Here is a 112,864-nt window from a genome sequence, read left to right on the forward strand (position 1 = left end):
CCCAGGCGGCCTCCACGTCCTCGGGGTGGATGTGCCGCATGACCAGTGCCGTGGTCGGCACGACCGCCCCCGGCTCGAACCCGTGGATGCGGAACATGGTGTCGGACCACCACCACTCGTCCGTGGCGGGACGGTAGGTGTACCGCCCCACCAGGGCGCACAGCGAGGCGTTGAACGCCCCTCCGCCCGCTCCCTGCCCCATGCACGAATCCTGCCCACTCCGGCGCCCCCCAACAAGCCTCGAAGGAGTGCGGATCTACCAGTCCACCTCCCCGGCGTCGGCGACCAGGACGGGCCCGTCCGGGAGCCGCAGCCCGGCCGGCACCGCGTCGCGCAGGCTGGCGAACCTGAGTGCGGTGCGCTCCTCGAGGAGCTCGAGCGGGACGAGGTAGGTGTCGAAGTCGTCGAGGAAGGACCGGTCGACGACGCCGTCGAGGTCCTGGGACAGCACGAAGCACTTGGACCGCAGCTGCCCCTCCATCCGGTAGCAGACGACCTTCCAGTGCTCGCGCGGCACCTGGACGATGTCGCGGTAGTCCGGGTCGTCGGCGCGCAGCACGGGTCCCGCGAACAGCGTGAGCCGGCGGTCCTCCAGCCCCTCCTGCGCGAGCACGGCGTTCTCGAGCAGGCCCCAGCTGCCCCCGCGCCCCGACTGGTTGAAGTCGTCGAGCTGGGGCGTGATGTTGGTGAAGTGGAAGGAGTCGGAGTTGGCCGCGCGTGCCTCGTCGAGGGTGCCCCACAGCAGGTCGGACCGGCGGGCGACGTGGCCACGGTCGAGGCGGTTGTCGGCATAGGCCGCGTCGAGCGTCTGCGCCTCCGCCGGGATCCGCGGGTCGGCGCGGAAGCGCTCGCCCGACCGGCTGATGCTGTCGCCCGGGAAGAGCCGGAGCCCGTCGATGTTCCAGGCGACCCACCACGCCAGCCGCCGGGTGGGGTGCATGCGGAGGCTGAAGTGCACGTAGTCGAGCGGGCGGTCCAGCTCCGGGAACGGGCCGGGCTCGTCGGGCGCCTGCGGGGGCCCGAGGGTGGTGTCGAGGAAGTCGGGGTCGTAGCCGGGCTCTGCCATGGGTCGATGGTCCCGCACGGGTGCGACAGGCGTGCGCCACACGCTGGTGCGGACCTCGTACGCTGACCCGGTGAGGACCCGCGCTGCCGCTCTCGGACTGGCCGGCGCCCTCGTCGTCGTGGGCACGCTCGCCGGCTGCACCGGCGAGGAGGGCCAGGTCGCCGCCGGGCACTCCCACGGCGCGGGTGGCGCGATGGTGTCGATGCCCGTGGGCGACGGCACCCGCACCAGCGAGGTGGGCTACTCCCTGGAGGGGCTGCAGGTGCGCCAGGCCGACGACGGCATCGGCGAGCTGCGCTTCCGGATCGAGGACCCCGACGGCCGGCCGGTCACGGACTACGTCGAGGAGCTCACCAAGGAGCTGCACCTCTACCTCGTCAACGACGAGCTCACCGTCTTCCGCCACCTGCACCCCACCCGCGCCGACGACGGCACGTGGACGGCGCCCTTCGACGTCCCGGACGCCGGTGGCTACCGCGTCGTCACGGAGTTCGTCGCGGTCGACGAGGGCGGCAACGGCGACCACGTGGTGCTCGGGCGCCCGCTCGCGCTCCCGCCGGGCGACCCGGGCGACACCGCTGCTGAGGACCGGGCCGTGCAGGTCTCAGTGGCCGAGGCGCCGGTCACCGGCGACAACGGCCTGCTGCGGCTGGTGGTGCGCGACGCCGAAGGGCAGCCGGTCGACATCGGCACGTTCCTCGGCGCCTACGGGCACGTGACCGGCTTCCACACCGGGACCGGCGCGATGGTGCACCTGCACCCGCTCGCGGCCCCCGAGCTCACCGAGGACGGGTCCGAGCTGACCTTCCACGCCGAGGTCGAGGAGCCCGGCGACTACCGGCTGTTCGTGCAGGTGCGGGTCGACGGCTTCCTGCACACGGTGCCGGTCGAGCTCACGGTCGCACGGTCAGCCTGACGGTCGTCACCGGGTTCTCGAAGCGGCTCAGCGTGAGGCTGACCTGCACCTCCCACTCGCCCGCCCGCGGGACGACGACCTCCCCGCGGTAGGTGCCCGCGGCGATCGGCGTCACCGCGACCTCGCCGACGTCGAGCCCCTCGGTGCGGAGCTCGACCACGGGGTTGACCGGCGGGTCGTACGGCTCGCCCGAGGCGTCCTGCACCTGGACCAGCAGCGTGTTGCTGCCCGTGCGGCGCGGGTCCATCACGGCGAGCACCCGCAGGTCGTCCGCCGTGGCGGCGCCGACCCCGGTCGACCCGGTCGCGACGGTCACCGGGGCCGGCCGCGGGGACTGGTTGACGAGGAAGCCCGTCACGCCGAGGAGCGCGACCAGCAGCACCGCCTCGACGCGCACCGTGCGGGTCACCGCCGCCGCGGCGCGCTCGCGGTCGCCGAACCCGGCGGCCGCCTCGACCGCGGGCAGGGTGCGCCAGCGGTTCCAGCCGCCCGCGCCGGCCACCACGAGGGCGATCGCGACTTTGGTGAGCAGCAGCCAGCCGTACGCCGTCTCGACCAGGCCCGTCCAGGACCCGACGATGCGCCAGGCCATGAAGGTCCCCGTGGCGGCGACGGCGAGGAGCACGCCGCCGGCCAGGGCGGAGAAGCGGGCGAGGGTCCGGGCGGCGAGCACCTCGCGGCCGGACAGCGCCCGCAAGGTGAGCGCGAGCCCCACGAGCCCGCCGAGCCAGATCGCCCCGGCGCCCACGTGCAGGACGTCGGAGGCGACGAGCAGCGCCGTCGGCGTGAACGCGCGGGAGTGGCCGACGACGGACGGACCGGCCACGGCGACGAGCGCGCCGCCGGCCAGCAGCAGCCGGTCCCACCGGCCCGGCGGCGCGGTCGTGCAGGCCGGCACCGCCGCGCCGAGCCCGGCCGCCACGAGCGCGGCGGCCAGCATCTCGTTGCGGACGAGTGCCTGGTCGAAGGCGTCGAGCAGGTCGCCCAGCTCGAGGCCCTGACCGTAGACGGACGCCACCGGCACCTGGAGGACGGCGCCGGCCACGGCGACCGCGGCGGCGTACCGCAGCAGCCGACTGAGCCGGCCACGGACGTCGGTGCCCGCCCAGGAGCGGGGGAGGACGAGGGCCACGAAGACGGCGAGCCCCGCCGCGAGGAGCAGACCCACCAGCGAGACGACGGTGACCACGTCGCGGACCACCCTGACCGCGGCCGAGGAGGACGTCGGCTCGGGCGGGGCGGTCACCGACGCGCTGGGTGCGCCGACGGAGAAGGTCAGCGCGCCGGAGATGGGGTGGCCGTCGCTCGACAGGACGTTCCACGACACGACGTAGGTGCCGTCGGCGAGCCCGGCCGCCCCGGGCAGGTCGACCGTGACGTCCGTGCCGCCGGCGCTGGCCGTCGCGTCGACCGGCTGACCGGCGGCGTCGTAGACCGCAACCTCCTGCGAGGTCAGCCGCACCGGCTCGTTGAACGTCAGCGTGACGGTCTCGGGAGCGGTCTCGACGACGGCCCCCTCGGCGGGGTCGGTCTCGACGAGCTCGGCGTGCGCCGAGGCGGACGAGCTGCCGAGGAGCAGGGTCGCGAGCGCGACCAGCGCGGTGGCCAGGACCCGGGCGAGGACCCCGGCCACGACGCCGGTGCGGCGCCTCCGCGCCGGTCGCGCCGGCGAGGTCACGAGGTGGTGCGCGTCCGAGCCAGGGCGAGACCACCGGCGGCGAGGCCGAGCAGCCCGGCGACGAGCCCGGCCCAGCCGAGGGCGGACGAGCCGTCGTCCGTCGGCGCCGAGGCCTCCGCCTCGGTCGCCCCGGTCGCTCCGGTCGGCTCGGCCGGCACGGCCTCCGCCTCGGCCTCGCTCTCGGCCGGCTCGGCAGCCGTCTCGTCGCCGTGGCCGTCGCCGCCGCTCGCGGGCAGGATCTCGAAGGACGGGGCCGGGCTCTCGAGCTCGTCGGCGTCCTGGCCCTCGGCCGGCACCTGGGTCCAGGCGGTCTCGCCCTTCGCGCAGGTCTGGATCGTCGGCCATGCGAGGGTCTCGCCGGCGGCGTCGGGCACCTGGAAGGACAGCTCGAAGGTGTCGCGCTGGCCGTCGGGCAGCGGGGTGTCGGCGGTGTAGACGACCGAGGCGGTGCGCTCGGTGACCTCGTTGCCGTGGCCGTCGGTGACCGGCTCGTCGAGCTGCTCGATGGTGGTCTCGACCTCGTAGAACGGGTTGCGGGTGGCGGTCACCGCCAGCACCGACTCGGGCACTTGGATCTCGATGCGGGTGGTGGGCGAGCCGTCGCAGCCGTGCGGCACGCTGAAGGTGGCGATGGTGTAGGCGCCCGCCGAGGCGTCCGAGACCGTCGCGCCGACGTGGGCGGAGGCGGGGGAGACGAGCGAGAGGGCGAGGGCGGTGGTGGCGGCCGGCAGCACGCAGAGGCGCGTGAGGGCACGGGTGGACAGCTCGAAGGACATGGTTCTCCTGGGTGAGGTGCGGGTCTGGGGTCGCGTGTGCCCCCGAGCCCGGACCGGGCTCAGGTGGGCAGGACCGCCAGGGGTGGTCCGCGCCTCGGGGAGACGAGCAGGTGCACGAGCGTGGTGCCCGCGGGGGCGTCGGCCGGGCGCCGGTGAAGCCGCGGGGTGACCGGCAGCGACGCGTGCGCCAGCAGCGTGACGACGTACGACGCGGCGCGCCGGCCGGCCCACCAGAGGACGGCGGTCGCGAGCGTGACGGACGCGTGGGCCGCCACCATCTGCCAGGTCCAGCCCGGGTCGGGCACGGCAGCGGCGTGGTGGTCGTGGCCGGCGACGAGGCCGAAGGACTCGTGCAGCCCGAGCTGGGCGGCGGCGACGACGGGCAGCAGGGCCCAGGCGGGCACGTCCCGGCCGAGGACCAGCCAGCCGCCGGCGAGCACCACGGCGGCGACGAGCACCAGCCCCGGCCCCGTGGGCACCTCGCCGCCGGCCCACGTGTGGGCGGCGGCGGCGCCGGTGACCGCCACGACCGTGGCCGCGGCGGCGCGGGCGAGGCCGTGCGGCGCGCGCGCCTGCACCACCCTCGCCTCGAACGTCACGCGCACATGCTCTCAGAGCCGCGCGTGCGCTCGTGGTCGGCCCTACCAGCCGGCCGTGCCCCGCGGTCGCCGGTAGTCCGTCGCCCCGGCGTGACCGGGGTGGCCAGCGTGACCGGCGTGACCGGACTGCCACTGTCCGCACGACTGGCCCCGGCCGCGCAGGAACATGAGCGGGAAGACAAGCAGCCAGAACGGGGCGCCGGTGAGCACGCTCAGCACGATCAGCACCGCCAGGACCGGGAGCAGGGGGACGCGGGACCGACCGGGTCGCGGCTGCGGCGCACGTCGGGCGGGGGGCTGCGCCGCCCGCGGCCGCGGCAGGTCGCTGAACAGGACCGCCAGGTCCGCCCGCGTACGAGCCGTCCAGATCGCGTCGAGCCGCTCGTCGTACTCCTCGTGGTCGAGGCGGCCCTCTGCGTAGTGCTCCGCGAGGTCCGCCATGGCGCGCTCGCGGTCGCTGTCCGCGATCCGCATGCGAGGGTCGGGCGTGCTCATCGCTCGCCGTCCCGTCCGTCCGCGAGGATGCCGTAGAGGCGACGACGGGTGTCGACGAGGACGTCGAGCGCCGCGCGCCGCTGCTGCTCCGAGCCCTGGGTGGCCAGCTGCCAGACGGCGCTCATCACCTGCCCGATCTCGCTCTTGAAGTCGGCCTGGCCCGAGGGCTGGTCGGTCGCGGGCGTCTCGGTGCGGGCGAAGGGTGCCCAGACGCCGGCCAGCTCGTCGACGTGTTCGGCGGCCCAGGCGACACCGGAGTCGGTGAGCCGGATGGTGCGGCGGCCGCGCTCGTCGTCGGCCTCGACCAGTCCCTCGTCCTGGAGCTGCTGGATCGTCGGGTAGACCGAGCCGGGGGAGGGGCGCCACTCGCCGTTGCTCAGCTCGGCGATCTCCTGGATCACCTGGTAGCCGTTGATCGGCTCGTCGGCCGTGCGCGCGCGGTGCAGGACGTCGATGATCGCCATCCGCACGTCGCCGCGGCGCACGCGGGGGCCGCGCGGCTGCGGTCGCTGGGGTGCGGTGGCGAGGCCGAAGATCTCACCGAGCCACGGCGGCGGGCCGCTCGGGCGTCGGCCGCGGCCGCCGCCGCCGGAGGTGAAGTGGCTCCAGGTGCTGCCCCAGTCGGCGCCGGCGCGCTCGCCCCGGTCCGTCCGGTCAGCCGTGTCGTCGCGGTCGTTGCCGGGCCAGTCGGCGCCGGGCCAGTGGTGTCCCATGTCGTGCTCCCTCGGTCAGAGATGGTCGGAGACGAAGCGAACGGTCGGTGACGGTCGTGATGTATCGCAGACCTATCGGTGACGTATCACGATATATCGTGAGCGTACGCCGGGGGCGACCGTCGATCAAGGGAAATGCACTGAGCGGTGAGTGAAGCAGGTTCTGGGATCGCAGAACCTGCCTCACTCACCGCTCGGGGTGCGGGCTCACACAGCGTGCGCGAGGGTCAGCGCGCGCGGCCGGTCGGCGTGCACGCCGCCTTCGGGACCTCGGAGTCGTCGATGATCGCGGTGAAGAGCTGGGGCGCCCGCTCGGGGTCGGCGACGATCCGGTTGGGGTCGCTGGGTGCGGGCAGGTTGGGCATGGTGCAGGTCTGGCTGTCGCCGGTCATCGCCAGGGCGAAGCGACCGAGGTCGAGCGGGTTCATCTCCTCGTCGACCCGGATGGCACCGGACGCGGCGTCGTTGATCCCCCAGTAGCGGACCGGGTTGACGAACGTCCACGGCGAGAGCGCCTCGTCGCCGAGGGCGCTGATCACCTCGCGCTGGCGGGCGACGCGGTCGAGGTCGCTGAGCGCGGTGACGTGCCGCGAGCGGGAGTACGCCAGCGCGGTGAGGCCGTCGACCTCCTGGCACCCCTTCTTGATGTCGAGGCGGGCGAGCGGGTCCTTCATGTCCTGCTTCGGGCAGATCTCCACGCCGCCGAAGGCGTCGACGGTGTTGATCATGCTGCCGAAGCCGAGCTCGACGTAGTGATCGATGTGGATGCCGGTCAACCCCTCGACGCTGGACACGAGCAGCGGCGGGCCGCCGAGCGCGAACGCCGAGTTGATCATCTGCGTGCCGTGGCCGGGGACCTCGGTGAGGGTGTCGCGCGGGATTGACATCATCGTCCGACCGCCGGAGCCGGTGTGGAGCACGATGATCGTGTCGGTGTTGGTGCCCCCGCGCGGTCCGGTCTGCAGCAGCTTGCGCTGCTCGGCGGAGAGGTCGTCGGCCTTGTCGGACCCGACGATCAGGTAGTTGGTGCCGGGCTGGTCGGCCGGGCGGTCGCCGTCGGGCGCAGCGTCGACCTTGTCGATCGTGGTCCAGTGGTAGAGCGGGACGGCGACGAGGTAGACCACGAGGAGCAGCAGGAGCAGAGGGATGAGCCCGAGCCGGAAGCGGGGACGCCAGCGCCGCTTCGCCGGCTGCGGACGCGGTGGCGGCGCGGCGGTCGCCGTACGCGTGCCGCCGGGCGGCTGCCCACCGGACCCGCGCGCCTCGCGACGGGCGGCCGGCATGACCCGGGTCTCGTCGGGGCGCTGTGCCGACGACGCGCCCCCGCCCCCCGCCGACTGCGCCGGCATGCGCTGGGTGGCGTCGCCGGGCGGGGTCCTCGGCGTGCTGCCGTAGAGCCAGTCGTACTCCGGGGTCCCCTCTTCGGGCATGCCGGAGCCCTGCGGACGATCAGCCATGCGCATGGACGCTACCGTGCGGGTCATGACGGATCCGCGGCCCACGTCCTACAGCCGGGTGAGCCTGGGGATCATGGCCCACTCGAGCGAGGCCAACCTCCTCGGCAACGTCCACGGCGGCGAGATCATGAAGCTCGCCGACTCCACGGCCGGCGCGGTGGCGCACCGGCACAGCGGCGGCCCGGCGGTCACGGCGGCGATGGACGACATGACCTTCCTCGCGCCGGTCCACGTCGGCGACATCATCAAGACCTACGCGCAGGTCAACTGGGCGGGCACCTCCTCGATGGAGATCGGCGTGCGGGTCGAGGCGCAGCCGTGGGGCAACGCGACCGACGAGCCGGTGCACGTGGCCAGCGCCTACTTCGTCTTCGTCGCGATCGACGACGAGGGCCGGCCGCGGCCCGTCCCGCCGCTGGAGACCGAGACGCCCGGTGACGTACGCCGCCGGCGCGAGGCTGAGATCCGGCGCTCGCACCGGCTGGCGCGCAAGGCCGAGATCGACGAGGGCCGCGAGGGATGACCGCGACCCACGCCTGATCCCCACCCCTGGGGCGACGACCTCGTGGCCCCGGCGCGTCGCGACCGGCTGTGACAGGTGTGACTGGTGATACTGGGCGGGCTGACTTCCCCCAGCAAGAAAGGCCCTGCGATGTCGTCCGTCCCCTCCGGGTCGACCCAGCCGCGGTTCACCACGCTGCACCGCGCCCAGCGCGTGCGCTTCCGGCGTGCGGTGACGCTGATGCTGATGACCCTCGTCCTCCCGGGATCGGCCCAGCTGGTCGCCGGCAGCCGACGGGTGGGCAGGATCGCGCTCCGCACGTGGCTGACGCTGGCCGTCCTGGCGCTGGTCGCCGCGGTGGCGTCGTACGTCTGGCACGGCGTCGCCTTCTGGGCCGGCACCAACACCGGCCTCCTCCAGCTCCTGCGCGTGGGCCTGATGGCGCTCGCGGTCGGCTGGGCCTACCTCTTCGTCGACGCCTGGCGGCTCGGCCAGCCGCTGACGCTCCAGCGCCAGCACCGGCTCGCCGTGGTCGGGGTCAACGGCTTCCTCTGCTTCAGCGTCGCCGGCGCCTTGCTCTTCGGCGCCCACGTCGTCGGCGTGCAGCGCCAGTTCATGATCACGATGTTCGGCGAGGGCTCGGCGGTGGGCGCCGCCGAGGGCCGCTACAACGTGCTGCTCATGGGCGGCGACGCCGGCGCGGGCCGCTGGGGGCTGCGTCCCGACTCGATGACCGTGGCCAGCATCGACGCCGAGACCGGCAAGACCGTGCTGATCTCGCTGCCGCGCAACATGCAGAACTTCCCGTTCGCCGAGGGGTCGGTGATGGCCGAGCAGTTCCCCGACGGCTTCGACGTCGAGGGCATGTACCTCAACGGCCTCGCCACCTGGGCGCTCGACCACGCCGAGCTGTTCAAGGGCTCGGAGAACCCGGGCGTCGACGCGACCGTCCAGGGCGTCGAGGGCATCACCGGCCTCGACATCAACTACTGGGCGATGGTCAACCTCGAGGGGTTCAAGGACCTCGTCGACGCGGTCGGCGGCGTGGAGCTCAACGTGCGCCAGCCGATCCCGGTCGGCCTGCCGCACGAGGAGTCGTTCCACTACATCGAGCCCGGCAAGCGCACGCTCGACGGCCACGACACCCTCTGGTTCGCCCGGGCCCGCGAGGGCTCCGACGACTACTCCCGCATGGCCCGCCAGAAGTGCGTGATGAGCGCGATGCTCCAGCAGGTCAGCCCCCAGGACGCGCTGCGCAACTTCGAGAAGATCGCCGGCGCGAGCTCGGCGATGGTCTCCACCGACGTCCCCCGCGGCGAGGTCGACCGCTTCGTCGAGCTCGCCCTCAAGGCCCGCAGCCAGAAGATCGCCACGCTGTCGCTGGTCCCGCCGATGATCAACACCGCCGACCCGGACATCGCGCTGGTGCAGCGCAGGGTCGCCGCGGTGATCGCCCGGGCCGAGGGTCGCCAGCCCGCCCCGGACACCGCCGAGGCGGCCCCGGCGGCCGACGCGCCGACGGGGGAGGACGCCGCGTCGACGACGACGGACGCCACTCCTGACGCCGGCTCCGACGGCACGGCCGAGACCCCGGCCCCGGCCGGCGACGACGCGTCCGCGCCGGCCACCCCGACGGCGCCCACCACCCCCGACGACGTCACCGGCGGCTCGATCGGCTCCCTCTCCGAGGGCTACGCCGCCAACCAGTCGGAGGACCTCGGCGCGGTTTGCTGACGGCTCGACGGCGGCCCCTAGTGTGTACGCCGTGACCACCGGACCCCTGCCCCGCATCGTCGCGGTCGTGGTCACCTTCAACCGCCTCGAGCTGCTCGAGCGGCTGGTGGCGAGGCTGGGGGAGATCGACGGCCTGGCCGAGGTGCTGGTCATCGACAACGCGTCCTCCGACGGCACGGGAGCGTGGCTCGCCGCCCGCCCCACCACGGGCGAGGTCCCGATGCGGTCGCGGACGCTGTCGACCAACCGGGGCGGTGCCGGCGGCTTCCACGACGGCCTGGCGTGGGCGATCGACCGCGAGGCCGACCTGGTCTGGCTGATGGACGACGACGGCCTCCCCGACCTTGACTGCCTGGACCGGCTGCTCGACGAGACCGACCTCGACTTCTGGGGTCCGCTCGTGGTCGACGAGGCCGACCCGGGCCGCCTGGTCTTCCCGATCCGGATGCCCGGCAGCACCCGCGTCGTGCACGTGGTCGACGACGTGCGCCGCGCCGCGCGCGAGGACCGCATCGACGGCATCGTCATCCCGTTCAACGGCGTCCTGGTCACCAAGGAGCTCGTCGACCGGATCGGCCTGCCGCGCGAGGAGTTCTTCATCTGGGGCGACGACCACGAGTACCGGCTGCGCGCCGAGGAGGCCGGCGCCCGCGTCGCCACCGTGGTCACCGCCACCGTGCGGCACCCCAGCGTCGGCAACCTGGGCTCGCCGATGATGTTCGGCCGCACGACCTACAACGACTCGCCGAGCGACCTCAAGCACTACTGCATGGCTCGCAACAACCTCGTCAACCTGCGCGACTACCGCGGCCCCGCGCACGCCGCCGCCTTCGTCGTGAAGACCGCGTGGTTCTACACCTTCACCCGGCCGAGCCTGTCGCGGCTGCGGCTCAGCCTCCGGGCCATGCGCGCCGGGATCGCCGGCGACTTCGACGGCCACCGGAGGTTCCTCTCGTGAGCGGGACCGCCGACGGGACCGCGCACGGGACCGGTCGCGAGACGGTGGCGGTCGTCGTGGTGACCCACGACCGCGCCGACCTGCTGTCCGGCATGCTCGACGGCCTGGCCGCCCAGACCCGGGCTCCCGACACGGTCATCGTGGTCGACAACGCCAGCACCGACCACACCCCCGACGTGCTCGGCGCCCGCACCGACCTGCCCCTGCAGGTGATCACGCAGGCCAACCTCGGCGGTGCCGGCGGCTTCCACCGCGGGGTGCAGGCGGCCTACGACGGCGGCCACGACCGCATCTGGCTGATGGACGACGACGTCGTGCCGGCGCCGGACTGCCTGGAGCGGCTGGTGGCGGTCGACGAGGACTGCCTCATCGCGGTGCGCGAGGACCTGTCCGGGGCCCTGGTGGAGAAGGCGGCCGTCGAGTTCGACCTGCGCAACCCGCTCTCCATCCACCCCAAGCGCTCGACCGTCGACGGCGTCTACCGCGACCGCGCATCGATGCCCGCGCTGGTGGAGGTGCAGAACGTCGCCTTCGAGGGCTTCATGGTCCGCCGCGACGTCGTCACCGACATCGGCTTCCCCGACCCCACCTTCTTCATCTTCTACGACGACGCCGAGTACGCCGTCCGCGCCCGGCGCGCCGGCCGCAGGGTCTGGGCCGTGCGCGACGCCGTGCTGGTGCGCCAGCTCGACTTCAACCAGCAGCACGACCTGTCGGGGTGGAAGGGCTTCTACATGTACCGCAACCTCTTCGTGGTGCACCTGCGCCACGGGGAGAACGCGCTGGTCCGGCTCAAGCCGTGGCTGATCACCCTCGCCGTGGTGCTCCTCAGCCCGGCGCGCGGCGGGCGCGCCGAGGCGCGCAACGTGATCCGCGCCATGGCCTCCGCGCGGGGCATGCGCCGCCTGCCCGACCCCGCTCAGCCCCCTCGTTAGACTCAGTCAGCGCATCTCACTACAGGAGTTCCTCCCTTGTCCCAGGGTCAACCACAGCTTCCCGACCTCGTCATCGTCGGCGCCGGACTGTTCGGTCTCACCGTCGCCGAGCGCTGCGCCGAGGAGCTCGGTCTGCGCGTGCTCATCCTCGAGCGCCGCCACCACCTCGGCGGCAACGCCTACTCCGAGCGCGACCCCGAGACCAACGTCGAGGTGCACAAGTACGGCGCCCACCTCTTCCACACCTCCAACCAGCGCGTGTGGGACTACGCCAACCGCTTCACGTCGTTCACCGACTACAAGCACCGGGTCTTCGGCAAGTACCAGGGGCAGGTCTACTCCCTGCCGCTCAACCTCGCGCTGATCAACCAGTTCTTCGGCACGTCCCACACCCCCGACGAGGCCCGCGCGCTCATCGCCGAGCAGTCGAGCGAGGTCGCCACCGAGGACGCCACGAACCTCGAGGAGAAGGCGATCAGCCTGATCGGCCGCCCGCTCTACGAGGCGTTCATCAAGGGCTACACCGCCAAGCAGTGGCAGACCGACCCCACCGAGCTGAGCGCCGATATCATCACGCGGCTGCCGGTGCGCTACACCTTCGAGAACGGCTGGTTCAGCGACACCTACGAGGGCCTGCCGGTCGACGGCTACACCGCCTGGCTCACCAAGATGGCCGACCACCCCAACATCGAGGTGCGCCTCGAGACCGACTTCTTCGAGGTCGCCGACGACTACCGCGGCAAGGTCCCGATCGTCTACACCGGGCCGGTCGACGAGTACTTCGGCAACTCCGAGGGCCGCCTGTCCTGGCGCACGGTGGACCTCGAGGAGAGCGTCGTGGAGACCGACGACTTCCAGGGCACGGGCGTGGTCAACTACAACGACCAGGAGGTGCCCTACACCCGGATCATCGAGTTCAAGCACTTCCACCCCGAGCGGGAGAAGACGCACCTGCCCGGCAAGAGCGTGATCGTCCACGAGTACAGCCGCTTCGCCCAGGAGGGCGACGAGCCCTACTACCCGGTCAACACCGCCGACGACCGCGCCAAGCTGCTCAAGTACCGCGAGCTGGCCAAGGCCGAGCCGATGGTGCTGTTCGGCGGGCGCCTCGGCACCTACAAGTACCTCGACATGCACATGGCCATCGGGTCGGCGCTGTCGATGTACGACAACAAGCTCAAGCCCCACTTCACCGAGGGCGCCGAGCTGACGAGCGGAGGCATCGACGCATGACCACCACCACCCCGACGAGCGCGAGCACCAGCAGCGCGCCGAGCACGACCGACGCGGTGCCCGCCGGCACCGTCACCCGCCTCCTGCAGCGCCAGATCCTGCCGATCGACCGCGACACCGACGTCTTCCCGCTCTACGTCGACCTCGAGGAGGCCAGGCTCGACACCGACCGCCACGAGGTCGGCGGCAACAAGTCGGCCAAGGACCTCAACAACGCGGTCATCCGCCAGTCGACCTCGACCGGCCGCAAGCTGCACCCCGACCAGATCCGCTCGCGCACCGAGCTGCGGCTCGAGCCGTCGCAGCTGCTCTCGTTCGGCACCTACTTCAACGCCTTCCCGGCCTCCTACTGGCGTCGCCACACCGTCGTCACCGACGTCGAGCTCACCGTCCGCGTCAGTGGTGCCGGATCCGTCGTCACCGTCTACAAGTCGATGGCGCGCGGCCACTCGCAGCGCGTCGACGCGGGCGTCGTCGAGGGTGACTCCGGCTCCTTCACCTTCAGCCTGCCGCTCAAGCCCTTCGTCGACGGCGGCTGGTACTGGTACGACGTCGTCGCGGGCGACGACGGTGCGAGCGTCGAGGGCGCCGAGTGGACCGCCCAGGTCCCCGCCGACCGCGCCGAGCACGGCACCGTCGACATCTGCATCACCACCATGAACCGGCCCGACTTCTGCGCCAAGCTGCTCGCCCAGCTCGGCGAGGACGAGGTCGCCCCCTACCTCGACACCGTGATGGTGATGGAGCAGGGCAAGGACCTCGTGTCCGAGTCCGAGTTCTTCCCCGCGGCGCAGGCGGCGCTGGGCGACCGGCTCCGGGTCCTCGTCCAGGGCAACCTCGGCGGCTCCGGCGGCTACGCCCGCGGCCAGCTCGAGAGCGTCCGCAAGGGCACCGCGACGTACGCCCTCATGATGGACGACGACGTCGTCTGCGAGCCCGAGGGCGTGATCCGTGCGGTCACCTTCGGCGACCTGGCCAAGCGGCCGACGATCGTGGGCGGCCACATGTTCAACCTCTACAGCCGCTCGCAGCTGCACTCGTTCGGCGAGATCGTCCAGCCGTGGCGGTTCTGGTGGCAGACCCGCCTCGACGGCTACAGCCAGTGGGACTTCGCCGCCCGCAACCTGCGCTCCTCGCGCTGGTTGCACAAGCGCGCCGACGTCGACTTCAACGGCTGGTTCATGTGCCTCATCCCGCGCGTGGTGCTGGAGGAGGTCGGGCTCTCGCTGCCGGTCTTCATCAAGTGGGACGACTCCGAGTTCGGCCTGCGAGCCAAGGACGCCGGCTACCCCACGGTGTCGTTCCCGGGCGCCGCCGTGTGGCACATCCCGTGGACCGACAAGAACGACGGCGTGGACTGGCAGTCCTACTTCCACCACCGCAACCGCATCATCGCGGCGCTGCTGCACTCGCCCTACGAGCGCGGTGGCCGGATGGTGCGCGAGAGCTTCAACCACCAGGTCAAGCACCTCGCCTCGCTGCAGTACTCCACCGCCGAGCTGCGCCACCTCGCGATGGAGGACGTGCTGCGCGGGCCGCACGCCCTGCACGGCGAGCTCGCGACCAAGCTCGCCGAGGTCAACGCGTTCCGCAAGCAGTTCACCGACGCCCAGCTGGTCGAGGACCGCGACGACCTGCCCCCGGTGCGGCGCAACAAGCCGCCCAAGAAGGGCAAGAGCGACATCGAGATCCCCAGCCGCCTCGGCACGCTGGTCGCCGCCGGCCTGGCGCCCCTGCGCCAGCTCCGCCCGGTGCGCGAGATGTCGCGGCACTACCCCGAGGCGGAGCTCCCGGCGATGGACTCGGCCTGGTACAACCTCGTCAAGTACGACTCCGCCGTGGTGTCGATGAACGACGGTGCGTCGGTCGCGCTCTACCGGCGCGACCCGGCGCGCTACCGCGACCTGATGAAGCGCACCATCGACATCCACCGTCGCTTCCACCGCGAGTGGCCCGAGCTCGCCCGCCAGTACCGCGAGGCACTGGGTGACATCACCTCGCCCGAGGCCTGGGAGAAGACGTTCGAGCCGTGGACGGGTGACGAGCGGGCCGACGGTGACCAGTGAGCGGGTCGTGAGCACGGCGTCGAAGGGCCCGGCCCGGCCCACCACCGCGGAGCTCGAGGCCCTGCCGCTGGCCCCGCCGGCCGCGACGGGGCTGCGCGAGGTCGTACGCCGTCGCTACCTGCTCGGCATGCTGGTGCGCAACACCATCAAGTCGCGCTACCAAGGCACGGTCCTCGGCTGGCTGTGGAGCTACCTGCAGCCGGCGACCCGGTTCCTGATGTTCTACTTCCTGTTCCAGGTCATGATCGGCCGTGGGGCGGGGACCATCGAGAACTTCGCCATCCACCTGTTCGCGGGCATGGTGATCGTCCACTTCTTCACCGAGACGTTCAACGGCGGCACCCAGTCGCTCGTGCAGAACCGGTCGCTGATCACCAAGCTGCCGGTCCCGCGGGAGATGTTCCCGGTGGCTCGCATGCTCGTGGCCGCCTGGCACACGGTGCCCATGCTGGTGATCCTGGTCATCCCGTGCATCCTGCTGGGCTGGCGTCCGGACCCGGTGGGGATGGCCGCGGCCCTGCTCGGCTTCAGCCTCGCCGCGGCGCTCGGCCTCGCGCTGGGCCTGCTGTTCAGCGTCGGCAACGTCTTTATGCGCGACGTGGGCAAGATCGCCCAGACCCTGACGATGTTCGTCACCTTCAGCGTGCCGATGATGTACTCCTACACCCTCGTGGAGGAGCGGTTCGGGGCGACCGGTGCCGAGCTCTACCTCTACAACCCGATGGCCGAGGCGGTGCTCCTCATCCAGCGCGGCTTCTGGACCGGCACCACGAGCGACCCAGCGGCCACGGCCGAGGTGCACCTGCCGGACCACCTCTTCACGCGCGGCCTGGCCATGACGGCCGTCTCCGTCCTCCTGCTCGTCCTCGCCCAGCGGGTCTTCGCCAGGCTCGAGGCCAAGGTCCCGGAGCGGCTCTGATGACGACGATGATCAAGGTCGACAACGCGACCAAGGTGTTCACGCTGTCCTACCAGCGGTCCCTCAAGCAGACGGTCCTGGCCAAGGCGAGGGGCCGCAAGACCCACGACTCCTTCAACGCGGTGGACGACGTGACGTTCAGCGTGCGCGAGGGGGAGTCGGTCGGACTCATGGGGCTCAACGGGTCCGGCAAGTCCACGCTGCTCAAGCTCGTCAGCGGCGTGATGCGTCCCGACTCGGGCACCGTGCTGACCCGGGGCCGGATCGCCGGCCTGATCGCGACCGGCACCGGGTTCGACAACAACCTCAGCGGGCGCGAGAACCTCTACCTCAACGCCGCCATCCTCGGGATGTCGCGGGCCGAGACCGACCGCAAGTTCGACGAGATCGTCGACTTCGCCGACCTCGGCAAGTTCCTCGACACCGACGTGGCCTACTACAGCTCCGGCATGAAGGCGCGCCTCGGCTTCTCGGTAGCGGTCAACGTCGACGCCGACATCTTCATCGCCGACGAGGCCCTCGCGGTCGGGGACCGTCCGTTCAAGCGCAAGTGCAAGAAGCGGATGGACCAGATCGTGAAGTCGGGCGTGACGATGTTCTACGTCTCGCACGCCCCGGGCGCCGTGCGCAACCTGTGCGACCGCGTCCTGGTGATGGAGAACGGCAGGCTCGGCTTCGACGGCGACGTCGAGGAGGGCATCCACTACCTGCACTACGACGAGACAGACGAGGACAGCGGCGAGGACGACGGCCTCGGGACCGACGTCTAGGGGCTTCCGGACGAGATCCGCGAAGAATGACACCCGTGTAACGGCGTGTCGACTGGAAATTACAGTCGTGTAGTTACTCAGAAACCCTTCCGTGACTGATGTGACTGGTGTGAACTTCTGCCTTGTGTGACCTTCCCCCACACAGGAGTAGAGATCTTCATGCGACCCCTTCAGGCCCGTCTCGTCACCCTCTGCCAGCAGGTGCTGGCGCTCGGTGTCGTCCTCGTCGTGCTCACCCCGGCCTCCGGTGTGGTGTCCCTCGACATCGTCGGTGAGCACCCCGGCGCCGCGACCGCGCAGGGCGGACCGGTGGAGCTGGTCTCGGCCACCGTGCCGACCGCTCCGGTGACCCCCGAGGTGACCGAGGTGCCGCTGACCGGCGCCGCCGGTGGCTTCGCCGGCCTGCGCGGCCGTACGGTCGCCGGTGCCGCCACCCCGGCCCGCGTGCAGAGCACACCGCAGGAAGTGAGCGGCTTCGCGGCGGTCGGCGTCACCTGGCAGCACGGAGAGCAGCTCGAGGAGGACCAGATCTCCCTGCGGGTGCGCACGCGCACCGGCGACGAGTGGAGCGACTGGGAGGCCCTCGAGTACCACGACGAGCACGGCCCCGACGCCGACAGCGCGGAGGGCGCGGCCGCCCGTCCGGGCACCGAGCCGATGTTCGTCGGCGAGGTCGACGACGTGCAGGTCGCCGCCAGCACCGACGGTGCGACGCTGCCCGACGACCTCTCCCTCGCGCTGGTCGACCCGGGCTCGGCCGGCGGCAGCCGCACCGAGGCGCCGGCCGACCGCGGCGACGCCGACGGCACCGCGTCCTACGAGCAGGACTACGCCGAGCAGGGCTCGATGGCGCAGGAGTCCTCGGCCTCGTCGGGGTCGGGCCTCGTGCTGCAGGCGGCGCGGACCGGCAAGCGCACCGCCGCCCAGCCGACGATCTTCTCCCGCGCCCAGTGGGGCGCCGACGAGAGCATCCGTGACAAGGGCGCGCTCCGCTACGGCAGCATCAGCGCCGGCTTCGTGCACCACACGGTCAACGCCAACGACTACACCGAGGCCCAGGTGCCGGCCATCCTCCGCAGCATCTACGCCTACCACGTGAAGTCGCGGGGCTGGAGCGACATCGGCTACAACTTCCTCGTCGACCGGTTCGGCCGGATCTGGGAGGGCCGCTACGGCGGCATCGACAAGCCGGTCGTGGGTGCCCACACGCTCAACTACAACGACTACGCCTTCGCCATGTCGGCCATCGGCAACTTCGACGTCGTCCAGCCGCCCGAGGTGATGGTGCAGGCCTACGGCCAGCTCTTCGCCTGGAAGCTGTCGCTGCACGGGGTGAACCCGGCCTCGACGGCGCAGAAGGTCGGCCGCTCGACCTTCCCGGCGATCAACGGCCACCGCGACGCCGGCTCGACGGCGTGCCCGGGCAAGTACCTCTACGCCCGGTTGCCGCAGATCCGGGCCTACGCCAGCACCGCGGCGCCCGTGACCCCGGTCGTGCAGCCGGTCACCGTGTCGGAGCCCAACCCGCAGAACAACCTCGACGCCTCGCCCTACCCGGACCTGGTCGTCCGCCGCGCCTCCGACGGCCGGGGCCTCGTGCTCCCGACCGGTGGGCTCACGTCGTTCCAGAAGCGCCTCGTGGTCGGCAAGTCCGGCTGGGACCAGCGCGCCGACGTGGTCGTCTCGCCCGACCTGACGGGCGACGGCGTCCCCGACCTGGTCACCGCCGACGCCTCCGGGATCGTCCGGGTCCGGGCCGGCCGGGGCAACGGCAAGTTCGGCGACACGACCCGCAAGCTCAGGCTGAGGGGCTACTCCCTGATCACCGCTGTCGGCGACCTCAACGGTGACGGTCGCAACGACCTCGTCGCCCGGTTCAAGGGCAAGCTGGCCACCCTGCTCGGCACCACCGAGCGCGGCTTCTCGCGCAAGGTGACGCGCAAGGGCTACGGCAACTACCGCCAGCTCATCGGTGCGGGCGACCTCAACGCGGACGGCCGGGCCGACCTGCTGCTGCGCACGAAGAACCGGCTGTTCCTCCAGACCGGCTACGGCACGGGTCGCTTCGCCGCCCCCCAGCGCGTCGCCGGCTCCTGGAGCTCCTACAACCGCCTCGTGGCCGGCGACTTCAACGGCGACGGCCAGTCCGACCTCGTGGCGCGCACCAGCAGCGGCAAGGTCGTGATGCTGCCCGGCCGCGGCAACGCGACGTACGGCGCCGCGCTGGGTCCCGCCGCCAACCTCAAGACGATGCGCTTCCTCACCGCGGCCAACCTGGTGGGTGGCGCGGGGGCCGACCTCGTCGGCGTCTCGGGCAAGCAGCTGGTGGTCGTCGCCAACCGCGACACCTTCGAGCTGGGCGCGCCGGTCGACACCGGCGTCTCGTTCGCCGGCATGGACACCCTCCTCAACGCTGGTGACGTCAACCGCGACGGGGCTGGCGACGTGCTGGCGCGCGACACCTCCGGGCAGCTGTTCCTCTTCGCCGGCAACGGCACCGGTGCCCTGCAGCCCGCCACGCTGCTCGGTGGCGGCTGGGGCGGCGTCGCCGGGCTGGACGCGGTGGGCGACGTGACCGGCGACGGCATCCCCGACCTCATGGGCACGCCCGCCGGTGGCGCGCTGTCGGTGTGGCCGGGCAACGGGTCCTCCTTCAACGCCCCCTCGCCGGTGAAGGGCACGGTCCCGACGCGGTCGGGCCTGCCGTCCGACCTGTCCAGCTACGACTGGGTGCTCCAGGTGCAGGCGATGCAGCTCAAGGGCGGCGGGGACTACGTGGTCCGTGACCGGCTGAGCGGGGTCGTCTACCTCTTCCCCGGGCGCAGGTCGGGCGTCTCGACGCCCCGCGTGCTCGGCGAGGGACTGGGGGCCTTCGACCTGGCCGGGTGAGGCCGGTCAGGAAGCAGCGCGATCAGGCCCGGGCAGTCGCCCGTTCGGCGTCGTGGACGGCGTCGAGGCGATCCGGGTCGGGATTGCGGACAAGGACCAGCGAGCCGCCTCGTCCGAGGGGCTCGGTGAAGGTGGCCGTTCCCGGTGGGGAAGCCGGGTCGGCCACCGAGAGAAGACGGCCGCCGTCGGTGAGCGAGCTCCCGACGGCGGCCGTCCGGTCGTCGCGGGGCGACCACAGCTCGCGCTGGGTCAGCGTGTCGGTGGCGGGGTCGTCGTCGGTCGGCGGGTCCCAGGCGGTGAAGCCGTCCGGCTGGCCCCAGATCTCCACGCCCACGTCGTGCACGGCCGGCGGGAGCGGCTCGGCGAACCGCACGCCGAGCGGGCGCAGGCTGCAGGCGAGCACCGGCACGTCGGCCGCGAGCGGCGCCCACGTCGCGAGCCCCTCGGGGCCGCACACCACGGCGGCCGGCTCGTCGGAGGTCGTGACCCGCAGCCCGACGGTCCAGGCGGCGCCGAGGAACACGGTCGAGAGCCAGTGCGGCGGGAGGTCGATGCGCAGCGACATGCCGCGCTCGAGGTCGGCGACGTCGGTGAGCAGTCCGGACGCCTTCGCCACCCAGTTGGCGTACGTCGTCACCGACAGCTCGACGCGCTCGTCGGTGGCGTGGTCGTAGAACGTGACCAGCGGACGCCCGGGGTCCCGCCGCAGCTGGGCGGCGAGCACCTCGGCGAAGGTCGTCACGGGCGGGACCTCGGCGGCCGGTGGGCGGCGCTCAGAGGACCGTCGGCTCGGAGGAGTCCATGTAGGGGTAGTCCTGCAGGAACGTGTCCAGCGCCGCACCGCTGACGTCGGAGCAGTACTGCCACACGCCGACCTGCTTGGTGGGGTCGGTCTCGCCGACACCGCCCACGGACCAGTGCGTGAAGGCGACGTGCTGGCCCTTCGGGAAGGCCTTGCCGTCCTCGGAGGTCCACGGCACGGCCTTGAACTTGTCGCGCAGGTTGGTCGTGCTGTCGAGCTTGGAGGCGATGGCGCGCAGCTGGTCCATCTGCTCGGAGCTGTCGGCGACGGTCTCGTCGTACCAGAGGATGGTGTAGCCGTGCTCGAGGTTGTGCACGAGCTCACCGAGGTCGGGACGGTCCGAGGCGGTGTAGAGCTTGCGGTCGATCGTGTCCCACATGTTCCAGTGGGTGCCGAAGGCCGGCGGCGCGTCGGGGTAGCTCATCGGCGTGCCGACGTCGACGTGGTCCTGGTTGCCCTCGGCCGGCTTGGTGGTGACCTTCTTGCACACCGACGCCTCGGCGCCGATCTCCGACAGGGAGGCGGAGGAGTAGGCCCGCAGGTCGTACCAGTCCTTGACCGGCTTGAAGGCGGCCGCTCCCACGATCACCACGGCGACCAGGACGCAGATGCCCACGATGGCCATGCCGCGCCGGTTCTCGGAGCGGGACTGCTGGGAGCGGATGGAGTCGATGACCGCCTGCCGGTCGGTCTTTGCCTTCTTGGCCACGGTGCTCGGTGTCTCTCGGTCGGGGCTGGGTGATCGGGGTACGACGGGGCTGCGCGGGCAGAGTCTACGTAGTCAGGGGTGAGACGTCGCACACGACGGTCACATCGGGCCCGCTGGTCAGCCCTCGGGGCGCTCCCGCTCCCAGTCCTCGGTGCGCCAGCCGTGGGCGAAGCAGACCGCGGCGACGGCCGTGCGGTCCGCGCGTTCGGGGAGGCGGTCGAGCGCGGCCGCGAGCTCCGCGGGCGGAGCGGGGTGGCCGAACGGCACCCGGTCCTCCTCGGCGCCGGCGAGCGCGCGTACGACGGCCTCGCGGGCACCCCAGCCGAAGAGGTCACCGCCCTCGGCGCGGACCAGCGACCGCGCGCCGGGGCCGTCCTCGCCGGGCGGCAGCACCAGGTCGCCGCGGCCGCGGACCACCGCGACGGGGCGGCGCCCGAGCTTGCCCTGGGCCAGCTCGGCGGCACCGGCGACCTCGTCGGCCACGGCCGGGAGCGTGACGGCGAGCGGGTTGCCGTGGGTGTCGGTGCGGCCGGCGAAGTCCTCGGCCACGACCACCCCGGCGGCGCCCACGGCGATGTCGGTCTGACCCTCGCGCCACGCCCGGCCGGCGGTGTCGGTGACGACGACGCCGACGTTGGTCCCCGCGCGGCGGTGCACCTCGGCCCGCAGCTCGCGCGCGGAGGCGTCGGGATCGAGCGGCAGCAGCACGACCACGCCGCTCGCGACGTTGGAGGCGTCGACGCCGCCGGCCGCCATCGTCAGCCCCAGCCGGTGCCGCACGATGCGGGTGGCACCGCGTCGCGCCACCACCCGCTCGGTCTCGTCGTCGATCGCCGCCTCGCGGTCGCCGACCCGGGTGCGGCCCTCGGCCTTGCTCACGACCTTGCTGGTCACGCAGAGGATGTCGCCGTCAGCGAGGTCGGCGCCGCCGGCCAGTCCGGCCAGCACGAGGCCGGCGAGGTCGTCGCCCGCCCGCACCTCCGGAAGGCCGTCGGGTGCCCACACCTCGAGGCGACCGGGGCCGGTCATGCCGGCCCGTCCGCCACCAGCGCCACGGCCTCGGCCGCCATCGCCGCGGTGGCGTCGTGGTCGGTCATGAGCAGCGGCACCGCGCGGGCCCGGAGGCCGGCCCCCTCGAGCCGCCCGACGTGCGCGGCGTCCGTGGTGTCGACCAGCCAGCCGTCGAGGACGCCGCCGCGGGACCGGGCGCCGTAGTGCTCGCCGACGGCTCCGGCGCTGACCTCCACGCCGATGCTGGTCAGCATCTGCCGCGCCATGCCGTGGACGTGGGAGGCGCCGATGATGGGGGAGACCCCGACGACCGGCGCCTCTGTGGCGCGGACGGCGTCGCGGATCCCGGCGACCCCGAGGATGGTGCCGACCGAGACCACCGGGTTCGACGGCGGCAGCACCACCAGGTCGGCGCCCGCGATCGCGTCGAGGACGCCCGGCGCCGGCGTCGCGGCGTCCTGGCCGACGACGAGCACCGCCTCGGCCGGCACCTCCGCACGCAGGCGCACCCAGTACTCCTGGAAGTGGATGACCCGGCGGCCGCTCGGGCTGGCGGGGTCCGCGACGGCGATGTGCGACTCGACGCGGTCGTCGCTCATGGGCAGCAGCCGGACCAGGCCGCCGTGGACGTCGGCGAGCCAGCGGCGGCACAGCGCCTCGGTCACCTGCGACAGCGCGAAGCCGGCCTCGAGCATCTGCGTGCGCACGAGGTGGGTGGCGATGTCGCGGTCGCCGAGGCCGAACCACGTCGGCTCCACTCCGTACGCCTCGAGCTCGGTCCTCGCGCTCCAGGTCTCGTCGCGCCGGCCCCAGCCGCGCTCGACGTCGATCCCGTCACCGAGGGTGTACATGAGCGTGTCGAGGTCCGGGCAGACCTTGAGCCCGTGGATCCACCAGTCGTCCGCGGTGTTGGCCACGACGGTCACCTCGGTGGCGGCCGAGCCGCCCGGGACGACCCCCGAGCGCAGGCCGTGGAGGAGTCCCTGGACGAAGCGGGCACCGCCGACACCGCCGGACAGGACGGTGACGCGACGGAGCGTGGACGCGGATGATGGCATAGGAACAGCCTGCCGGAAGGGGAATGGCCATATCAGATCCGGGCTTGACTTGCGGGGTACGACAGGCATGTAATTCCCACAGTGTCATCCAGTTCTGGACAAGGGTCGAAAGGGCGTCAGCCATGAGAGCAGAACTGTTTCTCCTCGAGCCCGAGGGCGAGGAGTTCGGTTGGCAGGACCGCGCCCTGTGCGCGCAGACGGACCCGGAGGCGTTCTTCCCCGAGAAGGGCGGCTCCACCAGGGAGGCCAAGAAGGTCTGCCTGACGTGCGAGGTCCGCGACGACTGCCTCGAGTACGCCCTGATGAACGACGAGCGCTTCGGCATCTGGGGCGGGCTCTCCGAGCGCGAGCGCCGCAAGCTCAAGAAGCGCGCCGTCTGACCGACCTCCCGGCCGCCCCCTCCGCGGCTTTTTGGCGGTGCCGAGCCCCTCGCTAAGGTGCTCCGGTGTCCGTCACAGCGCTCCTCGTCACCCATGACGGGGCGCGGTGGCTCCCGGCGGTCCTCGCCGGTCTGATCGGGCAGACCCACCCGGTGGACCGCGTCGTGGCCGTCGACACTACGAGCCGCGACGACAGCGTCACCCTCGTCCGCGAGGCGCTCGACCGCGTCGGTCCCGCCGGCCCGCAGGTCGCCCTCGACGTCGTCCCCGGCTCGACGAGCTATCCCGCGGCCGTGCGCCACGGCCTCGGCATGGTGCCGACCGCGGCTGCGGGGGAGGGCCCCGACGAATGGGTGTGGCTGCTCCACGACGACAGCAACCCCGAGCCGACCGCGCTGGCCGCCCTGCTGGCCGCGGCGGACGAGCACCCCGAGGCCGCCGTCCTCGGGCCCAAGCTCCGCGAGTGGCCCTCGCTGCGCCGCCTCCTCGAGGTCGGCCTCACGATCAGCGGCACGGGCCGGCGCGAGACCGGCCTCGAGCGCGGCGAGTACGACCAGGGCCAGCACGACGCCGTGCGCGAGGTCCTCGCGGTCAACACCGCCGGCATGCTCGTACGACGACGCGTCCTCGAGGCGCTCGGCGGCCTCGACGAGGAGCTGCCGATCTTCGGCAACGACATCGACTTCGGCTGGCGCGCCGCCCAGGCCGGCCACCGCACGCTGGTGGTGCCGCAGGCGGTGGTGTTCCACGCGGAGGCTGCACACCGCGGCGTGCGCCGCACCCCGCTCACCGGGCGCCACACCCACTACCAGGAGCGGCGCGCCGCGCTGTTCACCTCGTTGGCCAACGTGTCCTCGCGCGGCTTCGCCTGGCAGTACGTCCGGCTCTTCACGGGCTCGCTGCTGCGGGTGCTCGGCTTCCTCGCCGTGCGCTCGGTGGGGGAGGCGCTCGACGAGCTGGCCGCCGTGCTGTCCGTGCACGGCCGTCCCCGGCACGTGCTCGCCGCCCGGCGCGAACGGGCCCGCCGTCGCGAGGGCGAGCCGTCCGACGTACGCCGCCTGCTGGCGCCGACGTGGCTGCCCTACCGCCACGGCCTCGACTTCGTCACCGACCTGGCCTCCGCCGCGACGAGCCAGGCCGCCGACGTGGCCGAGCGGCGACGGCTGGCCAAGGACCCCCAGGCCTCGACCGGCCGCGAGGAGCGTGGGAGCTCCGCGTCCGCGGGCGAGGACGACGAGGACGCCTACCTCACCGACACGGGGCTGGTCGCCCGGTTCTTCACCAACCCCGTGGCCGTGGTGCTCGTGCTGTTCGGCGTGCTCGCGCTGGTCGCGGGGCGCGAGGCGTTCGGCTCCATCACGGGCGGCGCGCTGTCCCCGGTGCCCTCCGCGGCGGGGGACTGGTGGCGGCTGCACACCGCGACCTGGCACCCGCTCGGCACCGGCACCGACGTCCCCGCCCCGGCCTACGTCCTGCCCTTCGCGGCGGCCGCCTCGGTGCTGCTCGGCCACACCGGCGCGGTGGTCTCCGCGCTGATGCTGCTGGCGGTGCCCGTGGCCGCCTGGGGCGCGTGGCGCCTGCTCAAGGTCGTCGGGCACCTCGTGGACCCGCTCGGACTGCCGCGCTGGCTGGTGGTGTGGGGAGCGCTCACCTACGCGCTGGTGCCGGTCACCTCCGGCGCGTGGAGCGAGGGACGGTTCGGCACGGTCGCCGTGGCGGCGCTCCTGCCGTGGGCCGCCCACGCGGCGCTCGGTTTCGTCGACCCCGACCGCGACCGCCGCTGGCGCGCCGCGTGGCGCACCGCGCTCCTCCTCGCCCTCGGTGCTGCCTTCGTGCCGGGACTGTGGCTCTTCGCCCTGCTCGCCACCGCCGTGGTGCTCGGCGGCGCCGCCGTCATCGCCCCACGGCTCCTGCGGGAGCGGGACAGCTGGGGACCACCGGTGGTGGCGGTCGCGGCGACGCCGGTGCTGCTCGCGCCGTGGCTGGTGCCGCTGCTCACCACGGGGTCCGCGGCGGGCCTGCTCCTGGAGGCCGGCCGGCTGACGGTCGACCGGGTCACCTTCGAGGGCCTGGTCACCGGGCGGCTCAACGACCTCGGGGCGCCGTGGTGGCTCGGCGTGGTGCTCGGCCTGCTGGCCTTCGCCGCGCTCGTGCCGCGGCGTACGCGCGTGCCCGTGGTCATCTGCTGGCTCGTCGCGCTGGCCGCCGCCGTGGTCTCCGGCGCCCTCTCGCACGTGACCCTCGACCTGCCCTCGGTCACCACGCGACCCAGCCTGGGCCTCTTCGTGGTCATCCTGCAGGGCACCTCGGTCGTGGCGGTCGTGCTGGGCGCAGACGCCTACCTGCGCCGCCTCGACGAGCACCACCCGGTCTGGCAGCGCGTGCTGGCCACCGCGCTGGCGGTCGTGGCGGCCGCCGTCCCGCTCGGCGGGCTCGGCTGGTGGCTCACCACCCCCGACAACGCGATGGCCCGCGAGGCCGAGCAGACGGTGCCGGTCTACATGCAGCAGAGCTCGCTCACCGGCGAGGAGCACGGCGTGCTCGTGCTCTCCGGCTCGGTGGAGGACGGCATCACCTACCGGATCCGGCGCGAGGACGGCACCACCGTGGGCGAGGACGAGATCCTGACCCTCGCCGACGAGGACGAGGAGATGACCGAGGAGGTCCGGGCGCTCGTCTCCTCGCCGACCCCCGCCGTGGTCGCCGCGCTCGGCGACCGCGGGGTCGAGTACGTCGTCCTCAGCTCGCCGGCCGACGGCTCGGTGTCGTCCCTCCTCGACGCCACCGCCGGCCTCGAGCAGGCCAGCGCGGAGGACCGCAGCATGCGGGCCTGGCGCGTCGACCGCCCGCTCGACGCCACCACCCTCGACCGGCCGCGGTCCTGGTGGCGCACCGCGCTGATGGTGCTGCAGGGGCTGGCCGTCGTGGTCGCCCTGGTCCTCGCCGCCCCGACCGTGCGGCAGCGCCGCGAGAGGGGGAGCGATGTCTGAGCCCACTCCCGGTCCCGCGCCCGCTCCCACGTCCACCGCGGGCGGCCGGCGTCGCGTCGCCGAGGCGAGCCGCCGCCCGTCGCCGGTGACCCTGCTCGCCGTGCTGATCCCGCTGCTCACGGTGGCGGCGCTCGCCCTGGTCCGGCCCGCGGAGACCCCCGCGACGACCCATGACCCCGCCGGCGCACCGCTCGACCGGTCGACCGCCGTGTGCCCGGCCCGGCTGCCCGGCGCCGACGAGCTGCGCCTCGGCAGCACCGGCCTCGCGTCCGGCAGCCTCACCCTGCGCGTGGGCCGCGAGGAGGACACCGAGGCACTCACCGACGGCGTCGCCTCCCGGCGCGAGCGGTCCGCGGTCGTCGTCGGCGCCACCGGCGACCTCGCCGCGGGCCTCGTCGCCTCGCGCTCGGGCGCCGGGTCGGCCGTCGGCTGCGCCCCGCCGGAGCCGGAGCGCTGGTTCACCGGCCTCGGCGCGTCGGCCGAGCACGCCTCGACCCTCACGCTGGTCAACCCCGACCGGGGACCCGCCGTCGCCGACGTGACGGTGTGGGACGGCAGCGGCGTCGTCGACGTCCCCGCCCTGCGCGGCGTCCGCGTGCCCGGGGGCGGCTCGGCCACCTTCGACCTGTCCGAGGTCGCGCCCAACCGCGACGCTCTCGCGATGCAGGTCCTCGTGTCGCGTGGCCGGCTCGGCGCGAGCGTGGTCGACGTGCTGGACCCCGTCGGCCGCGGCCGCCCGGTGCGCGAGTGGCTGCCCGGCCAGGCCGCGCCCGCCACGACGTCGTACGTCCTCGGCGTCGGGACGACGCCGGCCGACCGCACGCTGACGCTGGCCAACCCGGGCGACTCACAGGTGCGGGTGGCGCTGGAGCTGGTCAGCGAGGAGAGCGAGTTCGCGCCGTCGGGCTTCGAGGAGGTGACCCTGGCGCCGGCGTCGGTCACCGAGGTGGACCTCGGCGGCGTGCTGCGCGGCCGCACGGCCCGCGGCGTGCAGGCGCTGCGGCTGGAGGCGACCGGTCCGGTCACGGCCGCCCTGCGCAACCGCACCGACGGTGACCTCGCGCTCGCCGTGGCGGGTGATGCGGTGGCGAGCGAGACGGCCGTCGCGGTGCCGGCCGGCGCGAAGCGCCTCGTCGTGGCCGGCGCGACCGCAGCGGGCGTCCTCACCCTCCGGGCGTGGGACGAGGACGGCGACCCGGTGGTGCGGGAGCGGCGCGTCGAGCTGGCGCCCGCCACCGCGGCGCGCATCCGGATGCCCGACGAGGCCGTGCTGGCGCAGGTGACGCTCGAGCGGACGGAGGCGGTCGTGTCGCTGGAGGTCAGCGACCGCGGGCTGTCCGTGCTGCCGATGGCGCAGCTGGTCACGACCAGCCAGGTGCCGGACGTACGACCGGCACGGCGCTGAGCCCGGCGCCGGGAGACGTCAGTCGGTGTAGCGCTCGTCGACCTGCCCGGGCGTGAGCCCCAGCAGCTCGGCGAGCTGCTCGACCACGACCGTGTGCACCATTGCCTCGAGCTCGTCACGGCTGGTGGCGCGGTGCTCGATGGGGCGTCGGAAGAGCACCAGCCGGGTCGGGTCGGTGCCCTTGCCGCGCACCAGGGACGACAGCGGCACGGTCTCGTCGCCCCAGTCGTCGGGCAGCATCGGGGCGTCCTCGACGGCGTACTCCACGAGCCCGAGGTGGCGCTGCCAGCGCTCGTCGAGCGGTGTGACGACGTCGAGCACGAGCTGGTCGAAGCGCTGCCGCGCGGTGCGCACGACCGGGGTGCCGGGCTCCGGGGGCAGGATGCCCGGTCCGCGCATCCCGCGACCGCGGCGGTCGCGGGTCCTGCGCCGGGTCCCGGGAGCCTCGGCCGGGGTGCTGACGTCGTCCACGCCGCGAGCCTAAGCGCCGCTCGTGCGTGGGGCGGGTAGCGTCGGCGCCGTGAGTCCTGCCCGTCGTTGTTCGCGTACGGCGTGTGGCCGTGGTGCGGTCAACACGCTGACCTACGTCTACGCCGACCAGACCGCTGTCCTGGGTCCGCTCGCCACCTACGCCGAGCCCCACGCCTACGACCTCTGCGACACCCACAGCGAGCGGCTCTCGGCGCCGCGCGGCTGGGAGGTCATCCGGCTGGCGCCCGACCCGCGCGCCCAGGGTCCGAGCAGCGACGACCTGCTCGCGCTGGCCGACGCCGTCCGCGAGGCGGCCCGCCCGGCTCCCGCGCCGGCACCGCTCCACTCCACCGACGACCCGACCCGGGGCGCGAAGCGCGGGCACCTGCGCGTGCTCACGCCCACTGACTGACCGGTCCACGCACCCCCTAGGATCATCGGCGTGAACATCGACCCGCAGCTGCTGAGCATCATCGTCTGCCCGGCCTGCCACGGCACCCTGGTCGAGGAGGCCGAGGAGCTCGTGTGCCAGGGGTGCGGCAACGCCTACCCCGTGCGCGACGACATCCCCGTGCTCCTGGTCGACGAAGCCCGCAAGCCGGCCTGAGGTCGCGGCCGTGCCGACCTGGTTCGACGAGTCCCGCCTGGACGACCCCGGCGTGCTGGAGTCGGTGGACCTCCGGCTGCGCACGCTCGCCGAGAGCGGGTCGCGGGTGCGCCGCGAGGCGCACGAGGCGGCCACCGCGACCGCCGAGCTGATCGCCCGTGGCCGCGACGGCGAGCGCCCGCGCGCGGTCATCGCCGCCGGTCCCGACTCACGCCTGCTGCGCGCCGTGCTCGAGCCGTGGTGCCCGGTGCCCTTCGTCGCGTGGCCGAGCCCCGGGCTGCCGGGGTGGGCGGGGTCGCTGGACCTCGTCGTCATGCTCGCACCCGAGGGCAACGACCACGGGTCCGCGTCTGCCGTCGCCGAGGCCGTACGCCGCGGCGCGCAGGTCGTCGTGGCCTGCCCGCAGCGGTCCCTCGTCGGCGAGCACGCGGCCGGCCGCGACGTGACCGTGCTGCCGACCGTGACCGGCGACCAGCTCGCCACCGCGGTCGTGATGCTCGACTACCTCGCGCACGTCCACCTCGGCCCGCGGGCCGACGCCGACTCGGTCGCCGAGTCGCTCGACGAGGTGGCCACCAGCTGCTCGCCCCACCGCGACCTCGCGGTGAACCCGGCGAAGATGCTGGCGATCGCCATGGCCGACACCAACCCGCTCGTGTGGGGCGGCTCCGTCCTCGCCGCGCGGGCGGCCCGACGGCTCGCGGAGTCGCTGCGGCGCACCAGCGGGCGGTCCGCGATCGCCGGCGACGCCGAGCACCTCCTGCCCGTCATCGAGGCGACCAGGCCCCAGGACGTGTTCGCCGACCCGTTCGCCGAGGAGGTGGCCGAGATCCGGCCGCTGCTGCTCGTCCTCGACGACCGCGCCGACGACCCGGTCGTGCGCGAGCAGGCCGGCATGCTGAAGGCCGCGGCCGCCCGCCACGGCGTCCGCGTCGAGACGCTCGAGACGGACGCCGACGCCGAGGTCGCGCGCTACGCCTCGCTCCTGCTCACCGGGACCTACGCCGCGGAGTACCTCCGGGTCGGGCTCGTCGACGACTGACGCGGGCGGTCACGAGCCCAGCGGCAGCCGGCAGCCGAAGACCAGCGCGTCGCCGCCGTGGACGTAGGCCGTCCGCTCGACCTCCATGCCCAGCGCGCGGGCCACGCCCTGCGAGGGAGTGTTGTCGGGCCGGACCAGGGCGACGAGGTGCGTCACGCCGTGGGCGGCGGCGCAGTCGCGCACGGCCGTCGCGGCCTCGACGGCGTAGCCACGGCGGCGCAGCGCCGGCAGGACGTGGTAGCCGACCTCGACCTCGGCGGTGCCCTCGACGTCCTGCACGGTCAGCCCGCAGTCGCCGACGAAGACGCCGTCGTGGGTCTCGACGACCCAGAGGCCGAAGTCGTGCGCGGCGTAGTTGCGCTCCTGCCACTCGATCCACCGCACCGCGTCGTCGGGGGTCCGGGCCGGGCGGTCCACGGGCACCGGGTCGGGTGCGGTGAGCAGCGCGGTGACGTCGTCGAGGTCGGCCATCGTCATCGGGCGGAACCGCAGCCGCGCGGTCGGCTCGGGCAGCACGCCTCAGCCCTGCCGGGGGCGGGTGCCCTCGGGCGCCTGCTGGTCGACGTTCGTCCACACCTCGGTCAGCTCGGAGAGCAGGCCGTCGCGCACCGTGGCGAAGCTCGCCACGGCGAACACCAGCTCCCCGCCGGTCCCGCTCGTGCCGACGACCCGCGCGCGCAGCACGCCGCGATCACCGCGGTCGCCACCGGCGACGAGGTCCTCGACGTGCAGGCGCTGGAAGCCGGGGTAGTCCGCGTTGAGCCGCACCCAGCCGTCGCGGTCGAACACCTCGCCGGTGTGCACGAGCCGGCAGGTGAACTCGGGGTGCAGCAGGTCGGGCAAGGCGTCCCAGTCGTGGGCGTCGATGACCTCGGCGAGGCGGGTCAGCAGGGCGGCGGCGTCCATGCCGCCAGTGTGCTGCGGGGGACCGACAGCCGCCTGCGACCGTTGCGGCCCGGAGTGCACGTGCACGTGGAGGTGCCGCGAGTCCTGGTAGGCCCCGAGGTTCGTCAGGACCGCGGCCGCGCCGTGCTCCTCCTCGACCTGCCGCGCCACGCGCTGCACCACCCGCAGCAGCGCGCGTACGTCGGCCTCGTCCTCCGTCGTGACCGTCGTCAGCGACGCGATGTGCCGCTTGGGCACGACCACCACGTGCACGTCCCAGAAGGGCCGGGTGTGGTGGTAGGCCAGCACGAGCCCGTCCTCGTGGACGACGTCGAGCGGCACGGCCCGGGGGATCGCGACGTCGCAGTAGAAGTCGGTGCCGTCGTAGGACTGGGTCATGCCGGGAGGCTCCCACGATCGTCCCCTCGATCGCCCCCTCCACGTCGACACACGAAGACGTACTCCTTGCCCGGACGGTCCGGCGCCTCACGTACGTCGTCCACCTCGAAGCCGTGGGCTCGCAGGTCGTGCTCGACCTCCGAGCGCGGCCGGAAGCGCAGGGTGGAGGTGGAGGTCAGGACGTCGGGTCCGATCGCGGCGGAGCTCTCGAAGCTGACGAGCGGCGGCTCGACCCGCGTCACCGTGCGGGTCACCACGGCCGTACGCCCGTCCTCCAGCCGGACGGACGTCGGCGGCAGGTCCCACGTCTCCCAGTCCCGGGCCTCGGGTCGCCGGGTCTCGAAGACGAACCAGCCACCGGGCCGGAGCGCAGCCGCGACGCTGCGCAGCGTGGCCGCCCAGTCCTCGTCGGAGACGAACACCTGGGCGACGTTGCCCGTCATCACCACCAGGTCGGCGCCGCCCACCCGTCCGTTCAGGTCGGTGGCGTCGCCATGGATCCAGGTCACCCGCTCGGCCTGCGGCTTGCTCCTCGCCACGTCGAGCGACGCCCCGGCCGGGTCGACACCGACGACGTCGAGGCCCAGGGCAGCCAGGCGCACCGCCAGGCTGCCGGTCCCGCACCCGACGTCGACGATCCTCCGGGCCCGCACGTCCTCGACCAGTGCGACGTAGGCGTCGAGGTCCGATCGGTCGTCGTCGAGGACGTCGTGGAGGACGGCTTGGCGCGGGTCGCTGAACGCGGCGTCGGGGTCTCGCATCGTGGGGAACCTACGAGACGGTCGGGTGGTCGTGCACGCGATCTCGCCGAGGGCTGGTCCGCTCGCGGGAGCCGGACGGCGGCGGTGCACCTCAGCGGGAGCTCCACGTGACGCCACACAGCGAGCCGGGCGACGCGCCGACGCGGGCTGGTCGACCCGTGAGCCCGTCGTGACGTTCACGTGCCTGACCGTGTGGAGACGCGCCTGTGGCCCCGCCGTGGTTCAGGTCGGCGGGGTGCGGGGCGGGGTCATGGTCGGCCGGGCGGTGCGGGGTCGTCGGCAGAGCCGTTGATCCGGGTGGTGCCGGTGCGGTCGCGTCGGTAGCGGTGCCCGTGCGGACTCGTCCACTCGTAGACGCCGGGTCCGGTGACGTCGTAGCGCCAGGCCGAATGGGTCTTGAGGCGGTGGTGCCAGCGACACTCCGGGGCGAGGTTCGAGGACACGGTCGGCCCCGGCTGGGGACGGCCCTCGGTGTCGGCTTCGTGGTCGTACGGGACGACGTGGTCGATGTCGCAGCCCCGGGCGGGTCGGGTGCACCACGGGAACACACAGGTGCGGTCGCGCAGGATCACCTGTTCGCGGATCCGGTCGGGGATGTCGTAGCCGGGTGCGGTGAGCTCGGCGGTGAGGTCGATGACCGGCTTGACGGTCACCTTGGTGCGAGAGTCGCGGCACCAGTCCTTGACCTGCTCGAGCAGCACCAGCCGTTGCCCCTCCTCGAGGCGGCCGGTGGGTCCGAACACGGTGTCCAGCCCGTCGAGCCGGTCGTGCCCGTCGAGGCTGGCCGGGAAGTGGGCGTGCAGCACTACCTCACGCGCAACCGGCAACCCGTCCTCGCCCGTGGCGGCGGTCGAGCCCTGAGCGTGGAGGTCGAGGGCGGTCTGGGTGCGGGCCAGGTCGCCCAGCGCAGCCGACCGGCGGGCGTGCAAGGGTGCTGCCGAGCCGAGGGCCTTCAGCGTCTCGGCGCCGTGGGCGAGGGCCCGGTCGAGGTCGAGGGCGTCGGCGATGTCGAGCTCGGCCTCGAACCGCATGGTCCCGGCGTAATGCACGTCCTGGTCGTGCACCGTCGCGTGGCGCGGGTCGACGTGCTGCCACCCGTCCTCGGGATCAGTCGCGGGGTCGTGGGTGTCGAGGTGGTGGCGCTTGATGGTCTCGGCGACAAGGCGGTCGAGCTGCGCGGGTCCGACCCGGCCGGCGACGGCCGCGACCTGGGTGTCGACCCACCGCGCCGCCTCGACGGTGAGGGACGGGGTGGCGTGGATCGTGGCCTCCGCGACGGTCCGAGCCCGCCAGGCCGGCACCGCACCGGCGTGGACCTGCGCCCACAGCCGAGGCAGGCGGTGCCGCAGCTCGAGCGCGTGCCCGATGAGCCGCTTCGCTGCGGTAGAGGAGATGCCGAGGACGGTGCCGAGCTCGGCGATGCAGAACTCCGCCACCGCCGGGCAACCCTCGCCGGCGATCGGCTCCTCGTGCTCGAGGCCGTAGCGGCCACCGTCGCCGAAGGTAGCGGCGGTGTGGATCGACTCCGGCGGGTGCAGGTCGGCCCAGCGGGCGGCCACCTCCAGCACGTCCGCTGCCGCGCGGTGCTCGGCGGCCTTGCGGTCGCGGGCGAGCGCCAGCAGCGCGGAGGCCGAGAGGGCCTCGACCTCTGCTCCGGGTGCCGCTGCCAGCGTCTCGATCATGTGTTCGATTCTACGGACGACCACCGACAGCGGACAGTGCTTGCGCAAGCCGATGGAAGGGTCTCGATACGCCTCGTTCCTCGGCTACTCGACCACCGAGGGCAGGTGGCCTCGATACGCCGGGCTCGTGCCTCGCTCGGCTGCTAGACCCGCAGAGCTGCCGCCTGCTCCACTTCGCCAGCCCACCCCCGATCCGCTATACCTCCAGCATGCCGCCAGCCGCCCCGCTCCTCCGCGAGATGCGTCCCGAGGACGTCCCGGCGGTGCTCGCGGGCCAGGAGCCGGCGGCGGTGGCTGGGCTGTCGGAGGTGTTCCCGCAGGACCTCCACCCGTTCCCACGGCAGACGATCGCGGACCGCTGGCTCGCCGAGATCGAGGATGCCGCCACGTCCTGCTTCGTCATCGTCCGGCACGACCGGGTCGTCGGGTTCGCGGCCGTACGCGGCGACGAGGTCGTGCACTTCGGCGTCGAGGTCGAGCAGTGGGGGACAGGTGTCGCGGCCGCGGCGCAGGACGAGCTGCTCGAGGTGATGCGGGCGGGCGGTGTGCAGCGTCCCTGGCTGCGGGTCTACGCGGGCAATGCCCGGGGTCGGCGGTTCTGGGAGAAGCTCGGCTGGCGCCCGACCGGGGAGCGCGGCCGCGGCACCCTGCCGCCGTACGCGGAGCTCCTCACCTACGAGCTCGCCGGCTGAGCGGCTCAGCGCGCGGCAGCCAACAAGCCCAGCACGTCGTCGGTCGAGCGGACGTCGCCGTAGGACCGGTGCACGACGTGCAGCGTGGCGTTGTGGTCCCGGTCGCGCATCGCCGCGCACGCGTCGGCGACGAGGATGACCCGCAGGCCCGCCGAGCTCGCGCCCCTGACGGTGTCCTCGACGCAGACGTTGGTGACGGTGCCGGTCACGACCACCGTGTCGATCCCGCTGGTCGTGAGCAGCTCGGGCAGCACCGAGCCGGGGGACCAGGCGCCCCGCATGGTCTTCGCCACGGCGAGGTCGGACGCGTCGACGTCGAGGCCGTCGTGCAGTCGCGAGGCCACCGGTCCCTCGCCGCCAGAGCGCGCGTAGGCCTCGGCCACCTCGTCGCCGAAGAACTCGCGGTCCTTCGCCGTCGGCTCGGTGTAGCCGGGCACCACCCACGCCACCACGCCGCCGGCGCCACGCAGGGCCGCCGCCAGGGCGTTGACGCGGGGCACGATGCCGCGCACGTACGCCGACTCGCGCACGAAGAACGGCACGATGTCCACGACGACGAGCGCGGTTCGACGCGCGTCGAGGTGCTCGTACGCGTGCCGCCGGCCCCGGCGGGCCTCGTGCCGCGCGTACTCGCGCTCCTCGACGAGCCAGGCGTGGTCGGCGACGTCGTCGAGGTCCGGTGGCGGGGTCACCGGGCGAGGCTATTGCCGCCGATGGTGGGCTGGGTCGCGCATCGAGACCCCCGACATGGGCACGGAGTGTGGCAGACGCGGCGCCGATAGGCTGCAGCACGACCTGTTGGACCCCACCCGACCCACGACCCGAAGGATCGCCCATGGCCGGCGGACTGTTCGCCCTCCTCGACGACGTCGCCGCACTCGCGCGCATCGCCGCCGCCAGCGTGGACGACGTGGGTGCCGCCGCGGCCCGCGCGAGCGCCAAGGCCGCCGGCGTCGTGGTCGACGACACGGCCGTGACGCCGCAGTACCTCCACGGGTCCGCCGCCGCCCGCGAGCTGCCGATCATCAAGAAGATCGCGATCGGCTCGCTGCGCAACAAGCTGCTCTTCATCCTCCCGGCCGCCGTGCTGCTGGGGCAGTTCCTGCCCTGGCTGCTCCCGGTGATCCTCATCTTCGGTGGTGGGTTCCTCGCCTACGAGGGCGCCCACAAGGTCTACGAACGCGTGACCGGCCACGCGACGGAGGCCGAGGAGGACATCGCCCCGCACGGCGAGCTGACCCCCGAGCACGAGGCCCGCACCATCTCGCAGGCCATCCGCACCGACTTCATCCTCAGCGCCGAGATCATGGTCATCGCGCTCAAGGAGGTGGTGAGCTCCGACCCCGACGCGAGCATCTGGATGCGCGCCATCGTGCTGGGCGTGGTGGCGGTCCTGATCACCGTCCTCGTCTACGGCGTCGTCGCGCTGATCGTGAAGATGGACGACGTCGGCCTCCACCTCGCCGAGAAGCCGTCCAAGGGCTCGCAGCGCGTCGGGCTGGCGCTCGTCTCCGCGATGCCCCGCCTGCTCGCCGCGATCTCCTTCATCGGCACCCTCGCCATGCTCTGGGTCGGCGGCCACATCTTCCTCATCAGCCTCTACGAGATCGGCGGCCACGACGGCCTCCTCGAGGGCACCGCGGTCGGCGACGCCCTGCACGCGCCGTACGACCTCCTGCACCACTGGGAGGAGGACGTGCACCACGCCATCGGCGGGGCGCTCGGCGGCCTGGTCGGGTGGCTGCTCAACACGGTCGTCTCCGCCCTCGTCGGACTGTTCGTCGGTGGCATCGTCCTGGCGGTCCTCCACGCCTTCGGGATCGGCGGCGGCCACGGGTCGGAGCACGGGTCGGAGCACGCGTCCGAGAACGGGGCCGAGAACGGGGCCGAGCACGGGGCCGAGCACGGGGCCGAGCACGGGGCGGACCACACCGATGAGCACGCCGACGAGCACGCCGGTGAGCAGCCCGGAGGGGCGACCGCCGAGGATTCCCCGAATCGCTGAGCCCGGTCCTACGCTCTTCTGGTCCGCGCGGGAGATCCCGACGATGCACAGATGTGCGGCGCAGACGGCCTCCACCGAATCCGGGAGACAACCACATGGACTTCAAGGTCGCTGACCTCACCCTCGCCGCCTACGGCCGCAAGGAGATCGAGCTCGCCGAGCACGAGATGCCCGGCCTCATGGCCATGCGCGAGCGCTACGGCAAGGACCAGCCCCTCAAGGGCGCCCGCGTCGCCGGCTCGCTGCACATGACGATCCAGACCGCCGTGCTCATCGAGACCCTCGTGCACCTCGGTGCCGACGTCCGCTGGGCCACGTGCAACATCTTCTCGACGCAGGACCACGCCGCCGCGGCCGTGGTCGTGGGCCGCGACGGCACCGCCGACGCCCCGCAGGGCACGCCCGTCTTCGCCTGGAAGGGCGAGTCGCTGGCCGAGTACTGGGACGAGGCCGAGAAGGTCTTCGACTTCACCGACGCCGACGGCAACGTCATCGGCCCCAACGTCCTCCTCGACGACGGTGGCGACATCACGATGCTGCTGCACCTCGGCGTCGAGTTCGAGAAGACCGGCGTCGTGCCGTCGCAGGACAGCACCGACAACGAGGAGTTCAAGGAGGTGCTGCGCGTGCTGGCCCGCTCCGTCGAGAGCAAGCCGCAGCACTGGACCGAGATCTCGAAGGGCATCAGGGGCGTCTCCGAGGAGACCACCACCGGCGTCCTCCGCCTCTACGACCGCTTCCGCGAGGGCACGCTGCTCTTCCCGGCGATCAACGTCAACGACTCGGTCACCAAGTCCAAGTTCGACAACAAGTACGGCTGCCGCCACTCGCTGATCGACGGCCTCAACCGTGCCACCGACGTGATGATCGGCGGCAAGGTCGCCGTCGTCTGCGGCTACGGCGACGTGGGCAAGGGCTCCGCGGAGTCGCTGCGCGGCCAGGGTGCTCGCGTCATCGTCACCGAGATCGACCCGATCTGCGCGCTGCAGGCGGCCATGGACGGCTACGAGGTCAAGCGCCTCGAGTCCGTCGTGGAGACGGCCGACATCTTCATCACCACGACCGGCAACTTCGACATCATCACCGTCGAACACTTCCACAAGATGAAGCACCAGGCGATCGTCGGCAACATCGGTCACTTCGACAACGAGATCAACATGGCGGGCCTCGCCAGGATCCCCGGCATCGTCAAGGACGAGATCAAGCCGCAGGTCCACCAGTGGATCTTCCCAGCGACCGAGGACAAGCCGAGCAAGAAGATCATCGTGCTGTCCGAGGGCCGCCTGCTGAACCTGGGCAACGCCACCGGCCACCCGTCGTTCGTGATGTCGAACTCCTTCACCAACCAGGTGCTGGCGCAGATCGAGCTGTTCACCAAGGCCGACGAGTACGAGCTCGGTGTCCACGTCCTGCCCAAGCACCTCGACGAGGAGGTGGCCCGCCTGCACCTCGACGCCCTCGGTGTCGAGCTGACCGAGCTCACCAAGGAGCAGGCCGCCTACCTCGGCGTCGACGTGGAGGGTCCCTACAAGTCGGACCACTACCGCTACTGACCAGTTGCGTACGGCCTCCGGTCGCGGGGGCTGTCCCTACACTGGCGCCATGAACGACCTCGCCGAACCCGCGCGCGGCAGCGTGCTCGTCGTCGACGACGACGCCTCCCTGGCGGAGATGCTCTCCATCGTCCTCCGCCAGGAGGGGTTCGACAGCCGGATCGTGGGCCGCGGTGACGTGGCCCTGGATGCGTTCCGGGACTACAAGCCCGACCTGGTCCTCCTCGACCTGATGCTGCCCGGCAAGGACGGCATCGACGTCTGCAAGGAGATCCGCGCCGAGTCGGGCGTGCCGATCGTGATGCTCACGGCGAAGGGCGACACCATCGACGTGGTCGTCGGCCTCGAGTCCGGGGCCGACGACTACATCGTCAAGCCCTTCAAGCCCAAGGAGCTCGTCGCCCGGATCCGCGCCCGCATGCGGCGCAACGACGTCACGCTGGACGAGGGCCTCACGATCGGCGACATCGCCATCGACGTCGCAGGCCACTCCGTCACCCGCGCCGGTGCCCCGATCAACCTGACGCCGCTCGAGTTCGACCTGCTCGTGTGCCTGGCGCGCAAGCCGTGGCAGGTCTTCACCCGCGAGGTGCTGCTCGAGCAGGTCTGGGGCTACCGGCACAGCGCCGACACCCGGCTGGTCAACGTGCACGTCCAGCGACTGCGCTCCAAGGTCGAGCACGACCCGGAGAACCCCGAGGTCGTGGTGACCGTGCGCGGCGTCGGCTACAAGGCCGGCAAGTCCTGACGGACCAGAGGACACCATGACCAGCCCAGCGGGCTCCTCGGGGCCCCGACGCCTCCTCGACCGCGTGCCGGCGGTGCTGCGCCACGGCCCCGCCTTCTGGCGGCGCTCGGTGCAGGCGCGGGTCGTGGTCAGCACGGTGCTCCTCTCGGCCGCCGTCGTCGGGGTGGTCGGCTGGTTCCTCATCCAGCAGACGCGCGACGGGCTCCTGGAGAACCGGGTCGACGCGGTGGTCCAGGAGGCCGAGAGCGAGACCGAGACGGCGCGCGCGGCGCTGGCCGCGATCCCCGTCCTCGACGCCGACGAGTCGGCCCAGCAGCAGGCCCTCGTCGAGCTCATCCAGGCGCGCGGCGCGACCCGCGGCTTCGGTGTCGTCCTGTCGCCGCCGATCAGCGAGGGCGTCCGGCTCGCCGACGGCGGCGCCAAGTTCACCGAGGGCCTCGAGCTGGCGAGCGTCCCGGAGACGATGGAGGCGCGCTTCGACTCGGTGAGGCCGACCGCCTGGACCTTCACCGACATCAGGACCTCGCGGGAGGTGACCGGCCTGCCGGAGGGGCCCGGCATCGTGGTCGGCAGCCAGGTGCGGCTGCCGGCGGACGACAACGCCTACACGCTCTACTACCTCTACCCGCTCGCCGAGCAGCAGGAGACCCTCGCGCTCGTCTCCCGCGCGATGCTCGTCGCGGCCGTCCCGCTGCTGCTCCTCATCGCCGGCCTCACCTGGCTGGTCACCCGCCAGGTGGTCACCCCGATCCGGATGGCGCGCCGCGTGGCCGAGCGGCTCGCGGCGGGCCAGCTCCAGGAGCGCCTGCGCGTGCGCGGCGAGGACGACCTGGCCCGGTTGGCGACGTCGTTCAACCAGATGGCCTCCAACCTGCAGAAGCAGATCCGCCAGCTCGAGGAGCTCAGCCGCCTCCAGCGCCGGTTCGTCTCCGACGTCTCCCACGAGCTGCGCACGCCGATCACGACGGTGCGGATGGCCAGCGACGTCATCCACGACGCCAAGCCGTTCCTCGACCCGGTCACCGGCCGGGCGGCCGAGCTGCTCCAGAAGGAGCTCGACCGCTTCGAGACGCTCCTGGCCGACCTCCTGGAGATCAGCCGCTTCGACGCCGGCGCCGCCGTGCTCGAGGCCGAGGACGTCGACCTCGTGGACGTCGCCCGACGGGTCGTCGACATGACGTCCGTCCTCGCCGCCCAGCGCGACACCCGCGTCGTGCTGCACGACCCCGGCACGCCCTGCGTCGCCGAGGCCGACGTACGCCGCGTGGAGCGGGTCGTGCGCAACCTGGTCACCAACGCCATCGACCACGCCGAGAGCCGCGACGTGGAGATCTTCGTCGGCTCCGACCGCCGCTCGGCCGCGATCGCGGTCCGCGACCACGGCGTCGGGCTGGGGCCCGGCGAGTCCGCCATGGTCTTCAACCGGTTCTGGCGCGCCGACCCCGCCCGGGCCCGCACCAGCGGCGGCACCGGTCTCGGCCTGTCCATCTCGCTGGAGGACACCCACCTGCACGGCGGCTGGCTCCAGGCGTGGGGACGCCCGGGCGAGGGTGCGCAGTTCCGGCTGACCCTGCCCCGCACCCTCGGCACCCAGCTGCGCCACTCTCCGCTCCCGCTGGTCCCCGACGACGCCCGGGAGACCGCATGACGACGCGCCCCACGACCCGCTCGCGGTCCGTCGTGAACGCCCTGGTGGCGGTGGTGACGTGCGCCCTGCTGGCGGCGTGCGTCCAGATGCCCACGTCGGGCCCGGTCGTGGAGCCGCCGGTCACCACCGGCGCCGACGACGTGCCCGGCATCTCCTTCGACCCGCGCCCCCCGCAGGCCGGCGACTCGCCGGTCGACATCGTGTCCGGGTTCCTCGAGGCGATGAAGGCGACGCCGATCAGCCAGACGGTCGCCCTCCAGTTCCTCTCCCGCGAGGCGGCCGAGACCTGGGCGCCGGAGCAGCAGGTCATGACGTACTCCGACCTCGGCACCGTCGTGGGCGACATGACGGTCCAGGTGCCGCTGGCCGACGTGAGCCTCTACGACGCCCGCGGTGCCTGGCAGCGCATCCAGCCCGCCGGCCAGCTGGTCCTCGGGATGGTGCAGGAGGACGGTGAGTGGCGCATCAGCGAGGTGCCCAACGCGCTGATCGTGCCGGACTCGTGGTTCGACGACTGGTACCAGCGCGTCTCCCTCTACTACTTCGACCCCTCGGCGCAGGTGCTGGTGCCGGAGCCGGTCCACGTGCCGCGCGGCGAGCAGCTCGCCTCCTCGCTGGTGCGGGGCCTGCTCACGCCGCCCAGCGGTGAGCTGCAGGACGTCGCGGTCACCTACTTCCCACCCGACACCGACCTCGAGCTCTCCGTCCCCATCGAGTCCGGGATCGCCCAGGTGGCCCTCTCGGGGGATCCCGACGCCGTCGACGCGACCACCGCCGACCTCATGCGCGCCCAGCTGGCCTGGACGCTCCGCCAGGAGGAGCGGATCAACGCCGTGCAGCTCAGCATCGGCGACCGGGCGTTCAACGGCTCGGGGGGATCGACCCAGGTCCGGCTCAACGTCGGCAGCGCCTACGACCCCACCGGCGACCCGAGGAGCCCCGACCTCTTCGCCCTCGGATGGAACCGCGTCGTGTCCGGCACCATCGGCGCGTTCGAGGAGACCTCCGGCCCGCTCGGCCAGCCGGGCTACGCCCTGCGCGGCATCGGGGTCAGCATCGACGGGTCGCGCGTGGCGGCGGTCTCCAGGACGGGCTCGGACCTCTTCGTCGCGCCGACCGAGTCGCCCACGGGTGAGGTGACCCGGCCGGTGGTGGGCGGGGTGGACCTGGCGGATCCCCACTGGGACGTCCGCGACCGGACGTGGGTCCTCGACCGCAACGCGGGCCGGGCCAGGGTCATCGTCGTCGTGGACGGCTCCGCCCGCATCGTCGCCGTGCCCGGCATCAGCGGCCGGGCCGTGACCGACCTGCTCGTCTCGCGCGACGGCACCCGGCTGGTCGCGCTCGTGCGCGGGCGCACGAGCGACCAGGTCGTCTCGTCGCGGGTCCGCCACGACCCGTCCGGCGCGATCCTCGGCTTCTCCTCGCTCCGCACGCTGTGGCTGCCGGACGAGGGCAGCCCCCGCATCCGCGACATCGCCTGGCGCAGCACGACCGCCATCTCGGTGCTGAGGGACATCACGGCCGGCTCCCAGGTCAACACCATCTCCGTCGACGGCGCGCCGGGGGAGATCACGACCGGCGGCAACACCCGCCTGCGCGGTCCCAACCGGCTCCTCGTCTCCTCCCCGGTGGAGGGCGGCGAGGTCTACGCACTCGCCGGTCGAGCCGTCCTGAGCCTGACCACGCCGGAGCGCGCGGTGCCCGACCTGCCGCGCGGCCTCACGTCCCTGACCTACGTGGGCTGACCGCCCTCCACAGGGCGTACGCCGACCGGTTGCGTCCGCGGCGCCGCACCTGCTGGCATGGGCGGGTGCTCGACGAGGCCCTCGACCTGTTCCTCGGCAGCCGCTGCGTCGGGTGCGACGAGCCCGGGCGGATGCTCTGCCCGAGCTGCCGCACCGCGCTGTCGCGCCGGGCCGCGGTCGCCTGGCCGACGCCGGTGCCCGACGGCCTCGTGGTGCCCTGGGCCACCGAGACCTACGACGGTGCCGTGCGGGCGCTTGTCGTGGGTCACAAGGACCGCGGCCAGTGGAGCCACCGGCGCGTGCTCGGCGAGCTGCTGGCCGAGGCGGTCCGCGCCGCCGTGAGCGACCTCGAGGACCCTGGCCGCGAGCCGCTGCTGCTGGTGCCCGTGCCCTCCCGGCCGGGAGCCGGCCGGCAGCGCGGCTACGAGGCGACCGCCGCGCTGGTGCGGGCCGCGGCCGCCCGGCTGCGGCGCGGGCAGCGCCGACGGGTGGTCGTCACCGCGCCGCTGCTGGTCTCGCGCGGGGCGGCCGACCAGGCCGGCCTCGACGCCGGCGGACGGGCCGCCAACGTGCACCGCTCGATGCACTGCCCGTCGCGGGCGCTGGCCCGCGTGGCACGCCGCTGGCCGCGGGGCCACGTGGTGGTCTGCGACGACGTGCTGACCACCGGCGCGACGGCGCGTGAGGCGCAGCGCGCCCTCGAGGCGGTCGGCCTGCGGCCGCTCGCGATCGCCGCGGTCGCCGCCACGCGCAGGCGTGGCGGGAGCGACGGGCCAGGACGCGACCGACTGGTGGCATGACAGTTGGCCCGCAGCCATGGAGGGGCTAGCGTCGGTGCATGGAGTCCGCCCGGGTCCGTGGTTGCGTCACGGGGACGGGTGTGCGCGGCACCGCGAGGTGCGGCGCGCGATCCGAACCGTGGCTAGCCGATGCCAGTCGCAGGCGAAACGGTCCACGTAAGTCCACGAGCGCGGTGCTGCCCAGCAGCACGGGGCCCGTCGGACGATCACGGTGCGGCTTAGAAGTAAGTCCTGCCTCTGCGCCGACACCAGATGTGTCGGTGGCCGGGAGAAGGCCAGTAGTGACGGAGAAGTCGCGAACGCTTCAGCAGGCGGTTGTGGGGTCGAAGACCAGGTCGGCCGGGCGGGCTCCATCCCACCCTGCCCCGGCGGGTGTGCCGCCGCGGCGAAATGGAGGGGTGCGGACCGTTCGCTAGTTGAGGAGGTTCACATGGAGGTTGTGGTCACGGGACGGCACTGCGAGGTGTCCGACCGGTTCCGCGAGCACGTGTCCGAGAAGCTCACCCGTCTGGAGAAGCATGATCACCGGATCATGCGGGTCCAGGTGGAGGTGGAGCTCGAGAAGAACCCCCGACAGCACGACCGGTCCACCAAGGTCGAGCTGACCGCCTTCTCCAAGGGCCCGGTCATCCGGGCCGAGGCGGCGGCCGAGGACAAGATGGGCGCGCTGGACCTGGCCCTCGACAAGATGCAGGCGCAGATGCGTCGCGCGGCCGACCGGCGCCGGGTGCACAAGGGCCGCAATGCCCACGTCTCGGTGGGCGAGGCCCTCGCGGGGATGCCCGAGGTGCCGGACTCGGCGGCCGAGCCCGACGACGCCGTCATCGAGCGCAAGGTCGGTCCGATCACCGTGACCGGCGACGGACCGCTGGTGGTGCGCGAGAAGTCCCACAGCGCCACACCCATGACGCTCGACCAGGCGCTCTACGAGATGGAGCTGGTCGGGCACGACTTCTACCTCTTCGTCGACAAGGAGAGCGAGCGCCCCGCGGTGGTCTACCGCCGCCGCGGCTACGACTACGGCGTGATCTCGCTCGACGTCGCCGAGCTGGACGACGCGACGGCGCCCGACGTGGCCGCCGTCGACCAGCGCTGAGCACCGCTGACCAGCGCTGACCCAGTGAGGCGCCCCCGGTCACGCGCGCATGACATGATGCGCGCGTGACCGAGGCAACAGGGACCGAACCCGTCCGCGTCCTGGTGGTGGACGACCAAGAGCTCTTCCGCCGCGGGCTGATCATGCTCCTCGGTGGCGACAGCGACATCGAGGTCGTGGGTGAGGCCGCCGACGGCATCACCGCGACGGACCTCGCGGTCTCGACGGCTCCCGACGTGATCCTGCTCGACGTCCGCATGCCCCGGCGCACGGGCGTCGAGGCGTGCCGCGCGATCAAGGAGGCCGTGCCCTCGGCCAAGATCATCATGCTGACGGTCTCCGACGAGGAGGCCGACCTCTACGAGTCGGTCAAGAACGGCGCCTCGGGCTACCTCCTCAAGGACTCCTCCATCGAGGAGGTCGCGCAGGCCGTGCGCGTCGTCAACGAGGGCCAGTCGCTCATCAGCCCGTCGATGGCGGTCAAGCTGATCGACGAGTTCAAGCAGATGTCCAAGCCTGAGCGCGAGCAGGGTCCGGCGCTGCGCCTGACCGAGCGCGAGCTCGAGGTGCTCCGGCTGGTGGCCAAGGGCCTCAACAACCGTGAGGTCGCCAAGGAGCTCTTCATCTCCGAGAACACGGTGAAGAACCACGTGCGCAACATCTTGGAGAAGCTCCAGCTGCACTCCCGCATGGAGGCCGTCATGTACGCCATGCGCGAGAAGCTGCTCGACCTGCCCTGACCCAGCGCCGGCCCTGGGGCCGGGCGGCTGTCGGCGTCCTCTGGTTGAGTTCGTCCCGTGACGGAGACCCTCAGCAAGCTCCAGGCGCGCCGCATCGCGCTCGCCGCCCAGGGGTTCACCGACCGGCCCCACACGACCCCGTCCATGCGCACGCTCGAGCGCACGGTCTCGCGCACCGGCGTGCTCCAGGTCGACTCGGTCAACGTCCTCCAGCGCGCCCACTTCATGCCGCTCTACTCGCGGATGGGCCCCTACGACGTCGACCTGCTGCGGCGCGCGGCCGAGCGGCGACCGCGCCGCCTCGTGGAGTACTGGGCGCACGTCCAGGCGCTGATGCCGGTCGCGCTGTGGCCTCTGATGCGGCACCGCATGGACCACTACCGCTCCGAGCGCGGCAAGTGGGGCTTCGTCGCCGCCGACCCCGGGCTCGAGGCGCGCGTCCTGGCGGCCGTCGCCGAGCGGGGGCCGGTCACCGCGCGCGACCTCGAGGAGGAGTTCAGCACCGGCCCGCGCACCCGGGAGCACTGGGGCTGGAACTGGTCGGACGCGCGCAAGGTCCTCGACTACCTCTTCCTCGTCGGCGACGTCGCGATCGCCGGGCGCACCAGCCAGTTCGAGGTGGTCTACGACCTCCCCGAGCGTGTGCTGCCCGCCGACGTCCTCGCCGCCCCCACGCCCACGCCGCAGGAGGCGGTGACCGAGCTGGTGCGCCTGGCCGCCCGCTCGCACGGTGTCGCCAGCGCCAGCTGCCTCGCCGACTACTACCGGCTGCGCCTGCAGCCCGCGTCCGGCCGGGCCAGCACCCGGGTCGCGGTCGACGAGCTGGTCGCGTCCGGCGAGCTGCTGCCGGTCCGGGTGCAGGGCTGGAAGCGCCCGGCCTACCTCCACCGCGACGCGAAGGTCCCGCGACGCGTCGGGGCCCGCACCCTGCTCAGTCCGTTCGACCCCGTCGTGTGGGAGCGCGGACGGGCCGAGGCGCTGTTCGACTTCTTCTACCGCATCGAGATCTACGTCCCGGCCGAGAAGCGGCTCCACGGCTACTACGTCCTGCCCTTCCTGCTGGGCGACCGGCTGGTCGCGCGGGTGGACCTCAAGGCCGACCGGGCCGGCCGCGTGCTGCTCGTCCGCGGCGCCTTCGCCGAGGAGGCCGCGCCCCCGGGGACCGCCGAGGAGCTCGCCGCCGAGCTGCGCCGACTGGCCGGCTGGCTCGGTCTCGACGACGTGGCGGTGGGCGAGCGCGGGAACCTGTCCGGGCCGCTGTCGCACGCATTGGGTCGAGCGTTGGAGCGGTAGGTACAGTTACCACTCGTGCCTGCCATCATCGACAAGCTGCTCCGCATCGGCGAGGGCAAGATCCTCCGCGAGCTGGAAGCCATCTCCAAGGCCGTCAACGCCATCGAGGACGACTTCGTCAAGATGACCGACGACGAGCTCCGCGCGATGACCGACGAGTTCCGCGAGCGGCTGGCGGGCGGCGAGACCCTCGACGACATCATGCCGGAGGCCTTCGCCACGGTCCGCGAGGCCAGCAAGCGGGTGCTCGGCATGCGCCCCTTCGACGTGCAGATCATGGGTGCCGCCGCGCTGCACCTCGGCAACATCGCCGAGATGAAGACCGGTGAGGGCAAGACCCTCGTCGCCGTGCTGCCGTCCTACCTCAACGCCCTCGAGGGCAAGGGCGTGCACATCGTCACGGTCAACGACTACCTCGCGAGGTTCCAGTCCGAGCAGATGGGCCGGGTGCACCACTTCCTCGGCCTGACCGTCGGCGTGATCCTGCCGTCGATGCGCCCGGCCGAGCGCCGCGAGGCCTACGGCTGCGACATCACCTACGGCACCAACAACGAGCTCGGCTTCGACTACCTGCGCGACAACATGGCCGACTCGGTCGAGGAGTGCGTGCAGCGCGGCCACAACTTCGCGATCGTGGACGAGGTCGACTCCATCCTCATCGACGAGGCGCGGACCCCGCTCATCATCAGCGGCCCGACCCAGGACGAGGTCAAGTGGTACGCCGAGTTCGCCAAGATCGCGCGCTCGATGGTCCGCGACACCGACTACGAGGTCGACGAGAAGAAGCGCACGATCTCCGTGCTCGAGCCGGGCATCACCAAGGTGGAGGACCACCTCGGGATCGACAACCTCTACGACTCGGTCAACACCCCGCTCATCTCGTTCCTCAACAACTCCATCAAGGCCAAGGAGCTGTTCCGCAACGACAAGGAGTACGTCGTCATGGACGGCGAGGTGCTCATCGTCGACGAGCACACCGGCCGCATCCTGGCCGGCCGCCGCTACAACGACGGCCTGCACCAGGCCATCGAGGCCAAGGAGGGCGTGACCGTCCGCGAGGAGTACCAGACCCTCGCCACGATCACCCTGCAGAACTACTTCCGCCTCTACGCCAAGCTCTCGGGCATGACCGGCACGGCTATGACCGAGGCCTCCGAGTTCGACAAGATCTACGGCCTCGGCGTCGTCCCGATCCCCACGAACCGCCCGATGCAGCGCGTCGACAACGTCGACCTGGTCTACCGGACCGAGGAGGCGAAGTACGAGGCCGTCGCCGACGACATCGCCGAGCGCCACGACAAGGGCCAGCCGATCCTCATCGGCACCGTGTCGGTCGAGAAGTCCGAGTACCTCTCCAACCTGCTCAAGAGGCGCGGGATCCCGCACACCGTCCTCAACGCCAAGCAGCACGCCGACGAGGCCAAGGTCGTCGCGCTCGCCGGCCACAAGGGCTCGGTCACCGTCGCCACCAACATGGCCGGCCGCGGCACCGACATCATGCTCGGCGGGTCGGTCGACTTCCTCGCCGACCAGGAGCTGCGCCAGCAGGGCCTCGACCCGGTCGAGGCCCCGGAGGCGTACGACGCGGCCTGGCCGGCCACCGTCGAGCGCATCAAGGCCCAGGTGGCGGCCGAGCACGACGAGGTCCGCGACCTCGGCGGCCTCTACGTCGTCGGCACCGAGCGGCACGAGTCGCGCCGCATCGACAACCAGCTCCGAGGTCGGTCCGGCCGACAGGGCGACCCGGGCGAGTCCCGGTTCTACCTGTCGCTGCAGGACGAGATGATGCGGCTCTTCAAGTCGGAGTGGGTCGACCGGATCCTCACCGTGCTCAGGGTCCCCGACGACGTGCCGATCGACGCCAAGCGGGTCAGCAACGCCATCGCCGGCGCGCAGGCCAACATCGAGTCGCAGAACTTCGAGTCGCGCAAGAACGTGCTCAAGTACGACGACGTGATGAGCCGGCAGCGCGAGGTCATCTACGCCGAGCGCCGCCGCGTGCTCGAGGGCGCCGACCTGGGCGAGCAGATCCGCGGCTTCATCGACGACGTCATCACCGGCTACGTCCGCGGTGCCACGGAGGGCTACGCCGAGGACTGGGACCTCGACGCCCTGTTCACCGCGCTCGGCCAGCTCTACCCGGTGGGGCTGACCAAGGACGGCGTGATCAAGGAGGCCGGCGGCCTCGAGAACATCAGCCGCGAGAAGCTCATCGAGGACCTGCAGAAGGACGTGCAGGAGGCCTACGACCGCCGTGAGGACGAGATGGGCGAGGAGGTGCAGCGCGAGCTCGAGCGCCGCGTCGTGCTGTCGGTCCTCGACCGCAAGTGGCGCGAGCACCTCTACGAGATGGACTACCTCCGTGAGGGCATCTCGCTGCGTGCGTACGCCCAGCGTGACCCGCTCGTGGAGTACCAGCGCGAGGGCTTCGACATGTTCACCGCCATGATGGACGGCATCAAGGAGGAGTCGGTCGGCTTCCTGTTCAACCTCCAGGTCGAGGTCGACGACGAGGGTGACGACGCCGCCGCCGTCGACGCGCAGCCGGAGGCCCAGGTCACGACGCCGCAGGCGCCGCAGATCTCCGTGGCCACCCCGCAGATCGACTTCGCCAAGGCCGCCGCCCACGCACCGGGGGCCCAGCCGGCACAGCCGGCTCAGCCGCAGCAGCCCACCATCCGGGCCAAGGGGCTCGACAAGCCCAAGCGGACGCAGAACCTGTCCTACAGCGCTCCGTCCGAGGACGGCGAGGCCGAGGTGCACGCCGCTCCCGAGGCCGACAGCGACGACCCGTTCGCGGGCGTCGGTCGCAACTCGCTGTGCCCGTGCGGCTCGGGTCAGAAGTTCAAGCGCTGCCACGGCGCTCCCGGCGGCGCCAGCGGTCGCGCCACGGTCGGCGGCTGACCGGACGGTCGGCGCGAGCGGTCAGCCCCAGCTGATCGCGACGCACTGCCAGCGGTCGCGCACGACCTCGAACCGTGCGGCGACCGCCCGGGAGCGACGGCCGTAGCGCACGTGCGCGCTGGCCTCGACCGCGTCGCGGCGGATCAGCGCGGTCCGGACGCCCACCACGACGGGCCGGGCCGGGTTCGGTCCCCGGACCTGCCCGGCCGTGAGCCCGGCGGCGGCGCGGACGGTCCGGGCGCGCTCGGACAGGTCCTCGTAGACGTCCGGCACGGTGTGGCGCAGCAGCTGGCTCACCGGCCGGTCGCCGGCGGCGATCTCGACCAGTGCCTGGAGGCACCGACCGACGAAGGCGTCGACCTGGTGGCGCTCGGCGGCCGCGACGTCGACGAGGTCGACGGCGTGGGCGCTGCGCAACCGGGGTCGCGGGGGAGCGGTGCGCGGCGTCAGATCGAGGGCCAGCGACCCCTGCACGCTGGCCAGGGCGGCCGGCGGCCTGAGGACGATGACCTCGGCGTCAGCGGTGTCGGGTGTGCTCATCATCGTGCTCCGTCCTTCTCGTCGGGCTTGTCGTCGGGCTGCTGGTGGGGCTGCTGGTCGGGCAGGCGCAGCACCTGCCCGGGGAGGATCAGGTCGGGGTCGTCGCCCACGACGCCGCGGTTGGCCCGCCAGATCGCGCGCCACCGCGCCTCCACGGAGCCGCCGTCCGGGTGCGCCCGCGCGATGGACCACAGCGAGTCACCGGACCGGACGACGTGGACCGCCGGGCCCGGCCGCCGCGACGGGCGGATCGGCGGGGTCGGCGGCGCTGGCTCGACCGCGCGCTCCGGCAGCGCCAGGCCGACGAGCAGCTCGGGACCGTCGGCGACGGCCGGGGTCGTGGTGCCGGCCACGACGGCGACGCCGCACGCGGCGAGCACGAGGCGCCGGGTCGCGCCGGCCGCGTCCTCGCGGAGCCGGCCGGTCAGCAGCCCGACGACGGTCGCGGTGGTCACCGCCCACAGCCACGCGAGGGCTGCGCACAGCGCGAGGGCGCACCCGGCGACCACGACGTCCACGACGCGGCCGGCACCCACGCCGCTCGCGGCCGCGTGCCACGAGCCGGGCAGCACGGTGGCCGCTGTGGCCGCCGCGGCGGTCACCGCGCCCCAGACGACCACGGGTCGTCCCTTGCTGCTGCTGTCCCGAGACACCGCCGAACCCTTCGTTTGCGTCTGTTTGCATCATTTAACGCCTGGCAGCATGAGCCGGTCAACGGTTGCGCGTGGCCTGTGGAGGGGGAGGGCCAGCACACGGGGGCGTCCTGAGCCGACCCGCCCGAGTGCATCCACCCGCGCACCTCGGACGGAGAAGCAGGTGTGCCGCAGATCGCGGTCACTGACGAGAGGACGAGACCATGAGACTGTTCCGCCGCTTCGCCGTGAGCCTGGCCGTACCCCTCGCCGCCGCGCTGGTCGCACCCGCAGGTGCTGCCGGCGCCACCGGCGACGGGCCTCCTGGTACTCGCAGCCTCGCCGCCGTGCTGACGTCCGACGGCAACCAGTTCGACCGCAACTGGCACGACTACGACATCGTCACCGAGGCCGTGCTGGCCGTGATCGCGGCCGACGCCGATGCCGACAGCCCGGTGCGACTGCTCACCGACGGCACGGTCCCGCTGACCGCCTTCCTGCCCAACGACCGGGCCTTCCAGCTCCTCGTCAAGGACCTCACCGGGCAGTGGGTGCGCAGCGAGGCCGACGTGTTCGCCGCGACGGCCGGGCTCGGGATCGAGACGGTGGAGGACGTGCTGCTCTACCACGTCGTGCCGGGGGCGACGATCACCGCCCGTGACGCCGTCCGCGCCGACGGGGCGGATCTGACGACCGCCCTCGGCCCCGTGATCGGTGTCCGCGTCTACAGCCGCTACCTGCCGCTCATCGGCCTGCGCGACCAGGATCCCGACGATGCCGACCCGATCGTCAACCCGTTCGCGCTCGACATCAACCGGGGCAACGCACAGATCGCGCACGGCATCACCTTCGTGCTCCGGCCCGTGAACCTCTGACCCCGTCCACCCGGCCGTCCTCGCGACGGGCCTCCCACTCCACCTCCCGCGTCGTTACAGTCCCTGCATGCCCTGGGAGCACGAGCTGTTCGCCCTCCTCGACGACCTCGAGGGACAGGCGGCAGCGGCGTGGGAGTCCGACCGCGAGGCGGAGCTCGCCGACCGGGCCCGCAGCGAGTACGGCGCGGTCACCCTGGCCAGCCGGCTGATGGCGTCCCGGGGGCAGGTGGTCGCCCTCGACCTCCCGCACCTCGGCCGCATCGAGGGCCGGCTCGACCGGATGGCGTCGGAGTGGTGCCTGCTCAGCGGCACCGGCCAGGACTGGCTGGTGCCGCTGGGCGCGGTGGTCGGCGTCCGCGGCGCCAGCGAGCGATCCGTGCCGGAGGTCGCGTGGTCACCGGTGGACCGGCTCGGGCTCCGGGCCGCGCTGCGCCGCCTGGCCGAGGCCGGGGAGCGGTGCCTGGTGCACCTGGCCGACGGCACCCGCCACGAGGCGTACGTCGACCGCGTGGGCGCGGACTTCGCCGAGTGCCGCACCGCCGGGGACGCGCCGGCCGGCGTGCTGCTGGTGCCCTTCTCGGCGCTGGTCGCGGTGCAGAGCCGCGAGGATCAGGTCGCCTCGACGTCGTAGGGCGGGACCTGGCCCTCGGGGAGCGTCGGCTTCCTGGCCTGCTCCCGGTCGACCTCGGCCATCGCCTCGGTGATGTGCTTGCGGACGATCGTGCGCGGGTCGAGGTCGCGCAGCTGCAGGTCGGCGTAGTCCGGGCCGAGCTCGTTGCGGAGCTCGTCGCGGGCGTTGTGCGCCAGCCCGCGCGCGCGGTGGAGCAGCTGGGCCGCCTGACGGGCGAGGTCGGGCAGCTTGTCCGGACCCAGCACGACGACCGCCACCAGGGCGATCACGGCCAGCTCGAGGAGCCCGACGTCGAACATGCCCCAGAACCTACTGGGTCAGAACTTGCTGGAGGGCGTCAGGCCGAGCTGCATGCCCGCGAGCCCGCGACCGCGGCCCGACAGCGACTGGGCGACCGAGGCCAGCTCGCGTGCCGCCGGGGCGGCGGGGTCGGCCTCGATGATCGGCTTGCCGACGTCGCCGCCCTCGCGCAGCGAGATGTCGAGGGGGATCCGTGCGAGCACCGGCACGTCGTAGCCGAAGCGCTCCGACAGCGTCTGCGCCACGCGGGTGCCGCCGCCGGTGCCGAACACCTCGAGCCGGTGGTCGTCCTCCGGCGGGCAGTGGGGGCAGGGGAGGTAGCTCATGTTCTCGACGACGCCGATGACGCGCTGGTGCATCATCGAGGCCATCGTCCCGGCGCGCTCCGCGACCTCCGCGGCCGCCTCCTGCGGGGTGGTGACCACGATGACCTCGGCGCTGGGCAGGTGCTGGCCGAGCGAGATGGCTACGTCGCCGGTGCCGGGGGGCAGGTCGAGGAGCAGGGCGTCGAGGTCGCCCCAGTAGACGTCGGCGAGCATCTGGACCAGCGCCCGGTCGAGCATGGGGCCGCGCCAGGCGACCACCTGGTCGCGACGCGGCTTGAGCATGCCGATCGAGATGACCGAGACGCCGCTCGCCGTCGGCACCGGCATGATCAGGTCGTCGACCTGCGTCGGACGGGCGTCGGCGATGCCCAGCATCGCCGGGACCGAGTGGCCGTAGATGTCGGCGTCGACGATGCCGACCTTGAGGCCCTGGTGGGCCAGCGCGAGGGCGAGGTTGACCGTGACCGACGACTTGCCGACGCCGCCCTTGCCGCTGGCGATCGCGTAGACCTTGGTCAGCGAGCCGGGCTGGGCGAAGGGGATCTCGCGCTGGGCACGGCCGTCGCTGAGGATCTCCTTGAGGCCGGCGCGCTGCTCGGCGCTCATCACGCCGAGGGTGAGGTCGATCGCGGCGACGCCGGGGACCTTGGTGACGGCGGCGGTGACGTCGCGGTTGATCGTGTCCTTGAGGGGGCACCCCGCCACCGTGAGGAGCACGTGGACCTGCACCGATCCGTCCGGCCCGACCTCGACGGAGTCCACCATCCCGAGCTCGGTGATGGGGCGCTTGATCTCCGGGTCGTTGACGGTCGCCAGCGCGTCCATCACCTGCTGCTGCGTGGGGGTGCTCATGATGGTCCAGTCTACGAGCCGACCCCGAAGGATCACTGTCCCGGCCGCTGCACCCAGTCCGGCGGAGCCTGGGCCGGGTCCTCCGGCTCGGTGCGGGAGAGCTCCTCGATGTCGCCGAGCAGGCCCCGCAGCTCCGAGCGGAGGAAGTCGCGCGTCGCGACCTCGCCGACGGCCATGCGCAGCGAGGCGACCTCGCGGGCGAGGAACTCCATGTCGGCGTGGGCGCGGGCGTTGGCCTGGCGGTCCTGCTCGGCCACCACCTTGTCGCGCTGCTCCTGGCGGTTCTGGGCGAGCAGGATCAGGGGAGCGGCGTACGACGCCTGCAGGCTGAGCATGAGGGTCAGGAAGATGAACGGGAACTCGTCGAAGCGCAGGTCCGCGGGCGCGAGCACGTTCCACAGCACCCAGGCCGCGACGAACATCGTCATCCACAGCAGGAACTTCGCCGTGCCCATGTAGCGGGCGAACGACTCCGCGAAGACGCCGAAGGTGTCCGCGTCGACGGTGGGGCGGCGCACGATCTGGCGCCGGCTCTCGCGGGGGGTGTCGAGGCGCACCCGGCGATCGGTCATCGGGTGCCCCCGGCGATGGGCCCGGGTCGCGGGGCGCGGTCGCGCCAGCCCTCGGGCAGCATGTGGTCGAGCAGGTCGTCGACGGTGACCGCGCCGATCAGCCGGCCCTCGTCGTCGACCACGGGGGCGGCGACGAGGTTGTAGGTCGCCAGGTGGGCGGCCACCTGGTCCATCGAGGCGTCGGCGCGCAGCGGGTCCATCGAGTCGTCGAGCGCCGCCGCGACCAGGGTCGAGGGCGGCTCGCGCAGCAGCCGCTGGATGTGGGCGGCGCCGAGCAGCCTGCCCGTCGGCGTCTCGAGCGGCTGGCGGCAGACGTAGACCAGCGCGGCCAGCGCGGGGGTGAGCTCGGGGTTGCGCACGTGGGCGAGCGCGTCGGCGATGGTGGCGTCGGGGGAGAGGATCACGGGCTCCGGCGTCATCATCGCGCCGGCGGTGTTGTCCTCGTAGGACATCAGGCGCCGGACGTCCTCGGCCTCGTTGGGCTCCATCAGCCCGAGGAGGGTGGCCGCGGTCTCCGGGTTGAGGTCGGCGATGAGGTCGGCGGCGTCGTCGGCCGACATCTCCTCCAGCACGTCGGCGGCGCGCTCGGAGTCGAGGTGCTCGAGGATCTCGACCTGGTCCTCCTCGGGCAGCTCCTCGAGCACGTCGGCCAGGCGCTCGTCGTCGAGGGCGGCCACCACGGCCGTACGCCGCTCGGGCGGCAGGTCGTGGATCATGTTGGCGGCGTCGGCGGGCCGCATGTCGTTGAGCGCGGCGATGAGGTGGGTGGCGCCCTGCGTCGGCTCCTGCCGGGTGAGGCCGGTGATGTCGCGCCACTCCACGACGTGGGTCTGGCCGCGGCGCCGGAAGCCCTTGCTCGGCTCGCGGACGGCGACCCGGGACAGCACCCAGTCGCGGTTGCGGGCCTGCTCCATCGCGACGTCGTAGACGACTCCCGTGATGGGCTCGCCCCTGCCCGGGTCCTTGATCGACACGGTGCGGTCGAGCATCTGCCCCATGACGAGCGTCTCGGTCGAGCGCTGCTCGAAGCGCCGCATGTTGAGCAGGCCCGTCGTGTGCACCTGGCCGCTGTCGATGGCGGTGATCCGGGTCATCGGCACGAAGATCCGGCGCCGGCCGAAGACCTCGGCGACCATGCCGAGCACCCGCGGCTGGCTCGTCTCGGTGCGGAGCGCGACGACCAGGTCGCGCACCTTGGCCACCTGGTCGCCCTGGGGGTCGAAGATCGGCAGCCCGACGAGCCGGGCCACGAAGACGCGGGTCGGGGTGGTGCTCACGTCCGCAACCGTAGCGTGCGGGCAACGCGCGGAGTCGGGCCCACACCGGGCACCTGATGTTACGCTTGCGCCGCAGGAGTCACTCCTGTCACATCGATCGAGCCCGGGCCCGTGTGCTCCGGGGCCCGGTCGGGTCACCTCGACAAACGCCACTTCCCCGACGACTGTGAGGCCCCACGTCATGTTCGGCTCGTCCCTGTTCCGCCTCCCGCGCCCGTCCCGTCCCGCCCGGCGCCTCGGCGCCGTGGCCCTGACGCTCGCGACCGGGCTCGCCCTCGCCCCTGCCGGCGGGGTGTCGTCCGCCTCCGCCGTCGCCGTCACCGACGATGCCCTCCAGACCACGCCGGCCACGGCGTTCCGCGTCGGCACCTTCAACGTCCTCGGAGCCGACCACACGGCCCCCGGCGGCAACCGCAAGGGCTGGGACCCGGGCGTCGTCCGGATGGACCGCGTGGTCAGCCTCATCGGCGAGCACGAGCTCGACGTGGTGGGCTTCCAGGAGTTCCAGCCGCCGCAGGCGACGCGGTTCCAGGAGCTGACCGGGACGTCCTGGCAGACCTACCCCGGCCTCGACGCGACGGTGGGGCCCTCGGTCAACTCGATCGGGTGGCGCACCGACGTGTGGCAGCTGCTCGAGTCCCGCACGCTCCCGATCCCGTACTTCTCCGGCGCGCCCAGCCGGATGCCGGCCGTCCTGCTGCAGAACATCGAGACCGGCCGTCGGGTGTGGTTCTTCAACACCCACAACCCCGCCGACGTCCGCGGCCCGGCGCAGCAGTGGCGCGACGCCGGCTTCGCGATGGAGGCTGCGCTCGCCAACGAGCTGCGGGCGACGCACCCGGACGCGGCGTTCATCTCCCTGGGCGACAAGAACGACCGCGCCCGCTACTACTGCTCGGTCGCGATGGCCGCCGACATGTGGTCCGCGAGCGGCGGCTGGACCGACGGCACGAGCTGCTCGGCCCCGGCCGGCGGCGCGATCGACTGGATCCTGGGCACCAAGAACGTCTACTTCAACGGCTACACCCGGCTGTGGAACGACTACGTCTCACAGACCAGCGACCACCCGCTCTACTACGCCAACGCCGTCGTCCCGGCCTCGGCCCCGCCGGCCGTCGACCACGTCGTCGTCGTGGCGGTGCCGGGCCTGACGTCCACCGTCGCGCGGAGCCTCGCTCCCGACGTCGCCGAGCTCGGCCGCCTGTCCGCCAACGGCGCCTCGACGCTGAACGCCCGGACGGTCGCCGAGAACACCGGCCCGGACGCCAACCTCGTCTCGCTGCTCACCGGCCGGCGCGTGTTCCCCAAGCAGGGCGGCCACGGCGTCGGCTCCACGAAGGCCCTCCCCTCGACGGTGCACCAGTCGGCCGGGCAGTACGTCTCCGGCATCTTCGACCTCGCCCACAACAACTCCTACCGCACGACGTTCGTCTCGAGCCGCTCGCAGACCGACCTGCTCCGACGCAGCTGGAACAAGCAGACGGGCGGCAAGGACCCCTACGGCAAGGACGACGGGACCGCCAAGATCGACCGGTTCAAGGTCAAGCGCGACGACGCCGCCTCCGTCGGCTGGTGGCGCGACAACATCGGCCGCAAGCCGAGCCAGCTCAGCGTCATCGAGCTCGGCGGGGTGGCGAAGACCGCGCTGGCCGAGGGCTGGAACGGTCCGGCCTACCAGAAGGCCGTCCGCAAGGCCTTCCAGAAGGTCGCAGCGATCCGTCGCGGCATCGACAAGCAGCCGGCCATGGCCGGCACGACGCTCCTGGTCGTCACCGGCACCGGTGGCGCGCAGCGGTCCAAGGGCTCCTCGACCACCTGGAAGCAGAGCTACCGCGTCCCGATGTGGGTGACCGGCCCCGGCGTCGCCGCCGGCAGCAGCCTGTACTCGCTCAACCCGGCGTTCACCGAGCCCGGCGAGGCGCAGGTGCCCTACTCCGGTGACCAGCCCATCCGGGTCGGCGACCTCGCCAACCTGGTGACGCGCTCCCTCGGGCTCCCGCCGGTGCCGGGCGCGACCATGGACCCCGAGCAGCGCTTCTCGGCCTTCGACCCGCTGGCGGTGCCCGGCTCCTGAGCAAAGGTTGGGACGTGGTGGTGGGCTCCCGTTAGGCTGGCCCCTCCAGAGCCGGTCGCGCGCTCCTGGCGACGTGGCCGCGACGTGCGGCTCACGTCCCCCAGAAGGTGTCCGTGAAGGTCAGTCGGTTCTCCCTGAGCGCTCGTGGGCTGCGGTGGCCCCCGCCCGGCGTGTGGGCACCCGTCCTGGCGATCGTGCTGGTGGTCGTGGTCGTGTGGACCTCGTTCTTCGCGGGTCCCGGACCCGGCAGCACCGCGACCGACCGGACCAGCGCGGAGCCGACGGAGGTGCCGCGGTCCGAGCGACCGGACGGTGACGGGGGTGACGGGGGTGACGGGGGCGACGGGCAGTCCGGCTCCGACGACGGCCTCGACGTCGGACCCGAGGCGGAGCCCGGGACCGCCGACGGCAAGTCGGCCACCGCGGCGCTCGACCGGTCCGTACGCCGCTTCCGCGCCGCCCAGCGCCGGCTGGCCCAGCAGGTGTCCCGGCAGCTCGAGCGCCAGGAGCGTCGCGCCCAGACGCTGGAGTTCCGGGTCGCCACCTACAACGTGCTGGGTGACTCCCACACCGGTCCGGGCGGCAACAAGCCCGGCTTCCCCGACGCCGGACCGCGCATGGACATGGCCATCGCGGCGCTGCGCAACAACGGCATCGACGTGGTGGGCTTCCAGGAGTTCGAGTCGACCCAGCACAACATGTTCACCTCCCGCGCCGGCGAGTACGCCCTCTACCCGGGCCTCGCGCTCGGGGACAAGTCCGTGCGCTTCAACATCGCGTGGCGCTCGAGCATGTGGAGCCTCGTCGAGGCGCACACGCTGTCCATCCCCTACGCCGGGGGCAGCCGCATCGACATGCCGGTGGTGCTGCTCGAGTCCACCACGACCGGCCGGCGGGCCTGGTTCGCCAACTTCCACAACCCCGCCGACACGCCGCGCCTGGGCAACAACGCGCACTGGCGCTCGATGGCGGCGGGCATCGAGATCGCCCACCTCACCGAGCTGCACGCCCGCGACGGCCATCCCGTCATCGTCACCGGCGACTTCAACGAGCGCTCGGAGATCTTCTGCCGGTTCACCGCCGGCGGCGTCTTCAGCGCAGCGGCGGGCGGCAGCTCCGCCGGTGGGTGCGCCCCGCCGCCGAGCATGCAGGTCGACTGGATCTTCGGGTCGACCGGAGTGGCCTTCGAGGGCTACGCCGTGACCGGCACCGGCGTGGCCTCGGACCACAACCTGGTCCACGCGCAGGCCACGCTGACCGAGGTCGAGTGAGCGGGTCCGCGCTCGATATACTCCGCCGCGTGAAGTCACTGGGCCAGCTGCGGCGTTCGGGCGGGCTGGACGTGCACCGCATCGACGTCGACGGGGTCCTGATGGCCAGCCCGCGCGAGCAGCTGGTCGACGTCGCCTTCGACGGCCGGCGCATCTGGTCGTTCTGGCTGCACCGCGACGGCGAGGAGCGCGAGGACGGCGTCCTCGCGCGGTGGCCCAAGCCGCTGCGGCCCTTCCTCGACGGCGTCACCGAGGTGACGCTGACCGATCCCGGAACGGGCACCGTCCTGCACGAGGAGACGGTGCAGTTCGGGGACCACCCGGGTCGCATCGAGGTGGTCAACCCGGCCGGCCGGCCGTTGAGCCTCGACAAGTCGCTCAAGCTGGTCGAGACCTTCGACACCCGCGACGCCGCCCAGGTCGAGCCGCTGCTCGACGCCATCGAGGAGGTGCTCGGCGCCCTGCGCGAGGTGGGGCTCGACGCGTTCCTCGCCTACGGCACCGCCCTCGGCGCCATCCGCGACGGCGGCCTGATCGGCCACGACAGCGACGCCGACCTCGGCTACGTCAGCGCCCACGACCACCCGGTCGACGTGATCCGCGAGTCGTTCCGGATCCAGCGGGCGCTCACCGACATGGGCTACCGGGTGACCCGCTACTCCGCCATCGCGCTCAAGGTCCACGTCGCGGAGAGCGACGGCCTCGACCGTGGCCTCGACGTCTTCGGCGGCTTCATGCGCGACGGGGTCCTCTACCTCATGGGCGAGATCGCGGTCCCCTTCGAGCGCGACTGGATCCACCCCCTCGGCACGGCCTCGCTCGAGGGACGCGAGTTCCCGGTGCCGGCCGACACCGACCGCTTCCTCACCGCGACCTACGGTCCCCACTGGCGCGTGCCCGACCCGGCCTACAAGTTCACCACGCCGGCCAGCACCATCGAGCTGTTCAACGGCTGGTTCCGCGGCATGCGCACCGGTCGTGCCGGCTGGCACGGCTACCACAAGCGCACGTTCAACCAGCCGGCTCCCGTCTCGGCGGTCGCCCACCAGGTCGCCGAGCGGCACCCCGACCTCGCGACGTACGTCGACATCGGCTGCGGACGCGGCGCGGACGTCGCCTGGTTCGCCGACCGCGGCACCTCGGCCATCGGGCTGGACTTCCAGCCCTTCGCCTACGCCGAGGAGGCCGAGCGCCGGGCCGACGACCCGCGGGTCACCTTCCAGCTCTTCAACCTGCTCGAGCTGCGCCACGTCCTCGCCGTCTCGGCGTGGGTGGCCCGCACGCCGGGTCCGCGTGCCGTCGGCTGCGTCCACGTCATCGAGCGGCTGGGGCGGCGCGGCCGGCTCAACATGCTCCGCTCCGCGCGGATGATGCTCGCCGGCACCTCCGGGGCCCTGCACCTGCAGTTCCTCAGCGAGCGCGGCCGCGACGGCTACCCTCGTCGTACGGGCGCCCGCAAGGCCCTCGACCCGGCCGTCGTCGCCGCCGAGGTGGCCGAGTCCGGTGGCCGGGTCCTCGAGCAGGTGCGCGAGCGCGTCTCGCCGGGCCCGGACGGATCGCAGGTCTGCCGGATAATCATCGACTGGAACGCGTGAGGTGGGAGCAGGCATGTTCGGACGCAGGAACCGGCATGGCTCCGAGGGCGGTGACCTCGAGCAGAGGGTCGCCGCTCTGGAGGAGGCCGTGCAGGAGAACCGGGCGCTCAACGTGCGCCTGGCCGAGCTGACCGACGTGGTGAGCGAGCTGCTGCTGCCCGTCGCCGCCCGCGACGAGGAGAGGTTGGAGGAGCTGCTGGGGAAGTACCGCGGGGACTTCTCGTGAGCACAGCCGGCGGCCCGCGCCGGGTGTTCCTCCACATCGGGCTCCCCAAGACCGGTACGACGTACCTCCAGCAGGTGGTCTGGGGCAACCGCGAGCGGCTGCGCGAAGCCGGCGTGCTCGTGCCGGGCTTCGGCCACCGCGAGCACCTCTGGGCCGCGCTCGACCTCCAGGAGCGGCCGCGGCTGGCCCGCCGCCACCCCGACGCCCCGGGCGCCTGGCAGCGGCTCGTCGACCAGGCGTCCGCCCACTCCGGCGACGTCCTGCTGACCCACGAGTTCTTCTGCGGCGCCAGCCGGGCGCAGGCGGCGCGTGCCGTCGCGAGCTTCCCCGGCGCCGAGGTGCACCTCGTGGTCACCGCTCGCGACGCCGCGAGCGTGGTGTCGGCGGGGTGGCAGGAGTCGGTCAAGAACGGCAGCACCGTCGACCTCGACTCCGTGATGGCGGGCACGGCGGCCGGCGGCCCGGAGTTCAGCATGCGCACCTGGGACCTCGCGGGCGTCCTCGAGCGGTGGACTCCCGACCTGCCGGGCGAGCGCGTCCACGTCCTCGTGATGCCCGGACCGGGGGAGCCGCGCGACCTGCACTGGCGCCACTTCGCCGAGGTGCTGGGCGTCGACCCCGACGCGGTCGACGCGCCCACCGAGGCCGCCAACCCGGCGCTCGGCATCGTGCAGATCGAGACGCTGCGGCTGGTCAACCGCCACCTGCCGTCGTACTCCGCCCACGACCGCGGTGTCTGGATCCGCGGCTACCTCGCCGAGGACCTGCTGGCACGGCAGCCGCGCGAGCGCGGCGGACTGCCCGAGCACCACCTGGCACGCTTCGCCGAGCTCGACCGCGCCGCCGTCGAGATCGTCACCGACCGCGGCTTCCACGTCCTGGGTGACCTCTCCTCCCTGGGGGTGGAGAGGGGGCCGGGCGGCGCGGGCCGGCTGCCCGGCACGGTCACCGCCGAGGAGCTTCTCGAATCGGCCTCCCGCCTGGTCGCTGATATCGTCGCAGACGTCCGCGCGAGCACGGGTGACGTGCCGCCGCGGACCCGGGGAAGTCACTGACCCGGGTGCCGAGGGGCACCCCGAGGGAGTTGTCGCGTGCGTTCCAAGTTCATTGCCCTGATCGCAGCCTGTGGCCTGACGGCCGCGCTGGTCGCGCCCGTCAGCGGGTCCTCGTGGGCCGGTGCCGGTCCTGCGGCGGGCGCCGCCGCGGCCGCGCAGCCGGCCGCCGCCGGCCTGGCCGCCGCGGCGGCACGCAAGCCCGGCAAGCCCAACAAGAAGTGGAAGGTCCCCGTCGGGACCAAGTTCAACAACCCGATGGTCCCGAAGGACCGCTTCGTCATCGAGCGCCACCTGCTCCGCGCGATCCGCAACACGCCGCGTGGCGAGAAGATCATCATCTCGGCCTACTCCCTCGACCGCGGCGCGTTCGCCGACGCGCTCATCCGCGCCAAGAAGCGCGGCGTCAAGGTGCAGGTGCTGCTCAACGACCACCTCGTCACCGGCGCGCAGGTCCGCATCCAGCGGGTGCTCGGCAACAACACCAAGAAGTCCAGCTTCCTCAAGCGCTGCGTGTCCGGCTGCCGCGCCGACGAGAACGAGTACAACAACCTGCACAGCAAGTTCTACCTGTTCAGCCGCACCGGTCGGAACCGCAACGTCGTCATGCTGGGCTCGCAGAACATGACGCTCAACGCGGTGCGCTGGCAGTGGAACGACCTCTGGACGACGGCCGGCAAGAAGACCCTGTTCGACCAGTTCGAGGCCCTCTTCAACGACATGCGCCCCGACTGGGACAAGCGCCGCGCCTCCTACACCTTCTGCGACAGCGGGCGGGTCTGCCCGGCCGGCGACATGCAGAAGTACCACAACGTCGTCTTCCCGCGGCACACGACGCCCACCAAGGACGTCGTCCTCGACATCCTCAACAACGTGCAGTGCGTCTACACCGACCCGGGCGGCTTCCAGAAGCGCACCATGCTGCGCCTGTCCATGCACACGATGCGCGGCGGCCGCGGCAACTACATCGCCGACAAGCTGCGCGACCTCTACGCCCAGGGGTGCAACCTCCGCGTCAACTACGGCCTGATGGGCTTCCACACCAAGCAGCACATCGGTGCGCCGACGGCCCGCGGCCGCGTGCCGCTGCGGTCGACCGGCTTCAACCTCCGCGACGACGTGCCGACGGGTGACCCCGAGATCGACAGCATGCCCGAGGCGATCGAGCGCTACACCCACCACAAGTACTTCGTGCTGCGCGGCTCCTACAAGGGCGTCATCGACAGCAACATCGTGTGGACCGGGTCGACCAACTGGTCGAGCCTCGGCACGCCGCAGGACGAGATCCTCTTCACCATCCACGGGCGTGGCGTGGTCCGCGACTACCTCGACAACTTCAACCTGATGTGGAAGAAGCCGTTCAGCCGCGACGCCTACACCACGACGTACTCGTCGTGGCGGATGGTCGACGGCCGCCGGGTCGGGGTGGACCCGATGGTGACCGTCGAGCCTGACGGGCTCCGCGGCGGCGGCTCCACCTGGGAGAACGACTGAGGGTCGGCCCTCAGCCCTCAGCCCTCCTGCTCGCCCGCGTCCTCGGCCGGCAGGAGGGACTCGGCCAGGCCGCGCACGGTCTCTTGGTCGGGCCCCTGCAGCACCACCGTGCTGCCCTTGAGGTCGTAGGCCAGGACGGACGCGCCGTCGTGGTCCCACGACGACCAGGGACCGGTGCCCCAGTCCGAGAGGTCCACGTCGTCGCCGGCGGTGAGGCCCGCCTCGGCGAGGACGTCGGCGGCCTTGCCCGGCATCTGGTCGAGGACCACCTCGCCGGTCGGCGCCGTGAACTCCATGCGCCACCACTGCGGGTCGGGCGTGTAGCCGCCGCCCATCGTCTCCCAGCCCTCGGGCAACACGGTCGGGACCATCGTGATGAGGTCGTCGTCGACCGCCCGGAGCGCGGCCTTCTTGTAGCGGGGCTCGAGCGCGGGCTCGTCGCCGAAGTCGACGGGGTCCACCGGCGCGGGGGACTCGCTCGCCGAGGGCGTCTCCGACGCGGCCGGGTCGTCGGCCGAGGAGCCGGTGTCGTCGCCGCACGCGCCGGCGAGCAGGACGAGGGAGACGCCGAGGGCCGGTCCGATCGCACGGTGCAGTCGCATGCCCCGAGTGTCTCACGCAGGCGTGTGACAACGGTCTCGGACGCGAGCCCTGCCCAGGTGAACGACCAGTAACTAGACTCCGAGCGATCCAGCCGCGAGCGCCCAGGAGCCATCACATGCCCCGCCTCTGCCAGACCGACGGCCTCTCCGAGGACCAGATCGAGATCCTCAAGGCCGTACGGCAGTTCGTGGACGAGCAGATCATCCCGGTGGCGCAGGAGCTCGAGCACGCCGACGAGTACCCCACCGAGATCATCGAGGGCCTCAAGGAGCTCGGGGTGTTCGGGCTGACGATCCCCGAGGAGTTCGGCGGGCTGGGGGAGTCGCTGCTGACCTACGCCCTCGTGGTCGAGGAGATCGCGCGGGGCTGGATGAGTGTCTCGGGCGTGATCAACACCCACTTCATCGTGGCCTACATGCTGATCCAGCACGGCACGGACGAGCAGAAGCAGAAGTACCTCCCGCGGATGGCGACCGGCGAGGTGCGGGGCGCGTTCTCGATGTCCGAGCCGGGGCTGGGCTCCGACGTGTCGGCGGTCTCGACCAAGGCCACGCGCGCGGAGGACGGGTCCTATGCCATCACGGGCCAGAAGATGTGGCTGACCAACGGCGCCACCTCCACGCTCGTCGCGGTGCTCACCAAGACCGACGAGGGCGCCGAGAGCGTCTACAAGAACATGACGACCTTCCTGGTGGAGAAGGAGGCCGGGTTCGGCGAGACCGCCCAGGGCATCACCGTGCCCGGCAAGATCGAGAAGATGGGCTACAAGGGCGTCGAGACCACCGAGCTCATCCTCGAGGGCCACCGGATCGCCGCCGACCAGGTCCTCGGTGGCGAGCCCGGCAAGGGGTTCTTCCAGATGATGGACGGCGTCGAGGTCGGCCGCGTCAACGTCGCGGCCCGTGCCTGCGGGCTGGCGTGGCGCGGCTTCGAGCTCGCCATCGCCTACGCCCAGCAGCGCAGGACCTTCGGCAAGCCGATCGCCGAGCACCAGGCCGTGCTGTTCCGGCTCGCGGAGATGGCCACCAAGGTCGAGGTCGCGCACACGATGATGGTCAAGGCCGCCCGCCTCAAGGACACCGGCCAGCGGATGGACGTCGAGGCCGGCATGGCCAAGATGGTCGCGAGCGAGTACGCCAACGAGGTGGTCGAGGACGCGTTCCGCATCCACGGCGGCTACGGCTACTCCAAGGAGTACGAGATCGAGCGCCTCATGCGCGAGGTCAAGTTCATGCTCATCGGCGAGGGCACGTCCGACATCCAGAAGATGATCATCGGCCGCAGCCTGCTCAAGGACTACCAGCTGCGCTGAGCGTCCGGGTCGGGCACCACGCCCTATTGGGCGACGGCCACACCGACGGGCATGCCCGCGGCCGCGTCCGCCGCGGCGAGGGCCTCGCTGGCCGCCTCGACCACGTCGGGGGACAGGACGTGCTCGATGGCCAGCGCGGAGGCGCCCAGCACGGCCGCCTCGCCACCCGCGCGGGACGTCACGATGCGCAGGTGCTCGGTGGCCAGCGGCAGGGAGCGCTGGTAGACCGACTCGCGGATCCCGGCGAGCAGGTGCTCGCCGGCGCCGGCGACCTGGCCGCCGATCACGACCACTGACGGGTTGATGAGGTTGACCATCGTGGCCACGATCTCGCCGATGTCGCGACCGGCCTGGCGGACGACGGCCATGGCGGGCTGGCTGCCGGAGCGGACCAGCTCGACCACGTCGCTGCCGGTCTCGGCCGGCTCGCCCTGGGCGCGCACGGCTGCGGCGAGCGCGGGCCCGGCAGCCACGGCCTCGAGGCAGCCGGAGTTGCCGCAGCGGCACGGCACGTCGTCGGCGCCGGGCACCCGCACGTGCCCGAGGTCGCCGGCCGTGCCCTGCGCGCCGCGCTGGAGGATCCCGCCGGAGACGATCCCGGCGCCGATGCCGGTGGCGACCTTGATGAGCACGAGGTCGTCGACGTCGCGCAGGTGCCGGCGCCGCTCGCCCAGCGCCATGATGTTGACGTCGTTGTCGACGAGCACCGGGACGGGGTAGTGCTGCTGGAGGTGGCCGGGGACGTCGTAGCGGTCCCACCCGGGCATGATCGGCGGGTTGATCGGCCGGCCGGTGGAGTGCTCGACCGGTCCGGGCAGGCCGATGCCGATCGCGGCGAGGTCCTCGATCGGTCGCTGGCTCGCCTCGACGAGGTCGCGCACCGACTCGACCACCCACGACAGCACCGCGTCCGGACCGTCGGCCACCGCGATGCGGGTGTCGACCTCGCCCAGGATCACGTCGTTGAGGTCGGTCAGCGCGGCGCGTGCGTGGGTGGCGCCGATGTCGACGCCCACGACCAGCTTGGCGGCGGCGTTCAGCGCGAAGAGGGCCGGCGGTCGGCCGCCGGTCGAGCGCGCGCCGCCGTAGGGCGCGACCAGCCCGAGCCGCGTCAGCGTGTCGATCCGCGCGGTGACGGTGGAGCGGGCGAGGCCGGTCGCCTCGGCCAGCTGGGCCCGGGTCCACGGTCTTCCGTCGCGGAGGAGATCGAAGAGTTCACCCGTGCGCACGGAGTGAGTCAAGCACATGCAGCGCTTTCCGCAATAGAGGTGAGTCTTTTGACGGGTGCTCGACAAAAGCGGGTGACGCATGCCACAGTTCTGCCCGTGTCCTCCTCACATGAGCCTGTGCGGGGCGAGGGCGGGCCGGTCAGCGGCGCGTCCGCGTCGGCCGGCGCTCCTCGATCCTCCTCGACCCCGCTCCTCGAGATGCGCGGCATCGTCAAGCGGTTCCCGGGCGTGCTCGCGCTGGGCGGCGTCGACCTCGACGTGCGCGCCGGCGAGGTGCACTGCCTGCTGGGGCAAAACGGTGCCGGCAAGTCGACCCTCATCAAGGTGCTGTCCGCCAGCTACCAGCCCGACGAGGGCGAGATCCTCTGGGAGGACCGACCGGTCACGCTCACCACGACCCAGTCGGCGATGAAGCTGGGCATCTCCACGATCTACCAGGAGCTCGACCTCGTGCCGGGCCTCACCGTCGCGGAGAACATCTTCCTCGGCCACGAGCTGTCCTCGGCGGGCATGATCCAGCGCGGCCAGACCAACCGCGCGGCAGCCGACCTGCTCGCGCGCCTCGGGCACGGCGAGATCCCCGCGACCCGGGAGGTCGGCCGGCTCACCCCCGCCGCCCAGCAGATCGTCAGCATGGCCCGCGCGCTCTCGCAGGACACCCGCCTGCTCATCCTCGACGAGCCGTCGGCCGTCCTCGACCAGGGCGAGGTCGACAACCTGTTCCGCGTCATCCGCGACCTCACCGCCGAGGGCGTGGCCGTCGTCTACATCTCCCACCGGCTCGAGGAGATCCGCCAGATCGGCGACCGCATCACCGTGCTCAAGGACGGCAGCACCGTCGCCTCGGGCCTCGCGGTGGCAGACACCCCGACCGCCGACCTCATCAAGCTGATGACGGGGCGCTCGATCGAGTACGTCTTCCCCCCGCGCTCCGGCACCGCGCCGGTCTCGGGCCAGCCCGTCCTCGAGGTCAGCGGCCTCGAGCTCCCCGGCGTCTTCTCGGGTGTCGACCTGAGCGTCCACGCGGGCGAGATCGTCGGCCTCGCCGGGCTCGTCGGCGCCGGCCGCTCCGAGATCCTCGAGACCGTCTACGGCGCACGCCGTCCCTCCGCCGGCACCGTGCGCGTCAACGGGCGCGAGCTGCGCCGCGGGTCGGTCCCCGCCGCCGTGAAGGCCGGACTCGGTCTGGCCCCGGAGGAGCGCAAGAGCCAGGGCCTGCTGCTCGACCAGGCCGTCTACAGCAACATCACCATCTCGACGCTGGGCCGCTTCGCCCGCCTGAGCTTCCTGGACAGCGGCGAGGAACGCCGCCGCGCCAAGGAGGTCACCGAGTCGCTCGACGTACGCCCCGCGGGCGTCGACCGGCTGGTCCGGCTGCTCTCGGGCGGCAACCAGCAGAAAGTCGTCCTCGCGCGCTGGCTGCTCCGGGAGTGCCAGGTGCTGCTGCTCGACGAGCCCACCCGGGGCGTCGACGTCGGCGCCCGCGCCGAGATCTATGCCGTCGTCCGTGCGCTGGCCGACTCCGGCGTCGCCGTCGTCGTCGTCTCGAGCGAGGTCGAGGAGGTGCTCGGGCTCGCGGACCGGGTGCTGGTGGTCCGCGAGGGCCGAGTCGTGCACGAGGGACCGTCGAGCGAGATCGACGAGTCCCGTGTCCTTGATCTGGTCATGAAAGGAACTGCCGCATGAGCGAGCACCACACGAGTCCCGGGGCCCACGAGGCGCCCGACCTGGGTGCCGTGGAGAACACCGTGGCTCCGTCCGGCGACACCATCAAGGTGGAGCAGGCCGCCGCCGAGAGCGAGTCGGCCAACCGGGGCGCGGGACTGATGAGCGGCCCCTTCGGGCGCAACCTCGGCCTCGTCGTCGCGCTGCTGATCATCTGCGTCGTCGGCGTCGCCACCACCGGTGACCGCTTCGCCAGCATCGACAACGTCCTGACGATCCTGCGCTTCGCGTCCATCGTCGGGGTCGTCAGCATCGGCATGACCTTCGTCATCATCGGCGGCGGCATCGACCTGTCCGTCGGTGCGATCCTCGCGCTCGCGTCCGTGTGGGCGACCACCTTCGCCACGCAGACGATGGCCACCGACACCCACTGGCTGGTCATGGTCTTTGTGGCCATGGCGGTGGGCGGGGCCTGCGGGCTGATCAACGGCGTGCTGATCGCCTACGGCAAGATCGTCCCCTTCATCATGACGCTCGCCATGCTGGCGTCCGCGCGCGGACTGGCGGAGATCATCTCGGAGCGACGCACCCAGATCGTCACCGTCGAGGGGTTCCGCGACGTCTTCACGGCCGACATCCTTGGCGTCCCGATCCTGGTGGTCATCTTCGCGGTCGTGTCGGTCGGCGGGTGGGTGCTGCTCAACCGCACCACGTTCGGTCGGCGCACCCTGGCCGTCGGCGGCAGCCCCGAGGCGGCACGGCTCGCGGGCATCAACGTCAACCGGCACACGATGATGCTCTACGTGCTGGTCGGGCTCTGCTGCGGCCTCGCGGCCCTCATGTTCATCGGCCGCACGTCCACCGGCAGCTCGACGCACGGCACGCTCATCGAGCTCGACGCCATCGCCGCCGTCGTCATCGGCGGCACGCTGCTCACCGGCGGGCGCGGCACCATCGTCGGCACCGTGTTCGGCGTCCTCATCTTCAGCACCCTGAGCAACGTCTTCGTCCTCAACAACCAGGACAGCTCCACGCAGGCGGTCGCCAAGGGGATCATCATCGTCGTCGCCGTGCTGCTCCAGCAGCGGCTGGCCCGGCGTACGACCTCGACCTAGCACGCCCACGGCTCGGGCCACACCACCGCACCACAGGCACCACCGCAGCACCGCAGCACCGCAGCACCGCAGCACCGCACGACCGCACCACCTGGAGCAGCATCCACCGCTCGGTTCAGCACGGCACCCATCCCAGAAACAAGGAGCACACCCCATGCGACTGCGCACCACTTCCCGACGGCAGCAGAGCCGCCGCTACCCCGGCCTCGTGGTCGGCGCGGTCGCCGTCCTCGCCCTGACGGCCTGCACCGGCAGCGCCGAGGACGCCTCGAACGACGAGGACAGCAGCAGCGACGCCGCCCCGGCCGCCGCCGCCGGCAGCAACGACGAGGAGGGTGACACGGTCACCATCGGCTTCTCGGCGCCCGCCGCCGACCACGGCTGGATGGCCGCCATCACCAACAACGTCCGCGACCTCGCCGAGGAGTACCCCGACCTCGACCTGCAGATCGCGGAGGGCACCAACGACGTCAACCTGCAGATCAGCCAGGTCGAGACCTTCATCAACGACGGCGTCGACGCCATCGTGCTGCTGCCCTTCGACGGCGCGGCGATGACCCCCGTCGCGATGCAGGCCATGGAGGCCGGCATCCCGGTCATCAACGTCGACCGCGAGTTCGACGACCCCAACGCCGCCCGCGTCACCGTGCTCGGTGACAACTACGGCATGGGTGTCTCCGCCGGCCAGTACGTCTGCGAGCAGGCCGGTGGCAACGAGGACGCCATCGTCGCCGAGATCGCCGGCATCGACTCGCTGCCGCTGACCCAGGACCGCAGCCAGGGCTTCGAGGACGCGCTGTCCGAGTGCGGCCTCGACGTCGACGCCCGCCAGGCGGCCGAGTTCACCGTCGAGAGCGGCGAGGAGGTCGCGTCCAACCTGCTGCAGGCCGAGCCGAAGATCGACTTCCTGTGGAACCACGACGACGACCAGGGCGTCGGCGTCCTGGCCGCCATCGAGAACGCCGGTCGCGACGAGTTCGTGATGGTCGGTGGCGCCGGCTCGGCCAACGCCATGCGCTCGATCCAGGAGGACAGCGGTGTCCTCAAGGCGACCGTCATCTACCCGTCGACGCAGGGCGCCGACGGCGTCAAGCTGGCCCGCCTGCTCGTGCAGGAGAAGGCCATGGGCGACCTGGTCGAGGTCGAGGTGCCCCGCATGGTGCAGCTCTACGCACCGGTCGTGACGTCGGAGAACGTCGACCAGTTCATCGACTCGGCCTTCGAGTCCTGACAGACCCGCGGCGGCTCCCGGTCCTCCGGGAGCCGCCGCGGTCCTCCGTCCCCGACCGGGACGGATCGCTCGACCGATCCTGATCGCTCCACCGAACTCGTACGAGGAGTCCGATGACCACCACCTCCGACGGCACCGGCGACCTCGCGGTCGGCATGGTCGGCTACGCCTTCATGGGCGCCGCCCACTCGCAGGCCTGGCGCAGCGCGCCCCGATTCTTCGACCTGCCGATCCGCCCGCGGATGAGGGCCCTCGCCGGCCGCGACGCCGGCCGCGTCGCCGCGGCCGCCGACCGCCTGGGCTGGGAGTCCACCGAGACGTCCTGGAAGGCGCTGGTCGCCCGCGACGACATCGACCTCGTCGACGTCTGCACCCCCGGCGACACCCACGCCGAGATCGCCATCGCGGCGCTGGAGGCGGGCAAGCACGTCCTGTGCGAGAAGCCGCTGGCCAACACGGTCGAGGAGGCCGAGGCGATGGTGCGCGCCGCCGAGGCCGCCGCCGCCCACGGCGTCCGGTCGATGGTCGGCTTCACCTACCGCCGCGTCCCCGCGATCGCCCTCGCCCGCCAGCTCGTCAGCGAGGGACGGCTCGGGACGCTGCACCACGTCCGCGCGCAGTACCTCCAGGACTGGATCGTCGACCCGGAGGCGCCGATGTCGTGGCGCCTCGACAAGTCGCAGGCCGGCTCCGGCGCGCTCGGCGACATCGGCGCCCACATCATCGACCTGGCGCAGTTCATCACCGGCGACAGCATCCGCCGGGTCTCGGGCCGGCTGCGGACCTTCGTCGAGGAGCGCCCGCTGCCCAGCGAGCACTCGGGGCTGTCCGGGACGGCCGGGACGGGGACCGGCACGGTCACCGTCGACGACGCCGCGACGTTCCTCGCCGAGTTCGACGGGGGAGCGATGGGGGTCTTCGAGGCGACCCGCTTCGCCAACGGCCGCAAGAACGCGATCCGGGTCGAGATCAACGGCTCCGCCGGCAGCCTCGCCTTCGACTTCGAGGACATGAACATCCTGCACTTCTTCGACGGCACCGAGGACGCCGGCACCGCCGGCTTCCGGCGCATCCTGGTCACGGAGGCGCAGCACCCCTACGTCGAGGCGTGGTGGCCGCCGGGCCACCTCATCGGCTACGAGCACGGCTTCACCCACCAGGTCGTCGACCTCGTCAACGACATCGCCGCCGGCAACGACCCGGCTCCGTCCTTCGCCGACGGCCTCCGCGTGCAGCGGGTCCTCGCCGCGGTGGAGACGAGCTCCGACACCAACGCCTGGCAGGACATCCCCCGCTGAGCGGCGCCCCGCCGGCCACCATCAGCAGACGACGACCAAGGAGCGACCGATGACCCGACCCATCACCCTGTTCACCGGCCAGTGGGCCGACCTGCCGTTCGAGGAGGTCTGCAAGCTGGCCTCGGGCTGGGGCTACGACGGCCTCGAGATCGCCTGCTGGGGCGACCACTTCGACCCCTGGGCCGCGGTCGAGGACGACGGCTACGTCCCGGCGAAGCGCGAGATGCTGGAGAAGCACGGCCTGCAGGTGTTCGCCATCAGCAACCACCTCAAGGGCCAGGCCGTCTGTGACGACCCGATCGACGCGCGCCACCGCGACATCCTGCCCGACCGGATCTGGGGCGACGGCGACGCCGAGGGCGTGCGCCAGCGCGCCGCCGAGGAGATGAAGATGACCGCCCGGGCCGCGCGCAAGCTCGGCGTCGACGTGGTCGTCGGCTTCACCGGCTCCTCCATCTGGAAGTACGTCGCGATGTTCCCGCCGGCCTCGCAGGCCCTGGTCGACGCCGGCTACCAGGACTTCGCCGACCGCTGGAACCCGATCCTCGACGTCTTCGACAGCGAGGGCGTGCGCTTCGCGCACGAGGTGCACCCCTCCGAGATCGCCTACGACTACTGGACGACCGTCGCCGCCATGGAGGCCATCGGGCACCGCGAGGCGTTCGGCCTCAACTGGGACCCCAGCCACTTCGTGTGGCAGGACCTCGACCCGGTCGGGTTCCTCTGGGACTTCAAGGACCGGATCTACCACGTGGACTGCAAGGACGCGAAGAAGCAGGTCGGCAACGGCCGCAACGGGCGCATGGGCTCCCACCTGGCGTGGGCCGACCCGCGACGCGGCTGGGACTTCGTCTCGACGGGCCACGGTGACGTCCCCTGGGAGCAGTGCTTCCGGATGCTCAACACGATCGGCTACGACGGGCCCATCTCCGTGGAGTGGGAGGACGCCGGGATGGACCGCCTGGTCGGAGCGCCCGAGGCGCTCGAGTTCGTGCGCCGCCTGGCCTTCGACGCCCCCACGGCGGCCTTCGACGCGGCCTTCAGCACGCAGTCGTAGGGCTGATCGCCCCTAGACTCCGCGCATGAGGGGCTTCCGGGCGAAGGACGCGGACCGCGACCGGTTCGTCGAGCTGATCGAGGCGGCGTACGTCGACGGCCAGCTCGGCGCCGAGGACCGCGACCTGCGGGTGAGCCGGGCCCTGACGGCCGAGACGCTCGACGAGCTCCAGACGCTGACGCGCGACCTGCAGCTGCCGGAGGGCCACGTCCCTCCGGCAGCCCCGAGCCGGACGCCGGTCCGGGCGCTGTCCCGACCCTCGTCCGGCGCGCGTGGGGTGCTGGTCGGGCTGGTCGTGTTCGTCGTGCTGGTCGCGGTGGGGGTCACCGGGGTGGTGGCCCTGGCGATGTTCGCGGTGAGCGGTGGCCCGGACGCCACGACGTCGACCGTGGTCGACCCGGCACCGGCCGTGCCCGGGCGGGACCCGGCGGTCGGGCAGCCGGGGCCCCCATCGTTCGAGCTGACCCCGGCCGGGGTGCGCGGCTTCCTGCGCGACTACGAGGCGGAGTTCGACACGCTCGACGCCTTCGAGACCGGCCTCTACCCCGAGCACGCCTGGGCCTTCGTGCCGGTGCGGGGCGCGCGGCCCCGCTACGAGCGCTGGTCCTTCGACGGCGCCTGGAGCCGGCAGTCGGACGCGTCGGCCGTGCGCGACGGGAGCCCGGTCGTCGACCTCGGCGCTCTCGACGTGCGCCGCCTCTTCGCCAACATCGACACCGCCCAGAAGACGCTCGACGTGCCGCGCGGCGAGCTCACGCACGTGCTGGTCAACTCGTGGATGGAGGCGAGACCGTCGGTCAACATCTACGTCGCCAACCGCTTCGACGAGAGCGGCTACCTCAGGACCACGCTGGCCGGCGACGTCGTCCGCGCCTACCCCTACGGCGGGTGACCGATCCCACGTGACGCCAGCCGTCCGTCCGTCGCGGGTTGCGGCACCATGTCCGCCATGACCGCACACGCAGCGAAGACCGACCCCGGCCGTTTCTTCGAGGACTTCGCCGTCGGCCAGGTCATCGACCACGCCACCCCGCGCACCGTCACCGAGGGCGACCGGGCGCTCTACGGCGCGATCTACCCGACCCGCTTCGCGATCGCGTCGTCGGCGGAGTTCGCCGCGTCGGTCGGGCTCGTGCCCCACCCGGTCGAGGAGCTGGTCGGCTTCCACGTCGCCTTCGGCAAGACGGTCCCCGACGTCTCGCTCAACGCCGTCGCCAACCTCGGCTACGCCGAGTGCCGCTTCCACGCCCCGGTCGTGCCGGGCGACACGCTGCGGACGCGCTCGGAGGTCATCGGCCTCAAGCAGAACTCGAACGGGAGGACGGGCGTCGTGTGGGTGCGGTCCACGGCGACCAACCAGCGCGGCGAGGTCGTCGTCGACTGGGCCCGCTGGGTGATGGTGCACAAGCGGTCGGCCGACGCGCCGGCGCCGGAGACCGTCGTGCCCGCCCTCGCGGACGTCGTCCGTCCCGAGGACCTCGTCGTCCCGGCGGGCCTCGACCTGACGTCGTACGACGTCGCTGCCGCCGGCGGCGCGCACCTGTTCGACGACTACGAGGTGGGGGAGCGGATCGACCACGTCGACGGCGTGAGCCTCACCGACGCCGAGCACATGATGGCCACCCGGCTGTGGCAGAACACCGCGAAGGTCCACTTCAGCACCGACGCCCGCCCCGACGGCCGGCGGCTGGTCTACGGCGGGCACGTCATCTCCCTCGCGCGCGCCCTGTCGTTCAACGGCCTCGCCAACGCCCAGCTCGTCGCCGCGATCAACGCCGGCGCGCACGTCGCGCCAGCCTTCGCCGGCGACACGGTCTACGCCTGGTCCGAGGTCCTCGAGAAGGCACCCGTCGACGCTCCCGGCGTGGGTGCGCTGCGGCTCCGCCTCGTGGCCACCCGGGGCCGCGACGAGTCGATGACCCTGCGCGGCGAGGACGGCAGGCACGCCGACGGCGTCCTGCTCGACCTGGACTACTGGGCGTTCATCCCGCGCTGACCCTCGATCAGCTGCGCGAGGGCTCCGGGTCGGGCACGGTGCGGGCCAGCAGCTCGGCGGCGATGAGCTCGAGCGCGTCGTCGAGCGCCTCGGGCGGAGCCACGCCCAGCCGGTCGAGGACCACGGTCGCGGCGTCGAGCAGCTCGGCGTCGTCGGCCTCCTCGGGCGTGCGCCCCGCGAGCGGGGCGGCGGGCAGGAGGTCGTCCAGGTCGCCGACGACGTCGTAGGACCGCTCGCCGAGCGTGGCGACCATGGCCTCCGCGCGCTCGCGCACCCACTCGTGGTGCTTCGCGGGGAGGACGAAGGGCTCCGCGGGTGCGCTGCCAGCGAGCACGTCGCGGGTGAAGGCGCCCTTGCGGTAGCGCGTCACGTCGAGCGAGCGGCGCTCGCGCGGGAAGCGGTCGTTGACCCGCCGCAGCAGCTCGGCCTCGACGATGCCGATCGAGTCGTTGGGGAGGCGCGGGACGGTGTCGAGGCCGGTGACCTCCACGCCGAGCACCGTGCCGGCGCGACGCCACAGCTCGTCGCGGGGCGCGCCGGACGGGGGGACCGTGACCAGGTGGACGCGCTCGTCGGGCAGGCCCACGGTCCAGCGGTCGAGGATGGCCGGGACGTCCTGGTAGCGCCAGAACTTCTGCTCGCCGTCGCCGCGACGGGCGGAGCCGAGGAACCTGCCGAAGGGCTGGCGCGCCCCCTGCTTGACGCGCTGCTGCCAGGCCGACGGGAGCACCCGGCCGAGGTCGCGCACGGTCAGCACGAGGTGCACCTCGTCGGCGACGGCGGCGAGCCGGTCGAGCGCGCCGGCAGCGGCCTCGGGAGGGGAGTCGGAGAAGTGCTCGTGGCTGATCAGCACGTCGTCGCTCCACTCACCGGACCGCTCGAGGAGCCGGTCCCAGGTCCGCAGCTGCTCCTCGTCGAGGCGGCTGACGAGCGCGTCCATGCCCTTGACGACGGCGGCCGCGACGAAGTGGTCGCGCATCACCGCGCCCGGGAGGAGCAGCCCGCGGTGCCGCAGCGTCTCGCGGTGCTGCCACCACAGGTCGTGCAGGTAGGTGGTCCCGGACTTCGCGGTGCCGACGTGGAGGAACGCACGGCGGGCCATGCCGGTGACCCTACTGGGTGCGGCAGACTCGCCCCGTGGCCTGGGATCGCGACTTCTTCTACGACACCTACCCCCGGGCGGAGGCCGCGTTCGGGGAGCGCCTCGACGAGAGCCTGGACCCGCGCGGGCCGTCGGTGCTGCTGCAGATGGTGCGCGAGCTGGACCTGCAGCCGGACAGCCGGGCGGTCGACGTCGGCTGCGGCGAGGGCGGTCACGCGTTCCGCCTCGCCACCCACTTCGGCTTCCGGGTGCTGGGCATCGACCCCGTCCAGCGCCACCTCGACCTGGCCCGCGAGGCCCGCCGCGACGAGGTGCCCGACATCGCGGCGCGCGTCTCCTTCGAGCGCGGGTCGGCGACGCGGATCCCCGTGCCGGACTCCTCCCAGGACCTGGTGTGGTGCCGCGACGTGATGGTCCACGTCGACGACCCCGCCGAGGCGTACGACGAGTTCGCCCGGGTGCTGCGCCCCGGTGGCCACGTCGTCGGCTACCAGGCGGTCGCCACCGACCTGCTCGCCCCCGAGGAGGCCGACTGGCTCTTCGAGGTGATGGGGGTGGTGCCCGGCTCGGCGGACTGGCGCGTGCTCGACGCGGCGATCGCCGGCTCGGGGCTCGAGGTCGTGGACACGATCGACCTGGCCGGCGAGTGGGGGGAGTGGTCGCAGGAGCAGGACGGCCGCGCCGCGCGGGCGCTGCTGCACCTGGCTCGGCTGCTCCGCGCGCCCGACCGCTACCGCGCCGAGTTCGGCGACGCGGCGTACGACGTGATGCTCGGCGACTGCCGGTGGCACGTCTACCGGATGATGGTTAAGCTCGCCGGCCGCATCGACGTGCTGCGGGCGCCCGATCGCCGATGAGGTCGGCTTAACCGCTCGACCGGGGTCGACGTCTTTGGCAGGGTGGCAGTCCGCACCACGAGGCCGCACGCGACCCCTTTGATCCAGGAGGACCCATGCCTGACCAGGACCCCAACGCAGACATCAAGGCGAAGATGCGGGAGGCCCTCGATCGCAAGAAGGGGCACCACCACCCCGACGACAGCGCCGGCTCGCGCGAGAAGGCGCACGGCTCGGAGGTCAGCGACAAGAACGTCGCGAAGCCGATGCACCGCCGCAAGGCCGGGGGCGGCGGGGTCTGAGACCCGCTCCGACCTAGGACCGCGACGCGCCGGCGGACGACCCCGCGGGGTTCTCGTCCGCCGGCGCGAACGCCCTCGCCAGCCAGAACAGGGCCACGACCATGACCAGCGGCACCGCGAACCCCACCCGCAGGGAGCCGGCGCCGACCGCGCCCGTCATCACCGCCCCGAGCAGCGCCCCGGCGTAGTTGAACTGGTTGAACCGCGCCACGACGGCGTCCACCCGGGCCTGCCGGGTCGCCGGGTCCGCGTCGCGCCCGGCTAGCGCGGCGGCCGCGGAGAAGCTCAGCGGCGCCACGACCGCGACGCCGCAGCCGAGCAGCGTGAATCCGACGACGGCCACCGGCCACGACGGGGCGGCGACGACCACGACGAGGGCGACGAACGCGATGGCGGCGCCCGCGCGCAGCAGCCGCACGGCGCCGACCTCCTCGGTGAGCCGGTCGCCGACCAGCCGCACCAGGCCGCTCGCGACCAGGTAGGGCAGCGTGGCGAGCGCGACGAGGTCCTCGGGTGCGCCGAACTCGTCGTCCAGGTAGACCGGTCCCCACGTGGCGGCGGCCGTGTCGACGGTGTAGAACGCCACCAGCGCCAACCCGACCATCACGATCGCCCGCCAGGGGACGTCGGTCTGGGTCGACGTGGCCGCCTCGCCGTGGTCCCGGGCGAGGTAGGGGGCAGCGGAGGCCAGGACGGGCAGCGCCGCCAGCAGCGCGACGGCCGACCACGGCACGTCGCCCGTGCCGAGGGTGATCAGCGCACCGATGACCCCGCCGAGGGTCCAGGCGCCGTGGCAGGACGGCAGCACCACCCGGCCGAGCCGGTGCTCGAGCGCCACGGCCTGCATGTTGCCGGTGGCGTCCACCAGGCCCAGCCCGACGCCGTACGTCGCCAGCCCTAGCACGAAGACGACGGTCGAGGGGGCGAGCACGGCCACCGCGACGCCCGCGGCGAGGGCGAGCAGACCGGCGCGCAGCACGGTCGCGCTGTCGAGGCGCGGGGCCAGCCGCTCGGCCACCAGCGAGCCGACCCCCGCCAGGAGCACCATCATCAGCAGCACCCCGGACAGGGCCAGCTCGCCGAGGTCCCACCGGTCCTGGATGCGCGGCAGCCGGGTGGTGAGGCTGATGAAGACCAGGCCCTGCACCAGGAACGCCGCGGAGATCGCCAGGCGGGCCCGCCGCAGGTCTGCAGTCATGGCGAGCATGGTGGCAGGCCGACCTCCCGCGCGTGGCAGACTCGCGGCATGTCGTCAGCCGAGGGAGCCGAGCTCTGGGTCGTCCGCCACGGCGAGACCGAGTGGAGCCGCGACGGCAGGCACACCTCGACCACCGACCTGCCGCTCACCGACGTGGGGGAGCAGGCCGCCGTCTCGCTGGCGACCCGGCTGGCCGAGGTGGAGTTCGACCTCGTCCTGACGAGCCCGCGCCGGCGCGCCCGTCGTACGGCCGAGCTGGCCGGCTTCCCCGAGGCGCAGGTCGACGAGGACCTCGTCGAGTGGGGCTACGGCGACTACGAGGGCGTCACGACCGCGGAGATCCGCGAGACGGTGCCGGGCTGGACGGTGTGGACGCACCCGAGCCCGGGCGGCGAGAGCGCCGACGAGGTGTCCGCCCGCCTCGACCGCGTCGTGGAGCGGACCCGGCGGCACGGGCGCAGCCTGGTCTTCGCCCACGGCCACTCGCTGCGGGTGCTGACCGCGCGCTGGCTCGAGCAGCCGGCCGACGAGGGGCGCTTCTTCAAGCTCGACACCTCCACCATCTCGGTCCTCGGGTTCGAGCGCGAGCACCCGGCGCTGCTGAAGTGGAACAGCTGACCGTGCGGATCGACCTCCACACGCACTCCCGGGCCAGCGACGGCACCGACACCCCCGGCGACCTCGTCCGGGAGGCGAGGGCCGCCGGGCTCGACGTCGTCGCGCTCACCGACCACGACGCGATGTCGGGCTGGGCGGAGGCGCAGCAGGCCGCCGACGAGGTCGGCATCACGCTGGTGCCCGGTCTCGAGGTCAGCACCGCCTACCACCACCGCGGCGTGCACCTGCTCGGCTACCTCCCCGACCCGGCCCATCCGCCGCTCGTCGCCGCGCTCGACCGGATCCTGGCCGGGCGCACGGCGCGGACGCCGGCCATCGTCGACGCGCTGCGCCGGCACGGGATCGGCATCACCGAGGAGGACGTACGCCGCGAGGCGGGCGGGTCCGTGGCGGCCGGCCGGCCGCACGTGGCCGACGCCCTCGTGCGGCTCGGCGTCGCGACCGACCGCACGCAGGCCTTCGACGAGTTCCTCAACCCGGGCCGGCCCGGCTACGCCAACCGCTACGCCGCGCCGCTGGAGGAGATGGTGCCGATCATCACCGCCGCGGGCGGAGTGACGGTGATCGCCCACCCGTGGGGGAGGAGCGGGCGCTCCGTCCTCGACGTTGATGACTTCGCCCTCCTCAAGGACCTCGGGCTCGCCGGGATCGAGGTGGACCACCAGGACCACGACGCCGCCACGCGCGCCGAGCTGCGCGGCATCGCGCGCGACCTCGACCTCGTCGTCACCGGCAGCAGCGACCACCACGGGCTCGGCAAGGTCGACCACGACCTCGGGGTCAACACGACCGACCCGGAGCAGTACGAGCGGCTGATGTCCCTGGTCGCCTCCCGCACGTGAACGGCCCCCTGCCCGACCGGGTCCTCGTCTACGGCGTCACCGGCAGCGGCAAGAGCACGGCCGCCCTCGCCATCGGTGCGCGGACCGGGCTGCCGGCCACCCTCGTCGACGAGCTGACCTGGCTGCCCGGCTGGGTGCCGGTCGAGGAGGCGGTGCAGCGGGAGCTGATCGGCGCGATCGTCTCCGAGGACCGGTGGGTGCTCGACTCGGCGTACGGCGCCTGGCTCGACCTCGTCCTGCCGCACGCCCAGCTCGTCGTCGGCCTCGACTACCCCCGGTGGCTGTCCTTCGCCCGGCTGGTGCGCCGCACCGTCTCGGGCGCGGTCACCAAGGAGCTGCGCTGCAACGGCAACGTGGAGAGCTGGCGCAACATGGTCAGCAGCGACTCCATCCTCCTCTGGCACTTCCGGTCCTTCGCCCGCAAACGGGCCCGCATGCGCGCGTGGGCCGCGGACCCGAAGGGTCCGGAGGTGCTGCTGTTCTCGCACCCGCGCGAGCTGGCGGCGTGGATGGAGGGGCTGGGCCCGGGCTGAGGCGTCGCGCCCGGACGTCATGCGGACGGGGCAGGCCGTTGCCCCGTGCGCATGACGTCAGGTGGGCTGCCACACGTCCGCCACGGCACGACGGGTCAGCGCCTTGCCCGCGGGCGCATGTAGGCGTCGATGCGCTCCTGCAGGTGCCCGGCAAGACCGTCGACCGCGAGCAGCGAGGGAAGGAGGGCCGGCTCCACGGTCAGGGCGCGGAACAGCGTCGCCACGGTGATGCCGTGGTCGGGCCGCTCGACCACGGCCACGGTGTCGCCGGCGCGCAGCAGTCCTTCCTGGAGGACGCGGAGGTAGACGCCGGGCCGTCCCTCCCTCGTGAACCGCTTGACCCACGCGCTGGGGTCGTAGCCCGTGCGCTGCATCCACGTCTTGAAGTCGTTGCACGGCGTCCGGACCGATGCCACCTCCAGGACGACGTCACCGATCCGCCAGCGCTCCCCGAGCAGGCACTGGCCCTGGTCGATCCCGACGGTGGTGAGGTTCTCGCTGAACTGCCCGTCGCCGATGCTCCTGCCCAGCTGGGCCGCCCAGTGGTCGAGGTCCTCGCGCGCGTACGCCGACACGGCGCGGTCGGGGCCGCCGTGGTTCGCCGTGTCGAACACTCCGTCGCCGCGCAGCCCGCTGCTGGTGACCGGCACGGCGCCGGTGGCCGGCGCCTTGTCCATCCCGGTGGCGCCGAGCCCGGCCCAGGGCGCCGGCCGCGGCAGGCCGACGTTGACTGACGCGACGTGCGGCACGACGTCCTCGCGGATCACGGTCCCCCCTTGCCCGGCGTGCGGCACGCCTGCGCCGAGCCGTACCCCACCACACCCGGACGGATGCCGGCGTGCGCCTACCCTAGGAGCTCACCTGCCTCGGGGGTTCCCGTGCACCTGCTCCGCCTGCTCTCCGCTCCTGCCCTTGTCGGCGTCGCTGCCTCCCTCGTCACGCCGTCGCCCGGTGCGGTCGCCGCGGTGGAGGACGCCTGGCGCCCGCTGCAGGACGCGGGGGGTGCCACCGTCGCCGTGGCGCTGGAGGACGGGACGACCGCGCTCCTCAGCGTCGGCGGACCCGACGACGCGACCATCTTCGACCAGCGCCGCACCGCCGACGGCACCCTGCTGCCTCCGACCCTGGTGGCGTCCGTCGAGCGCGCCAAGAGCTGCCGCCCGGCCGAGGCCGTCACCGCGCGGGGCAGCTTCGCGGTCGCCGTGGAGTGCCGGACGAAGACCGGCGAGGACGACCCGCCCGCCACCCTGGTCGAGCTGGTGTGGACCCAGGACGACGGCTGGGTGACGCGCGTCGAGCCGGAGGCCGAGCTCGGGTCGCTCGACTACTCGGCGGGGGGCCAGTACGTCGCCTTCGCGACCAACAGCGAGTACGGCGAGCCGCACCACGTGACGAGCTACCACCCCGACCTCGGCTGGCGGGACCTCACCCGTGACGAGCTCGGCCTGACCGGGGACGACATCGTCGCCGCGATCAGCGACTCCGGCAACGTGGTCGCCGTGCGCGGTGCCGGCTTCGAGGACGAGCCCGGCTACTGGTTCGGTGGCCGGCTCGTCGTCGAGACGTACGACGACGCGGCGGGCACCTGGACGCGACGGCTCGACCGCAGCCACCCCGACGGCGGCATCGACCCGCTGGCGGTGGACCTCGTCGGGCGTCGGTTCACCGCGACGATCGTCCGGTCCCGGTCGACGGGCGAGCTCGACGGCCTCGACGACCGGGTCGTCGTCCTGTCGGGCCGGCCGGGCGACCCGCGATCGTCCTCGGCGTCCCGCTGGAGCCGCTGGGTCCTCACCGGCTCGGCGGCCACCACGCGAGCGGGTGTCGCCGTCGCGTCGTGGCACGCCGTCGACCGCCGGGGGACCGCCAAGCCGTGGCTGGCGACGTGGGCCCCGAAGCGCCCGAGACCGTCCGTGACGGACCTCCGCTGGCGCACGACCCTGACCGACGGTGCGATCTTCGGTCGGGCCATGGACGTCTCGGTCAGCGCGAACGGCCGCGGCGCCCTCGCGTACGTCCGGCACCCCCGCGAGGACAGCTCGTGGACGGTGGCGGGCGAGTCGTTCCGGGTCGCGCGCGACGGGCGCCTGACCGACCGGGTGCCGGCGACGTGGGCGCGTCCGGCCGACACGATCGTCACCTCGGTGGCGAGCGCGCGGACCGCCAGCATCACGCTCGGGGGCATGGTCGGCTCGGAGTTCCCGACGCTCGAGACGAGCTACAGCACCCTGCCCTGAGCCCTCAGCGACGCCCGACCGACTGCGTCAGCCGCAGCACCCGGTTGGGGATGGCGCGTGTGAGCGCGACGATCGTCTTGTACTGCGCGCCCGGGATCGAGTACGCCCGGCCCTTGTCGAAGTCCTCGAGCGAGGTGCGCACGAGGAAGTCGACGTCGAGCCACATGAAGCCCTCGCCGCGCTTGACGTCCATCCGCTGGTGGAACTCGGTCTTGGTGAAGCCGGGGCACAGCGCCATGACCCTGACCCCGCGGGACCCGTACTCCAGGTGCGCCCACTCGCTGAAGCTGTTGACCCAGGCCTTGGCGGCGGAGTAGGTGCCGCGGGGGAGGAACGCGGCGACGCTGGAGACGTTGATGATCCCGCCGTGGCCCCGCTCGGCCATCGGGCGGAGCGCGGCGTGGCTCAGCCGCAGCACGGCGGTGACCAGCACCTCGAGCATCGCGGTCTCCTCGTCGGCGGTGTTGTCGAGGAAGCGCTGCTTGAGGCCGAAGCCGGCGTTGTTGACCAGCAGGTCGACGGGGCGGTCGCGGTCGGCGAGGCGGGCCTCGACGCGGGCCAGGTCGTCGCGGTCGACGAGGTCGGCGACGAGCACCTCGACCTCCACCTGGTGGGCGCGGCGCAGCTCGTCGGCCACCTGCTCGAGACGGGCGGAGTCGCGCGCCACGAGGACGAGGTCGTCGCCGCGCGCGGCGAGCTGGACGGCGTACTCGTGGCCGATGCCGGCGGTCGCGCCGGTGATCAGTGAGGTGCTCATGGCGCCAGCATTTCAGTACGCGGCTCTCGCCCGCGACCCCGTCCTGCACAATTGCGGGCAATGAGCACCGAGAGCCGGGCCGCAGGCCCCGTGACGCTGGCCGTCGCCAACCAGAAGGGCGGCGTCGCCAAGACGACGTCCGTCGCCTCGATCGGTGCCGCCCTGGCCGAGCTGGGCCACCGCGTGCTGCTGGTCGACCTCGACCCGCAGGCGTGCCTCACCTTCTCCCTGGGCATCGACCCGGAGGACCTCGAGACGTCGGTGCACCACGTGCTCACCCAGGGCGTGGACCCGGCCGAGGTGGTCCTCGCGACCGAGGACGGCGTCGACGTCCTGCCGGCGACCATCGAGCTGGCCCGCGCCGAGGCCGACCTGCTCACCCGCACCGGGCGCGAGCACGTCATCAAGGGCGCGCTCGAGCAGCTGGCCGAGGACCTCGCCGACTCCGACGAGGGACCGTACGACTGGGTCCTGCTGGACTGCCCGCCGTCGCTCGGCGTGCTCACGGTCGCCGCGCTCACCGCCGCCGACGGCGTGCTGGTGCCGCTGCAGTGCGAGACGCTCTCGCACCGCGGGGTCGGCCAGCTGCTCGACACCGTGCACGACGTACGCCGCTTCACCAACCGCGGCCTCGAGGTGTGGGGCGTGCTGCCGACGCTCTACGACGGCCGCACCAACCACGCCCGCACCGTGCTGGAGACCATCAGCGAGACCTACGACCTCGAGGTCGTCGAGCCGCCGATCCCCAAGACGATCAAGTTCGCCGAGGCGCCGGCAGCCGGACGGTCCATCCTGGCCACCAGCCGCAGCAGCAAGGGCGCCGCCGCCTACCGGCAGGTCGCCGAGAACCTGGTCGCCCGCGCCGCCCGGCCGAAGGCCGCACCGGCCCGGACGCGGAAGAAGGCCCCCGCGCGCGAGCGCTGAGGGCCTCCTCCGTCGAGCCGGTGGATCAGGCGTTCGGCGTCTCCACGCTGCTGCCGCCGCGGGTGCGGCGACGGCTGCGGTTGCGGCGGCGCGGGGCGTCACCGGAGGACTCGCCCGAGCCGGAGGTCGCGCCCGACCCCTCGCCGGAGCGCTGACCCGAGCGCTGGCCCTCGGAACGGCCGCCGGAGCGCTGGCCCTCGCCGGAGCGACGCTCGCGGGGAGCCCGCTCCTTCTTCTCGACCGGCGCAGGGTCGACGATGCGGCCCTTGGTGCCGGCCGGGATGCCCTGGTCGTGGAAGAGGTGCTCGGAGGTCGAGTAGGTCTCCTGCGGCTCGTCGAAGGGCAGGTCGAGCGTCTTGTTGATCATCTTCCAGCGGTGCAGGTCGGCCCAGTCCACGAAGGTGATCGCGGTGCCGGTGGCACCCGCGCGACCGGTGCGGCCGATGCGGTGGACGTAGGCCTTGTCGTCCTCGGGGCACGTGTAGTTGATGACGTGCGAGACGCCGCGCACGTCGATGCCGCGGGCGGCGACGTCGGTGCAGACGAGGACCTGGATCTTGTCCTCGCGGAAGCGGGCGAGCGCCTTCTCGCGGGCGACCTGCGCCATGTCGCCGTGGAGGGGGGAGGCGTTGAAGCCGCGCTCCTGCAGGTCCTCGGCGATGCGCTGCGCCTGACGCTTGGTGCGGGTGAAGACGATCATCTTCTCCGCGTCCTCGGCCTGCAGGACCCGGCCGATGATCTCGGGCTTGTCGAGGTCGTGGGCCTGGTAGATGAACTGCGCCGTGGCCGGGACCATGGTCGTGTCGTAGGACGACTCGGCGCGGATGTTCATCGGGTGGCGCATGTGGGTGCGGGCCAGCGCGACGATGGCGGCCGGCATCGTGGCCGAGAAGAGCATCGTCTGGCGGGTCTCGGGCGTCTTGGAGAGCAGCGTGATGACGTCGGGCAGGAAGCCGAGGTCGAGCATCTCGTCGGCCTCGTCGAGCACGAGCGCGTGCACGTGCGAGAGGTCGAGGGCCCGGCGGTTGGCCAGGTCGATGAGGCGACCCGGGGTGCCGACGACGATGTCGACGCCGGACTCGAGGGTCTCGAGCTGGGTGTCGTAGCCGACGCCGCCGTAGACCGTGAGGACCCTCAGGCCGAGGTCCTTGCTCGCGAGGTGCAGGTCGTTGGAGACCTGGAGCGCCAGCTCGCGGGTCGGGGCGACGATGAGCGCCTGCGGCTTGCCCTGCGGCATGTCGGCGTAGGCCGGGTCGCTGGGGGCCACGGAGCGCTGCAGCACCGGGATGCCGAAGGCCAGCGTCTTGCCGGTGCCCGTGCGGGCCTGGCCGATGAGGTCGGTGCCCAGGAGCGCGACCGAGAGGGTCATCTCCTGGATGGCGAAGGGGGTGGTGATGCCGGCGCGGTCGAGCGCGTCGCAGATCTTGGGCAGCACGCCCAGTTCACGGAAGGTGGTCACGAAGTGTCGCTTTCAGAGTCGGGTCGTCCCACGCGTTTGCGGTCAGCCCACTCCGATGAGGATCGCCGACCGCGCACATACAGGCGGCCACCGGACACGTTGTCGGCGGCTCGGTCGACATCATGCTATCGCTACGCTGCGCGCATGACTGAATCGCCCGACGAGGACTACCGCCTGGCCGCGATCGACCTCCTCGGAGCGATCGCCTACGGCGAGCTGTCAGCCTTCGAGCGGCTCGTCGAGGACGCCAAGATGGCGCCCGGCATCGACGACAAGATCGCCATCGGCGCAATGGCCACCGCCGAGTTCGGGCACCTGCAGAAGCTGGTCGGCCGGCTCGCGGAGCTCGGCGCCGACCCGGCGGAGGCGATGCAGGTCTTCCGCACGAGCTTCGACAGCTTCCACGCCCACACCGCGCCCTCGGACTACTACGAGGGGCTCATCAAGGCCTACGTCGGCGACGGCCTCGCCGCCGACTTCTACCGCGAGATCGCGGCCTACCTCGACGCCGAGACGCGCGAGGTCATCATCAGCTCGCTGGAGGACACCGGCCAGACGGCCTTCATCGTCGAGCGGGTCCGCGCCGGCATCGCCGAGGACCACCGGCTCGGCGGCCGACTGGCGCTGTGGGGCCGGCGGCTGATGGGTGAGGCGCTCACCCAGGCCCAGCGCGTGGCCGGCGACCGCGACGCCCTCACCGCGCTGCTGGTCGGGGGAGTGGACCGCCCGGGCCTCGACCTGGCCGCGCTCGGGCGCATGTTCACGCGGCTCACCGAGCTGCACACCGATCGGATGGCCGAGCTCGGCCTCGAGGCCTGAGCCGCCCGCACGGACGAAGGGCCCCGCACCGGTCGGTGCGGGGCCCTTCGTGGTGAGCCGTGCGGACGTGCCGCGGGATCAGACCGGGGTCAGACCCGCGTGCGGCTGCCGCTGTTGCGTCCGGTCACCGTCGAGGCGATGACCACGAGGACGGCTGCCGTCACGACCGCGACGATCCAGCGGACCCAGTCGATGCCACCGGAGCCGTCGCCACCGAACAGCGAGTAGATCCAGTAGCCGAGCAGCACGCCACCGATGCCGCACAGGATCGTGAGCCAGATGGGGATGTTGTCCTTGTCGCCCGGGGCGACCAGCTTGCCGAGCAGCCCGATGATCGCTCCGATGACGATGAGGACGATGAGATCTACGACCATGATGGATCACCCTTTCTTTTGTCACGAGCTCGTGACTGGAGTGCCGGCATCGTGTGCCGGCTCTTCACCCTGTTCCCCGTGTGGGAAGGACTAATCGTCCCGTCCCCCCGTAGGGATGAAGCGCTTCACCCCGGGTGGGGCCTCAGCGGAAGCCGACGGTGCTCGTGGTCGGCGAGCCGAGCTCGACGTAGGCGATCTTGTCCGCGGGCACGACCACGGCGCGGCCCTTGGTGTCGGCGAGCCGCAGCAGGCCGCCGGAGGACAGGGCCTCCGCGAAGTGGGTCTCGATGTCCTCGGGCGTGCTCTCGGTGTCGAGCACCAGCTCGCGCTGGGCGTTCTGCACGCCGATCTTGACCTCCACGTGGTGCTCCTTCAGCTGTCGTCCTGGTCTCCGCCAGGGATGTCGTGCGGGATTGTCGTTCGGGGGTGTGACCCGAGTGTGCCGGGTCGGTGGTCGCGACCTGCTCAGTGGTCGTCGGTCCTCGGGTAGCCCCGGATGCCGCGCCAGGCCAGGCCGGCGATCAGGGCGGCCGCGTCGTCCTGGGTGATCTCGCCACCGCCCGCGAGCCAGAACCGCGCGGAGACCTGCGCCATTCCCACCAGCGACACCGCGAGCAGCTCGGACGCCTCGTCGGGGAGGCCGGTGTCGGTGCGGATCACGTCGGCGATCATCGACGCGCACTCGGTGGTGACCCGGTCGACCCGCTCGCGCACGTCGGGCTCGCTGGTGAGGTCGGACTCGAAGACGAGGCGGAACGCACCCTCCTCCGAGGCGACGTAGCTGTAGAAGACCCGCATCGTCGCGGCGACGCGGTCCTTGTTGTCCGAGGTGGAGGCCAGCGCCTCGCGACAGTTGTCGATGATCATGTCGCAGGAGCTGTCGAGCAGCGCGAGGTAGAGGTCGAGCTTGCCGGGGAAGTGCTGGTAGAGCACCGGCTTGGAGACCCCGGCGCGCTCGGCGATGTCGTCCATCGCGGCGGCGTGGTAGCCCTGGGCCACGAAGACCTCGAGCGCGGACTCGAGGAGCTGGGCGCGACGCTCGCGGCGCGGCATCCGGCCGCCGCGCGGGCGCGGCGCGGTCTCGGACGTCGTGTCGGGCCTGCCTGCGCTCACGTGGTGCTCCTGGTGCTGCTGACGTTGCTCGGAGTCGGGTGGGGGTGGTTCGGGGAAGGTGGGGGGAGCCTATCGGCAGCCGGGTCTGCGCCGAGCGACGCGGTGCACGGCGACGCTCGCGCCCGGCACCGGGTCCGGATGCCGGGACGTCGTACGGCGGGCCGGGGCGGCGGCGGGAACATGGAGGCGGTCCCGCAGGTTGTGCCGGGACCTGCCCGTCCCCCGAAGGAGTCACCGTGTCGCAGTCCTCGCCTCGACTGGCGCCGCTCGTCGAGCCGGCCGCCGAGCTCACCATCGACGAGGTCCGTCGCTACAGCCGCCACCTGATCATCCCCGACGTCGGGATGGCCGGGCAGAAGCGGCTCAAGAACGCCAAGGTGCTGGTCATCGGGGCCGGCGGCCTCGGCTCGCCGGCGCTGCTCTACCTCGCCGCGGCCGGCGTGGGCACCCTCGGGATCGCCGAGTTCGACACGGTCGACGAGTCCAACCTGCAGCGCCAGGTGATCCACGGCGTCAGTGACATCGACAAGCCCAAGGGCCAGTCGGCCAAGGAGTCGATCGCCGAGATCAACCCCTACGTCGAGGTCGTGCTGCACCCCGACCGGCTCGACAACGACAACGTGCTCGACGTGTTCCGCGGCTACGACCTCATCGTCGACGGCACCGACAACTTCGCCACGCGCTACATGGTCAACGACGCGGCGTACTTCCTCGGGATCCCCTACGTCTGGGGCTCGATCTACCGCTTCGACGGCCAGGCGTCGGTCTTCGCGCCGATGCTCGGTGAGGACCTGCCCTGCTACCGCTGCCTCTACCCCGAGCCGCCGCCGCCGGGCATGGTCCCCAGCTGTGCCGAGGGTGGCGTGCTGGGCGTGCTGTGCGCCTCGATCGGCTCCATCCAGGTCAACGAGGCCATCAAGCTCATCACCGGCATCGGTGAGCCGATCGCCGGCAAGCTGATGATCTACGACGCGCTGGAGATGGAGTACCGCAAGCTCAAGGTGCGCAAGGACCCGAGCTGCGCGCTGTGCGGCGAGAACCCGACCGTCACCGAGCTCATCGACTACGACGCCTTCTGCGGCGCGGTGTCCGACGAGGCCGCCGAGGCCGCCGCCGGGTCGACGATCTCCGTCGTCCAGCTCGAGCACATGCTCAAGGAGCGCGAGAACGGCGAGCGCGACTTCCTCCTCGTCGACGTCCGCGAGCCCAACGAGGCCGAGATCAACCACATCCCCGGCGCGGTCCTGATCCCCAAGGGCGAGTTCCTCAACGGCAACGCGCTCACCCAGCTGCCCAGCGACAAGCAGATCGTCATGCACTGCAAGTCGGGCGTGCGCTCCGCGGAGACCCTGGCGATCGTCAAGGGCGCGGGCTACGCCGACGCGGTGCACGTGGGCGGCGGCGTCGTGGCCTGGGTCAGCCAGATCGACCCCAGCCAGCCGACGTACTGACGCACCACTCGCCTGCACCACTCGCACGGCGCGACCCGCTCACCTAGGGTCGCGCCATGCGTGCGTTGCGAGACCTCCCGGCAGCGCGCGCGGTGCTGCTGGTGACTGCGACGAGCCTGTTCATGGTGTTGGTCGCATGGGCCACGCTCATCGGGCCCGACGAGGTCTTCACGGGTCCCGGCCGGATCGACCGGCCCGCGCCGACCCAGACGCGGACCTGCCTGCCCCTCGAGGTGGTGACCGGGGCCGACGGGACGACCACCGAGGAGGTGCCCGACAACCCCCGCGGCCTGCCGCTGTGCGAGCAGCCCGCCGGGGGCGAGGACCGCTCGGACCCGCCGCCGCGGTCCGACGCACCGCTCTGGCTGCAGGTGCTCGCCTGGGTCTTCCTGCTCGCCGTGCTGGCGGGGGTGCTCGCCGCCGCGGTCCTCGTCGTCCGCCTCGCCCGGGACCGGTCGGGCCCGCGCCGGCGCGAGCGCCGCGAGGCCGTCGAGTTCACCACGCTCGACGAGCCCGACCGGCTGGTGGAGGCGATCACCGAGGACGCCGCCGAGCAGGACGCGGTGCTCGGCACGGGTGACCCCCGCAACGCGATCGTCGCGGCGTGGCTGCGCTTCGAGGTGCAGGGCGCGTCCGCTGGTGTGGGGCGCAGGTCGTGGGAGACGTCCTCGGAGTACGCCCTCCGCATCCTCGACCTGGTCTCCGCCGACTCGGGGGCGGTCACCCGGCTGGCCGACCTCTACCGGGAGGCCCGCTTCTCCCAGCACCCGATCACCGAGGACCACCGCAGCCGTGCCCTCGAGGCGCTGGCCACGATCCGGCGCAGCCTGGAGGTGCGCACATGAGGCTGCCCGCCCCGTCGCGCCGGTGGCGCGGCCGGCTGCTCACCGGCGCCGTGGTCGCGGCGGTGGGCTACGGCTACGCGTTCCTGCTGCGCTTCGACCCGCAGCCGGTGCCGTACGTCGTGATGTCGGTCGTCGTCCTCGCCCTGGCGTGGCTGGTCCTCGACACCGCCGACGCCGAGACGGCGCAGTGGGTCTCGGTGATCCCGCGCACCGGCGACCGCGCCGACGAGGCCACCTCGGACCTCCGCGTGCTCACCAGCCACCAGCAGGCGCGGGCGCCCTCGGAGGCGCTGCGCGACCGGCTCGTGGCCCTGGCCCGGGGCCGCGACCCCGACCTCGGTGACGCGCTGCACGCCGAGCTCGAGCCCGACCGTCGGCTGTCGCCGGCGGAGATCGACCGGATCCTGACCCGAATCGAGGAAGCCCGTGACTGAGGCACCCGTCCACCCGTCGGCCGTCGCGCCGTTCGCCGAGCGCGTCCTGGACGAGGTCGGCCGCGCCGTCGTCGGCAAGCGGGAGGCGCTGACGCTGGTGCTCGCCGGCGTGCTCGCCAAGGGCCACGTGCTGCTCGAGGACTTCCCGGGGCTCGGCAAGACGCTCGCGGCGCGCTCGCTGGCCGGCGCCCTGGGCCTGCAGTTCGCGCGGGCCCAGTTCACCCCCGACCTGCTGCCGGCCGACCTGACCGGCTCCTACGTCTACGACCAGCGCCGCGCCGAGTTCGACTTCCGGCCGGGCCCGGTCTTCGCCGGCCTGCTGCTGGCCGACGAGATCAACCGAACGCCGCCCAAGACCCAGGCCGCCCTCCTGGAGGCGATGCAGGAGGGACAGGTCACCGTCGAGGGCCAGACCCACCGGCTGCCCAGCCCGTTCCACGTCCTTGCCACCGCCAACCCCGTGGAGTACGAGGGCACCTACCCGCTCCCGGAGGCCCAGCTCGACCGCTTCCTGCTCCGCGTCGGCTTCGGCTACCCCAGCGCCGGCGAGGAGTACGACGTGCTGCGCCGTCGCCTCGACCGCCAGCGCGAGGAGGTCGACATCGCGCAGGTGACCGACGCCGCCGGGCTCGCGGCCGTGCAGGCCGCCGTCGAGCGGGTCTCGGTCGACGAGTCCGTGGCGCGCTACTGCGTCGACCTGGTCGCGGCGACCCGCGTGCACGCCGACGTGCTCACCGGGGCCTCGCCGCGCGGCAGCCTCGGCCTGGTCCTCACCGCCCGCGCCTGGGCGGCGATCCGGGGTCGGGACTTCGTGGTCCCCGAGGACGTCAAGGTGGTCGCTCGGGCGGTGCTGTCGCACCGGATCACGGTCAAGCCGGAGCTCTGGATGACCCAGGCCTCGGGCGCCCGGGTGGTCGACTCGGTGCTCGGCACCGTCGCGACGCCCCGCACGCTGGAGTCGCCGCGGTGACGCCCTGGCGGCCGACGCCGTCGCTCGTCCGGTCGTGCCTGCTCGCCCTCGGCGGCCTCGCCGGTGGCGTCGTGGCCGGCCTGGACGTGCTGGTGGTGCTGGCCGCCCCGTTCGTGGTCCTGGCCGCGGCGGGCGTGCTCGGCCGCCCCCGGCACCTGCCCCGGGTCGCCAGCGAGATCGACCACCACCGGCTCCACGAGGGCCAGGGCACCGCGTCACGGCTGGTGGTCGACGACCTCACCGGCGTGGAGCACGTCACCCGGGTCGCCGCCCCGGCGCCGCACGTGGCCACCCGGCCGACGTACGGCGCCTCCGGGGCCCTCGTGGCCGACGGCCTCCCCGTGGTCGAGCTCAGCCCGCGCCGGTGGGGTCGCCGCGTCATCGGCGCCGAGCGGGTGGCGCTGACGGGCCCGTGGGCCGGCTGGCGCTGGGGTCCGACCGACCTGCCCGAGCACGGGCTGTTCGTGCTGCCGCAGACCGCGCCGTACGACAGCCGCGCGGAGGTGCCGCAGCCCGACGGCCTCGTCGGCCGGCACCGTTCCCGCCGCCTCGGCAGCGGCACCGAGTTCGAGGGCATCCGGCAGTTCGCCGCCGGTGACCGGCTCAAGCGGATCACGTGGCCGGTGTCCCTGCGCACCGGCGAGCTCCACGTCATCACCACCCGCGCCGAGCAGGACGCCGGCGTGTGGCTGGTCGTCGACGGGCTGCGCGACATCGGCGCCTCGGGCGGCATCGACGGGGAGGCGAGCTCGCTCGACCTCACGGTGCGCGCGGCCGCCGCGCTGGCCGAGCACCACATCCGCACCGGCGACCGCGTCGGCCTGCTCGTCGTGTCCTCCGACCGCGCGCGGGTGCCCCTCGGCTCCGGCCCGCGGCACCTGCACCGGCTCGAGGGCACACTGGCCCGGATCCGCACCGACGCGCGCAGCAAGCCGCCGTCCCGGCTCGACCTCGGTGCGGGAGCCGGCAGCGTCGTCCACGTCCTGTCGCCGATGCTGTTCACCCCGCTCGTGACGGCGACCGCGGGGCTGCAGCGCCGCGGTGCGTCCGTGGTCGTCATCGACACGCTGGGCGACCGGACGACGGGGCAGGACCGCCTCGCCCTGCCCAGCCTGGCCGCCCGGATGCAGAAGATCGAGCGCGACGACCGGCTGCGCCAGCTCGCGGCGCTCGGGTGCCCGGTCGTCCCGTGGCGCGGGCCGGGGACCCTCGACACCGTCCTGCACCAGCTGGCGCGGCGCGCCCAGGTGCCGAAGGTCCGGTCGCGGTGAGCACCGAGCAGAGCACCGCGGACGGGATCGTCGCGAGGATCCTCCCGCCCGGCGCCGCCCGGTCGGGACTGGCGCTGCGCACGGTCCTGTTCCTCCTGCCCTGCGCGGCCCTGGCGGTGGCACTGCCGGAGGTGCCGAACCTGGTCGTGGTCGCCCTGGTCGTCGCGTGCTCGGCCCGGTGGGCGGGCACCCCCGACCACGTCGCGGGAGCGGTCGCGCTGCTCCTCGTCGCCGGCTGGTGGGCGGCGCACGGGGTGGTGGACTGGCGCGTCCTCGTGGTGGCGGTCCTCCTCGTCGCGGCCCACGTCGTCGCGACCGTGCTCGCGCACGGACCGGTCACGTTGCCGGTCGACGCCGGCCTCGCCCGGCTGTGGACGCGGCGCGCGCTCCTCGCGCTGGTGCCGATGCCCGTCACGTGGCTCGCCGTGCGCGGGCTCGACGCCGACCTGGCGCCCCCGTGGCTGTGGACCGCGGCGGCCGTCGCGACGGCTGTCCTGCTCGCGGTCACGGCCCGCTTCACCCAGCCGGAGCCCGAGTGACGACCGAGGAGGAGCGCGAGCTCTACGCCGAGCTGGTGCTGCGGTGCGCCCAGTCGGTGCCGCGCGGGCGCGCGACGACGTACGGGGCGATCGCCGACGTGGTGGGCGAGCGGCTGGGTCGCGGCGGTCCCCGGCTGGTCGGGTCGGTGCTGGCCCGCCACGGCGGGGGAGTGCCGTGGTGGCGCGTGGTGCGGGCCGACGGCTCGCTGCCGCCCTCGCACGACGAGGAGGCGCGCCAGGCCTACCTCGAGGAGGGCACGCCGCTGCGGGCGAGCGGCGCGGTCGACCTGGGACGCGCGTTCGCCGGGCCGAGCCTCGGGGCACAATGACCCGCATGCTCTACACGGTCGCGCACGGAGTCATCCCCCCGGTGGCGCGCGCCGTGTGGCGCCCGACGGTCGAGGGGCTGCACCACATGCCCTCGACCGGCCCGGTGATCGTGGCCAGCAACCACCTGTCCTTCTTCGACAGCGTGGTGATCCCCGTCGTGGTGCCCCGCAAGGTGGTGTTCCTGGCGAAGTCCGACTACTTCACCGGCACTGGCGTCAAGGGCACGCTGACGCGGGTGTGGTTCGAGGGGCTGGGCATGCTGCCCGTCGACCGCGACGACACCAAGGCGGCGATCGCCAGCCTCGACACCGCGCTGGAGGTGCTGCGGCGCGGCGAGGCCTTCGGCATCTACCCCGAGGGCACCCGCTCCCGCGACGGCCGGCTCTACCGGGGCCGCACGGGCGTGGCCCACCTGGCCCTGACCGCAGGCTGCCCGGTCGTGCCGGTCGGGCTGAGCGGCACCGAGGACATCCAGCCCGTCGGGACCAACCGGCCCCGGCTGGGCAAGGTGGAGGTCACCGTGCGGCTCGGCGCGCCCATCACGGTCGGGAGCGAGTACGACGGCGTGCCGACCGGTCGCGCGCGCCGCGACCTCACCGACCGGATCATGGGCGCCATCGGCGACCTGACCGGTCAGGAGCCCGCCGGCGTCTACAACGAGCGTCCGGCCGAGGCGCAGGACCCGTCCTAGGGCCCGACCGCCGTCAGGCCCCCGCCCCGGGCGTGCGCGCGGCGAGCGCGGCCAGCGACTGCGGGAAGATCTCTGCCGGCGGGGTGACCAGGCCGGCGCCGACCTGGCCCACGCCCGCCACGCGACCGGCCATGCCGGTGTTGATCTGGGGCAGGATGCCGGTGCGGCAGACCTTGCTCACGTCGATGCCGGTCGGGGTGCCCTGGAACTCCAGGACGGGCACGGACCACCGCGGGTTCTCGGCGAGGGTGATCTCGTGCATCCGGCGGGTGGTCGCGAGCGCGTCGGGCACGGACCCGCCGACGAGGCGGACGATCGCGGGTGCGGTGGCCATCGCGAAGCCGCCGATGCCGGCGGTCTCGGTGATCGCGGAGTCGCCGATGTCGGCGTTGGCGTCGTCGGGGCCGTAGTCGCCGAGGAACAGCCCCTCGGCCACCTGCGCGGGACCGGTGAACCACTCGTCGCCGGTGCCCGAGACCTGGATGCCGAAGTCGGTGCCGTTGCGGGCCATCGCCACGACCATCGTCGAGCCGGGGATGTCGCGCCCGGCGTCGAGGGCCAGCTTGCAGGCCGGCATGGCGAGGTTGAGGAAGAAGTGGTCGTTGCCGCCGACGAAGCGCAGCGCCTGGGCCACGTCCGAGCCGTCGAACCCGGCGTCGGCACCGCTGGCGACCATCGCCGGAGCGAGGTCGCGCAGCAGCATCAGCGTGCCGGCGCGGTTGCGGTTGTGGGCCTCGTCGCCCATCTGCAGCATCTGGGTGAGGATGCCCGTCACGTCGACCGGCCCGGACTCCGCCACGACCGCCCGGGTCGAGGCCTGCAGCAGCGGGCCGAGGACCTCGCCCATCCAGCGCAGCCGGGCAAGCACCTCGGGTCCGTAGGCGCCGTAGCGCAGGACCTTGCCGAGGCCCTCGTTGAGCGAGCAGTAGGTGCGCCGGCCCGTGGTGCCGTCCTCGAGCACCCACATCCACATCGAGGGGGTGACGACGCCGGCCATCGGTCCGACGGCGCTGCGGTGGTGGCAGGGCTCCAGGCTCACGGAGCTGCCGGACTCGAAGAGCGCGACCGCGTCCTCGGGGTCGGCCACGAGTCCCTCGAGCGCCGCACCTCCCATGAGGGCGCCGCGCAGGGGACCGGACGCCCGGTCCCAGCCGATCGGCGGGCCGGCGTGGAGGAACTGGCCCGGCTCGAGGCCGAGGACCTCGGACGCCGGGGCGACGTCGACGAGGGTGGCGGTCACGCCGAGCACCGCCTCGACCGCGCGGCGGTTGGCGTCCGGGCGGCGCGGGTCGGTGGCGACCGCGGCGAGGTCCGCCTCGGTGCCGGGCATCGGCGGCCGCCAGTCGACGCGCTCCACGCCGACGGCCTGGCCCGCGACCGCCTCGGCGAGCATGTCGGCGCCGCAGGTGACGACCGTGGGACCGGTGGCCCCGGGGGTGACGACGGTGGGTTCGCTCATCACGACGCCTCCAGCTGGCTGAGCAGGTCGAGCGCGCGGCGGGTGGCCGCGGCGTTGGACAGGTGCACCTCGGCGCCCGCCGCGACGAGCGCGTCGCGCTGGGCGGTGAGGCCCTGCGGGTCGAGGTCGGTGCCGACCAGGCTGACGACCACCGGGACGGGCCGGTCCGCGCGCGCCGCCGCGATGGCGGGCGCGAGACCCGCCGCCGGGTCGGGCTCGGCGCCGTGGCCGAGCACGAGGTCGAGCAGCAGGACGCCGGTCGCGGGGTCGGCCGCCGCGCGGGCCAGCTGCTCGTTTCGCAGCGTGGGGTCGATCATCGGGTGCGCCCGGCCCTGGGTGAGGGCGTCGTCGCCGAAGTCGACCATCGTGTGGGCGCCCACGAGCAGCTCGTCGGGCGCCAGGGCGAGGTCGTCGGCGAGCGGGATGTTGCTGCGGATCGGGCCGAGGGCCTCGGTCGCCATCAGCATGGACTCGTCGCAGAGGGTGCCGCCGACGAAGAGCCCGCGCAGCAGCGGTCCCGTGGCGGCACCGGTGTTGTGCGCGCCGGCGACCGGCCACTGCGGTGCGTCGTGGCCGAGGCGGGCGAGGACGGCCTCGGCGACCGCGGTGAGGTCGCGCTGACCGGGGCCGAGCAGGCCCAGCTCGACGGGCGTGCCGAGGGCATCGGCCTCCGTCGCGAGGGCGTCGGCGACCTCGGACGCCGGTGGCTTGGAGACGACCACGACCAGGTCGACGTCGGCGTCGGCGTCCAGTCGGCGCAGCGCCTCGCGGGTCGCGAGCCCGCCCACCGCGGCGGACAGGTCGCGCCCGCCCACGCCGAGCGCGTGGCGCACGCCGACGCCGTCGGTGCCGTGGGCCGCCAGCTCCTCGCCGGCGTGGTGCAGCAGCGCCAGCAGCTGCTGGCAGCCCGTGCCGGAGGCGGCGACGAGGCCGATGCGCCCGGGGCGCACCGTGTTGGCGAAGCCGAGGCCGACGCCGTCGATGACCGCGGTCCCGCAGTCGGGGCCCATCACGAGCGCGCCGCGCGTGGCGGCGTACGTCTTGAGGGCGACCTCCTCGGCGACCGGGACGTTGTCGCTGAAGACCATCACGTCGTGGCCGGACTCGAGGGCGTCCATCGCCTCGACCGTCGCGCTCGCGCCGGGCACCGAGACGAGGGCGACGGCGCCCGGGCCGGCGTGCCGCAGCGCCGACCCCGTGGTCCGCGGCGGCGCCACCCGGCTGTCGCCGGAGCCGGGCCGGGTGGGGACGAGGGCGGCATCGACGGCCGCGAGCGCGGCGCCCAGCTCGGCGTCGTCGTCGAGGCGCAGCGCGACCACCATGTCGTTGGGCGAGGAGCCGGGAACGTCGAAGCCCATGCCGGCGAGCACCTCGAGGTTGAGCCCGGTGGCCATCGCCACCTGGGCGGCCACCACGCCCGGCGTGGCCTGCACCGCGCGGCTCACCTGCAGCAGGGTGACGGAGTCGGCGTACGCGCCGGGGCGGAGCTCGACGTGGTCCTTCACGACTGGTCCTTCATGCGGCCCTCCCGGGGCGGTCGGTGGAGATGGAGGTCAGGGCGAGCCCGGCTCCGGCGAGGAGGCCGGCGCCCGAGGTGGCGCCGACGGCGAGCAGGGCATCGGTGGCGGTGGCGGTGGGGTCGGCCAGCCACGCGGCGAGCTCGGGCATCGCCTCCCCGCGGAGCGCGCAGTCGAGCAGCGTGGCGGACAGGAGCGTGGTGACGCCGAGCCGTCGGCGGAGGTCCGCGACGAGCGCCGGGTCCGGGAGGCCGAGGGCCGCCCGGGTGAGGAACCACCCGGCGAGCACGTCGTCGCCCAGAGGGGTCAGCCCGGGGCCGCGTCCGAGCAGCCGGTCGACGTGCGCGGGGGTGAGCCGGCCGTCGGCAGGGAGGTTCCAGCCGTACGCCGTCACCGCGGCCGGTGTGGGTGGGACGACGTCGTGGCGCCCGACGCGGGCGACGCCCGGGTCGGCGAGGCGCACCACCCGGTGCTCCTGGTCGCCGACCACCAGCGTCCCGCCGTGCACCGCCACGGGCAGCCCGGCGAGGTGCGCGAGGTCGGGCAGCGTCGACCACACGGCGCACGGTACCCGGGTCGCCGTGGCGGACACCAGGCCGACGCACCAGCCGTCGAGGTCGACGTAGACGGCGGTCCCGCTCGCGTGCAGCACGCGGCGGGGGCCGTCGTGGGCCGCGGCCAGCCGCGACCGCACGCGGGTCGGTGCAGCCACCGGAACCTGGCGGGCGATCACTCCCCAGACGCTAGCGGCACGTGACAGACTCGCGAATGTGAGAACTTGTCAGCGCAGGGGGCAGATGTGGGCCAAGACTTGATGAACGACCCGGAGGCGGTGGCGGCGCTCGAGCGCGCCGACGCGCTGCACACGGCACTGACCCACATCGTGCTCGAGGGCGGCGACCTGGCCGCGATCGCCGAGGCCGTCGGCGACGCGCTGGGCTGCGGCGTCGTCTTCACCTCGACCGACGGCCGGGAGCGCGCCGCCCACCTCGACGAGGCGCAGCGCGAGTCGCTGGCGGCCGCCGACCTGCTCGACCCGACCGGTCGCCTGCGCGTCGAGCGGATCGACCCCGACGGCACCGCCGTGGGCGAGGGGGAGGCGCTCGTACGCCGCGTCGTGGCCGCCGGCGTCGACCTGGCGCGGCTCGTCGCGCTGCGCCCGGACGGCACCATCCACTCCTCCGACGTGCACGCCCTGGAGCGGGCCGCGATCGTGGCGGCGCTGCTCGTCACGCGCGTCGAGGCGATCACCGCGGTGGAGAACAAGTACCGCGGCGACTTCCTCCGCGACGTGTTCCTCGGCCGCGCCGGCGAGGAGGACTACGTCGCCGAGCACGCCCAGGCCTTCGGCTGGCACCTCGACCGCCCGGTCCTGGTGGTGGTCGCGGTCCTCGACCCCGACGCGATCGCCGCCCTCGGGCCGGACCCGGAGGAGCGCCGCGCGTGGCAGGACCGGTTCGCGCAGGCCTGGCGCCAGGTCGCCGCGACGGTCGACGGCAGCATCGCGTCGGTCGCGTTCAGCCGCGAGGTGGTCACGCTGGTCCCGGTCGGCACCCCGGTCGGGAGCGCTGCCGGTGGCCCGGGCGGCGGAGTGGGGGACCACGGCGCGGTCGACCGGATCATCGAGGCGGTCCGCGGCGACCGCGGCGGCGGCCGGGTCGCGTTCTCGGCCGGCGTCAGCCGCGTCGCGAACGGCCTCGGCGACCTTCCCGAGGCGTTCCGCCAGGCGCAGCGAGCCGTCGAGATCGGCCGTCGGGTGCACGGCGGGGGATCGATGACCCGCTTCGACCAGCTCGGCCTGCACCGGCTCCTCGCGCTCGTGCCCGACAGCGCCGAGCTGACCTCGTTCGCCGCCGACGTCCTCGGTCCGCTGGCAGAGCGCACGCCCGAGGCGGCCGACCTGCGCGAGACGCTGCAGGTGCTGCTCGACACCAACTTCAACGTGGCCGAGGCCGCCCGCGCGCAGTTCTTCCACTACAACACGATGCGCTACCGCGTCGGCAAGCTGCAGCGCCTCCTCGGCCCCGTCGCCAGCGACCCGCACCTGCGTCTCGACGTGGCCGTCGCGCTGCGCGCGCTGGAGATCGTGGGCTAGCGCGGCAGCGCTCTCAGGCCAGCGGCTTCTCGTAGAACACCCGGGTGAAGCCGTGCTCGGTCGTGCGATGGGTCTCGGTGTAGCCGAGGCGTGTGTAGAGCCGCTGGTTCTCGAGCATCGTCTCGTGGGTGTAGAGCCGGATCCGGTGCAGGCCGTGCGCCAGCGCCCGCGACTCCGCCAGGTCGAGGAGCCTCCGTCCGTGGCCCCGGCCGTGGTGGTCCGGCGGCACCGCGACGTTCTCGAGCAGCATCGTGTCGGGCTCGGGGACCAGGATGAGGAAGCCCACGACCTCGCCGTCGACGGTCGCGACCCACGCCTCGGAGCCCTCGACCGCGCCGGCGTAGTCGGTCTCCATGGGCCCGGGACGCAACCCGCCCATGCGGGCGACGTAGGGCGAGTACGCCGCCTCGGCGATCTGCTGCAGCGCCGGGACATCGGCGGCGGTGGCGCGACGCAGCTCCGTGCCGACAGTCATGTCGACCATTGTCGTACGTCCGGTGGACCCGCGGAAGAACTTGTCATCGACCCCGGCGTTCCTTCGGCAGATGTCGCCAGTGAGGGTGTGTGATGTGGCGCACTAGTTTGTGGCTTCTCGGGTACACATCCCCGCCGAACTGGAGGCCTGCACATGTCGATGTTCAAGTGGGACGTGGTCGATCCCGCCCCGGGTGAGTCGGTCCTCCCGCGGCAGCGCCTGCCGTGGGGCAAGACGATCGGGCTCGGTGCCCAGCACGTCGTCGCGATGTTCGGCGCCACTTTCGTCTTCCCGCTGGTGATGGGGCTCGACGCCAACCTCGCCATCATGTTCTCGGGCCTCTGCACGATCCTGTTCCTGCTCATCGTGCAGAACCGGGTGCCGAGCTACCTCGGCACCAGCGCCTCCTTCGTGGCCTCCGTCGCGGCGATCCGCGCGCTCGACGAGGGCAACGACTCCTCCTACGTGACGGGCGCGATCCTCGTCGGCGGGCTCGTGCTGGCCGCGGTCGGCGTGCTCGTCCACTTCGCCGGCGCCGGCCTCATCCACCGGATCCTGCCGCCGGCCGTGACCGGCGCGGTCGTCATGCTGATCGGCTTCAACCTCGCCCCGGTCGTGGCCGGCGTCTACTGGCCGCAGGACCAGTGGATCGCCCTGGCGACCGCGGCCTTCATGGTCTTCGCGGCGGTGGCCCTGCCCGGCTTCTGGTCCCGCGTGGCCGTCTTCCTGGCGCTGATCTTCGGCTACGTCCTGTCCTACGTCGCCGACCTGCTGTTCGGACCCATCACGTCCGTCCTCGGCGGTGCCACCGAGGCCACCGAGCACGACCGCGTCTCCTGGGCCGGGGTCGAGGCGGCGAGCTGGATCGGCTTCCCGAGCGGCACGCTCGCCGACGGCGTCTCCGTGGTCCACGGCCCGTCCTTCTCGCTGACCGCCATCCTGCTCGTCCTGCCCGGCGTCATCGCGCTCGTCGCGGAGAACACCGGCCACGTCAAGGCGGTCGCCGAGATGACCGGCGAGGACCTCGACCCCTACATGGGCCGCGCCATCGGTGCCGACGGCATCGCCACCGCCTTCGCCAGCGCCTTCGGCGGCTCGCCCACCACGACGTACGCCGAGAACATCGGCGTCATGGGCGCCACGCGGGTCTACTCCGTCGCGGCGTACTACGTCGCCGCGATCGTGGCGATCCTGCTTGGCCTCTGCCCGAAGTTCGGCGCGATCGTCAACGCGACCCCCGGTGGGGTGCTCGGCGGCATCACGGTTGTGCTCTACGGGATGATCGGTCTGGTGGGTGCCAAGATCTGGGTCGAGAACAACATCGACTTCGGCAACCCGGTCAACATGGTCGGCCTCGCCGCCGGCCTCATCGCCGGCATCGGTGGCGTGACCCTCACCTTCGGCGACGACTTCGAGCTCGGCGGCATCGCGCTCGGCACCATCCTCGTCATCGTCTTCTTCCACATGGTCAAGGGTCGCGGCGACCATGGCTCCGGCTCCGGCAACGTCACCCGCAACCTCAGCCACCCCGACTACGACGGTGGCGTCGACGACGTCGCCTCCGGAGGTCCCGCGCCCCGATGAAGCCCGCACCCTTCGCCTACCTGCGCCCCACCACCCTCGAGGAGGCCCTCGCGGCCCTCGCCGGGGAGCAGGGGGCGAAGGTGCTGGCCGGCGGCCAGTCGCTGGTGCCGCTGTTGTCCATGCGGCTGGCGGCGCCGTCGATGCTGGTCGACGTCAACGGCCTCCCGGACCTCGACCACGTCCACTGCGACCCGTCGGGCGTGCGCATCGGGGCCCTCGCCCGGCACGCCCACGTGCTCGGCTCCGTGGAGGCCGCCGAGGTCCAGCCGCTGCTCGCGCTGGCGCTGTCCCATGTCGCGCACCCGACGATCCGCAACCGGGGCACCACCGTGGGCTCCATCGTCCACGCCGACGCCGCGGCGGAGATGCCGATGGTGCTGCGGCTCCTGGAGGGATCGGTCGACGTCATGTCGGTGCGCGGTCGTCGTACGATCCCGGCGGCGGAGCTCTTCGCTGGACCGCTCGAGTCGACCCTGGCCCACGACGAGCTCGCCGTGGAGGCGTTCTTCCCGGCCCTGCCCGCCGGCGCCGGCGTCGCGTTCCAGGAGATCGCGAGGCGCCACGGCGACTACGCGCTCGTCGGCGTCGCCGCGCTCGTTGAGACCGACGGCGACGAGGTGACCCGCGCGAGGGTCGGGTTCGTCTCCGTCAGCGACGTCCCCGTCGTCGTCGACGTGACCCACGCGCTCGACGCCCCCGCGACCGCGGCGCTCGCCGAGCTCGACCCCGCCGAGGACATCCATGCCACCGCGGCCTACCGCGCGCACCTGGTCAGCGTGCTGACCCCGCGCGTGGTGGCCGCCGCGACCGACCACGCCCGCTCCCGGGCACGAGAGGTGAGCCCCGCGTGACCAGCGAGAAGCTCCACGACGTGCGGCTGCACGTCAACGGGTCCGTCCACGAGGTGCGGGTGCCTGCCCGGCGCCTGCTCTCCGACGCCCTGCGCCACGACTGCGGCCTCACCGGCACGCACGTCGGCTGCGAGCACGGGGTGTGCGGCGCCTGCACGATCCTGGTCGACGGCGCCCCGGTGCGCTCGTGCCTGATGTTCGCCGTGTCGGCCGTGGACGCCGAGATCACCACCGTCGAGGGGCTCACCGAGGCCGACGGGTCGCTGTCGCCGGTGCAGCAGGCCTTCTCGGACTGCCACGGCCTGCAGTGCGGCTTCTGCACGCCCGGCTTCCTCACCACCATCACGGCCGGCCTGCGCGACAACCCCGACCCGTCGGAGGACGAGGCGCGGGAGATGATCGCCGGCAACCTCTGCCGCTGCACGGGCTATCAGAACATCGTGAAGTCGGTGCTGCGGGCCTCCCAGATCCAGGGTGGGACCAAGGGTGAGATGCAAGGCGAGATCCAGGAGGAGCGCGGATGACGACCAAGCTCTTCGGCACCAAGGTCCCGCGGGTGGAGGACCAGCGCTTCCTGCGCGGCCAGGGCCGCTACGTCGACGACCTGCTCACCGACGACCCCCGGCTGCTGCACTCCGCGGTGCTGCGCTCGCCGCACGCGCACGCCCGCATCCTCGACATCGACGTCTCCGACGTCCTCGACGTCGAGGGCGTGCTCGCCGTGTGGACGTGGGAGGACCTCACCGGCCCGATGGCCGAGCCGCTCCCGCTCCTCATCCCGCACCCGACCCTGACCCACGGCCGCACGCAGTACGCCCTGGCGAAGGACGAGGTCAACTACGTCGGCGAGGCGATCGCCTTCGTCGTCGCCGTCGACCGCTACGTCGCCGAGGACGCCGTCTCGCGCATCCGCGTCGACTACGAGCACCTCGAGCCCGTCGTGGGGATCGCCGCCGCGCGGGCCGCGACGCGCACGGTGCACGACGACGTGCCCGACAACGTCGGTGCCCGGATGGAGCAGGAGAACGGCGACGCGCGGGCCGCGATCGCCGCCGCCCCCCACACCCTGACCCTCGAGCTCGACGTCGAGCGCTCGGCGTGCACGCCGATGGAGGGTCGCGGCACGGTCGCGAGGTGGGACCCCGACACGTCGCGCCTCACCGTGTGGTCCTCGACCCAGACCTCCACCGGCGTACGCGGCTGCGTGGCGGCCAAGCTCGGTCTCGACCTCGCCAAGGTCGACGTCATCACCCCCGACGTCGGGGGCGGCTTCGGGGTGAAGATCAACCACCCCTGGCCCGAGGAGCTGCTGGTGCCGCTGGCGGCGATGACGCTGGGCCGGCCGGTGAAGTTCACCGAGGACCGCCGCGAGCACTTCATCTCCTCCGCGCACGAGCGCGCCCAGCAGCACCACGTCGAGGTCGGCTTCGACGACGACGGCCGGCTGCTCGGGCTCGACGTGGAGTTCTGGCACGACCACGGCGCCTACACGCCCTACGGGCTGATCGTGCCCATCATCACCTCGACCCAGCTGCTCGGCCCCTACAAGCCGCAGAACTACCGCGTCGTATTCGAGTCGCTCTACACCAACACCGTCATCGTCACCCCCTACCGCGGCGCCGGCCGGCCGCAGGGGTGCTTCGTGATGGAGCGGACGATGGACGCCATCGCCGCCTACCTCGGCAAGGACCGCACCGAGGTGCGGAGCACCAACTTCATCCAGCCGGACGAGTTCCCCTTCGAGCACGGGCTGGTGTTCCAGGACGGCCGCGAGCTCACCTACGACTCCGGCGACTACCCCGCCTCCCTGGTGAAGCTCAAGGAGCTGGTCGGCTGGGACGAGTTCGAGGACTTCCGCGCCGAGATGGCCGCGCAGGGCAGGCGGGTCGGCATCGGCCTCGCCTGCTACGTCGAGGGCACCGGCGTCGGCCCCTACGAGGGCGCCCACGTGCACATCGAGACCTCCGGCAGGGTCAAGGTCGCCACCGGGCTCACCACCCAGGGCCAGGGGCACCAGACGGCGTTCGCGCAGATCGTCGCCGACACCCTCGGCGTGCGGTTCGAGGACGTCGAGATCACGACCGGTGACACCCGCAAGATGCCCTACGCCGTGGGCACCTTCGCCTCGCGCGCCGCCGTGATGAGCGGGTCGGCCATCCACCTCGCCGCGCTGCGCGCCAAGGAGAAGGCGCTGCGCATCGCCGCCGAGGCGCTCGAGGCGTCGGAGGACGACCTCGAGATCGCCGACGGCGTCGTCTCGGTGCGCGGCACCGACACCTCGGTCGACCTCGGCACGGTCGCCGTCCTGTCCAACCCGCTGCGCTACGCCTTCGACGAGGCGTCCAAGGCCGCCACCCAGTTCTCCGTCGGCGACCCGGGCAAGCCGCCGGTGGCCGAGGACGACGAGCCCGGCCTGGAGGGCAAGGACTTCTACTCGCCCGAGCGCTCCACCTTCGCCAGCGGCATGCACGCCGTCATTGTCGAGACCGACCCGGACACGGCCGAGATCACGATCCTCAAGTACGCCGTCGTGCACGACTGCGGCCACCTCATCAACCCGATGATCGTGGAGGGCCAGATCCATGGCGGTGTCGCCCAGGGTGTCGGCGGCGCGCTCTACGAGCGGATGGCCTACGACGAGTCGGGGCAGCTGCTCAACGCCTCCTTCATGGACTTCCTCATGCCCTACGTCACCGAGGTGCCCACCACCATCGACATCGACCACCTCGAGACCCCGTCGCCGCTCAACCCGCTCGGCATCAAGGGCGCGGGCGAGGCGGGGGTCATCCCGTCGGCCGCGGTCTTCGCCGCCGCCATCGAGGACGCCGAGGGCTTCCCGATCGCCGCCATGCCGATCTCGCCGTCCGAGCTGTTCGCGCTGCGCCTGGCGCACGCCGACACACCCGCAGAAGCCATCGCTGAGGAGACCCGATGAAGTTCACCGGAGACAACGTCCTGGCCGCGCCGGTCGAGCAGGCCTGGGACGCGCTCCTCGACCCGGCCGTGCTCGTCCGCACGATCCCCGGCTGCGAGCGGCTCGAGGCGACGGGCGAGAACGCCTACGCCATGACGGTCACCGCGGGCGTGGCCTCGATCAAGGGCACGTACGCCGGGTCGTGCCAGCTGCGCGACCTCGTCGAGCACGAGTCGCTGGTGATGAAGCTCGACGGCGCCGGCGCGCCCGGCACCATCGGCGCCACGGTCCACGTGCGGTTCACGCCGGAGGGCTCCTCCACGCGGATCTCCTACGACGCCGACGCGGTCGTCGGCGGGATGATCGGCGGCGTGGGCCAGCGGATGCTCACCAGCGTCTCCAAGCGGATGGCGGGGGAGTTCTTCGGCAACGTCGACGCCGCGATCGCCGGCGGCGGCGCAGCCGCTCCCGCCGGGAAGGCCACGGAGGTCGCGGCGGACACGAGCGCCCCGGCCGCGACGAGCAGTGGTGCGGTCTTCACGGCGCCCGCCGCCGCGCCGTCGGCCGGTGGCCGGCAGGAGCTCCTGCTCGGCGTCGCGATCGGGGCCGGCCTCGTCGCCCTCGGCGTGCTGCTGGGTCGTCGCCGGTGACCGACCTGACGGTCGACTCCACTGCGCGCGACCAGGCCGCGGCGGTCCGCGCCGGCGAGGTCTCGGCCCGCGAGCTCCTCGAGCTGCACCTCGACCGCATCGCCGAGCGCAACCCCCACCTCAACGCCATCGTCTCCCTCGACGAGGAGCGGGCCCGTGCCGCGGCGGCGGGAGCGGACCAGGCGATGGCCGCGGGTGAGGAGCTGGGCCCTCTCCACGGCCTGCCGTTCGCGGTGAAGGACACCCACGCGCTGCAGGGCTGGCGCACGACGTACGGCTCGCCGATCTTCGCGGACGCCGTCGCCGACCACGACGACCTGCTGGTCGAGCGCGTCCGCGCGGCCGGCGCCGTGTTCGTCGGCAAGACCAACGTGCCGGAGTTCGCCGCGGGGTCGCACACCTTCAACACCGTCTTCGGCGTCACCCGCAACCCGGTCGACCCGACGCGTTCGGCGGGCGGCTCGAGCGGGGGAGCGGCGTGCGCGCTGGCGGCCGGCATGGTGCCGCTGGCCGACGGGTCCGACATGGGCGGCTCCCTGCGCAACCCGGCGTCCTTCTGCGGCGTGGTCGGGATGCGGCCCTCCTTGGGCCGGGTGCCCGAGTGGCCGCTCTACAACCAGTGGGAGAGCACGTCGGTCGGCGGGCCGCTCGCCCGCAACGTGGGCGACCTCGCCCTCCTGCTGTCCGTCCTCGCGGGTCCCGACCCCCGTGCGCCCCAGGCGCTCGGCGACGCCGGCTCGACGTTCGCACCGCCTCTCGCCCCGGCACCGCTCGCCGGCCTGCGGGTGGCCTGCTCGGTCGACCTCGGCGGCGAGATCGTCGTCGACCACGCCGTGGCGGACGTCGTACGCGCCACGGCGGCACGGCTCTCCGACGCCGGCGCCGCGGTGGCCGAGGCCCACCCGGACCTCGAGTTGGCCGACGACACCTTCCGCACCCTGCGGGCCTGGCACTTCCAGGCCAAGCTCGGCCCGCTGCTCGCCGAGCACCCCACGGCGTTCAAGGCATCCCTCGAGGCCAACATCCGGGCCGGGGAGCCGCTGACCGGTGCGGACGTCGCCCGCGGCTACACCCAGCGCACCGCGCTCTCGGAGACGATGCGGCTCTTCTTCGGCGACCACGACGTGCTGCTCCTGCCGACGTCGCAGGTGCCGCCGTTCCCCGTGGAGCAGGAGTTCCCCGAGACGATCAACGGCCAGCAGATGCCCGACTACCTCGCCTGGATGCGGTCGGCCTACTTCATCACCGTCACCGGCTGCCCCGCGATCTCCGTGCCCGCCGGGACGACCCCGGACGGGCTGCCCGTCGGCGTCCAGCTCGTGGCGCGGCACGGCGCCGACCGGCGCCTGCTCGAGGTGGCCGCCGCCCTCGAGCAGCTGCTGGCCGGCTAGGCCGGGCGCCGCGCGGACCGTCCAGCGCCTGTGCACGGGCTGGGGACAAGGCGCCGTAGCTGGGGATGACCGGCGCTGCTCTGTGCACGACTCGCCGGAACCCGAAGTATGTGCCGCATCCGCCCCCGAACCCCTTGCGGCCGGGCTCCCGCAGGGCATAGAACTCTCCCTACGCCGCCCCGTAAGGGGAGGCGGGATGGCTCCGCGAGGAGGGTCCGCACGACGGGAACCGGTCCGCCGGGGAACGTCGCAGGCACCGGGTGATGAGGTGGCTGGGACCCGACAGAGCGAGCGATCGACCGGGATCATCACCGCGACCGGTCACCTGAGGAGCCGGACGCTTCGGCGGCCGCACCTCGTGAAGGGCCCTTGGCGCTCATACCGCCGAGGGCCCTTCTCCTGTTCCCCGCCGATGCCCGCGGGATGTGACGCAGGTCTTGCCGAAGGTCGGGCGTTCCGTCGGCAGATCGTGCCGTGGTCGCCGTCTCCGCGCCTCGGTTGAATCGTGCCCATGAGCAACCGGCGGATCAGGATCGGCATCGACACCGGAGGGACCTTCACCGACGTCGTCGCCTTCGACGAGGACTCCGGGGCGCTGGTCACCACCAAGACGCCGAGCACGCCGGGCAACCCGGCGGACGGCTTCATCGCGGGCGTCGAGAAGATCCTCGACCTCGCGGGCGCCGACGGGAGCGACATCACGGCGGTCTCGCACGGCACCACGGTCGCCACCAACAAGCTGCTCGAGGGCAAGGTCGAGCGCCTCGGGTTCATCACGACCGAGGGCTACGAGTTCATGCTCGAGATCGCCCGCCAGTCCGTGCCGGACGGCTACGGAAACTCCTACTTCTGGGTCAAGCCCGACCGCATCGTGCCGGCCGACCGGGTGCGCACGGTCGGTGGCCGCCTCGACTTCACCGGCGCCGAGATCAGGCCCTTCGACGGGGAGGCGGCAGTCGCCGCGGCGCGATGGTTCCGCGACCAGGGGATCACCACGCTCGGCGTCTGCTTCCTGCACGCCTACGCCAGCGACGAGCACGAGCTGCGGATGCGCGACATCCTGCGCCGCGAGCACCCCGACGCGGTGGTCTCGATCTCCAGCGAGGTGCTGCGCGAGTACCGCGAGTACGAGCGCGCGATGACCACGCTCGTAGACGCGGCGGTCAAGCCCAACGTCAGCCGCTACGTCACCAACATCACCGAGCGGCTGCACGCCTTCACCGGCGGGCGCAGTGCCGGCGGCGACTCGATCCCGTTCTACGTGATGAAGTCCAACGGCGGCGTGCTCTCGGCCGACGAGGTCGTCCACCAGCCGATCACCACCGTGCTGTCCGGGCCCGCCGCGGGCGCGCTGGGCGCGGCGCTCATCGCCGAGGTCGCCGGCTTCCCGCGGATCCTCACCTGCGACGGCGGCGGCACGTCGACCGACGTGTCGGTCGTGCTCGACGGCCAGCCGACCCTCACCACCGAGGGCACGGTCGGGGCCTACCCGAGCAAGATCCCGATGATCGACGTGGTCACCGTCGGCGCCGGCGGCGGCTCCATCGCCTGGCTCTCGCCCGAGGGCTCCCTCAAGGTCGGCCCGCACTCGGCCGGAGCCGACCCGGGTCCGCTCTGCTACGGCAAGGGCGGCACCCAGCCCACCATCACCGACGCCCATGTCTCGCTCGGCCGGATCCCGCCGCACCTGCTCGGTGGCGAGATCCCGCTGGACGTCGAGGCGGCTCGGCACGGGGTCGCCGACCTCGCCGAGCAGCTCGGGCTCGACTTCGAGCGGTGCGCCACGGGCATCCTCGAGATCTCCGCCTGGAACCAGGCCAACGCCTTGCGCCAGGTCAGCGTCAAGCGCGGCCTCGACGTGCGTGACTTCATGCTGACGACCTTCGGCGGCTCCGGCTCGCTGCTGGCCTGCCGCCTCGTCGACATCCTCGACCTCGCCGGCGTCGTCGTACCCCCCGACCCGGGCAACGTGAGCGCGTTCGGCCTGCTGACGGTCGACGTCAAGAACGACTACGTTCAGACCCACGTCGCCAAGGAGTCGGCGCTCGACCACGCGGTCGTGCAGGCGATCCTCGACGACCTCACCGACCGCGCCCGGAGCGCCCTCGACAAGGAGGGCTTCACCGCCGACCAGCACCAGTTCCTGCGCACCATCGACGTCCGCTACGTCGGCCAGGCCTACGAGGTGCGGGTCCCCGCCCCGGACGGCGCCGTCGACGACACGTACGTCGCGCAGGTGGCCGACACCTTCCACGCCGAGCACCGCCAGCTCTACGGCTACGACTTCCGCGGCGACCGCGACCAGCAGGTCGAGTGGGTCAACCTCCGGGTCACCGGCATCGGGCCGATCACGCGTCCCGAGATCCCGACGCTCGACAAGGCCGACGGCGAGGTGCTCGAGCGTGCCGTGCGCAGCCGGCGACAGGTGTGCTTCGACGCCGACGAGGGCTACGTCGACACGCCGGTCATCTGGCGCGGCGACCTCGGCGCCGGCGACGCCTTCAGCGGCCCGGCGGTGGTCGAGGAGTTCGGCTCGACCATCCCCGTCCACCCCGGCTTCGAGGTCGTGGTCGACGACTGGGCCAACCTCGTGATCCGGAAGGAGGCCGCCCGATGAGCGGCACCGCAGTGGACCCCGCCTACGTCACCGCACGGCCGGCCAACCCGGCCGGCCTGCCCACGGCGTACGAGCACGGCGGGCGACTCACCGCCGAGGGGACGACGGTCGACCCGATCCTCGTCGAGATCGTCCAGGGCACGCTCGCCAGCGTCGAGATGGAGGTCGAGACCGCGATCGGCCGCACCAGCCGCTCGCCGATGATCCGCGACGCCCACGACTTCCGGGCCGGGATCCATGACCGCCAGCTGCGCAAGCTCACCGGCCGGTCCTACAGCGCGCTCGTGCACCCGATCGTCCGCGACTTCCCCATCGAGGAGATGCGGGAGGGGGACGTCTTCTTCCACAACGACGTCTACGAGTCCGAGGGCGGCATCGGCCACTTGCCGGACCTGTGCGTCACCGTCCCGGTGTTCCACGAGGCCGATGGTGTGAAGAGCGTCGTCGCCTTCGTGCAAGCCTTCGGCCACCACGACGACATCGGCGGCGCGGTGCCGGGCTCGATGCCCAGCAACGCGACCACCGTCTACGAGGAGGGGCTGGCCGTCCCGCCGATCAAGCTGTGGGACGCGGGCGTCCCCAACAGGTCGGCCCTGCGGATCATGACGCGCAACTCCCGCATGCCCGACAGCCTCGCCGCCGACCTCGACGCCGAGTGCTCCGCCTGCCTGATGGGGGCACGCCGGCTCGGCGAGCTCTTCGAGCGCTACGGCCGCGACGCGATCGAGGCGTCGTTCGACGCCATCCTGGACGCGACCACCGAGACCTACCGTCGCGAGATCCTGTCGAAGATCCCCGACGGCACCTACGTCTGGGAGGACTACGCCGAGCACGACGGCGTCGACGAGCCACAGCTGCACACGCAGCGGATCACCCTGACCAAGGTCAGCGACGCCCCGGCCGACCCCGACAACGGCCGCCCCGCCGGACCGCGGCTGATCATCGACTTCACCGGCACCAGCGCCCAGGCCAAGGGACCGATCAACCACTGCGGCGACTACGTCGGCGGCAACTTCCTCAAGAAGTGGCTCGCGCCGATCCTGCGCAACCTCGCCGACACCCCCGAGCGGATGGCCGAGCTCGACGTCAACGAGGGGATCGTGCCGCTCATCGAGATGCGGTTCCCGGAGAAGGGCACGCTGCTCACGCCGATCCACCCCGCGCCGACCAACGCCCGCACCTTCGTGATCCTGCGGCTGCTCGGCGTGCTCGCCGGCGTCGTGGCCAAGGCCGTCGACGGCAAGATGCCCGCCGACCAGGAGACGATCCGCTACACCGGCGTCTACGGCAAGGACCTCGACGGCAACGACTACCTCATGCGCGAGGTGCTCGGCGGCGGCTCCGGCGGTCGCTACTACGCCGACGGCGAGGACACCATCCACGTGGTGCCCGACTCGCGCAACCTGCCCACCGAGTTCACCGAGTCGCGCTTCCCCTTCGTCGTCGAGCGCCTCGGGCTCGCCGTCGACTCCGGCGGCGCCGGGCAGTTCCGCGGCGGCCTCGGCTACGAGAAGCACATCCGGATGCTGAAGGACGCGCACTTCATGTCCATCGCCGACCGCTCGATCCTCGCCTGCTGGGGCGTCCGGGGCGGCAGGGCGGGATCGCCGTTCCAGGTCGTCATCGACCCGGGCGGGCCGGAGGAGCGCGAGGTCGACGCCCTCGCCGACGCCGAGGTGGTCCGCGCCGGCCAGGTCGTCCGCATCCGTACGACCGGTGGAGGCGGCTGGGGAGACCCGCTGGCCCGCGACCCCGAGCTCGTCGTCCGCGACGTCGTGTGGCGCAAGGTCTCGGCCGAGGCCGCGCTGCGCGACTACGGCGTGGTCCTGACCGGCTCGGTCGACGACGGCAGCCTGGCCCACGACGCGGACGCGACCGCCGCGGAGCGCGGCGGCCGGGCGCCGTGGAGCCGTGAGGACGACGCCTTCTTCGACCGCGGTCCGGGCTACGCCTCGCTGGCCGACGGGGCGCCCCACGCCGACGTCGACACCGTCTGAGCGGCGGTCGGGGGTGCAGGTCGAGGTGCGGACGGCCGTGCGGGTCGCGGTGCTCGGCGGCCACGGCAAGACCGGCCGCGCCGTCGGTGCTGCGCTCGCCGACCGCGGCGCCGAGGCGCTGCCGCTGGGTCGGGCCGAGTGGTCGTCCCTGGCGGCCGCGGTCGCCGGCTGCGACGCGGCCTACGTCATCGCGCCCAACCTGCACCCCGACGAGCCGGCCTACGTCGCCGAGGCGCTGGACGCGCTCCACGCCGCCGACGTCGGCCGGGTGGTCTACCACTCGGTCGCCTCGCCCTACGTCCCTGGGATGCCGCACCACCTCGGCAAGGCGGCCGGTGAGGACCTGATCCGCCGCAGCGGGCTCGACTGGACGATCCTGCAGCCCGGCGCCTACCTCCAGAACCTCGACCTCACCGGGCGCCTCGAGGTGCCCTACTCCCTCGACGTCCCCTTCGGCTTCCTCGACCTCGCCGACCTCGGCCGCGCCGCGGCCGTCGTCCTGACCGAGCCGGGGCACGGCGGGGCGACGTACGAGCTCGCGACCCGCGTGGCCACCGTGCGCGAGCTCGCCGACGAGGCGGGTGTCGAGGCCCGCCGGGTGGACGACCCCGGGACGCACCCGTGGCTGACCGCGATGTTCGCCTACTACGACCGACACGGGCTGCCGGCCGGGACGCGGGTGCTGGGCGCACTGCTCCGTCGTTCCTAGGGTGTGCGCATGGCAGTGACGTTCGGGACCGGGTGCTTCGACCAGGGGCGAGGGTGGGAGGCCGAGCCACGGTTCAGGGTGGCCACGGACACCGTCGAGCTCGCCGCGGACGCACTGCTCGTGGCAGCGGAGCGCTTCATGATGGTGGGGGAGAGCGGCACCGAGCACAGCGAGGACGAGGACTTCTGGGACGAGGAGGACCGCGGGCCGAGCAGCACCGCGGTCTCCGTCGACGAGGAGGCGGCCTACGTCGCTGCCGACACCGACGCATGGCTGAGCCGCCGGATGGCCGACACGATGAAGTCGATCCTCGTCCAAGAGCTGACCCGGGTCGGCGTCTCCGCCGTCGTCACGGCCGACTACGACCCGATCCGGGGCATCCGCGCCCGCAGGTGGCCGGCTCGCACGAGCTGACGCCTGGTGCCGCACACCCGGCAGGCAGTCGATCCGGAGCGCCAGCTTCCTGCGATGGACCAGTGCTCGTCGCATGAACCTGGTGCACAGGATCGACTGCGCGACGACGGGGTTCCCGTGCTGCCATGATCGGTGGATGACCGACCCCGCGACGTACGCCGACCTCGGCGAGGCGGCGTGGCGCTGGG

General features: G+C 72.8%; 109 protein-coding genes (2 of these 109 only partly in view). 71 read left to right on the top strand and 38 right to left on the bottom strand.

Features of this window, described 5'->3' with window-relative positions; genetic code table 11:
- Together SHK17_RS05315 and SHK17_RS05320 are read right to left on the bottom strand one after the other, a co-directional pair.
- On the bottom strand, positions 1–202 hold the 5' portion of the coding sequence (locus SHK17_RS05315; protein ID WP_172270359.1) for a PAS and ANTAR domain-containing protein. It extends 461 nt beyond the left edge of the window; 202 of the gene's 663 nt are visible here — the first part of the coding sequence; the start codon lies at positions 200–202; the stop codon falls past the left edge of the window.
- A 54-nt stretch (positions 203–256) separates the two neighbouring features.
- Positions 257–1,066, bottom strand: coding sequence for a DNA/RNA non-specific endonuclease (locus SHK17_RS05320; RefSeq protein WP_322921315.1), 810 nt, complete (start codon positions 1,064–1,066; stop codon positions 257–259).
- Between the two features lie 70 nt (positions 1,067–1,136).
- On the opposite strand from SHK17_RS05320, the gene SHK17_RS05325 reads away from it, so the two are divergent.
- Complete coding sequence (locus SHK17_RS05325; protein ID WP_172270363.1) at positions 1,137–1,982, top strand: hypothetical protein; 846 nt, start codon at positions 1,137–1,139, stop codon at positions 1,980–1,982.
- On the opposite strand, the gene SHK17_RS05330 is transcribed toward SHK17_RS05325, so the two are convergent.
- The 6 genes from SHK17_RS05330 to SHK17_RS05355 form a co-directional block, all read right to left on the bottom strand.
- Positions 1,960–3,660: a copper resistance protein CopC gene (locus SHK17_RS05330; RefSeq protein ID WP_322921318.1), complete on the bottom strand. Its 1,701-nt coding sequence runs from the start codon at positions 3,658–3,660 to the stop codon at positions 1,960–1,962. The two genes, SHK17_RS05325 and SHK17_RS05330, sit on opposite strands and share 23 nt — an antisense overlap.
- Positions 3,657–4,436: a YcnI family copper-binding membrane protein gene (locus tag SHK17_RS05335; RefSeq protein WP_322921320.1), complete on the bottom strand. Its 780-nt coding sequence runs from the start codon at positions 4,434–4,436 to the stop codon at positions 3,657–3,659. Before SHK17_RS05335 ends, SHK17_RS05330 begins: the two co-directional genes overlap by 4 nt.
- Positions 4,437–4,495: 59 nt before the next feature.
- Positions 4,496–5,035, bottom strand: a complete 540-nt coding sequence (locus SHK17_RS05340) for a hypothetical protein (RefSeq protein ID WP_322921322.1) — start codon at positions 5,033–5,035, stop codon at positions 4,496–4,498.
- A gap of 42 nt (positions 5,036–5,077) precedes the next feature.
- Positions 5,078–5,530: a DUF1707 SHOCT-like domain-containing protein gene (locus tag SHK17_RS05345; protein WP_322921324.1), complete on the bottom strand. Its 453-nt coding sequence runs from the start codon at positions 5,528–5,530 to the stop codon at positions 5,078–5,080.
- Positions 5,527–6,243, bottom strand: a complete 717-nt coding sequence (locus SHK17_RS05350) for a PadR family transcriptional regulator (protein WP_322921326.1) — start codon at positions 6,241–6,243, stop codon at positions 5,527–5,529. The genes SHK17_RS05345 and SHK17_RS05350 overlap by 4 nt, the downstream gene beginning before the upstream one ends.
- A 227-nt stretch (positions 6,244–6,470) precedes the next feature.
- On the bottom strand, positions 6,471–7,700 hold the full coding sequence (locus SHK17_RS05355) for an LCP family protein (protein ID WP_172270373.1): 1,230 nt from the start codon (positions 7,698–7,700) through the stop codon (positions 6,471–6,473).
- Between the two features lie 25 nt (positions 7,701–7,725).
- Here SHK17_RS05355 and SHK17_RS05360 point away from each other — a divergent pair, with 25 nt between their 5' ends.
- The 9 genes from SHK17_RS05360 (at position 7,726) to SHK17_RS05400 (ending at position 19,706) form a co-directional block, all read left to right on the top strand.
- Entirely contained in the window at positions 7,726–8,223 is a 498-nt protein-coding gene (locus tag SHK17_RS05360; protein ID WP_172270375.1) for an acyl-CoA thioesterase, read from the top strand.
- Between the two features lie 129 nt (positions 8,224–8,352).
- Positions 8,353–9,936: an LCP family protein gene (locus SHK17_RS05365; protein WP_322921329.1), complete on the top strand. Its 1,584-nt coding sequence runs from the start codon at positions 8,353–8,355 to the stop codon at positions 9,934–9,936.
- Positions 9,937–9,967: 31 nt separating this feature from the next.
- Positions 9,968–10,894 (top strand): glycosyltransferase, encoded by a 927-nt coding sequence (locus SHK17_RS05370; RefSeq protein ID WP_322921331.1) that lies wholly within the window; start codon positions 9,968–9,970, stop codon positions 10,892–10,894.
- Complete coding sequence (locus tag SHK17_RS05375) at positions 10,891–11,829, top strand: glycosyltransferase (protein WP_322921333.1); 939 nt, start codon at positions 10,891–10,893, stop codon at positions 11,827–11,829. The genes SHK17_RS05370 and SHK17_RS05375 overlap by 4 nt, the downstream gene beginning before the upstream one ends.
- Before the next feature lie 36 nt (positions 11,830–11,865).
- The gene (glf, locus tag SHK17_RS05380; protein WP_322424759.1) at positions 11,866–13,062 is read left to right on the top strand and encodes a UDP-galactopyranose mutase; all 1,197 of its coding nucleotides are present in this window, start codon (positions 11,866–11,868) and stop codon (positions 13,060–13,062) included.
- Complete coding sequence (locus SHK17_RS05385) at positions 13,059–15,128, top strand: glycosyltransferase (protein ID WP_322424758.1); 2,070 nt, start codon at positions 13,059–13,061, stop codon at positions 15,126–15,128. Before glf ends, SHK17_RS05385 begins: the two co-directional genes overlap by 4 nt.
- Positions 15,129–15,135: 7 nt before the next feature.
- On the top strand, positions 15,136–16,047 hold the full coding sequence (locus tag SHK17_RS05390; protein WP_172270385.1) for an ABC transporter permease: 912 nt from the start codon (positions 15,136–15,138) through the stop codon (positions 16,045–16,047).
- Positions 16,047–16,817 (top strand): ABC transporter ATP-binding protein, encoded by a 771-nt coding sequence (locus tag SHK17_RS05395; RefSeq protein ID WP_322921337.1) that lies wholly within the window; start codon positions 16,047–16,049, stop codon positions 16,815–16,817. Before SHK17_RS05390 ends, SHK17_RS05395 begins: the two co-directional genes overlap by 1 nt.
- A gap of 159 nt (positions 16,818–16,976) precedes the next feature.
- Positions 16,977–19,706, top strand: coding sequence for an FG-GAP-like repeat-containing protein (locus SHK17_RS05400; protein ID WP_322921338.1), 2,730 nt, complete (start codon positions 16,977–16,979; stop codon positions 19,704–19,706).
- A 22-nt stretch (positions 19,707–19,728) separates the two neighbouring features.
- On the opposite strand, the gene SHK17_RS05405 is transcribed toward SHK17_RS05400, so the two are convergent.
- The 4 genes from SHK17_RS05405 to cofD form a co-directional block, all read right to left on the bottom strand.
- Complete coding sequence (locus SHK17_RS05405; RefSeq protein ID WP_172270391.1) at positions 19,729–20,448, bottom strand: TIGR03089 family protein; 720 nt, start codon at positions 20,446–20,448, stop codon at positions 19,729–19,731.
- Positions 20,449–20,479: 31 nt separating this feature from the next.
- Entirely contained in the window at positions 20,480–21,217 is a 738-nt protein-coding gene (locus SHK17_RS05410) for a DUF3105 domain-containing protein (protein WP_172270393.1), read from the bottom strand.
- 117 nt (positions 21,218–21,334) lie between these two features.
- Complete coding sequence (gene cofE / locus SHK17_RS05415) at positions 21,335–22,246, bottom strand: coenzyme F420-0:L-glutamate ligase (RefSeq protein WP_322921340.1); 912 nt, start codon at positions 22,244–22,246, stop codon at positions 21,335–21,337.
- Positions 22,243–23,286 (bottom strand): 2-phospho-L-lactate transferase, encoded by a 1,044-nt coding sequence (gene cofD / locus SHK17_RS05420; protein ID WP_322921342.1) that lies wholly within the window; start codon positions 23,284–23,286, stop codon positions 22,243–22,245. Before cofD ends, cofE begins: the two co-directional genes overlap by 4 nt.
- Before the next feature lie 122 nt (positions 23,287–23,408).
- Between cofD and SHK17_RS05425 the strand changes: the two genes are divergently transcribed.
- From SHK17_RS05425 to SHK17_RS05435, 3 genes are all read left to right on the top strand, one after another.
- Positions 23,409–23,666, top strand: coding sequence for a WhiB family transcriptional regulator (locus SHK17_RS05425; protein WP_056605988.1), 258 nt, complete (start codon positions 23,409–23,411; stop codon positions 23,664–23,666).
- A gap of 65 nt (positions 23,667–23,731) precedes the next feature.
- On the top strand, positions 23,732–26,656 hold the full coding sequence (locus tag SHK17_RS05430) for a glycosyltransferase family 2 protein (RefSeq protein WP_322921345.1): 2,925 nt from the start codon (positions 23,732–23,734) through the stop codon (positions 26,654–26,656).
- Positions 26,649–28,061 carry a DUF5719 family protein gene (locus SHK17_RS05435; protein ID WP_322921347.1) on the top strand — a complete coding sequence of 471 codons (1,413 nt, stop codon included), beginning with the start codon at positions 26,649–26,651 and terminating at the stop codon, positions 28,059–28,061. Before SHK17_RS05430 ends, SHK17_RS05435 begins: the two co-directional genes overlap by 8 nt.
- Positions 28,062–28,079: 18 nt before the next feature.
- On the opposite strand, the gene SHK17_RS05440 is transcribed toward SHK17_RS05435, so the two are convergent.
- Positions 28,080–28,532 carry a metallopeptidase family protein gene (locus SHK17_RS05440; RefSeq protein ID WP_322424749.1) on the bottom strand — a complete coding sequence of 151 codons (453 nt, stop codon included), beginning with the start codon at positions 28,530–28,532 and terminating at the stop codon, positions 28,080–28,082.
- Between the two features lie 49 nt (positions 28,533–28,581).
- Between SHK17_RS05440 and SHK17_RS05445 the strand changes: the two genes are divergently transcribed.
- The 3 genes from SHK17_RS05445 to SHK17_RS05455 are packed head-to-tail and all read left to right on the top strand — an operon-like array spanning position 28,582 to position 30,181.
- Positions 28,582–28,944, top strand: a complete 363-nt coding sequence (locus SHK17_RS05445; RefSeq protein WP_172270403.1) for a DUF3499 family protein — start codon at positions 28,582–28,584, stop codon at positions 28,942–28,944.
- A gap of 30 nt (positions 28,945–28,974) precedes the next feature.
- Positions 28,975–29,139 carry a Trm112 family protein gene (locus SHK17_RS05450; RefSeq protein ID WP_172270405.1) on the top strand — a complete coding sequence of 55 codons (165 nt, stop codon included), beginning with the start codon at positions 28,975–28,977 and terminating at the stop codon, positions 29,137–29,139.
- 10 nt (positions 29,140–29,149) lie between these two features.
- Positions 29,150–30,181 carry an SIS domain-containing protein gene (locus SHK17_RS05455; RefSeq protein ID WP_172270407.1) on the top strand — a complete coding sequence of 344 codons (1,032 nt, stop codon included), beginning with the start codon at positions 29,150–29,152 and terminating at the stop codon, positions 30,179–30,181.
- Between the two features lie 9 nt (positions 30,182–30,190).
- On the opposite strand, the gene SHK17_RS05460 is transcribed toward SHK17_RS05455, so the two are convergent.
- The 4 genes from SHK17_RS05460 to SHK17_RS05475 all read right to left on the bottom strand — a co-directional run bounded on the left by SHK17_RS05460 (position 30,191) and on the right by SHK17_RS05475 (position 33,908).
- Positions 30,191–30,697, bottom strand: a complete 507-nt coding sequence (locus SHK17_RS05460; protein WP_322921350.1) for a GNAT family N-acetyltransferase — start codon at positions 30,695–30,697, stop codon at positions 30,191–30,193.
- 3 nt (positions 30,698–30,700) lie between these two features.
- Positions 30,701–31,465, bottom strand: coding sequence for an HIT domain-containing protein (locus SHK17_RS05465; protein ID WP_322921352.1), 765 nt, complete (start codon positions 31,463–31,465; stop codon positions 30,701–30,703).
- Complete coding sequence (locus SHK17_RS05470; protein WP_322921354.1) at positions 31,462–32,226, bottom strand: class I SAM-dependent methyltransferase; 765 nt, start codon at positions 32,224–32,226, stop codon at positions 31,462–31,464. Before SHK17_RS05470 ends, SHK17_RS05465 begins: the two co-directional genes overlap by 4 nt.
- A gap of 248 nt (positions 32,227–32,474) precedes the next feature.
- Positions 32,475–33,908 carry an HNH endonuclease signature motif containing protein gene (locus tag SHK17_RS05475; RefSeq protein WP_322921356.1) on the bottom strand — a complete coding sequence of 478 codons (1,434 nt, stop codon included), beginning with the start codon at positions 33,906–33,908 and terminating at the stop codon, positions 32,475–32,477.
- A gap of 209 nt (positions 33,909–34,117) precedes the next feature.
- On the opposite strand from SHK17_RS05475, the gene SHK17_RS05480 reads away from it, so the two are divergent.
- Positions 34,118–34,600 (top strand): GNAT family N-acetyltransferase, encoded by a 483-nt coding sequence (locus SHK17_RS05480; RefSeq protein ID WP_322921358.1) that lies wholly within the window; start codon positions 34,118–34,120, stop codon positions 34,598–34,600.
- A gap of 5 nt (positions 34,601–34,605) precedes the next feature.
- On the opposite strand, the gene SHK17_RS05485 is transcribed toward SHK17_RS05480, so the two are convergent.
- On the bottom strand, positions 34,606–35,292 hold the full coding sequence (locus tag SHK17_RS05485; protein ID WP_322921360.1) for an isochorismatase family protein: 687 nt from the start codon (positions 35,290–35,292) through the stop codon (positions 34,606–34,608).
- Positions 35,293–35,435: 143 nt separating this feature from the next.
- Here SHK17_RS05485 and SHK17_RS05490 point away from each other — a divergent pair, with 143 nt between their 5' ends.
- From SHK17_RS05490 to secA, 10 genes are all read left to right on the top strand, one after another.
- The gene (locus SHK17_RS05490; RefSeq protein WP_322921362.1) at positions 35,436–36,605 is read left to right on the top strand and encodes a DUF808 domain-containing protein; all 1,170 of its coding nucleotides are present in this window, start codon (positions 35,436–35,438) and stop codon (positions 36,603–36,605) included.
- A 95-nt stretch (positions 36,606–36,700) separates the two neighbouring features.
- Complete coding sequence (gene ahcY, locus SHK17_RS05495) at positions 36,701–38,158, top strand: adenosylhomocysteinase (protein ID WP_172270419.1); 1,458 nt, start codon at positions 36,701–36,703, stop codon at positions 38,156–38,158.
- A gap of 49 nt (positions 38,159–38,207) precedes the next feature.
- The gene (gene mtrA, locus SHK17_RS05500) at positions 38,208–38,906 is read left to right on the top strand and encodes an MtrAB system response regulator MtrA (RefSeq protein WP_172270421.1); all 699 of its coding nucleotides are present in this window, start codon (positions 38,208–38,210) and stop codon (positions 38,904–38,906) included.
- A 16-nt stretch (positions 38,907–38,922) separates the two neighbouring features.
- A complete protein-coding gene (gene mtrB / locus SHK17_RS05505; RefSeq protein ID WP_172270423.1) occupies positions 38,923–40,554 on the top strand; it encodes an MtrAB system histidine kinase MtrB in 1,632 nt (543 codons plus the stop codon).
- Positions 40,551–42,302 carry an LpqB family beta-propeller domain-containing protein gene (locus tag SHK17_RS05510; protein WP_322921365.1) on the top strand — a complete coding sequence of 584 codons (1,752 nt, stop codon included), beginning with the start codon at positions 40,551–40,553 and terminating at the stop codon, positions 42,300–42,302. Before mtrB ends, SHK17_RS05510 begins: the two co-directional genes overlap by 4 nt.
- A 65-nt stretch (positions 42,303–42,367) precedes the next feature.
- The gene (locus SHK17_RS05515; protein WP_322921367.1) at positions 42,368–43,102 is read left to right on the top strand and encodes a ComF family protein; all 735 of its coding nucleotides are present in this window, start codon (positions 42,368–42,370) and stop codon (positions 43,100–43,102) included.
- Between the two features lie 430 nt (positions 43,103–43,532).
- Complete coding sequence (hpf, locus tag SHK17_RS05520; RefSeq protein ID WP_322921369.1) at positions 43,533–44,198, top strand: ribosome hibernation-promoting factor, HPF/YfiA family; 666 nt, start codon at positions 43,533–43,535, stop codon at positions 44,196–44,198.
- Positions 44,199–44,263: 65 nt separating this feature from the next.
- Positions 44,264–44,938, top strand: a complete 675-nt coding sequence (locus SHK17_RS05525; protein ID WP_322424735.1) for a response regulator transcription factor — start codon at positions 44,264–44,266, stop codon at positions 44,936–44,938.
- Between the two features lie 57 nt (positions 44,939–44,995).
- Entirely contained in the window at positions 44,996–46,231 is a 1,236-nt protein-coding gene (locus SHK17_RS05530; protein ID WP_322921371.1) for a winged helix-turn-helix domain-containing protein, read from the top strand.
- A gap of 15 nt (positions 46,232–46,246) precedes the next feature.
- Complete coding sequence (secA, locus tag SHK17_RS05535; protein WP_322921373.1) at positions 46,247–49,135, top strand: preprotein translocase subunit SecA; 2,889 nt, start codon at positions 46,247–46,249, stop codon at positions 49,133–49,135.
- 21 nt (positions 49,136–49,156) lie between these two features.
- Here secA and SHK17_RS05540 read toward each other — a convergent pair whose 3' ends face one another.
- Both SHK17_RS05540 and SHK17_RS05545 read right to left on the bottom strand, forming a co-directional pair.
- A complete protein-coding gene (locus SHK17_RS05540; protein ID WP_322424732.1) occupies positions 49,157–49,675 on the bottom strand; it encodes an Rv3235 family protein in 519 nt (172 codons plus the stop codon).
- Positions 49,675–50,328, bottom strand: coding sequence for a LysM peptidoglycan-binding domain-containing protein (locus SHK17_RS05545; RefSeq protein ID WP_322921375.1), 654 nt, complete (start codon positions 50,326–50,328; stop codon positions 49,675–49,677). The genes SHK17_RS05540 and SHK17_RS05545 overlap by 1 nt, the downstream gene beginning before the upstream one ends.
- Before the next feature lie 203 nt (positions 50,329–50,531).
- Between SHK17_RS05545 and SHK17_RS05550 the strand changes: the two genes are divergently transcribed.
- Both SHK17_RS05550 and SHK17_RS05555 read left to right on the top strand, forming a co-directional pair.
- The gene (locus SHK17_RS05550; protein ID WP_322921377.1) at positions 50,532–51,182 is read left to right on the top strand and encodes a hypothetical protein; all 651 of its coding nucleotides are present in this window, start codon (positions 50,532–50,534) and stop codon (positions 51,180–51,182) included.
- Positions 51,183–51,249: 67 nt separating this feature from the next.
- Positions 51,250–51,813, top strand: coding sequence for a hypothetical protein (locus tag SHK17_RS05555; RefSeq protein ID WP_322921379.1), 564 nt, complete (start codon positions 51,250–51,252; stop codon positions 51,811–51,813).
- Here SHK17_RS05555 and SHK17_RS05560 read toward each other — a convergent pair.
- From SHK17_RS05560 to SHK17_RS05575, 4 genes are read right to left on the bottom strand one after another with little or no spacing between them, the layout of a single operon-like run.
- The gene (locus SHK17_RS05560; protein ID WP_172270438.1) at positions 51,792–52,112 is read right to left on the bottom strand and encodes a sec-independent translocase; all 321 of its coding nucleotides are present in this window, start codon (positions 52,110–52,112) and stop codon (positions 51,792–51,794) included. The two genes, SHK17_RS05555 and SHK17_RS05560, sit on opposite strands and share 22 nt — an antisense overlap.
- 18 nt (positions 52,113–52,130) lie before the next feature.
- The gene (locus tag SHK17_RS05565; protein ID WP_322921382.1) at positions 52,131–53,291 is read right to left on the bottom strand and encodes an Mrp/NBP35 family ATP-binding protein; all 1,161 of its coding nucleotides are present in this window, start codon (positions 53,289–53,291) and stop codon (positions 52,131–52,133) included.
- A 32-nt stretch (positions 53,292–53,323) separates the two neighbouring features.
- Positions 53,324–53,863 (bottom strand): DUF1003 domain-containing protein, encoded by a 540-nt coding sequence (locus tag SHK17_RS05570; protein ID WP_322921384.1) that lies wholly within the window; start codon positions 53,861–53,863, stop codon positions 53,324–53,326.
- A complete protein-coding gene (locus tag SHK17_RS05575) occupies positions 53,860–55,140 on the bottom strand; it encodes a magnesium transporter MgtE N-terminal domain-containing protein (RefSeq protein ID WP_322921386.1) in 1,281 nt (426 codons plus the stop codon). The genes SHK17_RS05570 and SHK17_RS05575 overlap by 4 nt, the downstream gene beginning before the upstream one ends.
- A gap of 181 nt (positions 55,141–55,321) precedes the next feature.
- Here SHK17_RS05575 and SHK17_RS05580 point away from each other — a divergent pair, with 181 nt between their 5' ends.
- The 6 genes from SHK17_RS05580 to SHK17_RS05605 all read left to right on the top strand — a co-directional run bounded on the left by SHK17_RS05580 (position 55,322) and on the right by SHK17_RS05605 (position 62,852).
- The gene (locus tag SHK17_RS05580) at positions 55,322–57,214 is read left to right on the top strand and encodes an endonuclease/exonuclease/phosphatase family protein (RefSeq protein WP_322921389.1); all 1,893 of its coding nucleotides are present in this window, start codon (positions 55,322–55,324) and stop codon (positions 57,212–57,214) included.
- Positions 57,215–57,327: 113 nt separating this feature from the next.
- Positions 57,328–58,485: an endonuclease/exonuclease/phosphatase family protein gene (locus SHK17_RS05585; RefSeq protein ID WP_322921390.1), complete on the top strand. Its 1,158-nt coding sequence runs from the start codon at positions 57,328–57,330 to the stop codon at positions 58,483–58,485.
- Positions 58,486–58,514: 29 nt separating this feature from the next.
- Positions 58,515–60,080: a hypothetical protein gene (locus SHK17_RS05590; protein WP_322921391.1), complete on the top strand. Its 1,566-nt coding sequence runs from the start codon at positions 58,515–58,517 to the stop codon at positions 60,078–60,080.
- A 13-nt stretch (positions 60,081–60,093) separates the two neighbouring features.
- A complete protein-coding gene (locus SHK17_RS05595) occupies positions 60,094–60,306 on the top strand; it encodes a DUF6752 domain-containing protein (protein ID WP_172270452.1) in 213 nt (70 codons plus the stop codon).
- Complete coding sequence (locus tag SHK17_RS05600; RefSeq protein WP_322921392.1) at positions 60,303–61,361, top strand: hypothetical protein; 1,059 nt, start codon at positions 60,303–60,305, stop codon at positions 61,359–61,361. The genes SHK17_RS05595 and SHK17_RS05600 overlap by 4 nt, the downstream gene beginning before the upstream one ends.
- A gap of 36 nt (positions 61,362–61,397) precedes the next feature.
- The gene (locus SHK17_RS05605; RefSeq protein WP_322921393.1) at positions 61,398–62,852 is read left to right on the top strand and encodes a phospholipase D-like domain-containing protein; all 1,455 of its coding nucleotides are present in this window, start codon (positions 61,398–61,400) and stop codon (positions 62,850–62,852) included.
- A 17-nt stretch (positions 62,853–62,869) separates the two neighbouring features.
- Here SHK17_RS05605 and SHK17_RS05610 read toward each other — a convergent pair whose 3' ends face one another.
- The gene (locus tag SHK17_RS05610) at positions 62,870–63,454 is read right to left on the bottom strand and encodes a hypothetical protein (RefSeq protein ID WP_322921394.1); all 585 of its coding nucleotides are present in this window, start codon (positions 63,452–63,454) and stop codon (positions 62,870–62,872) included.
- A 116-nt stretch (positions 63,455–63,570) separates the two neighbouring features.
- On the opposite strand from SHK17_RS05610, the gene SHK17_RS05615 reads away from it, so the two are divergent.
- Positions 63,571–64,767, top strand: a complete 1,197-nt coding sequence (locus SHK17_RS05615) for an acyl-CoA dehydrogenase family protein (RefSeq protein WP_322921395.1) — start codon at positions 63,571–63,573, stop codon at positions 64,765–64,767.
- A gap of 23 nt (positions 64,768–64,790) precedes the next feature.
- Here the strand turns inward: SHK17_RS05615 and SHK17_RS05620 are convergent, their stop codons facing one another.
- Complete coding sequence (locus SHK17_RS05620; protein WP_322424725.1) at positions 64,791–65,996, bottom strand: ROK family transcriptional regulator; 1,206 nt, start codon at positions 65,994–65,996, stop codon at positions 64,791–64,793.
- A gap of 96 nt (positions 65,997–66,092) precedes the next feature.
- On the opposite strand from SHK17_RS05620, the gene SHK17_RS05625 reads away from it, so the two are divergent.
- The 7 genes from SHK17_RS05625 to SHK17_RS05655 all read left to right on the top strand — a co-directional run bounded on the left by SHK17_RS05625 (position 66,093) and on the right by SHK17_RS05655 (position 74,358).
- Entirely contained in the window at positions 66,093–67,682 is a 1,590-nt protein-coding gene (locus tag SHK17_RS05625; protein ID WP_322921396.1) for a sugar ABC transporter ATP-binding protein, read from the top strand.
- Positions 67,679–68,776 carry an ABC transporter permease gene (locus SHK17_RS05630; RefSeq protein ID WP_172270464.1) on the top strand — a complete coding sequence of 366 codons (1,098 nt, stop codon included), beginning with the start codon at positions 67,679–67,681 and terminating at the stop codon, positions 68,774–68,776. Before SHK17_RS05625 ends, SHK17_RS05630 begins: the two co-directional genes overlap by 4 nt.
- A 154-nt stretch (positions 68,777–68,930) precedes the next feature.
- Positions 68,931–70,007 (top strand): substrate-binding domain-containing protein, encoded by a 1,077-nt coding sequence (locus SHK17_RS05635; RefSeq protein ID WP_322424723.1) that lies wholly within the window; start codon positions 68,931–68,933, stop codon positions 70,005–70,007.
- Positions 70,008–70,120: 113 nt separating this feature from the next.
- Positions 70,121–71,305, top strand: coding sequence for a Gfo/Idh/MocA family protein (locus SHK17_RS05640; RefSeq protein ID WP_216652127.1), 1,185 nt, complete (start codon positions 70,121–70,123; stop codon positions 71,303–71,305).
- Between the two features lie 49 nt (positions 71,306–71,354).
- Positions 71,355–72,362, top strand: coding sequence for a sugar phosphate isomerase/epimerase family protein (locus tag SHK17_RS05645; protein ID WP_172270466.1), 1,008 nt, complete (start codon positions 71,355–71,357; stop codon positions 72,360–72,362).
- Positions 72,363–72,387: 25 nt separating this feature from the next.
- On the top strand, positions 72,388–73,254 hold the full coding sequence (locus SHK17_RS05650) for a DUF1707 SHOCT-like domain-containing protein (RefSeq protein ID WP_322921398.1): 867 nt from the start codon (positions 72,388–72,390) through the stop codon (positions 73,252–73,254).
- 57 nt (positions 73,255–73,311) lie between these two features.
- Positions 73,312–74,358, top strand: a complete 1,047-nt coding sequence (locus SHK17_RS05655; protein ID WP_322921399.1) for a MaoC family dehydratase — start codon at positions 73,312–73,314, stop codon at positions 74,356–74,358.
- A 7-nt stretch (positions 74,359–74,365) separates the two neighbouring features.
- On the opposite strand, the gene SHK17_RS05660 is transcribed toward SHK17_RS05655, so the two are convergent.
- Positions 74,366–75,460 (bottom strand): hypothetical protein, encoded by a 1,095-nt coding sequence (locus SHK17_RS05660; protein WP_322921400.1) that lies wholly within the window; start codon positions 75,458–75,460, stop codon positions 74,366–74,368.
- Between the two features lie 35 nt (positions 75,461–75,495).
- Here SHK17_RS05660 and SHK17_RS05665 point away from each other — a divergent pair, with 35 nt between their 5' ends.
- Both SHK17_RS05665 and SHK17_RS05670 read left to right on the top strand, forming a co-directional pair.
- Positions 75,496–76,317, top strand: coding sequence for a class I SAM-dependent methyltransferase (locus SHK17_RS05665; RefSeq protein WP_322921401.1), 822 nt, complete (start codon positions 75,496–75,498; stop codon positions 76,315–76,317).
- A gap of 95 nt (positions 76,318–76,412) precedes the next feature.
- Positions 76,413–76,598, top strand: a complete 186-nt coding sequence (locus SHK17_RS05670) for a DUF5302 domain-containing protein (protein WP_172270471.1) — start codon at positions 76,413–76,415, stop codon at positions 76,596–76,598.
- Between the two features lie 13 nt (positions 76,599–76,611).
- Here the strand turns inward: SHK17_RS05670 and SHK17_RS05675 are convergent, their stop codons facing one another.
- Positions 76,612–77,796 carry an MFS transporter gene (locus SHK17_RS05675; RefSeq protein ID WP_322921402.1) on the bottom strand — a complete coding sequence of 395 codons (1,185 nt, stop codon included), beginning with the start codon at positions 77,794–77,796 and terminating at the stop codon, positions 76,612–76,614.
- A gap of 48 nt (positions 77,797–77,844) precedes the next feature.
- Between SHK17_RS05675 and SHK17_RS05680 the strand changes: the two genes are divergently transcribed.
- From SHK17_RS05680 to SHK17_RS05690, 3 genes are read left to right on the top strand one after another with little or no spacing between them, the layout of a single operon-like run.
- On the top strand, positions 77,845–78,414 hold the full coding sequence (locus SHK17_RS05680) for a histidine phosphatase family protein (protein ID WP_322424712.1): 570 nt from the start codon (positions 77,845–77,847) through the stop codon (positions 78,412–78,414).
- A complete protein-coding gene (locus SHK17_RS05685) occupies positions 78,402–79,256 on the top strand; it encodes a PHP domain-containing protein (protein WP_322921403.1) in 855 nt (284 codons plus the stop codon). The genes SHK17_RS05680 and SHK17_RS05685 overlap by 13 nt, the downstream gene beginning before the upstream one ends.
- A complete protein-coding gene (locus SHK17_RS05690; RefSeq protein WP_322921404.1) occupies positions 79,253–79,789 on the top strand; it encodes a P-loop NTPase family protein in 537 nt (178 codons plus the stop codon). The genes SHK17_RS05685 and SHK17_RS05690 overlap by 4 nt, the downstream gene beginning before the upstream one ends.
- A 95-nt stretch (positions 79,790–79,884) precedes the next feature.
- On the opposite strand, the gene SHK17_RS05695 is transcribed toward SHK17_RS05690, so the two are convergent.
- Positions 79,885–80,556: an MOSC domain-containing protein gene (locus SHK17_RS05695; protein WP_322921405.1), complete on the bottom strand. Its 672-nt coding sequence runs from the start codon at positions 80,554–80,556 to the stop codon at positions 79,885–79,887.
- A gap of 111 nt (positions 80,557–80,667) precedes the next feature.
- Between SHK17_RS05695 and SHK17_RS05700 the strand changes: the two genes are divergently transcribed.
- Positions 80,668–82,026, top strand: a complete 1,359-nt coding sequence (locus SHK17_RS05700) for a hypothetical protein (RefSeq protein ID WP_322921406.1) — start codon at positions 80,668–80,670, stop codon at positions 82,024–82,026.
- A gap of 4 nt (positions 82,027–82,030) precedes the next feature.
- Here the strand turns inward: SHK17_RS05700 and SHK17_RS05705 are convergent, their stop codons facing one another.
- Positions 82,031–82,783 (bottom strand): SDR family NAD(P)-dependent oxidoreductase, encoded by a 753-nt coding sequence (locus tag SHK17_RS05705; protein ID WP_322921407.1) that lies wholly within the window; start codon positions 82,781–82,783, stop codon positions 82,031–82,033.
- A 60-nt stretch (positions 82,784–82,843) separates the two neighbouring features.
- Here SHK17_RS05705 and SHK17_RS05710 point away from each other — a divergent pair, with 60 nt between their 5' ends.
- Entirely contained in the window at positions 82,844–83,707 is an 864-nt protein-coding gene (locus tag SHK17_RS05710) for a ParA family protein (RefSeq protein WP_322921408.1), read from the top strand.
- Between the two features lie 25 nt (positions 83,708–83,732).
- On the opposite strand, the gene SHK17_RS05715 is transcribed toward SHK17_RS05710, so the two are convergent.
- Positions 83,733–85,166 carry a DEAD/DEAH box helicase gene (locus SHK17_RS05715; protein ID WP_322424706.1) on the bottom strand — a complete coding sequence of 478 codons (1,434 nt, stop codon included), beginning with the start codon at positions 85,164–85,166 and terminating at the stop codon, positions 83,733–83,735.
- A 144-nt stretch (positions 85,167–85,310) separates the two neighbouring features.
- Between SHK17_RS05715 and SHK17_RS05720 the strand changes: the two genes are divergently transcribed.
- Positions 85,311–85,985, top strand: a complete 675-nt coding sequence (locus SHK17_RS05720) for a ferritin-like fold-containing protein (protein ID WP_172270482.1) — start codon at positions 85,311–85,313, stop codon at positions 85,983–85,985.
- An 89-nt stretch (positions 85,986–86,074) separates the two neighbouring features.
- Here SHK17_RS05720 and SHK17_RS05725 read toward each other — a convergent pair whose 3' ends face one another.
- The 3 genes from SHK17_RS05725 to SHK17_RS05735 form a co-directional block, all read right to left on the bottom strand.
- Positions 86,075–86,359: a GlsB/YeaQ/YmgE family stress response membrane protein gene (locus SHK17_RS05725; RefSeq protein ID WP_172270484.1), complete on the bottom strand. Its 285-nt coding sequence runs from the start codon at positions 86,357–86,359 to the stop codon at positions 86,075–86,077.
- A gap of 142 nt (positions 86,360–86,501) precedes the next feature.
- Positions 86,502–86,720, bottom strand: coding sequence for a DUF3107 family protein (locus tag SHK17_RS05730; protein ID WP_172270486.1), 219 nt, complete (start codon positions 86,718–86,720; stop codon positions 86,502–86,504).
- Between the two features lie 104 nt (positions 86,721–86,824).
- Complete coding sequence (locus SHK17_RS05735; protein ID WP_172271692.1) at positions 86,825–87,412, bottom strand: TetR/AcrR family transcriptional regulator; 588 nt, start codon at positions 87,410–87,412, stop codon at positions 86,825–86,827.
- A gap of 296 nt (positions 87,413–87,708) precedes the next feature.
- Between SHK17_RS05735 and moeZ the strand changes: the two genes are divergently transcribed.
- The 8 genes from moeZ to SHK17_RS05775 are packed head-to-tail and all read left to right on the top strand — an operon-like array spanning position 87,709 to position 94,003.
- Complete coding sequence (gene moeZ, locus SHK17_RS05740; protein WP_322424705.1) at positions 87,709–88,923, top strand: adenylyltransferase/sulfurtransferase MoeZ; 1,215 nt, start codon at positions 87,709–87,711, stop codon at positions 88,921–88,923.
- Between the two features lie 56 nt (positions 88,924–88,979).
- Positions 88,980–89,768 (top strand): DUF4129 domain-containing protein, encoded by a 789-nt coding sequence (locus SHK17_RS05745; protein ID WP_322921409.1) that lies wholly within the window; start codon positions 88,980–88,982, stop codon positions 89,766–89,768.
- Positions 89,765–90,202 (top strand): hypothetical protein, encoded by a 438-nt coding sequence (locus SHK17_RS05750; protein WP_172270489.1) that lies wholly within the window; start codon positions 89,765–89,767, stop codon positions 90,200–90,202. Before SHK17_RS05745 ends, SHK17_RS05750 begins: the two co-directional genes overlap by 4 nt.
- Positions 90,195–91,172, top strand: coding sequence for an AAA family ATPase (locus SHK17_RS05755; RefSeq protein ID WP_172270490.1), 978 nt, complete (start codon positions 90,195–90,197; stop codon positions 91,170–91,172). Before SHK17_RS05750 ends, SHK17_RS05755 begins: the two co-directional genes overlap by 8 nt.
- On the top strand, positions 91,169–92,443 hold the full coding sequence (locus SHK17_RS05760) for a DUF58 domain-containing protein (RefSeq protein WP_172270491.1): 1,275 nt from the start codon (positions 91,169–91,171) through the stop codon (positions 92,441–92,443). The genes SHK17_RS05755 and SHK17_RS05760 overlap by 4 nt, the downstream gene beginning before the upstream one ends.
- Positions 92,440–92,982 carry a hypothetical protein gene (locus SHK17_RS05765; RefSeq protein WP_172270492.1) on the top strand — a complete coding sequence of 181 codons (543 nt, stop codon included), beginning with the start codon at positions 92,440–92,442 and terminating at the stop codon, positions 92,980–92,982. Before SHK17_RS05760 ends, SHK17_RS05765 begins: the two co-directional genes overlap by 4 nt.
- Complete coding sequence (locus SHK17_RS05770) at positions 92,979–93,311, top strand: MGMT family protein (RefSeq protein ID WP_322921410.1); 333 nt, start codon at positions 92,979–92,981, stop codon at positions 93,309–93,311. Before SHK17_RS05765 ends, SHK17_RS05770 begins: the two co-directional genes overlap by 4 nt.
- A gap of 5 nt (positions 93,312–93,316) precedes the next feature.
- Positions 93,317–94,003, top strand: coding sequence for a lysophospholipid acyltransferase family protein (locus SHK17_RS05775; protein WP_322921411.1), 687 nt, complete (start codon positions 93,317–93,319; stop codon positions 94,001–94,003).
- A 13-nt stretch (positions 94,004–94,016) separates the two neighbouring features.
- Here the strand turns inward: SHK17_RS05775 and SHK17_RS05780 are convergent, their stop codons facing one another.
- Genes SHK17_RS05780 through SHK17_RS05790 form a run of 3 tightly spaced genes read right to left on the bottom strand, consistent with a single transcriptional unit; the run spans position 94,017 to position 97,691 of the window.
- On the bottom strand, positions 94,017–95,462 hold the full coding sequence (locus tag SHK17_RS05780; RefSeq protein ID WP_322921412.1) for a YlbE family protein: 1,446 nt from the start codon (positions 95,460–95,462) through the stop codon (positions 94,017–94,019).
- The gene (locus SHK17_RS05785) at positions 95,462–96,967 is read right to left on the bottom strand and encodes an FdrA family protein (RefSeq protein ID WP_322921413.1); all 1,506 of its coding nucleotides are present in this window, start codon (positions 96,965–96,967) and stop codon (positions 95,462–95,464) included. Before SHK17_RS05785 ends, SHK17_RS05780 begins: the two co-directional genes overlap by 1 nt.
- A gap of 10 nt (positions 96,968–96,977) precedes the next feature.
- On the bottom strand, positions 96,978–97,691 hold the full coding sequence (locus SHK17_RS05790) for an oxamate carbamoyltransferase subunit AllH family protein (protein WP_322921414.1): 714 nt from the start codon (positions 97,689–97,691) through the stop codon (positions 96,978–96,980).
- A gap of 102 nt (positions 97,692–97,793) precedes the next feature.
- On the opposite strand from SHK17_RS05790, the gene SHK17_RS05795 reads away from it, so the two are divergent.
- Positions 97,794–99,074: a PucR family transcriptional regulator gene (locus SHK17_RS05795; RefSeq protein ID WP_322921415.1), complete on the top strand. Its 1,281-nt coding sequence runs from the start codon at positions 97,794–97,796 to the stop codon at positions 99,072–99,074.
- Positions 99,075–99,087: 13 nt separating this feature from the next.
- Here the strand turns inward: SHK17_RS05795 and SHK17_RS05800 are convergent, their stop codons facing one another.
- Complete coding sequence (locus SHK17_RS05800; protein ID WP_322921416.1) at positions 99,088–99,549, bottom strand: GNAT family N-acetyltransferase; 462 nt, start codon at positions 99,547–99,549, stop codon at positions 99,088–99,090.
- 153 nt (positions 99,550–99,702) lie between these two features.
- Here SHK17_RS05800 and SHK17_RS05805 point away from each other — a divergent pair, with 153 nt between their 5' ends.
- The 11 genes from SHK17_RS05805 to SHK17_RS05855 form a co-directional block, all read left to right on the top strand.
- Complete coding sequence (locus SHK17_RS05805) at positions 99,703–101,133, top strand: uracil-xanthine permease family protein (protein ID WP_322921417.1); 1,431 nt, start codon at positions 99,703–99,705, stop codon at positions 101,131–101,133.
- Positions 101,130–101,984, top strand: a complete 855-nt coding sequence (locus tag SHK17_RS05810; protein WP_322921418.1) for an FAD binding domain-containing protein — start codon at positions 101,130–101,132, stop codon at positions 101,982–101,984. Before SHK17_RS05805 ends, SHK17_RS05810 begins: the two co-directional genes overlap by 4 nt.
- A complete protein-coding gene (locus tag SHK17_RS05815) occupies positions 101,981–102,508 on the top strand; it encodes a (2Fe-2S)-binding protein (protein ID WP_322921419.1) in 528 nt (175 codons plus the stop codon). The genes SHK17_RS05810 and SHK17_RS05815 overlap by 4 nt, the downstream gene beginning before the upstream one ends.
- Positions 102,505–104,919 (top strand): aerobic carbon-monoxide dehydrogenase large subunit, encoded by a 2,415-nt coding sequence (gene cutA, locus SHK17_RS05820; RefSeq protein WP_322921420.1) that lies wholly within the window; start codon positions 102,505–102,507, stop codon positions 104,917–104,919. Before SHK17_RS05815 ends, cutA begins: the two co-directional genes overlap by 4 nt.
- Complete coding sequence (locus SHK17_RS05825; protein WP_322921421.1) at positions 104,916–105,548, top strand: SRPBCC family protein; 633 nt, start codon at positions 104,916–104,918, stop codon at positions 105,546–105,548. The genes cutA and SHK17_RS05825 overlap by 4 nt, the downstream gene beginning before the upstream one ends.
- The gene (locus SHK17_RS05830) at positions 105,545–106,939 is read left to right on the top strand and encodes an amidase (RefSeq protein ID WP_322921422.1); all 1,395 of its coding nucleotides are present in this window, start codon (positions 105,545–105,547) and stop codon (positions 106,937–106,939) included. The genes SHK17_RS05825 and SHK17_RS05830 overlap by 4 nt, the downstream gene beginning before the upstream one ends.
- Positions 106,940–107,450: 511 nt before the next feature.
- The gene (locus tag SHK17_RS05835) at positions 107,451–109,556 is read left to right on the top strand and encodes a hydantoinase/oxoprolinase family protein (RefSeq protein ID WP_322921424.1); all 2,106 of its coding nucleotides are present in this window, start codon (positions 107,451–107,453) and stop codon (positions 109,554–109,556) included.
- Positions 109,553–111,553, top strand: coding sequence for a hydantoinase B/oxoprolinase family protein (locus tag SHK17_RS05840; protein WP_172270523.1), 2,001 nt, complete (start codon positions 109,553–109,555; stop codon positions 111,551–111,553). The genes SHK17_RS05835 and SHK17_RS05840 overlap by 4 nt, the downstream gene beginning before the upstream one ends.
- Positions 111,554–111,566: 13 nt before the next feature.
- A complete protein-coding gene (locus tag SHK17_RS05845) occupies positions 111,567–112,262 on the top strand; it encodes an SDR family oxidoreductase (RefSeq protein ID WP_322921426.1) in 696 nt (231 codons plus the stop codon).
- A gap of 9 nt (positions 112,263–112,271) precedes the next feature.
- Positions 112,272–112,676: a hypothetical protein gene (locus SHK17_RS05850; protein WP_322921427.1), complete on the top strand. Its 405-nt coding sequence runs from the start codon at positions 112,272–112,274 to the stop codon at positions 112,674–112,676.
- 136 nt (positions 112,677–112,812) lie between these two features.
- Positions 112,813–112,864: the start of a lanthionine synthetase LanC family protein gene (locus tag SHK17_RS05855; RefSeq protein WP_322921428.1), read on the top strand. The gene runs 1,295 nt beyond the window's last position; the window shows 52 of its 1,347 coding nt (coding positions 1–52); it begins with the start codon at positions 112,813–112,815; the stop codon falls past the right edge of the window.

It is taken from the genome of Nocardioides renjunii, from assembly GCF_034661175.1.
Taxonomy (GTDB): domain Bacteria; phylum Actinomycetota; class Actinomycetes; order Propionibacteriales; family Nocardioidaceae; genus Nocardioides; species Nocardioides renjunii.

What these genes read in the sequence shown, in the direction of transcription:
- cutA (WP_322921420.1), top strand. Translation starts at nt 102,505, where the DNA reads ATGACGACCAAGCTCTTCGGCACCAAGGTCCCGCGGGTGGAGGACCAG.
- SHK17_RS05365 (WP_322921329.1), top strand. Translation starts at nt 8,353, where the DNA reads ATGTCGTCCGTCCCCTCCGGGTCGACCCAGCCGCGGTTCACCACGCTG.
- SHK17_RS05670 (WP_172270471.1), top strand. Translation starts at nt 76,413, where the DNA reads ATGCCTGACCAGGACCCCAACGCAGACATCAAGGCGAAGATGCGGGAG.
- SHK17_RS05385 (WP_322424758.1), top strand. Translation starts at nt 13,059, where the DNA reads ATGACCACCACCACCCCGACGAGCGCGAGCACCAGCAGCGCGCCGAGC.
- SHK17_RS05580 (WP_322921389.1), top strand. Translation starts at nt 55,322, where the DNA reads ATGTTCGGCTCGTCCCTGTTCCGCCTCCCGCGCCCGTCCCGTCCCGCC.
- mtrA (WP_172270421.1), top strand. Translation starts at nt 38,208, where the DNA reads ATGAACGACCTCGCCGAACCCGCGCGCGGCAGCGTGCTCGTCGTCGAC.
- SHK17_RS05660 (WP_322921400.1), bottom strand. Translation starts at nt 75,460, where the DNA reads ATGGCCCGCCGTGCGTTCCTCCACGTCGGCACCGCGAAGTCCGGGACC.
- SHK17_RS05655 (WP_322921399.1), top strand. Translation starts at nt 73,312, where the DNA reads ATGACCGCACACGCAGCGAAGACCGACCCCGGCCGTTTCTTCGAGGAC.
- SHK17_RS05650 (WP_322921398.1), top strand. Translation starts at nt 72,388, where the DNA reads ATGAGGGGCTTCCGGGCGAAGGACGCGGACCGCGACCGGTTCGTCGAG.
- SHK17_RS05710 (WP_322921408.1), top strand. Translation starts at nt 82,844, where the DNA reads ATGAGCACCGAGAGCCGGGCCGCAGGCCCCGTGACGCTGGCCGTCGCC.
- SHK17_RS05735 (WP_172271692.1), bottom strand. Translation starts at nt 87,412, where the DNA reads ATGCCGCGCCGCGAGCGTCGCGCCCAGCTCCTCGAGTCCGCGCTCGAG.
- SHK17_RS05750 (WP_172270489.1), top strand. Translation starts at nt 89,765, where the DNA reads ATGAGGCTGCCCGCCCCGTCGCGCCGGTGGCGCGGCCGGCTGCTCACC.
- SHK17_RS05345 (WP_322921324.1), bottom strand. Translation starts at nt 5,530, where the DNA reads ATGAGCACGCCCGACCCTCGCATGCGGATCGCGGACAGCGACCGCGAG.
- SHK17_RS05400 (WP_322921338.1), top strand. Translation starts at nt 16,977, where the DNA reads ATGCGACCCCTTCAGGCCCGTCTCGTCACCCTCTGCCAGCAGGTGCTG.
- cofD (WP_322921342.1), bottom strand. Translation starts at nt 23,286, where the DNA reads ATGCCATCATCCGCGTCCACGCTCCGTCGCGTCACCGTCCTGTCCGGC.
- SHK17_RS05850 (WP_322921427.1), top strand. Translation starts at nt 112,272, where the DNA reads ATGGCAGTGACGTTCGGGACCGGGTGCTTCGACCAGGGGCGAGGGTGG.
- SHK17_RS05360 (WP_172270375.1), top strand. Translation starts at nt 7,726, where the DNA reads ATGACGGATCCGCGGCCCACGTCCTACAGCCGGGTGAGCCTGGGGATC.
- SHK17_RS05465 (WP_322921352.1), bottom strand. Translation starts at nt 31,465, where the DNA reads ATGACCCAGTCCTACGACGGCACCGACTTCTACTGCGACGTCGCGATC.
- SHK17_RS05725 (WP_172270484.1), bottom strand. Translation starts at nt 86,359, where the DNA reads ATGGTCGTAGATCTCATCGTCCTCATCGTCATCGGAGCGATCATCGGG.
- SHK17_RS05645 (WP_172270466.1), top strand. Translation starts at nt 71,355, where the DNA reads ATGACCCGACCCATCACCCTGTTCACCGGCCAGTGGGCCGACCTGCCG.
- SHK17_RS05825 (WP_322921421.1), top strand. Translation starts at nt 104,916, where the DNA reads ATGAAGTTCACCGGAGACAACGTCCTGGCCGCGCCGGTCGAGCAGGCC.
- SHK17_RS05355 (WP_172270373.1), bottom strand. Translation starts at nt 7,700, where the DNA reads ATGGCTGATCGTCCGCAGGGCTCCGGCATGCCCGAAGAGGGGACCCCG.
- SHK17_RS05560 (WP_172270438.1), bottom strand. Translation starts at nt 52,112, where the DNA reads ATGTTCGACGTCGGGCTCCTCGAGCTGGCCGTGATCGCCCTGGTGGCG.
- mtrB (WP_172270423.1), top strand. Translation starts at nt 38,923, where the DNA reads ATGACCAGCCCAGCGGGCTCCTCGGGGCCCCGACGCCTCCTCGACCGC.
- cofE (WP_322921340.1), bottom strand. Translation starts at nt 22,246, where the DNA reads ATGACCGGCCCCGGTCGCCTCGAGGTGTGGGCACCCGACGGCCTTCCG.
- SHK17_RS05565 (WP_322921382.1), bottom strand. Translation starts at nt 53,291, where the DNA reads ATGAGCACCCCCACGCAGCAGCAGGTGATGGACGCGCTGGCGACCGTC.
- SHK17_RS05630 (WP_172270464.1), top strand. Translation starts at nt 67,679, where the DNA reads ATGAGCGAGCACCACACGAGTCCCGGGGCCCACGAGGCGCCCGACCTG.
- SHK17_RS05805 (WP_322921417.1), top strand. Translation starts at nt 99,703, where the DNA reads ATGTCGATGTTCAAGTGGGACGTGGTCGATCCCGCCCCGGGTGAGTCG.
- SHK17_RS05490 (WP_322921362.1), top strand. Translation starts at nt 35,436, where the DNA reads ATGGCCGGCGGACTGTTCGCCCTCCTCGACGACGTCGCCGCACTCGCG.
- SHK17_RS05780 (WP_322921412.1), bottom strand. Translation starts at nt 95,462, where the DNA reads ATGAGCGAACCCACCGTCGTCACCCCCGGGGCCACCGGTCCCACGGTC.
- SHK17_RS05675 (WP_322921402.1), bottom strand. Translation starts at nt 77,796, where the DNA reads ATGACTGCAGACCTGCGGCGGGCCCGCCTGGCGATCTCCGCGGCGTTC.
- SHK17_RS05475 (WP_322921356.1), bottom strand. Translation starts at nt 33,908, where the DNA reads ATGATCGAGACGCTGGCAGCGGCACCCGGAGCAGAGGTCGAGGCCCTC.
- SHK17_RS05705 (WP_322921407.1), bottom strand. Translation starts at nt 82,783, where the DNA reads ATGAGCACCTCACTGATCACCGGCGCGACCGCCGGCATCGGCCACGAG.
- SHK17_RS05425 (WP_056605988.1), top strand. Translation starts at nt 23,409, where the DNA reads ATGAGAGCAGAACTGTTTCTCCTCGAGCCCGAGGGCGAGGAGTTCGGT.
- SHK17_RS05395 (WP_322921337.1), top strand. Translation starts at nt 16,047, where the DNA reads ATGACGACGATGATCAAGGTCGACAACGCGACCAAGGTGTTCACGCTG.
- ahcY (WP_172270419.1), top strand. Translation starts at nt 36,701, where the DNA reads ATGGACTTCAAGGTCGCTGACCTCACCCTCGCCGCCTACGGCCGCAAG.
- SHK17_RS05540 (WP_322424732.1), bottom strand. Translation starts at nt 49,675, where the DNA reads ATGAGCACACCCGACACCGCTGACGCCGAGGTCATCGTCCTCAGGCCG.
- SHK17_RS05800 (WP_322921416.1), bottom strand. Translation starts at nt 99,549, where the DNA reads ATGACTGTCGGCACGGAGCTGCGTCGCGCCACCGCCGCCGATGTCCCG.
- SHK17_RS05335 (WP_322921320.1), bottom strand. Translation starts at nt 4,436, where the DNA reads ATGTCCTTCGAGCTGTCCACCCGTGCCCTCACGCGCCTCTGCGTGCTG.
- SHK17_RS05555 (WP_322921379.1), top strand. Translation starts at nt 51,250, where the DNA reads ATGCCCTGGGAGCACGAGCTGTTCGCCCTCCTCGACGACCTCGAGGGA.
- SHK17_RS05320 (WP_322921315.1), bottom strand. Translation starts at nt 1,066, where the DNA reads ATGGCAGAGCCCGGCTACGACCCCGACTTCCTCGACACCACCCTCGGG.
- SHK17_RS05510 (WP_322921365.1), top strand. Translation starts at nt 40,551, where the DNA reads ATGACGACGCGCCCCACGACCCGCTCGCGGTCCGTCGTGAACGCCCTG.
- SHK17_RS05570 (WP_322921384.1), bottom strand. Translation starts at nt 53,863, where the DNA reads ATGACCGATCGCCGGGTGCGCCTCGACACCCCCCGCGAGAGCCGGCGC.
- SHK17_RS05795 (WP_322921415.1), top strand. Translation starts at nt 97,794, where the DNA reads ATGAACGACCCGGAGGCGGTGGCGGCGCTCGAGCGCGCCGACGCGCTG.
- SHK17_RS05350 (WP_322921326.1), bottom strand. Translation starts at nt 6,243, where the DNA reads ATGGGACACCACTGGCCCGGCGCCGACTGGCCCGGCAACGACCGCGAC.
- SHK17_RS05640 (WP_216652127.1), top strand. Translation starts at nt 70,121, where the DNA reads ATGACCACCACCTCCGACGGCACCGGCGACCTCGCGGTCGGCATGGTC.
- SHK17_RS05435 (WP_322921347.1), top strand. Translation starts at nt 26,649, where the DNA reads ATGTCTGAGCCCACTCCCGGTCCCGCGCCCGCTCCCACGTCCACCGCG.
- SHK17_RS05720 (WP_172270482.1), top strand. Translation starts at nt 85,311, where the DNA reads ATGACTGAATCGCCCGACGAGGACTACCGCCTGGCCGCGATCGACCTC.
- SHK17_RS05835 (WP_322921424.1), top strand. Translation starts at nt 107,451, where the DNA reads ATGAGCAACCGGCGGATCAGGATCGGCATCGACACCGGAGGGACCTTC.
- SHK17_RS05470 (WP_322921354.1), bottom strand. Translation starts at nt 32,226, where the DNA reads ATGCGAGACCCCGACGCCGCGTTCAGCGACCCGCGCCAAGCCGTCCTC.
- SHK17_RS05595 (WP_172270452.1), top strand. Translation starts at nt 60,094, where the DNA reads ATGTTCGGACGCAGGAACCGGCATGGCTCCGAGGGCGGTGACCTCGAG.
- SHK17_RS05745 (WP_322921409.1), top strand. Translation starts at nt 88,980, where the DNA reads ATGCGTGCGTTGCGAGACCTCCCGGCAGCGCGCGCGGTGCTGCTGGTG.
- SHK17_RS05775 (WP_322921411.1), top strand. Translation starts at nt 93,317, where the DNA reads ATGCTCTACACGGTCGCGCACGGAGTCATCCCCCCGGTGGCGCGCGCC.
- SHK17_RS05635 (WP_322424723.1), top strand. Translation starts at nt 68,931, where the DNA reads ATGCGACTGCGCACCACTTCCCGACGGCAGCAGAGCCGCCGCTACCCC.
- SHK17_RS05550 (WP_322921377.1), top strand. Translation starts at nt 50,532, where the DNA reads ATGAGACTGTTCCGCCGCTTCGCCGTGAGCCTGGCCGTACCCCTCGCC.
- SHK17_RS05615 (WP_322921395.1), top strand. Translation starts at nt 63,571, where the DNA reads ATGCCCCGCCTCTGCCAGACCGACGGCCTCTCCGAGGACCAGATCGAG.
- SHK17_RS05810 (WP_322921418.1), top strand. Translation starts at nt 101,130, where the DNA reads ATGAAGCCCGCACCCTTCGCCTACCTGCGCCCCACCACCCTCGAGGAG.
- SHK17_RS05840 (WP_172270523.1), top strand. Translation starts at nt 109,553, where the DNA reads ATGAGCGGCACCGCAGTGGACCCCGCCTACGTCACCGCACGGCCGGCC.
- hpf (WP_322921369.1), top strand. Translation starts at nt 43,533, where the DNA reads ATGGAGGTTGTGGTCACGGGACGGCACTGCGAGGTGTCCGACCGGTTC.
- SHK17_RS05610 (WP_322921394.1), bottom strand. Translation starts at nt 63,454, where the DNA reads ATGCGACTGCACCGTGCGATCGGACCGGCCCTCGGCGTCTCCCTCGTC.
- SHK17_RS05680 (WP_322424712.1), top strand. Translation starts at nt 77,845, where the DNA reads ATGTCGTCAGCCGAGGGAGCCGAGCTCTGGGTCGTCCGCCACGGCGAG.
- SHK17_RS05480 (WP_322921358.1), top strand. Translation starts at nt 34,118, where the DNA reads ATGCCGCCAGCCGCCCCGCTCCTCCGCGAGATGCGTCCCGAGGACGTC.